The sequence below is a fragment of the Aliivibrio sp. S4MY1 genome (assembly GCF_028765545.1).
In the GTDB taxonomy this organism is placed as follows: Bacteria; Pseudomonadota; Gammaproteobacteria; order Enterobacterales; family Vibrionaceae; genus Aliivibrio.
In genome coordinates this window covers 173,015-288,357 of sequence record NZ_JARACP010000003.1, presented here as the reverse complement: position 1 = coordinate 288,357, position 115,343 = coordinate 173,015, and the positions used below count along the sequence as shown (strand labels likewise).

Annotated in this window: 106 protein-coding genes, 1 tRNA gene, 1 other RNA gene and 1 pseudogene (2 of these 109 running past the window's edge); 47 read left to right on the top strand and 62 right to left on the bottom strand. The window is 39.9% G+C overall.

Annotated features, from left to right (window positions below):
• Positions 1-370: the 3' portion of a 3-methyl-2-oxobutanoate hydroxymethyltransferase gene (gene panB / locus PVK71_RS05450; protein WP_274419470.1), read on the top strand. 425 nt of this gene lie to the left of the window's left edge; only the last 370 of its 795 coding nucleotides appear in the window; the start codon falls outside the window, past its left edge; its stop codon occupies positions 368-370.
• 9 nt (positions 371-379) lie between these two features.
• Positions 380-1,267 (top strand): pantoate--beta-alanine ligase, encoded by an 888-nt coding sequence (panC, locus tag PVK71_RS05445; protein WP_274419469.1) that lies wholly within the window; start codon positions 380-382, stop codon positions 1,265-1,267.
• A 91-nt stretch (positions 1,268-1,358) separates the two neighbouring features.
• Here panC and PVK71_RS05440 read toward each other — a convergent pair whose 3' ends face one another.
• The 3 genes from PVK71_RS05440 to PVK71_RS05430 all read right to left on the bottom strand — a co-directional run bounded on the left by PVK71_RS05440 (position 1,359) and on the right by PVK71_RS05430 (position 4,851).
• On the bottom strand, positions 1,359-2,129 hold the full coding sequence (locus PVK71_RS05440) for an ABC transporter permease (RefSeq protein ID WP_274419468.1): 771 nt from the start codon (positions 2,127-2,129) through the stop codon (positions 1,359-1,361).
• Positions 2,129-3,046 (bottom strand): ABC transporter ATP-binding protein, encoded by a 918-nt coding sequence (locus PVK71_RS05435; protein WP_274419486.1) that lies wholly within the window; start codon positions 3,044-3,046, stop codon positions 2,129-2,131. The genes PVK71_RS05440 and PVK71_RS05435 overlap by 1 nt, the downstream gene beginning before the upstream one ends.
• 149 nt (positions 3,047-3,195) lie before the next feature.
• On the bottom strand, positions 3,196-4,851 hold the full coding sequence (locus tag PVK71_RS05430) for a SulP family inorganic anion transporter (protein WP_274419467.1): 1,656 nt from the start codon (positions 4,849-4,851) through the stop codon (positions 3,196-3,198).
• Positions 4,852-5,143: 292 nt separating this feature from the next.
• Between PVK71_RS05430 and can the strand changes: the two genes are divergently transcribed.
• The gene (gene can / locus PVK71_RS05425) at positions 5,144-5,803 is read left to right on the top strand and encodes a carbonate dehydratase (protein WP_165366823.1); all 660 of its coding nucleotides are present in this window, start codon (positions 5,144-5,146) and stop codon (positions 5,801-5,803) included.
• Between the two features lie 75 nt (positions 5,804-5,878).
• Here can and PVK71_RS05420 read toward each other — a convergent pair whose 3' ends face one another.
• Positions 5,879-6,130, bottom strand: a complete 252-nt coding sequence (locus PVK71_RS05420; RefSeq protein ID WP_274419466.1) for a DUF1127 domain-containing protein — start codon at positions 6,128-6,130, stop codon at positions 5,879-5,881.
• Between the two features lie 498 nt (positions 6,131-6,628).
• Positions 6,629-7,159 carry a hypoxanthine phosphoribosyltransferase gene (gene hpt, locus PVK71_RS05415; protein WP_274419465.1) on the bottom strand — a complete coding sequence of 177 codons (531 nt, stop codon included), beginning with the start codon at positions 7,157-7,159 and terminating at the stop codon, positions 6,629-6,631.
• Between the two features lie 326 nt (positions 7,160-7,485).
• On the opposite strand from hpt, the gene PVK71_RS05410 reads away from it, so the two are divergent.
• Positions 7,486-8,091, top strand: a complete 606-nt coding sequence (locus PVK71_RS05410; protein WP_274419464.1) for a TetR/AcrR family transcriptional regulator — start codon at positions 7,486-7,488, stop codon at positions 8,089-8,091.
• A gap of 149 nt (positions 8,092-8,240) precedes the next feature.
• Here the strand turns inward: PVK71_RS05410 and lpdA are convergent, their stop codons facing one another.
• From lpdA to ampD, 5 genes are all read right to left on the bottom strand, one after another.
• Positions 8,241-9,668 (bottom strand): dihydrolipoyl dehydrogenase, encoded by a 1,428-nt coding sequence (gene lpdA / locus PVK71_RS05405; protein WP_130043990.1) that lies wholly within the window; start codon positions 9,666-9,668, stop codon positions 8,241-8,243.
• A gap of 276 nt (positions 9,669-9,944) precedes the next feature.
• Positions 9,945-11,816, bottom strand: coding sequence for a pyruvate dehydrogenase complex dihydrolipoyllysine-residue acetyltransferase (gene aceF / locus PVK71_RS05400; protein ID WP_274419463.1), 1,872 nt, complete (start codon positions 11,814-11,816; stop codon positions 9,945-9,947).
• Between the two features lie 27 nt (positions 11,817-11,843).
• Positions 11,844-14,507 carry a pyruvate dehydrogenase (acetyl-transferring), homodimeric type gene (aceE, locus tag PVK71_RS05395; protein WP_274419462.1) on the bottom strand — a complete coding sequence of 888 codons (2,664 nt, stop codon included), beginning with the start codon at positions 14,505-14,507 and terminating at the stop codon, positions 11,844-11,846.
• A gap of 55 nt (positions 14,508-14,562) precedes the next feature.
• Positions 14,563-15,333 carry a pyruvate dehydrogenase complex transcriptional repressor PdhR gene (pdhR, locus tag PVK71_RS05390; RefSeq protein WP_274419485.1) on the bottom strand — a complete coding sequence of 257 codons (771 nt, stop codon included), beginning with the start codon at positions 15,331-15,333 and terminating at the stop codon, positions 14,563-14,565.
• A 287-nt stretch (positions 15,334-15,620) separates the two neighbouring features.
• A complete protein-coding gene (gene ampD, locus PVK71_RS05385; protein WP_274419484.1) occupies positions 15,621-16,172 on the bottom strand; it encodes a 1,6-anhydro-N-acetylmuramyl-L-alanine amidase AmpD in 552 nt (183 codons plus the stop codon).
• 113 nt (positions 16,173-16,285) lie between these two features.
• Here ampD and nadC point away from each other — a divergent pair, with 113 nt between their 5' ends.
• The 8 genes from nadC to yacG all read left to right on the top strand — a co-directional run bounded on the left by nadC (position 16,286) and on the right by yacG (position 23,442).
• Entirely contained in the window at positions 16,286-17,173 is an 888-nt protein-coding gene (gene nadC / locus PVK71_RS05380; protein ID WP_274419461.1) for a carboxylating nicotinate-nucleotide diphosphorylase, read from the top strand.
• A 336-nt stretch (positions 17,174-17,509) separates the two neighbouring features.
• Positions 17,510-17,908 carry a pilin gene (locus tag PVK71_RS05375; protein WP_274419460.1) on the top strand — a complete coding sequence of 133 codons (399 nt, stop codon included), beginning with the start codon at positions 17,510-17,512 and terminating at the stop codon, positions 17,906-17,908.
• Between the two features lie 3 nt (positions 17,909-17,911).
• Positions 17,912-19,600, top strand: a complete 1,689-nt coding sequence (gene pilB / locus PVK71_RS05370; protein WP_274419459.1) for a type IV-A pilus assembly ATPase PilB — start codon at positions 17,912-17,914, stop codon at positions 19,598-19,600.
• Positions 19,601-19,621: 21 nt separating this feature from the next.
• A complete protein-coding gene (locus tag PVK71_RS05365; RefSeq protein WP_274419458.1) occupies positions 19,622-20,860 on the top strand; it encodes a type II secretion system F family protein in 1,239 nt (412 codons plus the stop codon).
• 105 nt (positions 20,861-20,965) lie between these two features.
• On the top strand, positions 20,966-21,853 hold the full coding sequence (locus PVK71_RS05360) for a prepilin peptidase (protein ID WP_274419457.1): 888 nt from the start codon (positions 20,966-20,968) through the stop codon (positions 21,851-21,853).
• Positions 21,850-22,470, top strand: a complete 621-nt coding sequence (gene coaE, locus PVK71_RS05355) for a dephospho-CoA kinase (protein WP_274419456.1) — start codon at positions 21,850-21,852, stop codon at positions 22,468-22,470. Before PVK71_RS05360 ends, coaE begins: the two co-directional genes overlap by 4 nt.
• 8 nt (positions 22,471-22,478) lie before the next feature.
• A complete protein-coding gene (zapD, locus tag PVK71_RS05350; protein WP_130087761.1) occupies positions 22,479-23,225 on the top strand; it encodes a cell division protein ZapD in 747 nt (248 codons plus the stop codon).
• A gap of 7 nt (positions 23,226-23,232) precedes the next feature.
• The gene (gene yacG / locus PVK71_RS05345) at positions 23,233-23,442 is read left to right on the top strand and encodes a DNA gyrase inhibitor YacG (RefSeq protein WP_130043980.1); all 210 of its coding nucleotides are present in this window, start codon (positions 23,233-23,235) and stop codon (positions 23,440-23,442) included.
• A 234-nt stretch (positions 23,443-23,676) separates the two neighbouring features.
• Here the strand turns inward: yacG and mutT are convergent, their stop codons facing one another.
• On the bottom strand, positions 23,677-24,075 hold the full coding sequence (gene mutT, locus PVK71_RS05340; RefSeq protein WP_274419455.1) for an 8-oxo-dGTP diphosphatase MutT: 399 nt from the start codon (positions 24,073-24,075) through the stop codon (positions 23,677-23,679).
• 97 nt (positions 24,076-24,172) lie between these two features.
• A complete protein-coding gene (gene secA / locus PVK71_RS05335) occupies positions 24,173-26,896 on the bottom strand; it encodes a preprotein translocase subunit SecA (RefSeq protein WP_274419454.1) in 2,724 nt (907 codons plus the stop codon).
• A gap of 332 nt (positions 26,897-27,228) precedes the next feature.
• Between secA and PVK71_RS05330 the strand changes: the two genes are divergently transcribed.
• Positions 27,229-27,699: a DUF721 domain-containing protein gene (locus PVK71_RS05330; RefSeq protein ID WP_274419453.1), complete on the top strand. Its 471-nt coding sequence runs from the start codon at positions 27,229-27,231 to the stop codon at positions 27,697-27,699.
• Positions 27,700-27,809: 110 nt separating this feature from the next.
• Here the strand turns inward: PVK71_RS05330 and lpxC are convergent, their stop codons facing one another.
• The 16 genes from lpxC to rsmI all read right to left on the bottom strand — a co-directional run bounded on the left by lpxC (position 27,810) and on the right by rsmI (position 45,847).
• On the bottom strand, positions 27,810-28,727 hold the full coding sequence (gene lpxC / locus PVK71_RS05325) for a UDP-3-O-acyl-N-acetylglucosamine deacetylase (RefSeq protein WP_130043977.1): 918 nt from the start codon (positions 28,725-28,727) through the stop codon (positions 27,810-27,812).
• 105 nt (positions 28,728-28,832) lie between these two features.
• Complete coding sequence (gene ftsZ / locus PVK71_RS05320; protein ID WP_130047123.1) at positions 28,833-30,080, bottom strand: cell division protein FtsZ; 1,248 nt, start codon at positions 30,078-30,080, stop codon at positions 28,833-28,835.
• Between the two features lie 33 nt (positions 30,081-30,113).
• The gene (gene ftsA, locus PVK71_RS05315; RefSeq protein WP_130043975.1) at positions 30,114-31,376 is read right to left on the bottom strand and encodes a cell division protein FtsA; all 1,263 of its coding nucleotides are present in this window, start codon (positions 31,374-31,376) and stop codon (positions 30,114-30,116) included.
• A gap of 14 nt (positions 31,377-31,390) precedes the next feature.
• Complete coding sequence (locus PVK71_RS05310) at positions 31,391-32,131, bottom strand: cell division protein FtsQ/DivIB (RefSeq protein ID WP_274419452.1); 741 nt, start codon at positions 32,129-32,131, stop codon at positions 31,391-31,393.
• Between the two features lie 228 nt (positions 32,132-32,359).
• Positions 32,360-33,823, bottom strand: coding sequence for a UDP-N-acetylmuramate--L-alanine ligase (murC, locus tag PVK71_RS05305; RefSeq protein ID WP_274419451.1), 1,464 nt, complete (start codon positions 33,821-33,823; stop codon positions 32,360-32,362).
• An 18-nt stretch (positions 33,824-33,841) separates the two neighbouring features.
• The gene (gene murG / locus PVK71_RS05300; protein WP_274419450.1) at positions 33,842-34,906 is read right to left on the bottom strand and encodes an undecaprenyldiphospho-muramoylpentapeptide beta-N-acetylglucosaminyltransferase; all 1,065 of its coding nucleotides are present in this window, start codon (positions 34,904-34,906) and stop codon (positions 33,842-33,844) included.
• Positions 34,890-36,092, bottom strand: a complete 1,203-nt coding sequence (gene ftsW, locus PVK71_RS05295; RefSeq protein ID WP_274419449.1) for a cell division protein FtsW — start codon at positions 36,090-36,092, stop codon at positions 34,890-34,892. The genes murG and ftsW overlap by 17 nt, the downstream gene beginning before the upstream one ends.
• 2 nt (positions 36,093-36,094) lie before the next feature.
• Positions 36,095-37,417 carry a UDP-N-acetylmuramoyl-L-alanine--D-glutamate ligase gene (murD, locus tag PVK71_RS05290; RefSeq protein ID WP_274419448.1) on the bottom strand — a complete coding sequence of 441 codons (1,323 nt, stop codon included), beginning with the start codon at positions 37,415-37,417 and terminating at the stop codon, positions 36,095-36,097.
• Position 37,418: 1 nt separating this feature from the next.
• On the bottom strand, positions 37,419-38,501 hold the full coding sequence (gene mraY / locus PVK71_RS05285; protein WP_130043969.1) for a phospho-N-acetylmuramoyl-pentapeptide-transferase: 1,083 nt from the start codon (positions 38,499-38,501) through the stop codon (positions 37,419-37,421).
• On the bottom strand, positions 38,501-39,859 hold the full coding sequence (locus PVK71_RS05280; protein ID WP_274419447.1) for a UDP-N-acetylmuramoyl-tripeptide--D-alanyl-D-alanine ligase: 1,359 nt from the start codon (positions 39,857-39,859) through the stop codon (positions 38,501-38,503). The genes mraY and PVK71_RS05280 overlap by 1 nt, the downstream gene beginning before the upstream one ends.
• Entirely contained in the window at positions 39,856-41,337 is a 1,482-nt protein-coding gene (gene murE, locus PVK71_RS05275) for a UDP-N-acetylmuramoyl-L-alanyl-D-glutamate--2,6-diaminopimelate ligase (RefSeq protein WP_274419483.1), read from the bottom strand. Before murE ends, PVK71_RS05280 begins: the two co-directional genes overlap by 4 nt.
• Before the next feature lie 7 nt (positions 41,338-41,344).
• The gene (locus tag PVK71_RS05270) at positions 41,345-43,084 is read right to left on the bottom strand and encodes a penicillin-binding transpeptidase domain-containing protein (protein WP_274419446.1); all 1,740 of its coding nucleotides are present in this window, start codon (positions 43,082-43,084) and stop codon (positions 41,345-41,347) included.
• Positions 43,081-43,407, bottom strand: coding sequence for a cell division protein FtsL (gene ftsL / locus PVK71_RS05265; protein ID WP_130047132.1), 327 nt, complete (start codon positions 43,405-43,407; stop codon positions 43,081-43,083). The genes PVK71_RS05270 and ftsL overlap by 4 nt, the downstream gene beginning before the upstream one ends.
• Entirely contained in the window at positions 43,404-44,354 is a 951-nt protein-coding gene (gene rsmH / locus PVK71_RS05260; protein WP_274419445.1) for a 16S rRNA (cytosine(1402)-N(4))-methyltransferase RsmH, read from the bottom strand. The genes ftsL and rsmH overlap by 4 nt, the downstream gene beginning before the upstream one ends.
• A gap of 166 nt (positions 44,355-44,520) precedes the next feature.
• Positions 44,521-44,927: RNase P RNA component class A (gene rnpB, locus PVK71_RS05255), an RNA gene on the bottom strand.
• A 56-nt stretch (positions 44,928-44,983) separates the two neighbouring features.
• Complete coding sequence (gene rsmI, locus PVK71_RS05250; protein ID WP_165371217.1) at positions 44,984-45,847, bottom strand: 16S rRNA (cytidine(1402)-2'-O)-methyltransferase; 864 nt, start codon at positions 45,845-45,847, stop codon at positions 44,984-44,986.
• A gap of 136 nt (positions 45,848-45,983) precedes the next feature.
• On the opposite strand from rsmI, the gene PVK71_RS05245 reads away from it, so the two are divergent.
• Genes PVK71_RS05245 through PVK71_RS05230 form a run of 4 tightly spaced genes read left to right on the top strand, consistent with a single transcriptional unit; the run spans position 45,984 to position 49,336 of the window.
• A complete protein-coding gene (locus PVK71_RS05245; protein WP_274419444.1) occupies positions 45,984-47,795 on the top strand; it encodes a penicillin-binding protein activator in 1,812 nt (603 codons plus the stop codon).
• A complete protein-coding gene (locus PVK71_RS05240) occupies positions 47,776-48,147 on the top strand; it encodes a YraN family protein (protein ID WP_130043961.1) in 372 nt (123 codons plus the stop codon). The genes PVK71_RS05245 and PVK71_RS05240 overlap by 20 nt, the downstream gene beginning before the upstream one ends.
• 3 nt (positions 48,148-48,150) lie before the next feature.
• Positions 48,151-48,741 carry a phosphoheptose isomerase gene (locus PVK71_RS05235; RefSeq protein WP_130043960.1) on the top strand — a complete coding sequence of 197 codons (591 nt, stop codon included), beginning with the start codon at positions 48,151-48,153 and terminating at the stop codon, positions 48,739-48,741.
• Between the two features lie 4 nt (positions 48,742-48,745).
• Positions 48,746-49,336, top strand: a complete 591-nt coding sequence (locus PVK71_RS05230; protein ID WP_274419443.1) for a BON domain-containing protein — start codon at positions 48,746-48,748, stop codon at positions 49,334-49,336.
• A 112-nt stretch (positions 49,337-49,448) separates the two neighbouring features.
• On the opposite strand, the gene sspB is transcribed toward PVK71_RS05230, so the two are convergent.
• The 8 genes from sspB to zapE all read right to left on the bottom strand — a co-directional run bounded on the left by sspB (position 49,449) and on the right by zapE (position 55,901).
• Positions 49,449-49,907, bottom strand: coding sequence for a ClpXP protease specificity-enhancing factor (sspB, locus tag PVK71_RS05225; RefSeq protein WP_130087774.1), 459 nt, complete (start codon positions 49,905-49,907; stop codon positions 49,449-49,451).
• Positions 49,907-50,542, bottom strand: coding sequence for a stringent starvation protein SspA (gene sspA / locus PVK71_RS05220; RefSeq protein ID WP_130043957.1), 636 nt, complete (start codon positions 50,540-50,542; stop codon positions 49,907-49,909). Before sspA ends, sspB begins: the two co-directional genes overlap by 1 nt.
• A 144-nt stretch (positions 50,543-50,686) precedes the next feature.
• On the bottom strand, positions 50,687-51,424 hold the full coding sequence (locus PVK71_RS05215) for a cytochrome c1 (protein WP_130043956.1): 738 nt from the start codon (positions 51,422-51,424) through the stop codon (positions 50,687-50,689).
• Complete coding sequence (locus PVK71_RS05210; protein ID WP_130043955.1) at positions 51,421-52,689, bottom strand: cytochrome b; 1,269 nt, start codon at positions 52,687-52,689, stop codon at positions 51,421-51,423. Before PVK71_RS05210 ends, PVK71_RS05215 begins: the two co-directional genes overlap by 4 nt.
• Positions 52,689-53,282: a ubiquinol-cytochrome c reductase iron-sulfur subunit gene (gene petA, locus PVK71_RS05205; RefSeq protein WP_130043954.1), complete on the bottom strand. Its 594-nt coding sequence runs from the start codon at positions 53,280-53,282 to the stop codon at positions 52,689-52,691. The genes PVK71_RS05210 and petA overlap by 1 nt, the downstream gene beginning before the upstream one ends.
• A 396-nt stretch (positions 53,283-53,678) precedes the next feature.
• On the bottom strand, positions 53,679-54,071 hold the full coding sequence (gene rpsI / locus PVK71_RS05200) for a 30S ribosomal protein S9 (RefSeq protein ID WP_060994077.1): 393 nt from the start codon (positions 54,069-54,071) through the stop codon (positions 53,679-53,681).
• Between the two features lie 15 nt (positions 54,072-54,086).
• Positions 54,087-54,515 (bottom strand): 50S ribosomal protein L13, encoded by a 429-nt coding sequence (gene rplM / locus PVK71_RS05195; protein WP_130043953.1) that lies wholly within the window; start codon positions 54,513-54,515, stop codon positions 54,087-54,089.
• A gap of 279 nt (positions 54,516-54,794) precedes the next feature.
• A complete protein-coding gene (zapE, locus tag PVK71_RS05190; protein ID WP_274419482.1) occupies positions 54,795-55,901 on the bottom strand; it encodes a cell division protein ZapE in 1,107 nt (368 codons plus the stop codon).
• Between the two features lie 161 nt (positions 55,902-56,062).
• Here zapE and zapG point away from each other — a divergent pair, with 161 nt between their 5' ends.
• The 3 genes from zapG to degS all read left to right on the top strand — a co-directional run bounded on the left by zapG (position 56,063) and on the right by degS (position 59,152).
• Entirely contained in the window at positions 56,063-56,518 is a 456-nt protein-coding gene (gene zapG, locus PVK71_RS05185) for a Z-ring associated protein ZapG (protein ID WP_274419442.1), read from the top strand.
• 79 nt (positions 56,519-56,597) lie between these two features.
• Complete coding sequence (locus tag PVK71_RS05180) at positions 56,598-57,965, top strand: Do family serine endopeptidase (RefSeq protein WP_274419441.1); 1,368 nt, start codon at positions 56,598-56,600, stop codon at positions 57,963-57,965.
• Positions 57,966-58,084: 119 nt separating this feature from the next.
• Positions 58,085-59,152: an outer membrane-stress sensor serine endopeptidase DegS gene (gene degS, locus PVK71_RS05175; protein WP_274419440.1), complete on the top strand. Its 1,068-nt coding sequence runs from the start codon at positions 58,085-58,087 to the stop codon at positions 59,150-59,152.
• Positions 59,153-59,228: 76 nt separating this feature from the next.
• On the opposite strand, the gene parC is transcribed toward degS, so the two are convergent.
• The 6 genes from parC to nudF all read right to left on the bottom strand — a co-directional run bounded on the left by parC (position 59,229) and on the right by nudF (position 66,026).
• Positions 59,229-61,502, bottom strand: coding sequence for a DNA topoisomerase IV subunit A (parC, locus tag PVK71_RS05170; RefSeq protein ID WP_274419439.1), 2,274 nt, complete (start codon positions 61,500-61,502; stop codon positions 59,229-59,231).
• Between the two features lie 3 nt (positions 61,503-61,505).
• Positions 61,506-63,386: a DNA topoisomerase IV subunit B gene (parE, locus tag PVK71_RS05165; protein ID WP_274419438.1), complete on the bottom strand. Its 1,881-nt coding sequence runs from the start codon at positions 63,384-63,386 to the stop codon at positions 61,506-61,508.
• 143 nt (positions 63,387-63,529) lie between these two features.
• Positions 63,530-64,114 (bottom strand): esterase YqiA, encoded by a 585-nt coding sequence (gene yqiA / locus PVK71_RS05160; protein ID WP_130047143.1) that lies wholly within the window; start codon positions 64,112-64,114, stop codon positions 63,530-63,532.
• Positions 64,115-64,939: a 3',5'-cyclic-AMP phosphodiesterase gene (gene cpdA, locus PVK71_RS05155; protein WP_130047144.1), complete on the bottom strand. Its 825-nt coding sequence runs from the start codon at positions 64,937-64,939 to the stop codon at positions 64,115-64,117.
• A 15-nt stretch (positions 64,940-64,954) separates the two neighbouring features.
• The gene (locus tag PVK71_RS05150) at positions 64,955-65,386 is read right to left on the bottom strand and encodes a DUF1249 family protein (RefSeq protein WP_165366821.1); all 432 of its coding nucleotides are present in this window, start codon (positions 65,384-65,386) and stop codon (positions 64,955-64,957) included.
• Between the two features lies 1 nt (position 65,387).
• Positions 65,388-66,026 (bottom strand): ADP-ribose diphosphatase, encoded by a 639-nt coding sequence (gene nudF / locus PVK71_RS05145; protein ID WP_274419437.1) that lies wholly within the window; start codon positions 66,024-66,026, stop codon positions 65,388-65,390.
• A 232-nt stretch (positions 66,027-66,258) separates the two neighbouring features.
• On the opposite strand from nudF, the gene tolC reads away from it, so the two are divergent.
• Positions 66,259-67,584 carry an outer membrane channel protein TolC gene (gene tolC, locus PVK71_RS05140; protein WP_274419436.1) on the top strand — a complete coding sequence of 442 codons (1,326 nt, stop codon included), beginning with the start codon at positions 66,259-66,261 and terminating at the stop codon, positions 67,582-67,584.
• A 97-nt stretch (positions 67,585-67,681) separates the two neighbouring features.
• Here tolC and hldE read toward each other — a convergent pair whose 3' ends face one another.
• The 3 genes from hldE to PVK71_RS05125 form a co-directional block, all read right to left on the bottom strand.
• Positions 67,682-69,112 carry a bifunctional D-glycero-beta-D-manno-heptose-7-phosphate kinase/D-glycero-beta-D-manno-heptose 1-phosphate adenylyltransferase HldE gene (hldE, locus tag PVK71_RS05135; protein ID WP_274419435.1) on the bottom strand — a complete coding sequence of 477 codons (1,431 nt, stop codon included), beginning with the start codon at positions 69,110-69,112 and terminating at the stop codon, positions 67,682-67,684.
• A 139-nt stretch (positions 69,113-69,251) separates the two neighbouring features.
• Positions 69,252-72,116: a bifunctional [glutamate--ammonia ligase]-adenylyl-L-tyrosine phosphorylase/[glutamate--ammonia-ligase] adenylyltransferase gene (gene glnE / locus PVK71_RS05130; RefSeq protein ID WP_274419434.1), complete on the bottom strand. Its 2,865-nt coding sequence runs from the start codon at positions 72,114-72,116 to the stop codon at positions 69,252-69,254.
• A 135-nt stretch (positions 72,117-72,251) separates the two neighbouring features.
• Positions 72,252-73,853, bottom strand: coding sequence for a methyl-accepting chemotaxis protein (locus PVK71_RS05125; RefSeq protein ID WP_274419433.1), 1,602 nt, complete (start codon positions 73,851-73,853; stop codon positions 72,252-72,254).
• A gap of 106 nt (positions 73,854-73,959) precedes the next feature.
• Here PVK71_RS05125 and PVK71_RS05120 point away from each other — a divergent pair, with 106 nt between their 5' ends.
• The gene (locus PVK71_RS05120; protein ID WP_274419432.1) at positions 73,960-74,721 is read left to right on the top strand and encodes an ion transporter; all 762 of its coding nucleotides are present in this window, start codon (positions 73,960-73,962) and stop codon (positions 74,719-74,721) included.
• Between the two features lie 72 nt (positions 74,722-74,793).
• On the opposite strand, the gene PVK71_RS05115 is transcribed toward PVK71_RS05120, so the two are convergent.
• Positions 74,794-76,311: a CYTH and CHAD domain-containing protein gene (locus tag PVK71_RS05115; protein ID WP_130043937.1), complete on the bottom strand. Its 1,518-nt coding sequence runs from the start codon at positions 76,309-76,311 to the stop codon at positions 74,794-74,796.
• Between the two features lie 188 nt (positions 76,312-76,499).
• On the opposite strand from PVK71_RS05115, the gene PVK71_RS05110 reads away from it, so the two are divergent.
• The 3 genes from PVK71_RS05110 to PVK71_RS05100 all read left to right on the top strand — a co-directional run bounded on the left by PVK71_RS05110 (position 76,500) and on the right by PVK71_RS05100 (position 79,274).
• On the top strand, positions 76,500-77,180 hold the full coding sequence (locus PVK71_RS05110; protein ID WP_130043936.1) for a TIGR00153 family protein: 681 nt from the start codon (positions 76,500-76,502) through the stop codon (positions 77,178-77,180).
• A gap of 27 nt (positions 77,181-77,207) precedes the next feature.
• Positions 77,208-78,488, top strand: a complete 1,281-nt coding sequence (locus tag PVK71_RS05105) for an inorganic phosphate transporter (protein ID WP_130043935.1) — start codon at positions 77,208-77,210, stop codon at positions 78,486-78,488.
• 174 nt (positions 78,489-78,662) lie between these two features.
• Positions 78,663-79,274 carry a TIGR04211 family SH3 domain-containing protein gene (locus tag PVK71_RS05100; protein WP_274419431.1) on the top strand — a complete coding sequence of 204 codons (612 nt, stop codon included), beginning with the start codon at positions 78,663-78,665 and terminating at the stop codon, positions 79,272-79,274.
• Positions 79,275-79,366: 92 nt separating this feature from the next.
• Here the strand turns inward: PVK71_RS05100 and PVK71_RS05095 are convergent, their stop codons facing one another.
• Together PVK71_RS05095 and PVK71_RS05090 are read right to left on the bottom strand one after the other, a co-directional pair.
• Positions 79,367-80,071, bottom strand: a complete 705-nt coding sequence (locus PVK71_RS05095) for a general secretion pathway protein GspB (RefSeq protein ID WP_274419430.1) — start codon at positions 80,069-80,071, stop codon at positions 79,367-79,369.
• Position 80,072: 1 nt separating this feature from the next.
• Positions 80,073-81,623 (bottom strand): ExeA family protein, encoded by a 1,551-nt coding sequence (locus PVK71_RS05090; RefSeq protein ID WP_274419429.1) that lies wholly within the window; start codon positions 81,621-81,623, stop codon positions 80,073-80,075.
• A 138-nt stretch (positions 81,624-81,761) separates the two neighbouring features.
• Between PVK71_RS05090 and PVK71_RS05085 the strand changes: the two genes are divergently transcribed.
• The gene (locus PVK71_RS05085; protein ID WP_274419428.1) at positions 81,762-82,985 is read left to right on the top strand and encodes a multifunctional CCA addition/repair protein; all 1,224 of its coding nucleotides are present in this window, start codon (positions 81,762-81,764) and stop codon (positions 82,983-82,985) included.
• Between the two features lie 123 nt (positions 82,986-83,108).
• Here the strand turns inward: PVK71_RS05085 and PVK71_RS05080 are convergent, their stop codons facing one another.
• Genes PVK71_RS05080 through folB form a run of 3 tightly spaced genes read right to left on the bottom strand, consistent with a single transcriptional unit; the run spans position 83,109 to position 84,760 of the window.
• Positions 83,109-83,912, bottom strand: coding sequence for an undecaprenyl-diphosphate phosphatase (locus PVK71_RS05080; RefSeq protein WP_274419427.1), 804 nt, complete (start codon positions 83,910-83,912; stop codon positions 83,109-83,111).
• Between the two features lie 9 nt (positions 83,913-83,921).
• Positions 83,922-84,410, bottom strand: coding sequence for a 2-amino-4-hydroxy-6-hydroxymethyldihydropteridine diphosphokinase (gene folK / locus PVK71_RS05075; protein WP_274419426.1), 489 nt, complete (start codon positions 84,408-84,410; stop codon positions 83,922-83,924).
• Positions 84,407-84,760: a bifunctional dihydroneopterin aldolase/7,8-dihydroneopterin epimerase gene (gene folB / locus PVK71_RS05070; RefSeq protein ID WP_274419425.1), complete on the bottom strand. Its 354-nt coding sequence runs from the start codon at positions 84,758-84,760 to the stop codon at positions 84,407-84,409. The genes folK and folB overlap by 4 nt, the downstream gene beginning before the upstream one ends.
• 145 nt (positions 84,761-84,905) lie before the next feature.
• Between folB and plsY the strand changes: the two genes are divergently transcribed.
• Positions 84,906-85,502, top strand: coding sequence for a glycerol-3-phosphate 1-O-acyltransferase PlsY (plsY, locus tag PVK71_RS05065; RefSeq protein ID WP_130043927.1), 597 nt, complete (start codon positions 84,906-84,908; stop codon positions 85,500-85,502).
• Between the two features lie 49 nt (positions 85,503-85,551).
• Here the strand turns inward: plsY and tsaD are convergent, their stop codons facing one another.
• Positions 85,552-86,571, bottom strand: coding sequence for a tRNA (adenosine(37)-N6)-threonylcarbamoyltransferase complex transferase subunit TsaD (gene tsaD / locus PVK71_RS05060; RefSeq protein ID WP_274419424.1), 1,020 nt, complete (start codon positions 86,569-86,571; stop codon positions 85,552-85,554).
• A 227-nt stretch (positions 86,572-86,798) separates the two neighbouring features.
• Between tsaD and rpsU the strand changes: the two genes are divergently transcribed.
• From rpsU to PVK71_RS05025, 7 genes and pseudogenes are all read left to right on the top strand, one after another.
• Complete coding sequence (rpsU, locus tag PVK71_RS05055) at positions 86,799-87,014, top strand: 30S ribosomal protein S21 (protein WP_130043925.1); 216 nt, start codon at positions 86,799-86,801, stop codon at positions 87,012-87,014.
• A gap of 31 nt (positions 87,015-87,045) precedes the next feature.
• Positions 87,046-87,489, top strand: coding sequence for a GatB/YqeY domain-containing protein (locus PVK71_RS05050; RefSeq protein ID WP_274419423.1), 444 nt, complete (start codon positions 87,046-87,048; stop codon positions 87,487-87,489).
• A 74-nt stretch (positions 87,490-87,563) separates the two neighbouring features.
• Positions 87,564-89,324, top strand: a complete 1,761-nt coding sequence (gene dnaG / locus PVK71_RS05045) for a DNA primase (protein ID WP_274419422.1) — start codon at positions 87,564-87,566, stop codon at positions 89,322-89,324.
• A 148-nt stretch (positions 89,325-89,472) separates the two neighbouring features.
• Complete coding sequence (gene rpoD / locus PVK71_RS05040) at positions 89,473-91,314, top strand: RNA polymerase sigma factor RpoD (RefSeq protein WP_443111745.1); 1,842 nt, start codon at positions 89,473-89,475, stop codon at positions 91,312-91,314.
• Between the two features lie 152 nt (positions 91,315-91,466).
• Positions 91,467-91,542 (top strand) — tRNA-Ile (locus tag PVK71_RS05035).
• A gap of 185 nt (positions 91,543-91,727) precedes the next feature.
• Complete coding sequence (locus PVK71_RS05030; RefSeq protein WP_274419421.1) at positions 91,728-92,969, top strand: integrase domain-containing protein; 1,242 nt, start codon at positions 91,728-91,730, stop codon at positions 92,967-92,969.
• A 10-nt stretch (positions 92,970-92,979) separates the two neighbouring features.
• Positions 92,980-93,153 (top strand): annotated as a pseudogene (locus tag PVK71_RS05025) (integrase); the annotation flags it as partial.
• Positions 93,154-93,220: 67 nt separating this feature from the next.
• Here the strand turns inward: PVK71_RS05025 and PVK71_RS05020 are convergent.
• From PVK71_RS05020 to PVK71_RS04995, 6 genes are all read right to left on the bottom strand, one after another.
• The gene (locus PVK71_RS05020) at positions 93,221-94,432 is read right to left on the bottom strand and encodes a PDDEXK-like family protein (RefSeq protein ID WP_274419420.1); all 1,212 of its coding nucleotides are present in this window, start codon (positions 94,430-94,432) and stop codon (positions 93,221-93,223) included.
• Positions 94,433-94,595: 163 nt separating this feature from the next.
• Positions 94,596-97,496 carry a type I restriction endonuclease subunit R gene (locus tag PVK71_RS05015; RefSeq protein ID WP_274419419.1) on the bottom strand — a complete coding sequence of 967 codons (2,901 nt, stop codon included), beginning with the start codon at positions 97,494-97,496 and terminating at the stop codon, positions 94,596-94,598.
• Between the two features lie 68 nt (positions 97,497-97,564).
• Entirely contained in the window at positions 97,565-98,812 is a 1,248-nt protein-coding gene (locus PVK71_RS05010; RefSeq protein ID WP_274419418.1) for a restriction endonuclease subunit S, read from the bottom strand.
• Positions 98,809-100,407 carry a type I restriction-modification system subunit M gene (locus PVK71_RS05005; protein ID WP_274419417.1) on the bottom strand — a complete coding sequence of 533 codons (1,599 nt, stop codon included), beginning with the start codon at positions 100,405-100,407 and terminating at the stop codon, positions 98,809-98,811. The genes PVK71_RS05010 and PVK71_RS05005 overlap by 4 nt, the downstream gene beginning before the upstream one ends.
• 194 nt (positions 100,408-100,601) lie before the next feature.
• Positions 100,602-101,057, bottom strand: coding sequence for a ribonuclease HI (locus tag PVK71_RS05000; protein WP_274419416.1), 456 nt, complete (start codon positions 101,055-101,057; stop codon positions 100,602-100,604).
• 93 nt (positions 101,058-101,150) lie between these two features.
• Positions 101,151-101,342, bottom strand: a complete 192-nt coding sequence (locus PVK71_RS04995; RefSeq protein WP_063647114.1) for an AlpA family transcriptional regulator — start codon at positions 101,340-101,342, stop codon at positions 101,151-101,153.
• 169 nt (positions 101,343-101,511) lie between these two features.
• Here PVK71_RS04995 and radC point away from each other — a divergent pair, with 169 nt between their 5' ends.
• The 8 genes from radC to PVK71_RS04955 all read left to right on the top strand — a co-directional run bounded on the left by radC (position 101,512) and on the right by PVK71_RS04955 (position 105,852).
• Entirely contained in the window at positions 101,512-101,979 is a 468-nt protein-coding gene (gene radC / locus PVK71_RS04990) for a RadC family protein (protein WP_130086922.1), read from the top strand.
• The gene (locus tag PVK71_RS04985; RefSeq protein ID WP_274419415.1) at positions 101,979-102,422 is read left to right on the top strand and encodes a DUF2787 domain-containing protein; all 444 of its coding nucleotides are present in this window, start codon (positions 101,979-101,981) and stop codon (positions 102,420-102,422) included. Before radC ends, PVK71_RS04985 begins: the two co-directional genes overlap by 1 nt.
• 64 nt (positions 102,423-102,486) lie before the next feature.
• Positions 102,487-102,954, top strand: coding sequence for a DUF2787 domain-containing protein (locus tag PVK71_RS04980; protein WP_274419414.1), 468 nt, complete (start codon positions 102,487-102,489; stop codon positions 102,952-102,954).
• A 96-nt stretch (positions 102,955-103,050) separates the two neighbouring features.
• A complete protein-coding gene (locus tag PVK71_RS04975) occupies positions 103,051-103,941 on the top strand; it encodes an LPD25 domain-containing protein (protein ID WP_274419413.1) in 891 nt (296 codons plus the stop codon).
• 126 nt (positions 103,942-104,067) lie between these two features.
• The gene (locus PVK71_RS04970) at positions 104,068-104,238 is read left to right on the top strand and encodes a hypothetical protein (RefSeq protein WP_274419412.1); all 171 of its coding nucleotides are present in this window, start codon (positions 104,068-104,070) and stop codon (positions 104,236-104,238) included.
• 17 nt (positions 104,239-104,255) lie between these two features.
• Positions 104,256-104,981 (top strand): hypothetical protein, encoded by a 726-nt coding sequence (locus PVK71_RS04965; RefSeq protein ID WP_274419411.1) that lies wholly within the window; start codon positions 104,256-104,258, stop codon positions 104,979-104,981.
• Between the two features lie 5 nt (positions 104,982-104,986).
• Positions 104,987-105,343, top strand: a complete 357-nt coding sequence (locus PVK71_RS04960; protein ID WP_274419410.1) for a hypothetical protein — start codon at positions 104,987-104,989, stop codon at positions 105,341-105,343.
• A gap of 77 nt (positions 105,344-105,420) precedes the next feature.
• Positions 105,421-105,852, top strand: a complete 432-nt coding sequence (locus PVK71_RS04955) for a hypothetical protein (protein ID WP_274419409.1) — start codon at positions 105,421-105,423, stop codon at positions 105,850-105,852.
• A 34-nt stretch (positions 105,853-105,886) separates the two neighbouring features.
• Here PVK71_RS04955 and PVK71_RS04950 read toward each other — a convergent pair whose 3' ends face one another.
• The 3 genes from PVK71_RS04950 to PVK71_RS04940 all read right to left on the bottom strand — a co-directional run bounded on the left by PVK71_RS04950 (position 105,887) and on the right by PVK71_RS04940 (position 109,418).
• A complete protein-coding gene (locus PVK71_RS04950) occupies positions 105,887-106,831 on the bottom strand; it encodes a DUF4339 domain-containing protein (RefSeq protein WP_274419408.1) in 945 nt (314 codons plus the stop codon).
• Positions 106,832-107,010: 179 nt separating this feature from the next.
• Complete coding sequence (locus PVK71_RS04945; RefSeq protein WP_274419407.1) at positions 107,011-107,649, bottom strand: inovirus Gp2 family protein; 639 nt, start codon at positions 107,647-107,649, stop codon at positions 107,011-107,013.
• Between the two features lie 227 nt (positions 107,650-107,876).
• Positions 107,877-109,418, bottom strand: a complete 1,542-nt coding sequence (locus tag PVK71_RS04940) for a hypothetical protein (protein WP_274419406.1) — start codon at positions 109,416-109,418, stop codon at positions 107,877-107,879.
• Between the two features lie 172 nt (positions 109,419-109,590).
• Here PVK71_RS04940 and PVK71_RS04935 point away from each other — a divergent pair, with 172 nt between their 5' ends.
• Positions 109,591-110,286: a hypothetical protein gene (locus PVK71_RS04935; RefSeq protein ID WP_274419405.1), complete on the top strand. Its 696-nt coding sequence runs from the start codon at positions 109,591-109,593 to the stop codon at positions 110,284-110,286.
• A 191-nt stretch (positions 110,287-110,477) separates the two neighbouring features.
• Here the strand turns inward: PVK71_RS04935 and PVK71_RS04930 are convergent, their stop codons facing one another.
• A complete protein-coding gene (locus tag PVK71_RS04930; RefSeq protein ID WP_130047160.1) occupies positions 110,478-110,627 on the bottom strand; it encodes a hypothetical protein in 150 nt (49 codons plus the stop codon).
• A gap of 184 nt (positions 110,628-110,811) precedes the next feature.
• Here PVK71_RS04930 and PVK71_RS04925 point away from each other — a divergent pair, with 184 nt between their 5' ends.
• The 4 genes from PVK71_RS04925 to pykF all read left to right on the top strand — a co-directional run.
• Positions 110,812-111,420, top strand: coding sequence for an outer membrane beta-barrel protein (locus tag PVK71_RS04925; protein WP_274419404.1), 609 nt, complete (start codon positions 110,812-110,814; stop codon positions 111,418-111,420).
• A 142-nt stretch (positions 111,421-111,562) separates the two neighbouring features.
• The gene (locus PVK71_RS04920; protein WP_274419403.1) at positions 111,563-113,107 is read left to right on the top strand and encodes a long-chain-fatty-acid--CoA ligase; all 1,545 of its coding nucleotides are present in this window, start codon (positions 111,563-111,565) and stop codon (positions 113,105-113,107) included.
• An 83-nt stretch (positions 113,108-113,190) separates the two neighbouring features.
• Positions 113,191-113,592, top strand: coding sequence for a hypothetical protein (locus PVK71_RS04915; protein ID WP_274419480.1), 402 nt, complete (start codon positions 113,191-113,193; stop codon positions 113,590-113,592).
• A gap of 384 nt (positions 113,593-113,976) precedes the next feature.
• On the top strand, positions 113,977-115,343 hold the 5' portion of the coding sequence (gene pykF / locus PVK71_RS04910) for a pyruvate kinase PykF (protein WP_274419402.1). It continues 46 nt past the right edge of the window; only the first 1,367 of its 1,413 coding nucleotides appear in the window; the start codon lies at positions 113,977-113,979; the stop codon falls past the right edge of the window.

Below are 115,343 nucleotides of genomic sequence, written 5' to 3'. Positions count from 1 at the left end.
ATCGGTTAATATTTTTGGTGGGTTCCGCATTCAAGGCCGTGATGAAGCAAAAGCTGAAAAAATGGTAAAAGATGCACTAACACTTGAAGCCGCTGGCGCTCAAATTATTCTACTAGAATGTGTTCCAGCTTCTCTTGCTGAACGCATTACAAAAGCATGTACTGTTCCTGTTATTGGTATTGGTGCAGGTAATGTTACGGATGGTCAAATCCTAGTAATGCACGACATGTTCGGTATTTCTGCTAACTATATGCCTAAATTCTCTAAAAACTTTTTAGCGGAAACCGGTGATATGCGTAAAGCGGTCACTAAGTATATTCAAGATGTTGAGCAAGGTGTCTTCCCTGCCGCTGAACATACATTTAATTAAGGAAACGTAATGGACATTTTTTCTGAAATTTTACCATTACGCGAGCAGCTCAAAGCTTGGAAACGCGAAGGCAAGCGTATCGCTTTCGTTCCAACAATGGGAAACCTGCACGAAGGTCATTTAACACTGATCCGCACTGCTCGCGAGCATGCTGATATTGTTGTTGCTAGTATTTTTGTTAACCCGATGCAATTTAACAATACTGATGATCTAACAAATTATCCAAGAACATTAGATGAAGACGTAGAAAAACTCACATCTGAAAAGGTTGATCTTGTCTTTACTCCAACGCCAGAGATCATGTACCCAGAAGGGTTAGATAAACAAACGACTGTTGATGTCCCGGTTATATCTACCATTTTGGAAGGCGCTTCTCGCCCTGGTCACTTTAGAGGCGTATCAACGGTTGTTAATAAGCTATTCAACATTGTTCAGCCTGATGTTGCTTGTTTTGGTGAGAAAGATTTCCAACAACTTGCGCTTATTCGTCAAATGGTCATTGATATGGCCTTAGATATCGAGATTGTTGGTGTTGCAACTGTACGTGAAGCTGATAGCTTAGCAATGAGCTCTCGCAATAACCTGCTGACATTAAATGAGCGTCAGCGAGCGCCTGTTTTAGCTCGCACTATGCGTTGGATAAGCAGCCAAATGCGTGGTGGTCGTAATGATTATCTATCTCTAATTGAAGACGCTAGTGATCAACTACGTGCAGCAGATTTGCAGCCTGATGAAATCTTCATTCGTGATGCAAGAACGCTGCAAGAACCAACAGAAGAAACTACTCAAGCTGTTATCCTTATGGCGGCCTTCCTTGGCCAAGTCCGCTTGATTGATAACTTAGTGGTTGAACTTCATATTGCAGCAAGCGAAGAAGACACTGAAGAAGAAGAATAATTAATAGTATTAGTATGATTAACGACTAAACAAAAGGGCAGATGATCGCTGATCATCTGCCCTTTTTTATTGTCCTGTCCTGACACTAATATTAGCTTCTAAGACCAGTACCTTTAGAGATTAAGTGCAGAGCCACGGCATAAAGCACCACAATAAATGCCGTTAATACCGCAAATGCAGTACCAACACCGACATCAGATACACCTAAAAAACCATAACGAAATGCATTTACCATATAAACAATCGGGTTTAATTTAGAAACCCCTTGCCAGAATTCAGGCAACAAACTAATCGAGTAAAAGACCCCACCTAAATACGTTAATGGCGTTAAAATAAACGTCGGAATAATACTGATATCATCAAAGGTTCTAGCAAAAACCGCATTAATCAATCCACCTAAAGAGAATACGATAGATGTCATTAATACTGTCAGTATAATCACACCAAAATGCGCAATTTGAATATCAACAAAAAACAGAGACACGCAAGTCACTAACGCACCAACCAATAAACCTCGAACAACACCACCACCAACAAAACCAGCGATAATAATGTAATTAGGTACAGGAGCGACAAGTAACTCCTCTATGTTTTTTTGGAACTTCGCACTAAAGAACGAAGAAGCCACATTCGAGTAAGAGTTAGTGATAACAGACATCATTATCAAGCCTGGAACAATATATTCCATATAACTAAAGCCACTCATTTCACCAATACGTGAACCAATCAAATTACCAAAAATGATAAAATATAACGTCATGGTAATGGCTGGTGGAACCAGTGTTTGCACCCAAATTCGAGTGAATCTATTTATCTCTTTAGATATAAGGCTTTTGAATGCTGTCCAATATAAGTTCATCATTATTTAGCTTCCCCTGAACGAACAATACTGACAAATAACTCTTCTAATCGATTCGCTTTATTTCGCATAGAAAGTACATTTACCCCTTGATGGTTTAATTGCTCAAAAAGGTAATTAAGCCCTTGTGATTTATCTATTTCAACCTCAATAGAACCCTCTTTACTGCTTGTGATTTTAGCGCCTTCCAACTGAGGCGTAGGGCTATTTTCTGCCAAATCTAAGATAAAAGTTTCAACCTGAAGTTTATTTAATAATCGTTTCATCGATGTATTTTCTATGACTTCACCTTTATTAATAATCCCGATATTTCGACATAACATTTCAGCTTCTTCAAGATAATGTGTAGTAAGAATAATCGTCACGCCTTGCTCATTAATTTGCTTTAAGAACTCCCACATTGAGCGACGTAGTTCAATATCAACACCAGCTGTAGGTTCATCAAGGATCAATAACTTAGGTTCATGCATTAAGGCTCTAGCGATCATCAAACGACGCTTCATACCACCAGATAAATTACGTGCGCGATCATTTCTCTTTTCCCACAGATCTAACTGAGTTAGGTATTTTTGTGCTCTCTCTTTTGCTAATGAACGAGAAACACCATAGTAGCCAGCTTGTTGTATCACTATCTGCTGCACGGTTTCAAATGGGTTAAAATTAAACTCTTGGGGAACTAAACCGATTTGCTGTTTAGCCTGAACAAGATGAGTATCAATATCATAACCAAAGACTTTTACTTGACCTGAGGTTTTATTAACAAGTGAACTAATTACCCCAATGGTTGTTGATTTACCGGCCCCATTAGGTCCCAATAGTGCGTAAAAATCACCTTGCTCTACGGTTAAATCTACGCCTTTAAGCGCTTCAAAACCACCAACATATGTTTTTCGTAATTGTTCTATCTCTAATGCATACATATCTTTATTCATCACCTAGATTAAGCATCTATCATTCAAGTTAGCTTATCGTTGAATGACGATGAATGCAAATTTGAAAACAACGAGATAATAAAAAGCCGCAGAGCTATTCACTCTGCGGCTTGATTAAACATTACTAAATTAAGAACTTAGATCTCGTCAGGTGAAACGTATCTAATCGCTGACTTAAGTGCCTCATAACGAAATTTAAACGTATTTTCATCAGGAACTAAATCTGTCACGTGAAACTTATCTAATTGCTCTCTGGTTTTCTCATTGGGACACAATAAATACACTTTGCAATTTGCATCTAACGCATCATTAATCGCATTCTCTAACGCCAAACCAACTGTCACATCTATCATCGGAACATCGGTTAAATCTAAAATCATCACTTCATAATCAGAAATACTGGAGTGTTGACGTGCAATCGCTTTCGATACACTGAAAATCATTGGCCCTGATAAATAAAAGAACAATACTTTTCCATTCGCTTTATCCAATAAACGTCTTTCGCTATCAGTGAGAGGGACATCATCTTCATCGGCATCACTAATTGCTTTTACTTGACGAGCTTGCTCACGGCTTAAGCGTTCAATGATAATAATATTAGAAATAAAAACACCAAGACCAACGGCGACAATTAAATCGACAAATACCGTCAGTAGCATGACACCGTACATAATGGCCATGCCGGCAAAACTGACTTTATGTGCTCTTTGGATAAAGCTCCAATCCAGAATATTAAAGCCAACATAAACAGCAATACCCGCAAGAACGGCCATTGGGATAGGTTCTGTTAACCCACCCGCAACCAATACCACTAAAGCAAGCACCGCAGCCCTAAATACACCGGATAATGGTGAGCGAGCACCCACTTGAATATTAGTAACCGTCCCCATTGTTGCACCAGCTCCAGGCAGTGCACCAAATAAACCAGAGATCATATTGGCTAAGCCTTGGCCTCGTAGCTCTTTATCTGAGTCATGCTCTTTACGTGTTAATGAATCACCAATAACCGCAGTTAATAGCGTATCAATACACCCTAGTGTACCTAGCACTAAAGCATCAATGACCATGGTCATAAACATATCACTGTTAATGGTAGGAATGACAATGGAAGGCAAACCTGCAGGGATCTCGCCGATACGACGAATAGAATCTGTATCAAAAATAATGACTGAAATAAGTGTAACAGCAACTAGAGCAACCAATTGAGCAGGGATATATTTACGATACTGCTGAGGAAAAAGAAACAAAACACCAAGCGTCAATACGCCAAGAAAGAGTTCTTTAATATCTAAATGCGCCAATGTATCAGGTAAAGCTTTCAGCGTTCCTATAACACCACCTGCTGGTGCTGCATGACCAAGCAAAGGGGAAAGCTGTAAGATAATAAGAATAACGCCTATGCCTGACATAAAGCCTGAAATAACACTGTATGGCATTAAAGTTATGTATTTACCCAACTTTAAAGTCCCAAGGAGGATCTGAAATGCACCAGCCATCATCACAACGGTAAACGTCATTGCAATACCAGTCTCAGGGTATTTAGCTACCATGCTCGTTAAGACCGCGGTCATAATTACCGTCATTGGTCCCGTAGGTTCAGAGATTAATGTAGAAGAACCACCAAATAGAGAAGCAAAAAGCCCCACCATGATAGCCCCCCAAAGCCCTGCTTCAGCGCCTGCTCCTGAAGCAACACCAAAGGCTAATGCCAAAGGCAGTGATATGATGGCTGTCGTTACCCCACCAAATAAATCACCTTTAAAGTTTACACTCTCAAATCGTTGCCCAAACACCGTTAGCTCCCTGTTTATAAACTCGTATCGCCATTAATTTAACAAAAGTTATCCATCTCTCATAACTATTAATTAGAACTAATGACTTCAGCTTATGTCCTATCTATCTAATTAATGCTTCAGCCGCTTCTTTTAACGTATCTACTCGTCAGATGAGTACTTTTTATGCAAGTTTTTAGCAGATTGAAATTGTAACATTGTGTATAGTAAATAGACCTGTTGACGTTTTTAACAGAAAGAAGTGTAAGGAACCCCCTTGCTTCTTATGTATTTAAGGGATGAGAGATTTAAAATGCCAGAAATTAAAGAGCTTTTTGAAAATAATTCTAAATGGGCAAAATCAATTAAAGCGGGACGCCCTGAATACTTTACTCAGCTTGAGGAAGGACAGAACCCTGGTTTTTTATGGATTGGTTGCTCTGACAGTCGAGTTCCTGCTGAACGTTTAACTGGACTTCATTCAGGCGAACTATTTGTTCACCGTAATGTAGCCAACCAAGTAATTCATACTGATTTAAATTGCCTATCTGTTTTGCAATATGCCGTCGATGTTTTAAAGATTAAACACATCATTGTTTGTGGGCATTATGGATGTGGTGGTGTGAATGCAGCCATTGATAACCCCCCACTAGGCCTTATTAATAACTGGCTACTTCATATTAGAGATCTTTATCTAAAACACAGAACTGTATTTGGCAGTTTACCTCGTGAGAAATGGGGAGATAAATTGTGTGAGATAAATGTCGCAGAACAAGTTTATAACGTTGGTAATTCAACCGTAATGCAAACCGCTTGGGAACGAGGACAAGACGTTCAAGTTCACGGCGTTGTTTATGGTATGGGAGATGGCGTTTTGAATGATCTGGGTGTAAAAGGCCACAGTCGAGAGTCATTAGAAATATCCTACCAAGCAGCCATGTCTGTTATAACACAGACTAGTGGTGAAAAATAAAAGGGCAACAACTCCCCTTTTATTACATTAGACAATAGCCAGAGAAAACATCACCTTAATTTCTCTGGCTTTATTTTACGTTGCTATTCTCAAACGCACGAGTCGACGAAGATGGCGGATTTGGCGTTCAGTCTTGATTGCCGGAACCTCAAGATCACTGATTGTTCGACCATCAATGTGCAAACCAATATCTTTAAGTAAATATTCATTTCCCCATGGGATCTCATACTGAACTTTACGAACTTTTCGTTTCCATTCACGCTCTTCTCGAGCAAGATCGGCTTTAATTAATAAAGTAGCTAAATGTAGATATAGTGAATGACGCATAATATTTCTCCAATAGTAAGCTGAGAATATAGTGCGACTGGCATCATAAGGTAGGTAGTTACCTTCTTAGATAAGATAGCCGCAATATTCGCAGCCAAAGAAGGTTACGAATTAATTAATCGTTTTGATCGTTAACGGGTGTAAACGACATAGTGGTGGCGCAACACATTTTGTATGAATGAATAACTGTCATGTTGACCTCCTAAAACGTAAAATTAATTCTATAAATGGGTAAGTTGTAAATTAGATTTACGGTTAAATTGTAACCAACAGCAATTAATAATCAAGCACAAATTAGCAACATAATTAAAACAAAATGAATGCACTATTAGTTTACTGGTAACTATATATTCATTCTAAACATTGTTTATTTTGCCCTGTTTGACCATACTTTCCGCTATATTATATAAAATACAGATATATCAATAAAAAAGCCGAAGAAACAAATGTATCTTCGGCTTAATTTAAATAATACCAATACGACAATAATGAAGTGTATTATTCTTGTGGTACAACTTTACCAATATAAGGTAAGTTACGGTATTTTTGAGCGTAATCAATACCTACACCAACAACAAATTCATCTGGGATTGAAAAACCAATCCAATCTACTTTTACTTCAACTTCACGGCGAGAAGGTTTATCAAGCAACGTACAAATAGTGATTGAGTTAGGCTCACGAATAGACAATATCTCGCATACCTTACTTAACGTATTACCTGTATCAATAATATCTTCAACGAGCAGAATATCTTTGCCTTTAATGTCATCATCAAGATCTTTTAGGATGCGTACATCACGTGTACTCTCCATGCTATTGCCATAGCTTGATGCTGTCATAAAGTCCACCGTCATTGGCGTATCAATCGCTCGTGCTAAGTCAGCCATGAAAACAAATGAACCACGTAACAAACCTATCATCACCAATCCTTCTGACTCTTTATAATGTTCAGATATTTGTTGGCCTAGTTCTTTAACACGTTGAGTAACCTCTTTTTCAGAGATCATCACTTCTACTGTATGTTTCATACTATCTCACTTAATTCGTTGAACTTACCTAAGGCAAGATTTAGACCTATACAGTTTACAATAAAACGGCAGTTGACGTAGATCCAATTACAAAAGTTTTTTATACCTCTTAATATTAACCTTGCCACTTTATAAAACAAACTCTATAAAAATAGATTTATACGGTAAACATCTGCAACTTAAAAAAATAATCTTTAACTTCGTCATATTTTTAATTGATACGCTGAATAATTGTTGAATATATAATCAGCCTTATGTACAGTTATTGAGAATAATAATAATAAACCCTATATAAAATAATAATTTGTTGGCAAGGATATATAAAAATGGATACGATCCAAAAAAGGCCTAGAACAAGGCTATCCCCAGAAAAACGTAAAGAACAACTACTAGATATAGCTATCGAGGTATTTTCACAACGTGGTATTGGCCGTGGCGGCCATGCTGATGTTGCTGAAATCGCACAAGTATCTGTCGCTACCGTTTTCAACTATTTCCCAACAAGAGAAGATCTTGTTGATGATGTATTGAATAAAGTAGAAGAACAATTCCATCAATTCGTACAAAACTCAATTTCTCTTGAACTTGATGTACCAACTAATCTTCATACCCTCTTAATGAACATTATTGATACCGTTCAATCTGGTGAAAAGTGGATCAAAGTCTGGTTTGAATGGAGTACGTCTACTCGCGAAGAAGTATGGCCTTTATTCTTAAGCACTCATGTGAATAATCAGAAGATTATTCGTACAATGTTTGAAGAAGGTATTGAGCGTAACGAAGTGTGTAACGATCATACGCCTGAAAACCTAGCTAAAATGCTGCATGGCATTTGCTACTCTGTTTTCATTCAAGCGAACCGCAGTTCTTCAATTGAAGAGCTTGAAGATACGGCTAGCTGTTTCTTAAATATGCTGTGTATTTATAAATAATACTCAGGATTCAGGATTCAGGATTCAGGATTCAGGATTCAGGATTCAGGATTCAGGATTCAGGATTCAGGATTCAGGATTCAGGATTCAGGAAGTGATAATAAAAAACCGCTAATTTCTTAGCGGTTTTTTTATACTTTAACAAAGAATTATTTTTTCTTTTTAACTGCTTTTTTGTTTGGAAGGTCAGTGATTGAACCTTCAAATACTTCCGCAGCTAGACCAACAGACTCATGTAGAGTTGGGTGAGCGTGGATAGTAAGAGCGATATCTTCTGCATCACAACCCATTTCAATTGCAAGGCCGATTTCACCAAGTAGTTCACCACCGTTTGTACCAACGATAGCACCACCAATAACACGGTGAGTTTCTTTATCAAAGATAAGCTTAGTCATACCATCAGCACAATCAGATGCGATTGCACGGCCTGATGCAGCCCATGGGAAAGTAGCAACTTCAAAGTTCAAACCTTCTTCTTTTGCTTCTTTCTCTGTTTTACCAACCCAAGCAACTTCTGGCTCAGTGTAAGCAATTGAAGGAATTACTTTAGGGTCGAAGTAGTGCTTCTTACCAGAAATAACTTCAGCTGCTACGTGACCTTCATGCACACCTTTGTGAGCAAGCATTGGTTGGCCAACAACATCACCGATTGCATGAATGTGAGCAACATTGGTACGCATTTGCTTATCAACATTGATGAAACCACGCTCATCAACTTCAATACCTGCTTTTTCAGCATCGATAAGTTTACCATTTGGTACACGACCGATAGCAACAAGAACCGCATCGTAACGCTCAGCTTCTGAAGGTGCTTTTTTACCTTCCATTGAAACGTAGATACCGTCTTCTTTTGCTTCAACAGCCGTTACTTTAGTCTCAAGCATTAGCTTGAACTTATCTTTAATACGTTTTGTGTACACTTTAACGATGTCTTTATCCGCCGCTGGGATAACTTGATCAAACATCTCAACCACTTCAACTTTAGAACCTAAAGAGTGGTAAACCGTACCCATTTCAAGACCGATGATACCACCGCCCATGATTAGTAATTTCTCTGGTACTTCTTTTAGTTCTAGCGCATCAGTTGAATCCCAAATGCGTGGGTCTTCATGCGGGATGAACGGAAGTTTAATCGGACGAGAACCAGCAGCAATGATAGCGTTATCAAACGTAACTGTTGTGTTTTCTTCGCCTTCAACTTCAATCGTATTAGGGCCAGTAAACTTACCAAAACCGTTAATAACTTTAACGTCACGCATTTTAGCCATGCCGCCAAGACCGCCAGTTAACTGAGTAACTACTTTATCTTTCCAGATACGGATCTTATTAATGTCTGTTTGTGGAGCACCAAAAACAACGCCGTGATCTGCCATTGCTTTTGCTTCTTCGATAACTTTAGATACGTGAAGAAGTGCTTTTGATGGGATACAACCCACGTTTAAACATACACCACCAAGCGTGTTATAACGCTCGATTAATACTGTTTCTAGACCTAAATCCGCGCAACGGAAAGCAGCAGAGTAACCAGCAGGACCTGAACCAAGTACAACTACTTGGGCTTTAACTTGTTTGCTCATTTTGACCTCGTTATAGTCATTTCCCTAACAGGCTGACAAATTGTTCTATTATTGTTTTCAGACTGTGTCTATTTTACATAGATGTTAACAGTGTGAAAGCAAGATTAAGTTAGCCTGTGAGCTAGACAACAATTCACGTTTGTATGTTCAAAGATAGGAACATTTACATCACCGCAAATTGCTTTAATAAATTCAAATTAAGAGATTAATCCCTTAATTTATTAAGCAATAAGGTGGCTTATTAGCCACCTTATTGTTTGTTTCAATAACCGCTAATTACAGTACTAGGCGACGAATGTCAGATAATGCACTGTTTAAGAACGTAATGAAACGAGCACCTTCTGCGCCATCAATAACACGGTGGTCATAAGACAGAGACAGTGGAAGCTGTAGGCGTGGAGCGAACTCTTTGCCATTCCATACAGGTTTAATCTCAGACTTAGATACCCCTAGGATACCTACTTCTGGTGCATTTACGATTGGTGTAAATGCTGTACCACCGATACCACCAAGGCTTGAAATTGTGAAACAACCACCCTGCATATCAGACGCCGTTAGCTTACCAGCACGTGCTTTCTTCGAAATAGCCATAAGCTCTTCAGATAGCTCGTAAATGCCTTTTTTGTTCACGTCTTTAAATACAGGAACAACAAGGCCGTTTGGTGTATCAACCGCGATACCTACGTTTACGTACTTCTTCAGAATGATGCTTTCGCCATCTTCAGATAAAGAAGAGTTGAACGATGGGAACGCTTCAAGTGCTTTCGCAACCGCTTTCATGATAAACACAAGTGGTGTGATCTTCATGCCCGTGTCGTTTTTCGCTTCGATTGCATTCTGCTCTTTACGGAATGCTTCTAGCTCAGTGATGTCTGCGTTATCCCACTGTGTAACGTGAGGGATCATCACCCAGTTACGGTGTAGGTTTGCACCTGAGATCTTCTTGATCTTAGAAAGCTTCTGAACTTCAGTTTCACCAAACTTACTGAAATCAACTTTTGGCCAAGGAAGTAAACCAAGAGCTGAACCGTCGCCACCTTTACCTGATGCCGCAGCGCCAGACTCAAGGCGTTTAAGCGCATCTTTCACGAAACCTTGAACGTCTTCTTTAAGGATACGGTTTTTACGGCCAGTACCTTTAACTTTCGCTAGGTTTACACCAAATTCACGAGCAAGACGACGTACAACTGGAGACGCGTGAGCGTAATCGTTGTTCGCTTCAAATTCACCTGTTGATGCAGGAGCAGAAGCCGCTACTACTGGTGCCGCTGCAGGAGCAGACTGTGCAACTGGAGCTGCTGCCGCTTGAGGAGCCGCTGGTGCTGCACCTTCAACAACAAATGTCATAATTAGAGAGCCAGTCGATACTTTATCGCCAGCCGCAATCTTAATCTCTTTAATAGTACCAGCGAACGGAGCAGGAACTTCCATTGATGCTTTGTCGCCTTCAACAGTAATTAGAGATTGCTCTTCTTCTACTGTATCACCAACTGCAACCATGATTTCAGTTACTTCAACTTCATCACCGCCGATATCAGGCACGTTTACTTCTTTCTCAGCAGAGACTGCTGGAGCCGCTGCAACTGGTGCTGCTGCCGCTTGAGGAGCTGCTGCTGGAGCAGAACCTGCAACTTCAAAAATCATCACTAGAGAACCAGTAGATACTGAATCACCTGATGCAATTTTGATTTCTTTTACTGTCCCAGCAAATGGTGCAGGAACTTCCATCGATGCTTTGTCGCCTTCAACAGTTAAAAGAGATTGCTCTTCTTCTACTGTATCGCCAACAGCAACCATGATTTCAGTTACTTCAACTTCATCACCGCCGATATCTGGAACGTGAACTTCTTTAAGCTCAGCAGCAGAAGCAGCTACAGGGGCAGCTTCAACTACTGGAGCTGCAGGTGCAGCAGCACCCTCAGCTTCAAATATCATAATTAGAGAACCAGTTGTTACTGAATCGCCTTCAGAAATTTTAATTTCTTTAACGATACCCGCTTGAGACGCAGGAACTTCCATTGAAGCTTTATCGCCTTCAACAGTGATCAGTGACTGCTCTTCTTCAACTCGGTCACCGACCTTAACTAGAATCTCAGTTACTTCAACCTCATCTGCACCGATGTCTGGTACATTAATTTCGATTGTCATTGTTTGTTTCCTTAATTAATGGAAGTCTTATGCGTATTGCGGGTTAGTTTTTTCTGTGTCGATATTGAATTTAGCAATTGCTTCTGTAACAACTGATTTCTCAATATCACCACGTTTCACTAATTCAGTTAGAGCAGCAACAACTACGTAGCCTGCGTTAACTTCGAAGTGACGACGTAGGTTCTCACGGCTGTCTGAACGACCAAAACCATCAGTACCAAGTACTTTGTAAGATTCAGTTGGCATAAATGCACGTACTTGTTCAGCGTAGTTCTTCATGTAGTCAGTCGCAGCGATTGCTGGTTCGTTACCAAGAACGGTTGTGATGTACGGTACTTTCGCTTCTGCTTCTGGGTGTAGCATGTTGTAACGCTCTGCATCTTGACCGTCACGAGTTAGTTCGTTGAACGATGTTACAGAGAAGATATCAGACGCTACGCCATAGTCTTCACTTAGGATTTGTGCCGCTTTACGTACTTCGTTCATGATAGTACCAGAGCTCATTAACTGAACTTTAGCTTTAGCACCAACGTGAGATTCAAGCTTGTAGATACCTTTACGGATGCCTTCTTCAGCGCCTTCTGGCATTGCTGGCATTGCGTAGTTTTCATTCATTACTGTTAGGTAGTAGTAAATGTTTTCTTGGTTCTCACCATACATACGACGGATACCGTCTTGCATGATCACCGCTAGCTCGTAAGCAAACGTTGGGTCATAAGAAATACAGTTAGGAACTGTGTTTGCCATGATGTGTGAGTGACCATCTTCGTGTTGTAGACCTTCACCGTTTAGCGTTGTACGACCAGCAGTTGCACCTAATAGGAAACCACGTGCTTGTTGGTCACCCGCTAACCATGCCATGTCACCAATACGTTGGAAACCGAACATTGAGTAGTAGATGTAGAATGGGATCATTGGAAGATCGTTGGTGCTGTATGATGTTGCAGCAGCAACCCAAGATGCCATTGAACCTAATTCGTTGATACCTTCTTGAAGAACTTGCCCTGATGTTGCTTCTTTGTAGTAAGAAACAATGCCTTTATCTTCAGGAGTGTATGCTTGACCGTGTGGATTGTAGATACCAATCTGACGGAACAGACCTTCCATACCGAATGTACGTGCTTCATCACAAATGATAGGAACAATGTTTTTACCGATGTTCTTATCTTTAAGTAAGATGTTTAACGTACGAACGTAAGCCATCGTTGTAGAAATGTCACGCTTTTGCTCACCTAGTAGAGGAGCAAATTCTTCAAGCTCAGGAACTTTAAATTCTTGAGTAAACTTAGGTAGGCGCTTAGGCGTGTAACCTTGTAGCGCTTTACGACGAGCGTGTAGGTATTCGTATTCAGCAGAACCTTCTTCCAGTGTCAAGTAAGGCAGTTCAGCTACTTTCTCGTCAGAAAGAATATCTTGTAGACCTAGACGATCACGTAGGTATTGTACGTGAGTCATGTCCATCTTCTTAACACCGTGAGCGATATTTTTACCTTCCGCAGCATCACCCATGCCGTAACCTTTAACGGTTTTAGCTAGGATTACTGTTGGCTTACCACCTGTTTCTTTTGCATTGCTGAATGCAGCAAACAGTTTAGAAGAGTCGTGGCCACCACGTTTCAGTTCAAAGATTTGCTCATCCGTCATGTCCGCAACTAATGCAGCTGTTTCTGGATACTTGCCAAAGAAATTTTCACGCACGTATGCGCCATCTTTAGATTTAAATGTTTGGTAATCACCATCGATAGTTTCATTCATAAGCTGAAGAAGCTTACCAGTTGTATCTTTAGCTAATAGAGCATCCCAATTGTTACCCCAGATAACTTTAACTACGTTCCAACCTGCACCTTTGAATAGACCTTCAAGTTCTTGAATGATCTTACCATTACCCATTACTGGGCCGTCTAGACGCTGTAGGTTACAGTTGATTAGGAAACATAGGTTGTCCAGTTTCTCACGCGCAGCGAAAGAAATCGCACCACGAGATTCTGGCTCATCCATCTCACCGTCACCTAGGAAAGCATATACACGTTGAGCTGAAGTGTCTTTAAGACCACGACCATCAAGGTACTTAAGGAAACGCGCTTGATAGATAGCAGAAATTGGACCAAGACCCATAGATACAGTCGGGAACTGCCAGAATTCAGGCATTAGTTTAGGGTGTGGGTATGAAGGAATACCTTTACCATCTACTTCTTGACGGAAGTTATCCAGTTGCTCTTCAGTTAAGCGACCTTCAACGAATGCACGAGAGTAGATACCTGGAGAGATATGACCTTGGTAATAAACTAAATCACCACCATCTTTCTCGTTAGGAGCACGGAAGAAGTGGTTGAAACATACTTCGTAGAATGCAGCAGCAGATTGGTAAGATGCCATGTGGCCACCTAGATCCAAATCTTTCTTAGAAGCACGTAGAACGATCATGATAGCGTTCCAACGAATAATTGAACGGATACGACGCTCAAGAGTAACATCACCTGGGTACGCAGGTTCTTGCGTTGCAGGGATGGTATTGATGTAGTTAGTATTGATACCTGTAGCCATATCAACACCATCTAAACGAGCTTTATCAAGAACTTGCTCTAATAGATACTGGGCGCGTTCAACACCCTCTTCACGTACAACTGACTCAAGTGCTTCTAACCAATCTTGAGTTTCTAGTGCATCAACGTCATGCTTCATGTCAGACATGCGAGCTATCCTTTTATTTGTTGGTTCAAATAGGGTGACAATGAAATGGACCGATTTAATCCATATCATTACTTTGTTGAATTCGACGAAGTGAGCACTCTCTGCGGCTCTCCTCTTTTGTCAATTCCAACAATGTTTCTTCAATATAAGCAAGATGTGAGTGCGACGCCAAACGAGCCTCTTCAGGCTTCCCTGACACTATCGCTTCTACAATCTCCGCTCTATGCTCTCTTACCTTTTCTACCACCGATTCACGACGATTTAATAGGGTAAAATTTTGTAATACATTTTGTTCAAGCAAAGGTTCTAAACTACGAACTATGTGAAGTAATACCACATTGTGCGCCGATTCAGTGACCGTAATAAGACAATGCATAACCGCAGATGCTTCTGCTTTTAAATCACCATCTTGTTGTGCTTGTTGGATTAACTTATGTGACTCTTTAATCCGTTTAAAATCTTCTTCATTACCACGTAAAGCGGCGTAATAGGCTGATATACCTTCTAACGCATGGCGTGATTCAAGTAAATCAAACTGTGTTTCAGGGTGAGTTGCTAGTAAATCTAGCAACGGCTCTGAGAAACTTTGCCACAGCCCTTTATTAACAAATGTTCCACCACCTTGGCGGCGAGTTAATAAATGCTTTGCTTCTAAACGTTGTATCGCCTCTCTAACTGAGGGACGAGAGACATCAAACTGTTTCGCTAACTCTCTTTCTGCTGGTAATTTCTGACCTGGGGAAAGAGTTCCTTCTAAAATCAGCCGTTCAAGCTCTTGCTCGATTACATCAGACAGCTTTGGCTGACGTATCCTTTGATATGTCATCGTAGCTCGACCTAATTTAAGTTGATTACTTCTCACATTACCGTGAGTCATTCGTCACTTTAAATAATTGGTATTACCAATTTAATTTGAGAAGCAATTTATCATTAAAAAAGGGAATTTGTCTAGATAAAAGTTGATTTGAATCATGGAAAGGGCTCAGGGTATACATTTAATTAACATTCACTGTACGCGCTAATAATAATTGGTAAGACCAATTTGAAGGATTGAGGTAATATGTCGTGTCATAATTAAGAAAAACAAAATTATCTACTTTAAAGTAAATCCTTTTATTTCCTTAACTTATGGTATTTTTCCCAGTCGAATGAAAGACCAGGATCTGTCTTTCGCAATGGTGCAATATATTGATGTCCCGTAATCCTCTCATTAATTATTCGTGGGTAAGCTGCTTGTAGCACGTTTGTTACAACCGCAAGCGCTTCATATTGCTTTTGGGTATAAGCGAGAAAATCCGTTCCTTCTAACTCAATTCCAATACTGTAATCGTTACATCGCTCACGCCCTGCGAACGAAGAAATTCCTGCATGCCATGCCCGTGCATTAAATGGCACAAATTGAATAATGCTTCCATCACGACGTATTAAGCAATGCGCAGACACTCTGAATTGATGAATCACTTTAAAGAAAGGGTGTTCATTTGGATCAAGCTTACCGGTAAATAATTGCTCTATATAAGGACCACCAAACTGCCCCGGTGGTAAACTTATATTGTGAACAACAAGCAGAGAAATATCTTCATCATCAGAACGCTCATCATAAAATGGTGACACTACATGCTTTGCTTCATTAAGCCAATGATCTGTTGATAAAGTGAATATCATCATCTATTCCCGTTCAAATTAAACTAATCTTTATATCTTATGATGAAATTCTGCTCTAGCGCGAGTATTATTGTCGCCATAAACTTATTTCAAAGAATTCAATGGACCTCACCATGATCAAAACCCATGATAGCGCCTCTCGTCTTGAGTATTTAAAACAACAGCTTCCCGCAGAAATTACTCGTGCGGTTTCTGACACACTGCGTGAGGATTTAGGCGGCACACTAGAGGTAAGTACAGATATCACAGCAAGTTTAATCGCTGAAGATACTCAGTCTGTAGCGACCATTATCACTCGTGAATATGGTGTGTTTTGTGGAAAAATGTGGGCCAATGAAGTATTTAAACAATTAGGCGGTACTGTTTCTATTGAATGGCATGTAGAAGATGGTGATAAAGTTGAACCAAACCAAACACTTTGTACGTTAACAGGTCCTGCTCGCACACTATTAACCGGTGAGCGTAATGCAATGAACTTTATTCAAACCCTATCAGGGTGCTCAACCGTAACAGCAACCTACGCTGAAAAAATTGCACACACTAAATGCCGCCTACTTGATACTCGTAAAACCATTCCAGGTTTGCGCAGCGCATTAAAATATGCCGTAGCGTGCGGCGGTGGTTTCAATCACCGTATTGGCGTGTTCGATGCTTACTTAATTAAAGAAAATCATATCATTGCGTGTGGCGGAATTGAAAAAGCCATCACAACAGCAAAAGAGCTTAACCCTGGTAAACCTGTAGAAGTTGAAACTGAAAGTTTAGAAGAGCTGCAACAAGCGATTGATGCTGGCGCTGACATTATTATGCTCGATAACTTCACCACTGACATGATGCGTGAAGCAGTAAAAATTAACGCTGGTCGTGCCGCACTAGAAAACTCAGGTAATGTCACTTTAGATACGATTGCTGAATATGCTGAAACAGGCGTTGATTACATCTCTGTTGGCGCACTAACAAAACATCTTAAAGCCATGGATTTATCGATGCGATTTAAGTAAATAGTCGCATAATCAATAAACAAAAAGTCAGCAACTTGCTGGCTTTTTTTGTTGCACAATTTTACTCTTATATCTTTGATACTATTCACATAATTAACAGCTCACCCAACAAGTTGAATAAATGTATTTAAATTAAGACTTGCGATCTACAACAAGGTTTAATTTATGGCTTTTTGAAGTGAATCGTATTTGATTTTTCCTTTTACATTCATCACATTATAAACTTGCTACTCACTCGAAGGCCTCTCTTTTCTCCCTATCATATATCTCTATTCGTTTTACTATTTTACCCATCAAATAAAACATGAATCAGCCTGATTCATCTTGGAGAGAAATATGCAAAAGCGTCAAGGACAGAAAGGCTTTACCTTAATTGAATTAATGATTGTAGTTGCCGTAATTGGAGTGTTGTCAGCAATTGCGATCCCTCAATATCAGAATTATGTAAAAAAAGGCGCTTTAGGTGCAGCTTTAGCATCAGCAAGTGCTTTAAAAACTAATGTAGAAGATGTCATAGCAACAACTGGAAATTTTCCTTCAGGAACTTCTGCTGCATTTAATATCGGAACAATTGAACTGGATTCTACCGCGAGTGATGCTTCAGGAACAATCAAAGCAAGTATTACTAAAGGGGCAGGTAACGGTAGTAATGTAACGTTATCAAGGACTGATGATGGAATTTGGACATGTGTAAATTCAGAAAATGCTGATATTAAGATAACAGGCTGCTCATAATAAATGCACACCAACCTCGCCTCTATCTTGCGTCAAGCTGAGTTAATCAGCGCGACGCAAGAAAGCAACATAATAGAGTCAGTTCAAGCAGAAACGCACACCGTACCTTCTGCTCTTTTAGCTCAGGGGATCTTTACTCCTGATGAACTCGTCAGTCACCTTGCTCAAATCTTTGGGCTTGAGGTGATCAATGTAACTCAATTTGATTACGCTGCTACCTGTCAAAAGTTGGGGCTTCGCGATCTCATTACTCGTTACCAAGCCCTTCCTATCAGTTATGACAATTGCACCATTCGTCTTGCTGTCGCCGATCCCAGTATTGCGCAAATAGAAGATGATTTTCGCTTTACCAGCGGAAAGCAAATTGAATTAATGCTTGCCGATCAAGGGCAGATCCAAGCAGCTATTCGTCGTGTCTACGGCGTTGGATTATCTGCAAGTAATAACCAACATAAAGAGATAACTCAAGATGAGCTAGCTTCACTGGTTGATGTGTCACTTGATGAGATAAGCGCCACAGAAGATCTCAGTCAAGACGATGCTCCTGTCACTCGTTTTATTAACCAAATTTTATTAGAAGCGGTCCGAAAAGGGGTTTCAGATATTCATTTTGAGCCCTACGAAGAAAGCTACCGTGTGCGTTTTCGTTGCGATGGGATCTTAGTAGAGAACAGTTCACCCTCTTCACATTTAAGTCGCCGTCTTTCTGCTCGCTTAAAGATCATGGCTAAACTTGATATTGCAGAGCGCCGCTTACCACAAGATGGTCGTATAAAGCTCAAATTAAATAATGACATATCCATCGATATGCGTGTCTCTTCACTTCCCACGCTATGGGGAGAAAAAATTGTTTTACGTCTACTAGATAGCAGCGCAGCAAGTTTGGATATTGATAAATTAGGCTACAGCGACAAACAAAAAGAGCTTTATCTTAACGCATTAAAACGCCCTCAAGGGATGATATTAATGACTGGTCCTACAGGCAGCGGCAAAACCGTCTCTCTCTACTCTGGTTTAAACATTTTAAATACCACCGAAAAAAACATATCCACCGCTGAAGATCCGGTTGAGATTAATCTTAATGGGGTAAACCAAGTACAAGTCGCACCTAAAATCGGTTTTACTTTTGCCCATGCCTTACGCTCTTTTTTACGACAAGATCCAGACATCGTCATGGTAGGGGAAATTCGAGATCTTGAAACAGCAGAAATCGCAGTAAAAGCAGCTCAAACAGGGCACTTAGTACTGTCTACCTTACATACTAATTCCGCAGCAGAAACCGTCGTTCGCTTAGGCAACATGGGAATAGAAAACTTTAACCTTGCCTCTTCTCTTAGTTTAATTATCGCCCAACGCTTAGCAAGAAGACTTTGCCCTCACTGTAAAGACATTGACAACCTCAGTTCAGAAACAAGAGAAGAGTATGGAATCGATTTATTAAGCACGGTTTTTAAAGCTCGGCTTGAGGGCTGTAATGAATGTACTCATGGGTACTCAGGCCGTATTGGTATTTATGAAGTTATGCCTTTCACTCGAGAACTGTCTGTTGCGATCCTTAAAGGAGCAACGGTAAGACAAATAGAACAAATCGCGGTTAACCAAGGCATGGATAATCTTGCAACCTCAGGCATAAAACGTCTTGAAGATGGCACAACAAGCTTACAAGAGCTTACTCGTGTTCTTTACTTTTAATTCTTAAGTAAGTCATTTCTCATGCTAAAACAAAAAACAAAAATAAAAACACAGACCCTACATAATTTTCAATGGCGTGGCATTAATAACACGGGGAAAAAAGTATCAGGGAAATTACTTGCTCTCACCGAAATAGAAGTCAGGGCAAAGCTCAACGAGCAAAACATTCAAATAAAGAAAATTAAAAAACGCAGAATTTCTAGCTTAGAAAAAATGAAACACACCGTTAAACGAAAAGACATCACTCTTTTCACTCGCCAGTTAGCAACAATGCTTAGTGCAGGTGTTCCTATCGTTCAATCATTACAACTCATCGCTGAAAACAATATTAAAGCTGAAATGAAATCCATACTCAATCAAGTCTGTTTATCAATAGAGGCGGGAACTCAACTTTCAAAAGCACTCGCTACCAGTTGCTCTCATTTTGATTCTTTTTATATTGATTTAGTGGCGACAGGAGAAGAGACAGGCAGTTTATCGCACGCCTTTTCTCGTTTAGCAGAATACCGAGAAAAGAGTGAAGCATTACGAGCAAAAGTCGTCAAAGCGATGATATACCCGACCATGGTTTTTTTTATCGCGATTGCGGTTACCGTTTTAATGCTTGTGTTTGTTATTCCAGAATTTGAAGCCATTTTTAAAGGGTTTGGCGCCGCACTGCCTTGGTTTACCCAGCAAGTTGTCAATGCTTCTCATTTTCTGCAAAATTATGGTTTTTGGATTCTCTTAACCTTACTATTACTGACTGCCTCACTGCGTTTATTAAGCAAAAAATCTTATGCCTTTCGTCGGTTTATCAATCGACATTGTTTGCAGATCCCGATCATCGGCCCGGTACTGTCTAAAGCCTCTATCGCTAAATTTAGTCGAACATTAGCCACCAGTTTTAGTTCAGGATTGCCTATTTTACATAGTTTACAAACCACCAGTAAAACCGCTGGAAATCTTTATTACCAAGAAGCGATACAATCAGTACAGCAGAATACCGCAGCAGGAATGCCCCTCTATTTAGCCATGCGCCACACTCAAGCTTTTCCTGAAATGGTATTGCAAATGATCATGATTGGTGAAGAATCGGGGAAATTAGACGATATGTTAAACAAAGTGGCATTTGTATATGAAGATGATGTAGATAACACTGTTGATAATTTAGGGAAAATTCTTGAGCCCTTTATTATTCTCTTCTTAGGAATAATGATCGGTGGTTTAGTTGTATCAATGTACTTGCCTATCTTTAATCTAATGAGTGTGATTGGTTAAAAAAATAAAGAGTAGAACCGTAAATAAAGACTCTTCACTACTTCATTTTTGGGAATTCTGATACCATCAGTTCTATATATTTAATCTCATTTTGGACGTCCTTTCATGGCTGTTTTTGATTACTACCCTTGGCTTTTTCCTCTCTTTGCTACCCTATTTGGTTTATTAGTTGGTAGTTTTCTCAATGTGGTGATTTATCGTCTTCCTATCATGATGGAGAGAGAGTGGAAAAAAGAGTGTATTGATTGCTTTCCAGACTTAACGCCAAAGAATAAACCAGATAAAACGGAAGAAACATTTAACTTAAGTGTTCCTCGCTCTCGATGCCCAAAGTGTAATACTCAAATTAAATTTTATGACAACATTCCTGTCATTAGCTGGTTACTACTAAGAGGTAAGTGCCGTCAATGCAGTAACCCTATTAGTTTTCGTTATCCGGCAATTGAATTACTCTCAGGAGCAATGTGCTTTACTGTTTCCTATCTATTTCCTTTTTCTTACTTCGCGATTGCCGCGGTTATATTTACTTTAGTCCTTATCGCCTTAACGTTTATCGATATAGATACCATGCTACTGCCGGATCAAATCACTCTACCTTTATTATGGTCAGGTCTTTATTTAGCCTTAGTGGGTTGGAGTCCGGTAAGCTTAACCGATGCAGTCATTGGTGCGATGGCTGGTTACCTTATTTTATGGTCAATTTATTGGGGTTTTAAATTACTTACTGGCAAAGAAGGCATGGGGTATGGGGACTTTAAATTACTCGCTGCACTTGGCGCTTGGCTCGGTTGGCAGCAATTGCCTTTAGTTGTTTTACTTTCTTCTGTTGTCGGTGCGATCATTGGTATTGCAATGTTAAGTGCTCAGAAGAAAGGGCTAGATAAAGCAATCCCATTTGGCCCTTACTTAGCCATTGCTGGTTGGATTTGCTTACTGTGGGGACAACAAATTGGACAATGGTATTTCACTGCAATCTTAGGCTTTCCACTATGAGTTATGTTGTTGCTATTACCGGTGGAATTGGCAGTGGGAAAACCACGGTCGCAAACACTTTTCAAAATAATCACGGGATTTCTATTGTTGATGCCGATGTCATTGCTCGTGAAGTCGTAGAGCTGAATACCAAAGGCCTAATGTCGATCACAGAACATTTTGGGCCGTCCATTTTATTACCAAATGGACAGCTAAATCGAGCAGAACTAAGACAGCGTATTTTTTCAAATCCAACCGAGAAAGAATGGCTGAATAATTTACTTCATCCGTTGATAAGAGAACAAATGCAGCATCAACTCTCATTATCAACCTCCTGCTACACCTTGTTGGTTGTTCCGCTATTGGTTGAAAATCAATTACAATATTTAGCAAATCGCGTGCTTGTTGTTGATGTTTTGGAGCAAACTCAAATTAATCGAACGGCAAATCGTGATAAAGTAAATATAGAGCAAATTAAAGCGGTTCTTGCTTCACAGGCCTCACGAGAAGAGCGATTAGCAATTGCTGATGATGTAATCAAGAATGATCACACTATTTACGATTTAGACAGTGAAATAGCTCTGCTACATAATAAATATCTGTTATTGTCTCAAGCATCTATAAATAAAGAACATTAATAACTACTATGAATGGATCAGCTATGCAAAGGTTTGAACACCCTTTAAATGAAAGGACTCGAATTTATTTACGAATTGAATCTCTATTTCGTAAGCTTGGGCATTCTGCTGATCTAACTCAGCCATTTGAGTATCAAGTTTTCTTTAGTTCTCTTTTTAATATGCTTGATATTTTAGAGCAGGTGCAAGTCAAAGCCGAACTGGGTAAAGATTTAGAAAAACTTCGTCTGCAATATCGCGCTTGGATGGATATAGAAGGTGTTGACCAATCCGCTTTACTTTCTGTTTTAGAGCAAATTAGTCAGGTTCATTATAACCTAATGCAAACGACTCGACCTGGCCACTCTTTAAAAGAAGATCGCTTTCTATCTGCATTAAAACAACGATTTTTTATTCCTGGTGGCGATTGCTGCTTTGATTTACCTGCACTTCACCATTGGTTACACCTTCCTTTAGAAGTTCGTTGCCGAAATACGCATAACTGGATGTCTCAATTACTTTCTCTCTCTGATGCGTTGTCATTATGGCTACGATTAACACGAGAAACCGCACGTTTTGAGCCACAAATTGCACGTAATGGCTTTATGCAAAGTGAGATGGAAAATGCAAACTTATTGCGCTTAGAAATACCTATTGAACAAGGGGTTTATCCAATGATTTCTGGGCATAAGAGCCGTTTTGCGTTACGATTTATGTCTTTTGAAACCAATAAGAATTGTGAAAAAGACATTGAGTTTACGCTTGCTGTCTGTTGAGGAACCCATGTCAGAATCAAACAACATTCAACCAACTATTGTTAAATGCCCAACGTGCCAAGCTGCTGTTACTTGGAACGAAGAAAGTCAATTTCGTCCTTTCTGTAGCAAAAAATGCCAAATGATTGATTTTGGTGAATGGGCTGATGAAGAAAAATCGATTCCTGGCGCTCCAGACATGTCAGATTCTGATGGTTGGTCTGAAGACCAATACTAATACCAATCTACATAAGTATTTGATCATTCTTGCTTGTTAAAATTGATTATATCTGCGTTATAAATTTTGTAATTAGATCCACTAGTTACTGTAATTTATGCCTTGTTCTAATCAATTTTTCCTACGCAATTATCTGAACAACTACTTATCCAGAATGGTATAAGATTAATTTCAATAAAAAAGCGATCATCAGGGTCGCTTTTTTTATATCGACTTAAACGATATGGCTTATGATTAACTAAACAGCTCAATGACTTTATTTAATACGGGTACATTCGCTTCAGGAAAATCATAGCCTTTAAGATCTGAAATGGATACCCATATCCCCTCTTGCCCTTCTTTTCCATAAGGCAGATCCTCAAACTGGGTCACAGTGAAAAAATCAAAGTAGAGTGATTTATCAGAGTAATCGTGATTTAGCGATTCAAATAAATCGAGTTCTGTTGAGTTAATACCAATCTCTTCATATAACTCTCTGATAAGCGCCTGCTCTGCACTTTCACCAACTTCAACCTTACCACCAGGAAACTCCCAAAAGCCTCCTTTATGCGCTTTATCTGGACGTTTAGTAATAAAGACTTGGTTCTTCTCTGCATTTAAAATGATTGCTGCAACTATATGTAATCGTTTCATGTATAGCCTTTCCTATCTCTATATCACGCTTATAAAAAAGCCGCTAAGTGATAGCGGCTTTTATTTTTTAATTAATACCAATAACAGTAAGTATTAACTAGATCTTACCGTGACATTGCTTGTATTTCTTACCAGAGCCACATGGGCAAGGTTCATTTCGACCCACTTTGCGCTCATCTCGAACTACTGGTGTGTGGTTTTCATCTGACGATTCACCATCATCTAGTTGGTTTTCAGCGTTCTGGTGTTGAAGTTGCTGACGACGAGCTGCTGCTTCTGCTTGTTGACGACGCTGCTCTTCCATACGCTCTACATCTTCTTGTTGCTGTACGCGTACTTTACTTAAAATAGAGACAACATCATATTTTAATGTATCTAGCAGGCCTTCAAACAACTCAAATGACTCACGCTTGTACTCTTGTTTCGGGTTTTTCTGAGCGTAACCACGTAAATGAATGCCTTGGCGTAGATGATCCATCGCAGCTAAGTGCTCTTTCCATAACCCATCAAGTGTTTGTAGCATAACTGCTTTTTCAAAGTTACGCAGAACCGATTCGCCTACTGACTCTTCTTTCTCTTTGTAAACTTGAATTGAAGCTTCAATGATCTTCTCACGTAAGTTATCTTCGTGAAGTTTATCATCGCTATCCAACCACTCTTGCAATGGAAGATCTAAATCAAAATCAGCGCGTAGACGAGTAGTTAAACCTTCTACGTCCCACATTTCTTCAAGAGATTGAGGTGGAATATATTGGCCAAATAACCCTTCAAGAACTTCTTGACGGTTATAACCGATCATTTCACTGATATCATCAACGTTCATCAGCTCATCACGCAGTTCATAAACCACTTTACGTTGATCGTTAGCAACATCATCGTATTCAAGTAATTGCTTACGAATGTCGAAGTTACGACCTTCAACTTTACGCTGCGCGTTCTCAATTGCTTTTGTTACCCATGGATGCTCAATCGCTTCACCTTCTTCCATACCTAGTTTTTTCATCATGCTAGATACGCGATCCGATGCAAAGATACGCATTAAGGCATCTTCCATTGATAGGTAGAAACGTGAAGAACCTGCATCACCTTGACGACCAGCACGACCACGTAATTGGTTATCAATACGGCGAGATTCATGACGCTCAGTACCAATAATATGAAGACCGCCAGCAGCAAGCACAGCGTCATGCGCTTCTTTCCATGTTGCCTTTAATGCTTTGATTTGTTCTTCTGTTGGATCAGACAGTTTTGCAACCTCTGCCTGCCAGCTACCACCTAAAACAATATCAGTACCACGACCAGCCATGTTAGTTGCAATAGTTACCGCACTTGATGTACCCGCATTTGCAACGATGTCTGCTTCTTTTTCATGGAATTTAGCATTAAGTACATTATGCTTAATTTTTGCTTTTTTCAGTGCATTTGAAAGCAGTTCTGATTTCTCGATTGAAACGGTACCAACAAGTACAGGTTGACCACGCTCAGAACAACCTTTGATATCTTCAATGATTGCAGCGAATTTCTCGGCTTCAGTCATGTAGACTAAATCACCCATATCATTACGTGCCATCGGACGGTTTGTTGGTATAACCACCGTATCTAGGCCGTAAATAGATTGGAATTCAAATGCTTCGGTATCAGCAGTACCTGTCATGCCTGACAGTTTATCGTACAAACGGAAGAAATTTTGGAACGTAATAGAAGCCAATGTTTGGTTTTCGTTCTGAATTTTCACCCCTTCTTTTGCTTCAACAGCTTGGTGTAAACCTTCAGACCAACGACGACCCGGCATTGTACGGCCAGTATGTTCATCTACAATGATAACTTCACCGTCTTTTACAATGTAATCAACGTCTTTTTCAAATAACACATGCGCGCGTAAAGCGGCATTAATATGATGAAGTAGGCTAATGTTTGCTGGAGAGTACAGAGTATCTTCTTGCTCCATCAAGCCTGCATCTTTTAGAAGTTGCTCAACAAATTCTTGACCATTTTCTGTTAGGTGCGTTTGTTTTCCCTTTTCATCTAGCGTGTAGTGGCCTTCACCACGATATTCTTCGCTATCTTCTTCATCTTGTTTTACAAGTTGAGGAATTAGGGTGTTGATTCGAGTATATAATTCAGAGCTATCTTCAGCAGGACCTGAAATGATAAGAGGGGTACGAGCTTCATCGATTAAGATTGAATCCACTTCATCGACTACTGCAAAATAGCGCTCACGCTGAACACGGTCTTCGGCACGGAAAGCCATATTGTCACGTAGATAATCGAAACCAAACTCGTTATTTGTGCCATATAAAATATCACATAAATACGCTTGTTTTTTCTCGGGCGGAGCCATGTTTGGTACGTTAACACCAACCGTCATACCTAGGAACTCAAAAAGCTCACGGTTTGTTTCAGCATCACGCTTTGCAAGATAATCATTCACGGTTACGACATGAACGCCTTTGCCTGTTAGCGCGTTTAAATAACACGGCAGGGTTGCTGTTAATGTTTTACCTTCACCAGTACGCATCTCTGCTATTTGGCTGTCGTTTAGTACCATGCCACCAATCATTTGAACGTCAAAATGACGCATTCCATACAAACGTTTTGATGCTTCACGAACCGTTGCAAATGCTTCTGGTAGTAAACTGTCTAATTCTTCGCCTTGTTCTAGACGAGCACGGAACTCGATTGTTTTCGCTTTTAATTCTTCGTCTTGTAATGATTCGAATTGCGGTTCAAGCTTATTAATTTGATCTACGATTTTACGTAGCTTGCGTAATGTTCGATCATTACGGCTACCGATAACTTTTGTTAGAATTTTAGAAAACATGATTCCGTTGCTTCTCTTATCTCTTGATCATTTCTGATCGGTTTATTCTGAAATGTGAATCAATCGCCTAGAGAGTGTACTCTAAGAAAAATACTTCTTTATATACTTATCTTATGGGGATCAGCCTTTGATTTTTCAAGGCCTACTCTGATTCTTGTGTTGCTAGTCATCATAAGTAATAATTAACAAAGTATAAGCGATATCGTTAAGCAATCCTAAGTTAAATCCGTAGAGTTTGATTTCAATTCTGAAAAATTCAGATCTAATTGGCATTTATGACTTTTTCTTTGATAAAACCCTATTAAATAACGCCCTTGTTGTGAGAATTCCTGATGATGCGAGACCACAGACCCCAACCTGCAAATGATTTTTTTAATAATACCCGCTTTAAAGATCTGCAAGAAAAAGCGATTATTTTATCTAAACTTTCGCATGTACTAAAAGATGCGCTACCTAAAGGGTGTGAAGATCATTGCCGTGTGGCAAATTATCGCCAAGGATCTTTAGTGATCGAGGTATCGAGCAGCGTTTGGGCAACTCGGATTAATTATGAAAGAATCTCTATTTTGTCTGCTTTTCGAAAACATGGTTTACCTGCGCTTTCTAACTTAGAAGTAAAGATCAATCCTGATCTTGCTCGATCCTTTGTCGGTGAAAAACCGGCCGTTTATAAATCAGAGAAACAAGCAAAACGCGAGCTATCTGCTGCGGCGGCAAGCGCATTAGAAATGGTCGCAGAAACTGCCTCACCTAAATTAAAAAAACGCTTAGAAAGCCTAGCAGCATTAGCGAATAAGAAGTAAGAAGTAAGAAGTAAGAAGTAAGAAGTAAGAAGTAAGAAGTAAGAAGTAAGAATATATTAGATATAAAAAAAGCCAAGCAAACTGCTTGGCTTTTTTAATTTGATGATGGTCTAGGCAAGTACCATTCCTGGCTGCATAAATGCAACTGGTGACTCTTGCTCATCTTCAATGGTTGTCCACTCCCATGCTTCTTGATCAGCAAGAACAGCACGAAGTAACTGATTATTCAGAGCGTGACCTGATTTATAAGCGCTTAATTCACCCAAGATACTATGACCACACATATATAGGTCGCCTACAGCATCTAGAACTTTATGCGTTACAAATTCATTATCAAAACGTAACCCGTCTTCATTTAGAATACGGTAATCATCTAGCACGATTGCACAATCAAAACTACCACCTAAACATAGGTTTTGTGATTGCAAGTACTCAATATCACGCATAAACCCGAAAGTTCGAGCTCGAGAGATATCTTTGATGAACGATTGGCTTGAAAAATCAAACACTAACTTTTGGTCATCAGAATCAATCGCAGGGTGATTGAAGTCAATAGTGAAATCTAAACGAAAGCCGTTATATGGACGAATTTCCGCCCACTTATCACCATCTTCAATGCGAACAGGTTTCTTAATACGAATGAATTTCTTCGCTGTATTAAGTTCTTCAATACCCGCAGATTGTAAAAGATAAACAAAAGGACTTGCACTGCCATCCATAATAGGAATTTCAGGTGCATCAACTTCAATAACAACGTTATCAATGCCCATGCCTGCTAGTGCAGCATTTAAGTGCTCAACCGTTGAGATTCTTACGCCTTCATCATTAACTAACGCTGTACATAACATAGTATCGCGTACTGACTCTGGGTCCGCAGGGAAATCTACTGGTGGATTAAGGTCTGTACGACGATAAATAACACCTGTATTTGCAGCTGCTGGACGAAGAGTAAGCGTAACTTTACGGCCTGAGTGCAAACCCACGCCTGTCATTTGTACGATACTTTTCAGTGTACGTTGTCTGATCATATGCTCATCTCAACTATAAATATGCTTGATTTCAAACCAATTCTAAGAACTGGTCTGACATTTTAGCACACAAATTTCTATAAAACCAAATCGTTTGATGATTAATTAGTCAGCTTGACGTCGTAAAAACGCAGGAATGTCCAAATAGTCTTCTTTTTGATCTGGTTTAGCTTGTGCTGCACCCGCATTTTGTACACCAGCTGCTGGTGACGTTGATGATGCAGCAGGTTTAGTTGCTTGCACATTTTGTGCCGCTTTCTCTACTGTTGGTTCAACAACTGCAGCTTTTGGCTGTACAGGTGTTTGAACAACAGGTTGTGCTGCTGGTGCCGGTGTTGCCACTGGTTGAGTCGGTGCTGCTGCTTTATTTGTCACTAACGTGATTTCAGGCTTTTTTTCAGTGCCGATACCTGTAGCAACAACGGTAACACGGATCTCATCAGTCATATCAGGGTCAAGAGACGTACCAATAACTACCGTTGCGTTATCTGATGCGAATGCTTTAACTGTATTACCAACAGTTTCAAATTCATCAAGACGCATATCTAGACCAGCAGTAATGTTTACAAGAACGCCACGCGCACCAGCAAGATCGATATCTTCAAGTAATGGACTTGAAATCGCTTCTTCCGCTGCTTGTTCAGCACGATCTTCACCCACTGCGATACCGCTACCCATCATTGCATGTCCCATTTCAGACATAACAGTGCGAACATCGGCGAAATCGACGTTGATCATACCAGGACGAGTAATCAGCTCAGCAATACCCTGAACTGCATTACGTAGAACATCATTCGCTTTTGCAAATGCTTCTAGTAAAGTGATGCCACGACCTAAAACTTTTAATAGCTTCTCGTTTGGAATCGTAATTAACGAGTCAACGTGTTTTGATAGCTCTTCAATGCCTTGCTCAGCAAAAGCAAGACGTTTACGGCCCTCAAAACTAAATGGTTTTGTAACAACAGCAACGGTTAGAATGTTTAGCTCTTTTGCTACTTCAGCAATAATTGGTGCCGCACCAGTACCAGTACCGCCACCCATACCCGCCGCGATAAATACCATATCGGCACCAGCAAGTACTTCTTTAAGTGCTTCACGATCTTCTAGAGCAGCATCACGACCTACTTGCGGGTTTGCACCAGCTCCTAAGCCTTTTGTGATGTCTCCACCAATCTGAATTACTGTATTTACACTTGTCTTGCGAAGTGCTTGAGCATCAGTATTTACACTGATGAATTCAACCCCTTCAATTGACTCACGTACCATGTGCTCGATAGCATTACCGCCACCGCCACCTACACCAACAACTTTAATTACTGCGTCGTCGGACATTTCCATCATCGGCTCAAACATCTGTTCTCTCCGTTTCTTCCTGTTCGCTTCAGGTTAAAACTCTTTTAGTATCCAATTTTTAAATTTCTTTATTACGGTTGTGAAAGATTGGTGCTTACTTGGCACATAATCTTCATCGTCATGCAGCTGACTTTCTTTACCGTAATGTAAAAGTCCTACCGCTGTTGCTTGATAAGGTTCTTTTACATAATCAGTTAGGCCCGCAACCTCTAAAGGTTGACCTATCCTAACCTGTGTCTGGAAAACACGCTCAGCGCAATCTACCAAACCTTCAATCTGCGACCCACCACCAGTTAATACAATACCAGCAGCAAGGTGATGCTTTGTTCCTTCAGCGCGTAATTTGTCTTGAATAGCAAGAATACGCTGGTTTACAAGGCCTAGCAGTTCAGAATACCTCGGTTCGATAACTTCCGCTAGCATTCTTCGCTGTAAACTTCTTGATGGTCGACCACCAACACTTGGAACGTTAACCGTTTCATCACGATTAATGTGTTCACTAATAGCACAACCGTATTTAACTTTTAATTTTTCAGCATCGTTAAAGGGCGTACCAAAAGCATAAGCAATATCACTGGTTACTGCATTACCTGCATAAGGAAGTACTTCAGCATGACGCAATGAACCATCCGTCCAAATGGCGATATCCATCGTCCCTGCGCCAATATCGACAACACAAACCCCAAGATCGCGCTCATCTTCTGTAATAACTGCATTACTTGATGCTAAGCCTGAGAATATAACATGCTCAACTTTCAAGCCACAACGCTCTACTGCTTTTACGATGTTACGCGCCATATCATTATGACATGTAATAAGGTGAACACTTACTTCCATTCTCATTCCCGATAAGCCAATAGGGTTTCGAATGCCTTTTTGCACATCAATGGAGAACTCTTGAGGTATCACATGCAAGGTGCGTTGTTCATCACCAATCTTTACTGATTTTGCTGTATGAATAACACTGTCCATGTCATCTTGAGTTACTTCTTCTTCAGAAATAGATCCCATTCCTTTCTCTATTTGGCTAGCTATATGCTTACCAGATAAAGAAATAAACACGGAGGTAATGGTGCATTCAGCCATCAATTCGGCTTGATCAATCGCTCTTTGAACCGATTTAACTACCGATTCAAGATCATTCACACCACCTTTATCCATTCCTCTTGAGGGACATGAACCAGAGCCAATAACGCTCACTTGGCCATCGGGTAAAACTTCACCAACTAACGCTGATACTTTGTTTGTACCGATATCTAAACCAACAATAATACTGCCTTCTGGCGTTTTACTCATGTCAATTCTCTTCTTTAATCTTCAACATCATCAGGTTTCCACCCAACGGCAGCACCTGTATCGTAACGAAGATCTATATAATCTATCGAATTTTTTTTATCTGTTAATTGCTTATATAGAGCAACAAAACGATTGACTCTTTCTTCTCTAGCGTCACGACCAAGCTCTAGTCGTATACCGTTATCTAAAACCACTTGCCAAGACAATCTATCTGTCAATGCGACACTGTGAACCGTTATATTTAACGGAGCAAATTGCTTTTGTAACTGATGCCAAAAGGCGAGCACTTCTTTGCTGCTCGTTTCTGGTCCAAATAAAGCAGGTTTTGGCTCTAATAAATCGCTCATTGGCGCATTAAATACAACGCCTTCGGGATTAACAATAACGTTGTTATTCCAAGTTGCTTCTGGTTGGTGCTCAACAACGAACACTTTAATCGTTTCAGGCCACTGCTTACGAACAGAAACTTGGGCGATCCAAGGCAAAGACAATAATGCATCTTGCAATTTATTCACATCTTGGGTCATAAACGTCCCAATAGAATCCATTGAATCAATGGCTTCGCGAATATCATCTGCCGTAATGTGTTTTAATTGACCTTGAATAATCATATGAGATAAAGGCAATCTGTCTTCATCTGTCATCCAACTCACTGTTGAGATAACAAGCCATAATGAAATAATTACGACTAAAGAAAGAAAGAGCCCACCAGGAAGGTGTTTTCTTACTTTTTCTTTATCAAATGAAGTATTCATTTTGACCGTCTTAATCATATTCTTTCACAACAGAGCCAATATATAACGCCATCTACAATAAACTATACCAATTTATTATACTTTGAGGGCGATAAAACAAATTTCATCTAATAAGTATAGGGCTCAAAAGCCCTCTATCCTAACTTCTAATAGGATATTATTAATACAATAAGGATTCTATCTCATTATTCGTATTTTTATTAGAAGTTCTAACTAATTAAACAATAATTATCCAAACTCACGCATAGTTTCAATATTTAATTTCATTGATGCTAATTGCTTTGCTAATTTACCTACATCTCCAGCACCTTGAGTAAGCACGAGATCGCCTTCTTGGATCACATTTGCCAACACTGGAGGTAATGCATCAATATTTGGTACAAAGATAGGATCAATTTTTCCTCGACCACGAATGGTTCGACATAGAGATCTTCCATCAGCCCCTGCTATTGGGGTTTCACCAGCAGCATACACATCAAGCATAATTAATACGTCAACATTATCCAAGACATTTGCAAAATCATCATATAAATCACGAGTTCGGCTATAGCGGTGCGGTTGGAAAATCATAACAAGGCGCTTTTCAGCCCAGCCAGCACGTGCTGCTTTAATCGTTACATCAACTTCTGTCGGATGGTGACCATAATCATCCACTAACATTGCCGAGCCATTGCCTGTTTCAAACTCTCCAAGTTGGTCAAAACGACGCCCCGCACCTTCGAAGTTTAAAAGTGCAGATAGAATCGCTTCATCTTCTACTTCTTCCTCTGTTGCAACAGCAATAGCTGCGGTTGCATTCAAGGCATTGTGCTTACCTGGAATATTTAAAATAATATCTAAATCAGTGCGTTCTTTTCTCTGCACTGTGAAGAAACTTTGCTGACCAACTTGACGGTAATTAATTAAACGCACATCAGCATCTTCTGAAAAACCATAGGTTATCACTTGACGACTGACTCGTGGTAATAACTCTCTAACCACATTATCGTCAATGCACATTACCGCTTGACCATAGAATGGTAAGTTATGAAGAAAATCAATAAACGTTTGTTTTAATACTTCAAAGTCACCACCATAGGTATCCATGTGGTCAGCTTCAATATTAGTGACAATACTTACCATAGGCTGTAAGTGTAAGAATGACGCGTCACTCTCGTCTGCTTCTGCAATTAAGAATCGACTAGAGCCTAAACGTGCATTTGTACCTGCATTTTTCACCAAGCCGCCATTTACAAATGTTGGATCTAACCCTGCTTCTGAATAAATCTGAGTGGTTAATGCTGTGGTCGTTGTCTTACCGTGCGTTCCCGCTACCGCAATACCATGACGGTAGCGCATGAGTTCCGCTAACATTTCAGCACGACGAATAACTGGGATGCGATGTTCTTTTGCTGCAACAATTTCTGGATTCGTTGGATCAATGGCAGTAGATACAACCACAACACTGGCTTTTTCTACATTACTTGCTTGATGTCCAGAAAATATCGTCGCTCCTTTTTGAGCTAAACGAACCGTGACTGTATTCTCAGCCATATCTGAACCGCTAATGTGATAGCCTTCGTTTAGAAGTACTTCAGCAATACCACTCATTCCTGCGCCACCAATACCGACAAAGTGAATACATTCAACGCGGCGCATTTCAGGGATCATGGTTCTAATTTCAGCTAATTGCAGTTTCTGATCTTTTATCATTCTAAATCTCAATTCTTTTTATTTTGCGAGGTCTTTAATCGCATTGGCAACACGCACATCAGCGTCAATAATCGCAGACTTACGTGCATTACATGCCATTTCTAATAATTCTTTTCGTTCTAAACCATTCAGTGTATCAACCAAACCTTTAACTGTTAAATCTTGTTGTTCAATCATTTGCGCTGCGCCACACTGTACGAGATGATCTGCGTTTAATGCTTGTTGGCGATCTTTATGCATAAAAGGAATAAATACAGAACCAACCCCTGCTGCCGAAACCTCAGATACCGTTAATGCACCCGAACGACAAACTAATACATCAGCCCATGCATAAGCTTCTGCAACATCATCAATGAACTCTGTCACTTTAGCATCTGCAATACCGCTATCCTTATAAGCTTGATTTACGGTGTCTTGATTACCTTTACCTGCTTGATGCCAAATTTCAATAGCGTGATTTAGCTGGGGTAATGCTTCTGGTAAGGTCGTATTTAGAATGCGTGCACCTTGACTGCCTCCCATCACTAACAAACGAATAGGGCCAGTTCGCTCTGCAAATCTTTCTTTTGGATGAGGTAATTGGCATACATCTTCACGTACAGGATTTCCGACGATCTCAGCATTTGGGAATGCTCCTGGAAACGCCTGAAAAACCCGTTTTGCAATTTTAGATAACCATTGATTGGTTAACCCTGCAACGGCATTTTGCTCATGCAATACCACTGGAATACCAGATAACCATGCAGCAATACCACCTGGCCCACTTACATAACCGCCCATGCCAAGAACAACATCAGGCTGCCACGCTTTAATGTGTTTTTTTGCTTGAGAAATTGCACCTAAAATCTGAAAGGGTGCGGCAAGCAATTTTTTTATACCTTGCCCACGCAACCCTTTTACTTTAATAAAGTCGATTTCAATACCATGTTTTGGTACTAAATCCGCCTCCATTCTGTCTTCTGTTCCTAGCCAACGAATTTCCCAACCTTCACTTTGAAGTTGCTTCGCTACGGCTAAACCAGGAAACACGTGCCCACCAGTACCACCAGCCATCACTAATAAACGTTTATTTTTGTTCTTCATTTTCGCTCCGTGGAGGCTCGTTTTCTAAAAAGACCCGACATTCATGATCAATTCGAATAAGCAGCGACACCGCTATCGACATAATAATTAAACTGGAACCACCATAACTGATGAGTGGCAACGTTAACCCTTTGGTTGGAACGATACCCGCCGCTGCACCTACGTTTACCAAAGTCTGGAAAGCAAACCAAATACCAATACCAAAAGCTAGGAATCCACCAAAACGCTGGTCATGCTGCAAGCATTTACGTCCAATAAGTAACGCTTTTAGTACTAACGCAAAAATTAATACTAAAACAAGAGTAACACCTACAAACCCTAATTCTTCTGCAATAACCGCAAAAACAAAGTCAGTATGCGCTTCTGGTAAGTATTCTAGTTTCTGAATTGAGTTACCAAGACCTTCCCCAAACCAACCTCCTCGCCCAAAAGCCATCAGGGATTGAGTCAGCTGATAACCACTACCAAATGGATCTTGCCACGGGTCTAAAAAAGAGGTGACACGACGCATACGATAAGGTTCTGCAATGATCAAAACAATCACTAACGAAATACCACTCATTACAAGTGCGATAAATTGCCATAACTTAGCCCCAGCAATAAATAGCATTCCAATGGTAGTAACAAACATTACAATGGTTGTTCCTAAATCGGGTTGTAATAGTAAGAAAAAAGCAAGACCAATCAATACCACTAATGGTTTCACAAACCCTTTAAAACTATCTCTCACCTCGCCGTGGCGACGAACAAGATACCCCGCAATGAAAACAAATAAAGAAAGTTTTGCAACTTCTGCAGGCTGTAAGTTAAATATGCCCAATGGTAGCCAACGAGCGGCACCATTTACGGATTTACCCACCACTAAAACAGCGGCCAATAATGCAAATGAAATAAACAGTAGCAACATACTGTATTTCAACCAATCATCCAGTTTAATGCGTAGTACAACCGATGAAGCACCAAGCGCTAAACATACAAATAACATGTGTCGCATCATAAAATGAAATGGCTGATCCGTTAAGCGCGTACTAATAGGAAAAGAGGCTGAACCAACCATTACCAATCCAGTAAGCATCAAGCCAAGTGCAATCCAAATCAACTGACGATCAAACATGACTTTAGGTGATGGCGTTAAACACCAGTCTTGAACTGGAGATGCCCATTGTTTAATACGATCAATTATCAAAATTAACTCTCAGCTGAATACTGTTTTGCTAGTTGAGTGAAAGCATCACCTCTAGCCATGAAATTTGCGTACTGATCAAAACTTGCACACGCAGGAGAAAGCATCACCATATCGCCTGCATTTAGTGTTGGAAAAAGGGATGCTAATGCTTCATCCATAGTTTGGAATAAGCCAGAGCGTGGATCTAATGGAATAAATTGAGGACCATCTTCTCCAAAACAATACATCATTAAATCAAGCGCTTTTAATGCAGGAGATAGCTCTGAAAAATCAGCACCTTTACCAACACCACCAACCAAGAGGTGCAGCTTTCCATCGATATTTAAACCAGATAATGCGGCTAACGTACTTGCCACATTGGTCGCCTTTGAATCATTAACCCAACGAATACCGCCATTATCAGCGACAACCTGACATCTATGTGTCAATCCATTGTAAGTTCTTAATGTATCGAGTGTAGATTTAATATTAATGCCCACGGCATCAAGTAAAGCGATAGCGACTAAGGCGTTTGCTATATTGTGTTTTCCAACTAACCCTAATTCACTCGCTGCAATAATTGACACTGAGTCTTTTGCTAAATACTCTGTACCTTCTTTTTCAATGCAGCCATAATCACCTTGATCAAACCCAAAACTTTTTACTGTTTTTTCAACATCAGGGTAAGTTTGTTTATCGTCACGGTTAACAATACCTACCTCTGCATGAGCAAAGATACGCAGCTTAGCTTGACGATAATCAGCCATGCCTTGATAGCGGTCCATATGATCTTCAGATAAGTTCAAAAATGCAGCCGCTTTCAGTTTTAATGTAGAGGTTGTTTCAAGTTGGAAGCTCGAAAGCTCAAGAACATAAAGCTCAGCATCTTGATCTAATAAATCAAGCGCCGCAAAGCCTATGTTTCCTCCAACAGCGGTTTTTACTCCTGCTGCTTTTGCCATTTCTCCGGTGAGATCGGTCACCGTACTTTTGCCATTAGAACCGGTAATCGCAATAACAGGCGCATTCACCGCCCAAGCAAATAACTCGATGTCACCAACAATCTGAATTCCTTTATCCATTGCAGGCTTCAGTTGAGGTGAAGCTAAGGCGATTCCAGGGTTCGTTACAATCAGATCGGCGTTAATCAACCAATCTTGTTGCCATTCTCCAGAATACAACTCTACATTTTCAGGCAATTGGTCATGGCCTGGCGGTGTATCACGAGTATCAATCACTTTAATTGTTAACGCTTCAGGCTGTCTCAGTAAATGCTTAACGACAGACAAACCTGTCATGCCTAAGCCAACCACTACAACATTTTTTACACCACCAAAACCACTCATATTAACGTACCTTCAATGTCGCTAATGCAATAAGAACCAATAACATAGAAATAATCCAGAAACGCACAATAACGCGAGGCTCTGGCCAGCCTTTTAACTCATAATGGTGATGGATTGGTGCCATACGGAAGATACGCTGACCACGTAGTTTATATGAACCTACTTGTAAAATTACCGATAAGGTTTCAACAACGAATACACCACCCATGATAACCAATAGGAACTCTTGACGAACTAACACCGCAATCGTACCTAATGCACCACCAAGCGCTAATGAACCTACATCGCCCATAAATACTTGTGCTGGGTATGTGTTAAACCATAAGAAACCAAAACCGGCCCCAACAATCGCAGCACACACAACCACTAACTCACTTGCTTGTGGGATGTGTGGAATATGTAAGTAATTCGCAAACTGTACATTACCAGTAGCCCATGCAATAAAGGCAAAACCAGCAGCAACGAATACCGTAGGCATGATAGCTAAACCATCAAGACCATCGGTTAAGTTCACCGCATTACTTGTACCCACAATAACAAAATAAGTCAGAAGGATATAAGCAAGGCCAAGTTGAGGCATTATTTCTTTAAAGAAAGGAACCACTAACTGTGTTGCAGCCGTATCTTTACCGTAAGCATATAAAGCAAAAGCAACCACTAACGCAATTGCTGATTGCCAAAAGTACTTCCAACGAGCAATCAAACCATCGGTGTTTTTACGAACAACTTTACGATAGTCATCAACAAAACCAACGGCACCATAACCTAGCAATACGAACATTACCGCCCATACATAAGGGTTTGTCAGATCTGCCCACAAGAATACGGTCACCGTAATCGCAGTAAGAATCATGATACCGCCCATGGTTGGTGTACCACGTTTACTGAAATGCGATTCAGGACCATCATCACGTACAACTTGACCGATTTGTAGGTTTTGTAACCATTTAATTAATTTCGGCCCCATCCAAAGAGAAATGGTTAATGCTGTGATAATACTTAAAATGGCTCTAAAGCTTAAATATTCAAATAGGCGGAAAAATGGAAAATATTGCTCTAGAAAATTGGATAACCAAATAATCATTATTGACACTCCTTAAGAGCAGAAACCACTTCGCTCATTCGTGAACTGTTGGCACCTTTAACTAGCACGGTAACCTCATTATGTTTAATAGATTGTAATTCTTTAAGTAAGTAGGCGTTCAAATCAGAACGCGTTTCGAAATGGCGGCCATTACATAGCTCACTAATCACTTTTGTGTCATCACCAAATGTCACTACTTGCTCAAATTGATATGGGGCAGCATATTCCCCAACTTCACGATGAAGTGCAAGGCTTTCTTCACCTAGCTCGGCCATATTACCTAAAACAAGCCAACGTTGGCCTTTAAACCCACTCAGTAAATCCACTGCTGCTTTCATCGCAGGAACGCTAGCATTGTAAGTATCATCAATAACTTTCAAACCAGATCCTAACGTTTCAACGGCAACACGCCCTTTCACGCTACTCAACTGTTGTAGCCCTTGTTGAATATCATCTAGTGACGCGTTAGCTTGAATCGCTAAAGCCGCAGCAGCAACTGCATTGACTACATTATGCTTACCAATAATGCCTAAAGAAACTTGAGTACTTCCTTGAGGCGTATTGATTTGAAAACTTGGTTCACCCATGCCATTTATTTCAATATTTGAAGCATAAAAATCAGCACTAGAGTTACTCATAGCAAAACTAAATACTTTTTTACCTTCAAATAACGAAGACCACTTTGGTAAACCATTGCTATCTAAATTATAAATAGCGGTTCCGTTTTCTTGTAGCCCCTCAAAAATCTCACCCTTTGCTTTTGCTACTCCTTCAATTGAACCAAACCCTTCTAAATGCGCTGCCGCGATATTATTAACCAGAGCAACATTGGGTTGAGCTAATTGAGTTGTGTATGAGATTTCATTTTGATGATTTGCGCCCAATTCGATAACGGCAAAATCATTACTTGGTTGAGAACGTAATAACGTTAACGGAACGCCGATCTCATTATTAAAGTTACCAGCGGTTGCTAAAACTTCACCAGAGCGAGTTAAAATAGAAGCGAGCATCTCTTTTACTGTGGTTTTGCCACAACTACCTGTTAAGGAAAACGTAAAAGTATGACAAACCTGATGTACGTGTTTCGCCATTAAGCCTAGCGCTTTTTGCGTATCAGAAACAATTACTTGAGGAAGTGAAGTATCAACTTTTTTTGATACAAGAAGAGCGCTTGCGCCTTGCTCTTGTACTGCTGGTATAAAATCATGGGCATCAAAGCGTTCACCGATAAGAGCAACAAAAAGCCCTTGTTCATCAATATGTCGACTGTCTGTTGATACTGATGATATTTGACAATCCGTCCCAACCAAACGCCCATCACACGCTTTTGCTATTTCGCTAAGTAACATAGTTATCATGATTGTAGCCCTAATAATTTTTGTGCCGTTTCACGATCCGAGTAATGAACGGTCTTATCGGCTAATACCTGATAATCTTCGTGCCCTTTACCTGCGAGTAAAATGATATCGTTCTCATTTGCTTGAGATAATGCAAACTGACAAGCTTTAAAACGGTCATGAATAACATGTGCTAATTCTGGTGTTTTTAATCCTGCTAACATGTTATCAGTAATTAAACTTGGATCTTCTGAACGAGGGTTATCATCACTAAGAATGACCACATCCGCTTGTTGCTCAGCAATACTTGCCATCATTGGTCGTTTACCTGTATCTCTATCACCACCGCAACCGAAAATACACCAAAGTTTACCTTCACAATGAACTCGTAATGCTTGCAACGCTTTATCTAAAGCATCAGGCGTATGCGCATAATCCACAACCACTTTGGCTTTATTATCTGCAGTAAACAACTCCATTCTGCCAATAACCGCATTCAGCTGAGACGCTGTTTGAGCTAAAGCTTGGATGTCATAATCAAGAGAAAGAAGTGTCGCGAAAGCAACGAGAATATTGCTCGCGTTAAATGCCCCAATCAAAGGCACAGAAAAAGCAACATCACCCCAATCAGAAGAGATTGAAAGCTTTATGCCTTCGGTTGAATAAACAACTGATGTCGCAAATACTTTCTTACCAGAATGAAAAGAGATGTTTTCTTCATTTAAAGAAGCCGCGACGGCATGAGGCATCTCTTTTAGCCATTGACAACCCACTTGATCATCCGCATTGATGATTGAGTGTTTTGGGCTATGAGAAGTAAAAAGTAACTTTTTAGCTTCAGCATAATTTGCCATATCACCATGGTAATCAAGATGGTCACGGCTTAAGTTCGTAAATACGGCAGCATCAAAAGACAGCGCATTAACACGCCCTTGAACCAAACCATGAGACGACACTTCTAATGCCGTCAGTTTAGCTCCGATATTCTCAAGCTCCGTCAGTGTTTGTTGTATTTCAATTGGACTGCCCGTGGTGTTCACAGCAGGTTTCAAATCTGATAATAATCCGTTACCAGTGGTCCCCATTACTGCGGCAGGTTGACCTAATAATGTCGTCCATTGAGCAATGATCTGAGAAATCGTTGTTTTACCATTAGTACCGGTAATACCAACGAGTTGCATGCTTCTCTTATCGGCTTGATAGAAAACTCCTGCAATCGCACTTAACTGTGTATAAAGGGAATCAATGTAAACAACAATCGCTTTATCGATAACCTTTACCGTCCCAGCAATATTTTCTTCATCAGCGTCAGCAATAACCGCCACAGCGCCTTGCTCAATCGCAGATGAAATAAATAGACGACCATCAACGGCATGGCCTTTAATCGCTACAAATAAACAGCCTGGAGAAACTTGACGACTGTCCAATGTCATAGATGAAATTGTCACAGATTGATTTAACTCGCACCAAGGCAACAGTAATTCAGATAACTGCATCATCATTTTCCTAATTCAATACATCGATATGTTTTACGGTACTTTCATCTGGCGCCACATTCAAAATTTGTAGCGCATCTTTCATTACTTGACCAAAGATCGGTGCCGCAACTTGACCAGCATAATACTCATCACCTTGCGGTTGGTTTACGATAGTAACAAGTGCGATTCGAGGGTTGCTTACTGGTGCTACCCCCGCAGTCACCGTCATGTATTCATCACTGTAACCACCACGAACCGCTTTTCGCGAAGTACCTGTTTTTGCTGCAACTCGATACCCAGGAACGGCAGCTCTTGTTGCTGTACCACCTGGTTGAGTTACGGTTTCCATCATCTCTAATACGGCTTTCGCATGTTGACGGTTAACGACTTGTTTACCCGGAGTTGGACCGGTTGTTTTCAAAATTGAAAGCGGTCTATATTCGCCATAAGCCCCTAACGTTGCATAAGCGTGTGCTAACTGAATTGGCGTAACAGAAAGACCATAGCCAAACGCTAACGTCGCAATTTCAAAATCAGACCAACGACGGCGATCAGGGAAAATACCCGTTGCCTCTCCAATTAGGTTTAAACCTGATGGATCTGCAAGGCCAACGGCAGCGTACTCGGCTAGCAACTCTTGCAAAGGCATTCCCAACGCTAAGTGCGCAACACCGATGTTACTTGATTTCTTCAAGATAGTAGTGAGATCGGCTTTACCAACTTTCGAGCTATCACGAACACGGCTGCCGCCAATACGCATGATGCCATTGCCGGTATCAATGACCGTATCTAAGTTCGCTGTTCCGCCATCTAAAGCGGCTAATACTACAAAAGGTTTTACCGTAGAGCCCGGTTCTAACGTATCGGTAATAACACGGTTACGCATTCTAAAGCTTTGTAACTGTTCACGATTATTCGGGTTGTAAGATGGTGCATTTACCATTGCAAGTACTTCACCCGTCTTAATATCGATCATAACAACTGAGCCAGACATTGCTCTAAAGTCAGATACCGCTTGTTTAATTGCACGATAAGCTATCGCTTGTAAACGCTGATCAATACTTAAGGTTAATGGCTTACCTTCTTGCTTCTCTTTTAGAGAAATATTTTCAACCACGCGACCATAGCGATCTTTACGTACGGTTCTACGACCCGGTTCACCTGTTAACCACCCATCGTAACTGCGCTCAACCCCTTCCAAACCATGGCTATCAATACCTGTTACACCAATAACATGCGCACTGATCTCACCACTTGGGTAATAACGACGTGATTCTGCTTTTAAGCCAATACCCGCTAATTTTAATTTACGAATATAAGCAGCAACAGCAGGAGATATTTGACGTTGAAGGTAAATAAAACGACGTTTTTTGTTGTTCTCAATCTTGGATAATAATTCTTTTCGTTTTAGTCCTAAGACATCAGCAAGCGCATACCAACGCTCAACTTCAACTAAACCACCTGCCTTATAAATTGCGACAGGATCAGCCCAAACCGCATCAACTGGAACACTTACAGCAAGCTGTTCATCATTACGATCTGAAATGATGCCACGAGCAGAAGGAAGGGCTTTAACACGAATAGAACGCATATCCCCTTGCTTAATAAGGTTATCAGGCTCAATCACTTGAATATAAGCTGCGCGGGCAATTAAGATTGCTAAAGCAAGAAAAACAAAGAAAACAATAACGCCAAAGCGCCACTGAATGAGAGTCGGCGGCGCTTTGGTTATGCGTTTATTATTTTTTTTTCTATTTGGTAATTTCATCGTAGTTTTATTATGACTTCTTTATCTGGCGCAGGGCGTTCCATATTCAGCTCCTCTACAGAGCGAGACTGAACTCGACTGTGCTCTGCAAGTGCACTTTCTTCTAAAATCAAATTACGCCATTCACCATCTAAAATATCTTTTTCAAGCAGCAAATTCTCTCTTTGCACTGCCATTTGACGAGTATTATGTGTTGCTAATACTACGCCTATAGCACTAATAAATATAAAGATTAATAGAATTGCATGAAGACGACCTACACCTAAAAGGTCTAGGCCAATCATCTTTGTTAAGCTAGATTGTGGAGGAGTTGATTGACTCATAAACGCTCAGCAATACGTAATACAGAGCTGCGAGAACGAACATTTACATCCACTTCGCTTTTCGTTGGTTTAATCGCTTTACCAACAGCCTTCATTTTCGCACTACCTAATTCTTTAATTTGATCTTCGGTTAATGGTAAACCATGAGGTACTTGAGGGCCTTTACTCTCTTTACGAATAAAATGCTTCACCATACGATCTTCAAGAGAGTGGAAACTGATCACTGATAAGCGTCCTTCTGGAGCGAGTACGTCTAATGCCCCTTTTAACGCAGTATCAATCTCATCTAATTCACTATTGATGTAAATTCGGAACGCTTGGAATGTACGTGTTGCAGGGTGTTTTTTCTCTTTGAAACTCTTAGGCGCAACCTCTGAGATCAATTTAGCTAATTGACTCGTACGTGTTAATGGTTCATTTTCTTCGTTTTCACGATAAGCAACGATGCCTTTAGCAATGCGCCATGCATGCTTGTCTTCGCCAAACTCACGAATAACCCATGTAATATCTTCAACATCTGCATCCAATAACCATTCAGATACTGGCATACCTGAAGTCGGGTCCATTCGCATATCTAAAGGGCCATCTTTCATAAAACTGAAGCCACGATCGGCATCATCTAATTGTGGTGATGACACCCCTAAATCCAACAATACACCATCAATTTTTCCAACAAGATCAAGCTCTTCAACATACTGTTTCAGGCCAGAGAAAGGTCCATGAATAATAGTAAACTTTGGATCCGTAATGGTTTTTGCTTCTGCGATTGCTTGAGGATCACGGTCAATACTGTACAAACGGCCATTCTCACCCAGTTTTGATAAGATTTGACGGCTATGGCCTCCACGACCAAACGTACCATCGATATAGATACCATCAGGCTTGATAGCTAAGCCATCAATTGATTCATGAAGAAGAACGGATACGTGTTGGAATTGTTCAGACATAGTGAGTATTTACTACCGTGATTATGAAATAAGCGACTGAATTTTAGTTAGAAGTGTAAACTAAAAATACAGAGATGTGTGTCAAATTAGTGATAATTCTAAACCAATGTTGCAGAAAGCACAAAGCCCACCATAACACTACCGAAATAGTACTATGGTGGGCTAAGTTAGGAGCCGACATATAAGCCGGGTTCTGTCCCGCTTGCGCGGTGGTAACCATTCGTCTAGGCCTGCAATCGCTCACAGGCTCAAGCAATCTACCCGCCCCCAAACACGAGCAATGCTATGTGAGGGCCTATTTGATCTTGCTCCGGGTGGAGTTTACCTTGCAACGCACTATTACTAGACGCCCGGTGCGCTCTTACCGCACCCTTTCACCCTTACCTGTGCTTACTTCCTATCCCGAAGAATAAAGAAGATTAAGCCATCGGCGGTTTTCTCTCTGCTGCACTTGTCGTAGGCTTGCGCCCCCCAGGCGTTACCTGGCACCCTGCTCTATGGAGCCCGGACTTTCCTCCCCTCCATCAGTCTCCCGAAGGACATCAATGAAGCAGCGATTACCGAGTCAGCTCCTGAGGCGAATGATATAAGAGTCAGTAATAACTTACCACCCCTTTTTCACAATTCTCTTAATCTAAATGCTCTAAACCCCATTTATACAGTGCATTTTTCTTCACACCGTGAATTTCAGCGGCCATTGCTGCTGCTTTTTTAAGCGGAAGTTCTTTTACAAGAATAGACACTGAGCGTGTTGCCTCAAATGGCAATTCATCTTTAACTTCACTTCTGAAGCCATGGATCAATAAAACCATCTCTCCACGCTTACGGTTATCGTCTTCTTTTATCCATTCAATTAGCTCACCTAATGGCGCGCCATAAATGGTTTCATAGGTTTTAGTTAGCTCACGAGCTAAAACTACTTGTCTTTCTGGCCCAAGAACCGTCAGCATATCTTCTAAAGAATCCATGATACGATGAGGAGATTCATAAAAAATACACGTACGTTCTGCTTGTGCTATTTCTTCAAACTTATCGCGGCGGCCTTTACTTTTGGGAGGCAAAAAGCCTTCAAAACTGAAACGGTCAGAAGGTAAACCTGCCGCTGACAGTGCCGTAATCACCGCACATGCACCAGGTAACGGCACAACATTGACGTTCGCTTGACGACAACGGTTCACTAAATGGTATCCTGGATCACTAATTAACGGCGTTCCCGCATCTGAGACAAGTGCAATAGATTGACCTTGTTGTAATTTACTGATCAACAAGTCTGCTTTATGCTGTTCGTTATGATCATGTAGCGCAAATGTTTGACTAGAAATACCAAAGTGAGACAATAACTTGCCTGTATGGCGAGTATCTTCAGCGGCAATTAAGTCAACGGATTTTAACACTTCTAAAGCACGTTGCGTTATGTCGCCTAAATTACCGATTGGGGTAGGAACAATGTACAAAGTTGCAGTCTCTACCACAGATAAATTGTGTTCTGTCATTTGTTTACTATCTCTTCTGCGATTAATATAGGGAATATAGATAGACACCACTATAATCAAAATAATATTTTAGCTGTTCGGGTGATTCGCATCCATAGTAAAAACAGCCCTTTTAAGTAGGACCAGTATATTACCCATGGCAAATATGACCCTTAGAAAGAACAGTGTAACACGCCTGATTGCTCCTGTAGCCCTTGCTCTAACATTAGCAGCTTGTTCGAGTTCACCAAAAGCACCTGAGCGTCTTGATATTACTCAAGCGCCAGTGGAAACCAGCTCTGCTTATATTTTAAAAGCCGATCAACAACAAGGCACTCTTCAGGCCGATTTTTTAATCATGGCTTTAAAAGCATCTGTACAAGAACAAAATTTTGCACTTGCAACTAACCTATTAACACGACTTAAAGGTTTGCAATTATCACCAACTCAAACGGCCGAAATGCAGCTTAACCATGCAAAAATGCTAAAATCACAAAATAAATTTGATGAGGCTCTGCAAGTTCTTAATTTCGAAGCTTGGTGGCAAATTGAAGACAGCCAATGGGTTGAATACTACCAATTACGTTATGAGCTTCACCTATTTAATGGTGACAACCTCAATGCAGCAAGAGAATTAATTTCCCTTAATGCCTATACACCTGAAGACCAAAAACAACAACTTTGGTCTCAAGTATGGACAAGTATTTCTTCACTAAACAGTGCGAATCTTCAAAGCATTCAATTGGATGAAAGTGAAACCAACTTGCACGGTTGGGTACAATTAGTGACCTACTTAGATACACTAAAGCACTCGCCAGCACGCCTTCAAGAAGCCTTGAATGAATGGCTTCAAGCAAATCCGACTCACCCAGCAGCAACTTACACCCCACAAGAAGTGCTTGATATTCTAGCCCTTGAAATTATTCGTCCTGATAACGTTGCTTTACTATTACCTCTAAGTGGCCGCTTTGGACCACAAGCAATACGCGTTCGTGATGGCTTTATAAATGGCATGATGGAAGATAAAGAACGTGGTGAATTTACTAAATTTAAAGTAATTGATACAGGATCGACTTCTATGGAAGAGATCATGGCGACGTTAACTCAAGAAGATATCCAATTTGTGGTTGGCCCTCTTCTTCGTAGTAAAATTGAAGAATTCCAATCATTAAATGAAACAAATATCGCTCAATTAGCGCTAAACATTCCAACAGAAGTAAATCCTGAGGAAAACAGCTGTTACTTTACGCTTTCTCCAGAACAAGAAGCAGAACAAGCTGCTATCCACTTATTTGAACAAGGACATAAACACCCCTTATTTCTTGCCCCACAAGGCACAATGGGTGAGCGTTTAAGCCAAGCCTTCAGTGATAAATGGTATCAATTAACGGCTAAGAAACCATCAATTAGCTATTTTGGTAAAAAGTCGCAATTACAACAAAAAGTAAACAGTGTGTTTGGTATTGAAAGCAGCCAAGCTCGTATCTATCAAATGAACGCACTGGCTAAGATGGAGTTGGAATCACAACCTCGTAGCCGTCGTGATATTGATGCGGTTTACATGGTCGCAAAAAGCAGTGAGTTAGTGCTTCTAAAGCCTTTCATCGATGTTGCGATTAACCCGGGGATTACACCACCTAAACTATATGCAAGCTCACGCAGTAACAGCGGCCGTCAAACTAAGCTTGTCGAAATCAAAGGCATTGAATTTAGTGATATTCCATTACTGATAAAAGAAGACCATAAATTCAAAGCACAATACGATGAACTATGGCCAAAAAGCAGTAATGGTGAAACACGTCTTCATGCTTTAGGTATGGATGCTTATCAATTAATCGCTGAGCTACCACAAATGAAAGCGGTCGATAACTACCATATGCAAGGCAAAACGGGTGAACTCAGTATTAACCAACAGTGTGTTATTCAACGAGAAATGAGCTGGGCTATTCATGGAGAAGAAACAGAATAAGCGCGCTAAGGGTGAATATTATGAGTTGATGGCTAAACGTTATTTAGAACAACATCAACTCATCTTCATTCAACGCAATTTCCACTCTAAAACTGGAGAGCTCGATCTCATCATGCGAGATCGAGACACTTTCGTATTTGTAGAAGTAAAATATCGCACCACTTCAAATTACGGTTCTGCGCAAGAAATGGTAACATGGCAGAAACAGCGCAAATTACAACGAACCGCTCTCTTTTGGCTCATGAAAAATGGGCTCTCTGTTGAACATACATCTTTTAGATTTGATGTAGTTGCTATCCACTCACAAGGTCAGGAAATCAACTGGATCAAAAATGCAATTGTTGAAGGGTAAACAATGCTAGAAAACATTAAAGAAAGCTTTACCGAAAGCATCCAAATCCAAATCGCAGCAGCGGAAGCGCTTCCTGATCACATAATGCATGCCTCTCAAGCCATGGTAGCAACCTTATTAAATGGCAACAAAATTTTATGCTGTGGTAATGGTGGGTCTGCTTCTAATGCTCAACAGTTTGCTTCATGCTTATTAAACCGTTTTGAAACTGAGCGTCCAAGTTTACCAGCAATGGCACTAACGGCTGATACTTCAACGCTGACAGCAATTGCAAATGACTACAATTATGACGAGATTTTCTCTAAACAAGTAAGAGCTCTAGGCCAACCTGGAGACATATTGCTTGCTATCTCTACCAGCGGGAATAGTCAGGACATTCTAAAAGCAATGGAAGCTGCGGTAAGCCGTGATATGACCATCATTGCGTTAACTGGCATGGATGGCGGTGTGATGGCTGGTCTACTAGGTGAATCTGATGTTGAAATTAGAATTCCGTCTCACCGTGTCGCACGCATTCAAGAAGTTCATCTTTTAACCTTGCATTGTATTTGTGATTTGGTTGACCAGGTTCTTTTCCCACAGCATTCTGAGTAAAAATATGAAGTTAATTAAATTAAGCGCATTGATCCTTTCTGCTGTCTTACTTCAAGGTTGCGCAGGTTTATTCATTGCAGGAGCGGCAACCACAGCTTCAGTCGTGACAGATAATAGAACAATGAAAGAACAATTAACGGATAAGAATATTTCGTTAGAAGCCACAGGCTTAGCCAACAAAGCTCCTTATCAATATAATATGCGAGTCAGTGCGGTAACCTATAACGGAAAAATCCTTTTAATGGGGCAAGCAAAAAATAACCAACTTAATCAAGGGTTTGAAAAACAAATTAAAAGCTTAAATGGTGTTAATACCGTTTATAATCAAATCCGTGTTCGTCCTTTATTAACGTTTACTCAAATAAATAATGATAGCTGGATAACCACAAAAGTGAAATCTTCGCTTCTCGCAAAATCAGAGTTAAATGGAGTAAAGATCAGTGTTTTCACTGAAGCTCAAGAAGTCTTTCTTGTTGGATTTGTGACTGAAGAACAGGGAAATATTGCAGCTGAAGTCGCTCGTAATATCAAAGGGGTTAAAGAGGTAATTAAAGCCTTTGAATACGGCCAAGGTGGCAGTGTAGAAAAAGAATGATACCAATGTAACTAAGTTAGATAGTTAATTGAATTGGTATAACTCTTATATCAATTCACAAAAAAGCCTGCAATCTATGCAGGCTTTTTTTTATTTGAAGCTGTAGTGGAAATTATTTAACCACTCGTAAGCTTGGACGACCCGTTGGACGTGGTGGCTCAGGCTTATCATCAGACGATGAATCTTCTTCTGAAGTAGATACTAGATCTTCTTCAAAGATACCCTCTTCTGAGCTTAATTCGTACGCTTCTTCTGGTTCAAACATAGTTCCTGCGCCGTTTTCACGAGCGTAAATAGCTTGAATCGCATAGAGAGGTAAAATTAGCGAGTGAGGACGACCACCAAAGCGAGCATTAAATGTCACCGCTTCATTACCCATTTCTAAGTTACCAACAGAGTGTGGTGCTACGTTTAAAACGATCTGACCATCTTGAACAAACTCTTCTGGAACTCGTACACCATTCATTGTTGCATCAACAACAAGATGTGGTGTTAACTCGTTATCTACAATCCATTCATAAAATGCACGTAACAAGTATGGGCGACGGGGCATCATTGAGCTAATATCCATTAGTTCGTTAGACGCAGTTCACGCTCAGCTTCAGTTAATGAAGCTAGGAATGAATCACGTTCAAATACACGGTTCATGTAGATCTTAAGTTCTTTAGCACCAGGGCCTGATAATTCAATACCCATAGATGGTAAACGCCATAATAACGGAGCTAAGTAACAATCTACTAAGCTAAACTCATCACTCATGAAGTATGTGTATTCAGCGAAGATTGGACCTAACATTAGAAGGTCATTACGCAGTTTTGCGCGTGCTGCTTCAGATTCTTCAAAAGATCCTTTCGCAACTTTCTCTGCTAATGAATACCAGTTAGTTTCAACACGGTGCATCATTAGACGGCTGTTACCACGAGCAACAGGGTAAACAGGCATCAATGGCGGATGAGGGAAACGCTCATCTAAATATTCCATGATGATATTAGAGTTGTATAAAGCAAGCTCACGATCAACAAGTGTTGGTACAGTTTTGTAAGGGTTTAATTCTACAAGTTCTGCTGGTAAGTTGGATGGATCAACCAATTCAACTTCAACACTTACTCCTTTCTCAGCCAGTACGATGCGTACTTGGTGACTGTACATGTCAGAAGCGTCTGAAAAAAGCGTCATTACTGAGCGTTTGTTGGCAGCAACAGCCATTGAGCCCTCCGGTATTTATCTAGGAGCAAAAAGCACCGAATTTAGGTGCCTGTCAGCTATCTATTTAGTATGAAATAGTAGTGACACAAAAACAATGGAGGCTAAGCCTCCATTGCGTACAATTAACGATCTAGAATATCATGATTAGTGGACATCGCGCCAATATTCTTTCTTAAGCAAGTAAGAAACAAAAGCAAATATCACTAAAAAGCCCATAACCCACCAACCTAAGCGATGACGCTCAAGTTGAACAGGGTCACCTGAATACTCTAAAAAGTTAACCAAATCACGAACGGCTGCATCATATTCACCTGAACTTAATTCGCCGGTACCATCAGATTCAACACCAACAACGACTTTATGCTCCACACCATCAACCATGGTTGTCTCATAAATCGGAGTTGTAACACCTTGAAGTTCCTGTAATACATGAGGCATACCAACACTTGGGAATACCATATTGTTCACACCAAATGGACGCGTTGGATCGGCATAGAATGTACGTAAGTAAGTGTATAACCAATCAGTACCACGTACACGAGCAACCAGTGTTAAGTCTGGTGGCGGCGCACCGAACCAATTCGCTGCTTGTTTTTCAGGAATCGCATTTTCCATCAAATCACCAATTTTGGCGTTTGGATCAAAAACAAGATTATCCATCATAAGATCAACCGGAATACCTAGATCTTCAGCAACACGGCCATAACGTTGATACTGAGTTGAATGACAACCAGCACAGTAGTTCATGAATAATTTCGCACCATTTTGTAGCGATGCTTGATCACGAATGTCGTTATTCGCACTATCTAGTGGAACCTTTGCACCTGCCGCCATTGCCATTGATGGCAACAAAGCAAAAAGTACTAAAATCAACTTTCTCATTTGAATGTTACCCTCTCTGGCAGTGGTTTCGTCGCTTCGTTTTTACTATATACAAACAGCAGAACGAAGAACATAAAGTAAGTCAGACTGAAAATTTGTGCTAATAACGTATAAGTAGGCGTCGCAGGTAATGCACCAAGAACACCAAGAGCAATAAAGCTAACAGTAAACTGTGCAATATTCAGTAAATGCAATTTACTACGGTAACGGTATGAACGAACTTTACAACGGTCGAACCAAGGAAGAAGGAATAGCACAACAATCGATGCACCCATAGCGACAACGCCTAATAACTTATCAGGAACCGCACGCAAGATTGCATAGAATGGCGTGAAATACCAAACGGGAGCAATGTGTTCAGGAGTTTTCAATGGGTTTGCCGCTTCAAAGTTAGGCGGCTCAAGGAAGTATCCACCCATTTCAGGGTTAAAGAACAACACATAACAGAAGAAGAATAAGAAACCAGCTACACCAATCATATCTTTTACCGTTCCGTATGGATGGAAAGGCACCGAGTCAATAATGTTATATTTGCTCGTATAGTATTCATGGAATTTAAATTGTGTTTTATGCTCACCCTTGTCATCTTTTGCTTTTGGTATTTTCAACTCAATACCATCAGGGTTATTAGAACCCACTTCATGCAGAGCGAGTACATGTAATACTACTAATAGCAATAATACAATTGGGAGAGCAATAACGTGAAGCGCAAAGAAACGGTTCAGTGTCGCACCAGAGATCACGTAATCACCACGGATCCACAATGTTAAATCATCACCAATAACAGGAATTGCACCAAACAGTGAAATGATAACCTGAGCGCCCCAGTAAGACATTTGTCCCCATGGAAGTAAGTATCCCATGAACGCTTCAGCCATTAACACTAAGAAGATCAGCATACCAAATAGCCATAGCAATTCACGAGGCTTCTGATAAGAACCGTAAATTAAGCCACGGAACATGTGCAGATAAATAACAACAAAAAAGGCTGATGCACCTGTAGAGTGCATATAGCGAAGTAGCCAACCATAATCAACATCACGCATGATGTATTCAACAGAGGCAAATGCACCCTCACCAGAAGGAACATAGTTCATTGTTAGCCAGATACCAGTAACGATCTGGTTAACTAAAACCAACATAGCTAATGAGCCAAAGAAATACCAAAAGTTAAAGTTTTTTGGCATTGGGTATTCAGATAAATGCTTTTTATACGCATTCATCGCAGGTAGACGTTTTTCTACCCAATCGAGTAACGGTTGCATTAGGCTTCCCCTCCTTCATCAACCCCAACTAGGATACGCGTATCACTAAGGTACATATGTTTAGGAACCACTAGGTTCAATGGCGCAGGCACCCCTTGGAATACTCGACCAGCCATATCAAATTTAGAGCCATGGCACGGACAGAAGAAACCAGAGTTAACCCCTTCAACTTGTTCACTAAAACTGTCAGGTAAATAGGTAGGTGAACAGCCAAGGTGAGTACAAATACCAACGGCTAAAAATATTTCAGGCTTAATCGAACGATATGCATTCTGAGCGTACACAGGTTGCTGCTCTTCGCCTGAAGATGGGTCTCGAAGTTGACCATCGATTTCAGTCAATGATTGTAAAAGTGCCTCTGAACGGCGTACAACCCATACAGGTTTACCTCGCCACTCAACACGAACCATCTGCCCATCCTCGAGCTTACTGATATCGACTTCAACCGGTGCACCTGCAGCTTTCGCTCTTGCACTCGGATTCCAAGATTTAATAAAAGGTACGGCCACCGCCACAGCTCCTAAACCACCAACAACCGCAGTTGTTGCTGTTAAGAAACGGCGTCGACCATTACTCACTGGCGCATTGCTCATCCAACTTTCTCCCATGTGCTCTTTATGTAGTTTTTATTATGTCCATACATTGTCGAGCTACGGCTAACTTCAATGGTGTGATACAACAGGATTTAGATGTTATAAATTCTTAAAATAACCATAGAATTTGTTCATATATTATTATGCTGTTGTTTTTACCCATAAATGATAAAGAAAACCTTACTTTTTGACAAGGTAAAGCTACTTTTTTGCAACATTTGTGAAGTAGGTAGACTTTTTATAATGAGAAGGGAGAAAAGATAAGAAAAGTAGAAGGAATTCAAGCTGTGAAGAGTATTTCACCTCACAAAAACAACAAAAGCCCAGCATAAATGCTGAGCTTTTGAACACAATATCCAAGTGGCTCTGAAAACAAAGCCACTGGTAAGCGTAATATTAACGCTTAGAGAATTGTGGTTTACGACGTGCTTTACGTAGACCAACTTTCTTACGCTCAACGCAACGAGCGTCACGCGTAACATAGCCAGCTGCACGTAGTGCAGGACGTAGTGATTCATCGTATTGCATAAGAGCGCGTGTGATACCGTGACGGATCGCACCAGCTTGACCAGAAATACCACCACCAGAAACAGTGATGAATAGGTCTAGTTTATCAGTCATTTCAACTAGCTCTAGAGGTTGGTTAACAACCATACGTGCTGTTGGACGACCGAAGTAAACTTCAAGGCTACGCTTGTTGATTACGATGTTGCCAGTACCCGGTTTGATAAAAACACGAGCTGCTGAGCTTTTACGGCGACCAGTGCCGTAGTATTGATTCTCTGCCATTGCCATAATCCCCGATTAAATGTCTAGTACTTGTGGTTGTTGAGCAGTGTGGTTATGCTCAGCGCCAGCGTAAACTTTAAGTTTACGGTACATAGCACGACCAAGAGGACCACGTGGAAGCATACCTTTAACAGCTAATTCAATAACCATTTCAGGTTTACGATCGATCAGTTTCTCGAAAGAAATAGATTTTAGACCGCCAGGGAATTCAGTGTGACGGTAGTAGATTTTACCAGCCGCTTTATTACCTGTTACGCGTACTTTCTCTGCGTTGATAACGATGATGTAATCACCAGTATCTACGTGAGGAGTGTATTCTGCTTTATGCTTGCCACGTAGGCGAGATGCGATTTCAGTTGCGATACGACCAAGAGTTTTACCTTCAGCGTCTACAACATACCAGTCACGCTTTACAGCGGCTGGTTTAGCAACGAAAGTTTTCATGCTAATGATACCCGTTATTAAATAATTTCACTGATTAGGAGCTTTCGCTCCCACTGTATATTTTTGAGCCCAGTCATCACCCCTTCGAGTGGTTGGCACTCTTGGCAATTACGCCAGTACAGTAACGGTGGGTCGGAGGATTATAGTGAAGCGTGAAGAAAAAATCACCTTTTTTTTGAAGATATTTCACATATTATGAAAAAACAGCAAAAAAAATGAAATTTGACTCTCATCACACCAAATCTCCGCTATAAATTATAAAAATATAGGAGGTAATGATTAAGATAAATGTTCTTTTGCTAAGTATTCGTGGCTTTGCATTTCAACTAGACGAGACTGACAACGTTTAAATTCAAACGTTAAGCGCCCTTTTTCATAAATAGCAGCTAAATCAACTTCTGCTGAGATGATCAATTTGACGTTTCGTTCATAAAACTCATCAACCATGGCAATAAAGCGACGAGCAGCATCATCATTAAGCTCCCCCATGATTTTTACATTAGACAACAAAACCGTGTGATATAAACGCGAAAGCTCAATGTAATCATGCTGGCTACGTGCACTCTCACACAGTGATTCAAAATCAAAATGAACCACACCATCTCCTTCCGCTTTTACTTCTAGTTGCCGATGATTTATCTCAATGGTTTTTGCCTTGTATTCGCTTTCTGAGGTCAGCTTGTCAAAATACATTTTCATGTTATTTTCCGCTTTCGCATCTAATGGAAAATGAAAAATTTCAGCTTGCTCTAACGTTCTTAATCGATAATCAATGCCACTGTCGACATTAACAATGTCACAATGCGCCTCTATTAATGCAATAGCAGGAAGAAAACGTGCTCGCTGCAAGCCATTACGATACAGGTTATGTGGTTCAATATTTGATGTTGCGACTAAAGCAATCCCACGCTCAAATAAAGCTTCTAATAAAGTAGCCAGAATCATTGCATCTGTTATATCTGAGACAAAAAACTCATCAAAACAAATAATGTCTGTCTCTTGTTTGAATTTATCAGCAACAATAAGTAAAGGATCAGACTGTTGTTTTAGTTCACCCAGTTCATCATGCACTCGTTGCATAAAACGATGAAAATGAACACGCATTTTTCTTTCTGTAGGTAATGCATCATAAAAGGTATCGACTAAATAAGTTTTACCACGGCCTACTCCGCCCCAAAAATAAAGTCCTTTTTCAGGCACGAGTTTTTGTGGCTCGTCTTTTTTAAAAAATCGTTTCCAAGACTTTTTTATTGGTATTTGAGGAACTTTTAATTCTAAAAACCGTCGATATAAATCATCAAGATGTTCTACAGCATTTTGTTGAGCGCTATCATGCATAAACCCCTCTTGATTGAGGTCTTGCTGATATTTTTCTAATGGTGTCATCACTTTTAATCTTTTCTTTTGTTGATTGACTCCCTTCATAGTAGCATGTTCTCAACTCACACTATGAGTGGGCTAACTCACAGTTATACCAATCTAAATATGCAGTTAATAAGATTAGTATTAAGTCGACCCATATTAATAAAAACGGTAAGGAGTACTTCATGGCGTGGACATACGCTTTAATTGGCTTAGCTATTGGTATCACCATTGGCTTTATGATTTCTCGTTTTACAGTTCCTAGCATCAAAGATCAAAAATCATTAAAACAAGATTTAGAAAAATCTAAGTATGAGTTGGAACAGTACCGTCAAGAATTGGTGGACCATTTCGCGACAAGTGCCACCATGCTAGAAGCATTAGCAAAAGATTTTAATAAAATGTATGACCACATGGCGTCAACATCTAAAGAATTAATGCCAAACTTGCCAGAGCAAGATAATCCATTCTCAGCTCGCTTGGATGAGATGACTCTTTCACCAGAGTTAAATAAAAAAGTGGCTCATGTAAAAGATGAAATTAATAGCCCACCAAAAGACTATGCGAATGGTGCAAGTGGCTTATTGAAAGATGAACCACTTAGCGATGTAAGCGCAAAAAAAGAAGATAAAATCGCTTAAAATTTGCATTTACTATGAACTTTTATAAAGGCTTTTGAGTCGAATAAGTACACTTTGTTTAACTAAGAGTACATTATCGATGAAAAAGCCTTTGCTTGTTTTAGGTGCTTTAACTTTAAGCATCAGTGCAATTCTTACCCCTATTCAATCTCAAGCGGCCTTACCCCTTGCGGTCAACTCTCAGCAACTGCCTAGCCTTGCACCTATGCTGGAAAAAATCACACCAGCAGTAGTCAGTATCTCCGTGTCAGGGACTCAAGTATCAAAACAACATATACCTGAGCAGTTTCGTTTCTTTTTAGGGCCAGACTACCCTGCTGAACAAGTTCAAGAGCGACCATTTAGAGGTCTTGGTTCTGGTGTCATCGTTGATGCTAAAAAAGGCTATATCGTAACGAACCATCACGTTATCAACAGTGCGAAAGAAATCCTTGTTCAATTGCATGACGGTCGTGAATACACTGCTGAATTGATTGGCAGCGATGAAATGTCCGATATTGCTTTATTAAAGCTAGAAGAAGCCAAAAACCTAACTCAAATCCAATTAGCTGATTCTGATAATCTACGAGTTGGAGACTTTAGTGTCGCAATAGGCAATCCATTTGGTTTAGGACAAACTGTGACCTCAGGCATTGTTTCAGCCCTTGGCCGTAGTGGATTAAATCTCGATAACTTTGAAAACTTTATTCAAACCGATGCGGCAATCAACAGCGGTAACTCCGGTGGCGCACTGGTGAATTTGAATGGTGAACTTATTGGTATTAATACGGCCATTTTAGGACCAAATGGCGGTAACGTAGGTATCGGTTTTGCTATCCCATCCAATATGGTTCGTAATTTATCAGAGCAAATTCTAGAATTTGGCCATGTAAAACGCGGCATACTTGGCGTTCAAGGTGGAGAGCTTACTGCTGAACTGGCAGAAGCGTTTGATTACGACACCAATCACGGAGCCTTTGTTAGTCAAGTGATACCAGATAGCGCAGCAGATAAAGCGGGAATTAAAGCTGGTGATATTCTTATATCGATTAACGGTAAAAAAATTCAAACCTTTGGTGAATTACGCGCTAAAGTCGCCACTCTAGGTGCGGGTAAAAAAGTGACCTTAGGGCTAATCCGTGATGGAAAAGAAAAAACCGTCACAGCGACACTGAAAGAAGCGGAACAAGTAAAAGCGAAAGCCGAAAAACTGCATGATGGCTTAAAAGGCGCCGAACTAGAAAATACATCCCATTCAGATCCTGTTAAAGGCGTGAAAATTAGCAGTATTCAAAAGGGATCTATGGCTCAACGTTATGGTTTACAAAAAGGAGATATCATTATTGGTATTAACCGAAGCCGCGTGACTAATTTACAGCACTTTAGAAAGCTATTAGAAGATAAACCATCGGTACTTGCTCTTAATATTCAGCGTGGAGAACAAACGCTTTACCTTGTGATTAAATAATTAAAGCCTAATAAAGAGAATAAGTGTTCAGGTGAGCGCTTATTCTCACATCTACTTTTTTTAAACGTTCAATGTTATCCTAGCCCACTATTTTATGATTCTTAAAGGTTAGGAAGGCAATGCTTTCATTCTTATTGCGCTCAGCTATTATCGGAACAGCGACAGCTGCCGTTCTGCTATTTGCATTCCCTAATCTTCGCTCATCCATTACGACAGAGCAACTTCAAACAAACCAAGCCCCACAGCAAATAAGTAATCAAATCTCATTTAATTATGCAGTTCGTCGAGCGGCACCTGCGGTTGTGAATATTTATAGCCGAAAATACAATAATGAAGACCGCCTTCGTTTAGACACAGAAGGTTTAGGCTCTGGCGTTATTATAAGTGATAAAGGTTATATAATTACAAACTATCATGTGGTTGCCGATGCTGATCAAGTGATTGTAGCTCTGCAAGATGGCCGCTTATTTAACTCTCAGTTAATTGGTAAAGATAAGCGTACTGATTTAGCCGTATTACAAATTAAAGATACTAACCTTCCTGTTATCCCATTAAACCCAAACTATCAAGCCGATATTGGTGATGTCGTTCTTGCTATCGGTAACCCTTATAACTTAGGTCAAACCACCACGTTTGGTATTATTTCAGCAACTGGTCGCGCAGCATTAAGCTCTGATGGAACACAAGGTTTAATCCAAACCGATGCCGCAATTAACAGAGGCAACTCAGGTGGCGCTCTAGTGAATACACGGGGAGAGTTAGTTGGTATTAATACCGCCTCTTTCCAGCAGGCAACAGAGCTTGAAACCTATGGAATTTCATTTGCTATTCCTTATGCTCTGGCTGATAAAATCATGCGCCGCTTAATTGCAGATGGACAAGTTATTCGTGGTTATATAGGCATTGATGGCCGAGATATCAACCCGGCAATGGCTCGCTTAATGAATGCAGATAACATTAATGGTATTTTAGTTTTAGGCGTTGCGCCAAATAGCCCGGCAGAAAAAGCTGGGATCATAACTCAAGATATTATTACGAGCATTGATGGAAAAAGTGTCATTAATCGACAAAATGTTACGGATATTGTGACCGAATTACGCCCAGAAACTGAAGTTGATGTTGATGTTATTCGTAAGGGCAAAGCGAAAACGATTAAAGTTACCATTGCAGAAGATCCTTCAAACTGATCAACTCCAATACTATCGAGATAAAAAAATAGCGCATTCACCATGCGCTATTTTTTTATTGAAAAACAACTAAAGATTATTCACTCTCTTCAGTTACGGTGCACTCACCATTAATATCAATGCGAGTCACTCGTTGCAGACCTCTTGGTAATAAGCTACCACGACGACCACGCTCACCACGGAAGTTATCTAAATCCGTAGGTTTCAACCCTAACTTACGCTTGCCCGCATACAGGGTAATAGTTGCACCTTGAGGCAGTGGTAATAAGTGAGACAAGAACTCTTCACGAGACTTCGAACGCGCTGCCGGAATATTGATGATCTTATTCCCTTTGCCTTTACCTAGTTGCGGTAAATCTTTAATAGGGAACAGAAGCATTCGGCCTTCATTGGTAATCGCTAAAATTTCATCATTATCTAAATCAGAAACCGCTTCCGGGTTCATCACTAACGAGTTTTCAGGAAGCGTCAATAACGTCTTACCATTCTTATTCTTCGATAGTAAATCACTTCCCTTACAAACAAAGCCATAACCCGCATCAGAACTAATTAACCATGCTTGATCTTCTTCACCCATAACAACATGAGTAATTTGACTGCCTGCCGTTATATTCAATCGACCTGTAATTGGCTCACCTTGGCTTCTTGCTGAAGGTAAAGTATGCGATTCTAATGCATAACTTCGACCATTACTCCCCATAAAGACCGCTGGTGCATTACTCTTTCCACGCGCATGAGCTAGATATTTATCACCCGACTTATAGTTTAAGGTTGTTGGGTCAACTTCATGCCCTTTCGCATGACGGATCCAACCTTTATCAGAAAGAACAACCGTAATCGTTTCGCTTGGAATTAAATCACGCTCTGTTAATGCCTTCGCTTCTTCACGCTCAACTAATGGAGAACGACGATCATCACCAAACTTCTCTGCATCCGCTAAGATTTCTTTCTTAATTAACGTATTTAGACGACGCTCAGAACCTAATAACTTCTCAATTTGATCTCGTTCTTTCGCTAACTCATCTTGCTCACCACGGATCTTAATCTCTTCCAGTTTTGCTAACTGGCGAAGTTTAATTTCTAAAATGGCTTCTGCTTGAATTTCAGTTAAATCAAAGCGCGTCATTAGCTCGTGTTTTGGATCATCTTCAGTACGAATGATTTCGATAACTTCATCGATATTCAAATACGCAGCCAATAGACCATCTAAAATATGCAAACGAGCTAAGATTTTATCAAGACGATGCTGTAAACGTTTACGAACGGTCGTGCGACGGAATTCAATCCACTCATTAAGAATGCTAACTAAGCCTTTAACTTGTGGGCGTAAGTCCAAACCAATCATATTTAGGTTCACACGGAAGCTTTTTTCAAGATCCGTAGAAGCAAATAGATGATTCATTAACGGTTCAGCTTCAATACGATTTGAGCGTGGAACAATCACGATACGAGTCGGGTTCTCATGATCTGACTCATCGCGAAGATCGTCTACCATTGGTAGTTTCTTCGCTCGCATTTGGCTTGCAATTTGTTCTAATAACTTACTGCCTGACACTTGGTGTGGTAATGCAGTAATAACGATATCACTACCTTCTTTATGCCACACTGCACGCATTTTAATGCTGCCACGACCAGTACGGTAGATCTTCTTAATATCAGTATGATATGAAATAATTTCAGCTTCAGTTGGATAATCAGGACCCTGAATGAAATCCATAACTTGATCTAAATCTGCTTTTGGATTATCCAATAAATGCACCGTCGCATTCGCAACTTCACGCACATTATGAGGAGGAATATCCGTAGCCATGCCAACCGCAATACCCATGATGCCATTCAGCAATATGTGAGGAAGACGAGCAGGTAAAATCTTAGGCTCCTTCATCGTACCATCAAAGTTTGGCTGCCATTCAACCGTACCTTGGCTTATCTCACCAAGTAATACATCAGCAAACTTCGATAATTTTGATTCGGTATAACGCATTGCGGCGAACGATTTCGGATCATCCGGCGCACCCCAGTTACCCTGACCATCTACTAATGGGTAGCGGTAAGAGAAAGGCTGAGCCATTAGTACCATCGCTTCATAACAAGCAGAGTCACCATGTGGGTGGTATTTACCTAATACATCACCAACCGTACGTGCCGACTTTTTATATTTTGCATTCGCAGATAAACCAAGCTCTGACATCGCATAAATAATACGACGTTGAACCGGTTTCAGACCGTCACCAATATAAGGTAACGCGCGATCCATGATTACGTACATGGAGTAATTTAGATAAGCGTCTTCTGTAAACTTGCGCAGCGGCAGCTGTTCAACACCTTCCAAGGACATTTCTGAACTCATATCTTATACCTCTGCCTGATCGCCGTTAGATTGTAGCCAAGCACGACGATCGTCTGCACGTTTTTTTCCTAAAAGCATATCCATCATTTCATTGGTCTTTTCATCGTCATCAATGGTTAATTGCACCAAGCGACGAGTGTTTGGATCCATCGTTGTTTCACGAAGTTGAAGTGGGTTCATCTCACCCAATCCTTTAAATCGTTGCACGTTTATTTTTGCGCGTTTATTGCTTAAACGATCTAACACGCCTTCTTTTTCTGCTTCATCAAGGGCATAAAAGACCTCTTTACCACAGTCAATACGATACAGTGGCGGCATGGCTACATAAACGTGTCCAGCACGAACTAAAGAAGAGAAGTGCTTCAGATATAGCGCACATAGCAGAGTCGCAATGTGAAGACCATCTGAATCGGCATCGGCAAGGATACATACTTTACCGTAACGTAAGCCTGATAAATCATCTGAGTCAGGGTCAATGCCTAACGCAACAGAAATATTGTGAACTTCTTGAGAGGCTAATACTTGGTCAGCTGATACTTCCCACGTATTTAGAATTTTACCACGCAGTGGCATTACCGCTTGAAATTCACGATCACGCGCTTGTTTCGCAGAACCACCCGCCGAATCCCCTTCCACTAAGAAAAGTTCGGTACGAGCTAAATCTTGAATTGAACAGTCTGTCAATTTACCAGGCAATGTAGGGCCTGATGCAATCTTCTTACGAACGACTTTCTTAGCTGCTCGCATACGACGGTGTGCATTGGCAATACAAGCTTCGGCAATCAGTTCTGCTATTTGTGGTTTTTCATTCAACCATAAGCTGAATGCGTCTTTCACAACACCAGAAACAAATGCAGCACATTGACGTGAAGATAAACGCTCTTTGGTTTGGCCTGCAAACTGAGGATCTTGCATTTTAACCGACAAAACGTAAGCACAACGATCCCAAATATCATCTGCAGTTAATTTAACACCACGTGGTAATAAGTTTCGGAACTCACAGAATTCACGCATTGCATCTAAAAGACCTTGGCGCATGCCATTGACGTGCGTACCACCTTGAGCGGTAGGGATAAGGTTTACATAGCTTTCAGAAACAAGTTCTCCGCCTTCAGGCAACCAAGTTACGGCCCAATCAGCGGCTTCGCCTTTACCTAAGAATGCGCCAGTAAATGGGTCTTCAGGCAATAATGTATAACCACTAACGCCCTCTAATAGATAATCTTTAAGACCATCTTCATAGCACCATCTATGCTCTTTATCGTTTACTTTGTCTTTAAAAATAATCTCTAAGCCTGGGCATAATACGGCTTTAGCTTTTAGATTATTAATCAGACGGCTAACCGAGAATTTTGCCGAATCAAAATAGCTTGTATCAGGCCAAAAATGAACACTGGTACCGCGATTACGGCGACCACAAGTGCCCGTTACCGTTAAGTCCGATACTTTTTCACCGTGTTCAAACGCAATTTCATATATTTGACCATCACGACGGACAGTAACTTCGACGCGTTTTGAAAGGGCGTTTACGACAGAGATACCAACCCCATGCAAGCCGCCTGAGAATTCGTAGTTTTTACCTGAGAATTTACCACCTGCGTGTAACTTACATAAAATAAGTTCAACGCCTGATATTTTTTCTACTGGATGGATATCAACAGGCATACCACGCCCATCATCAATAACTTCAAGTGATTGATCGGCATGTAAAATTACTTCAACTTTTTTCGCGTGTCCGGCTAACGCTTCATCAACACTGTTATCAATAACTTCTTGGCCCAAATGGTTTGGGCGAACAGTGTCGGTATACATACCAGGACGGCGACGAACGGGCTCAAGGCCATTTAGAACCTCAATGGCTCCTGCATTATATTGTTCAGTCATATCTCGGAAGGCTTCTTAAAATTTGTCACATAGTCTGAAAGGGAGAGAGGAAAGTCAAGCAAACGCCCCTATTCCACTCTAAATATGTGGCTTTGTATTAAAGATTGTATAGATACTGTGTCTCTATCGTAGAGAAACGGTAACTATAAATTTAGAAATTGAATAATTTGTTCAGGGTAACGCTCAAAATCAACAAAACTGTGGTCGCCGTCTTTTTCTATTGTTTGCTTACAGGCTGAATATTTGTCTACCGCTTGTCGATAATCAAGCACTTCATCGCCTTCTTGCTGTAATAACCACAAAGAGCTCGGGGTATCAATCAAATCAACACGCAATGAAAAGAGTTCTTTCATGTGTTTTTCTTCAAGGAAGTACTCTTCTTGTGTATACGGGTTCACTTGAGTTCCTAAATAATCCTCAAGCAACTCATAAGGCTTCACGGCTGGATTAACTAACACCGCTTTTAATCCATAGCGATGGTTTAACCATGTTGATAAATACCCACCTAGCGAACTGCCAACTAAACCTATTTGGTAGTCAGTTTGGTACTTTTCGACCAGTTGAGTTAAATACTGAGCAGCTTCTTTTGGATAAGAAGGTAATCGAGGTGTTATCACTTTAATGTCTGGACGTTGCGCTTCACAATAACGAGTCATGACTTGCGCTTTATGGGATAACGGTGAGCTGTTAAACCCATGAATATATAAGAGTAAGCTTGGCTTTTTCACTTAATAGCCTCCAGCATTACTGTCAGCAGAAAAATCACAATTCTCTAAACGGTGTACTTGCGTCTCAATTCTTCCATCAGGCAGTAAATCCAACGTTCTCCAGCCTGGTGCTTGTGAGTCTAAGGCAAAATCATCTGAATCTGGAAGAAATTGTACACACGTTGAAGGCGTTGCAAGTAAACGGGCACCATTAACAATACGGTCAAGTTCTTGGTGAATATGGCCACATACAATGCCACTGACATTGTCATGCTGACCAACGACACTCCAAAATTCATCATTGTCTTTTAACTGATGCTGATCAAGCCATGCGCTACCCGCAGGCAGTGGATGATGATGCAATAGCACTAAGGAATGACGGTCTGGATTTTGGGATAACACGCTATCAAGTAAAGCTAATTGCTCTTTTGATAATGCCCCATGAGGCACGCCTACCACTTGGCTATCCAGAATAATTAGTTGCCAGTGCTGACCTATAAATAAATGCTCACAAGCTTGGATTTGAGAGGATGGCAGTACTCCCCCCATACTAGGTTTATAGTCATGATTACCTGGTAACCAATAACATGGCTTTACTAATGGCTTAATTCCATCAACAAAATGTTGATATGACGACACGGTATGATCTTGAGAGATGTCACCCGTTGCAATAATCGCATCAAAATTTGGCGTACGCTGTTGCACCTGTTCAACAACAGTTTGAAAACTTTTTAATGTAGGTACACCAAGAAGCGCCCCATCTTCAGGCGCAAACAAATGCGTATCTGTTATCTGTAACAACCGAATTGGGCCGTTTTCGTTATTTAGTAATGTTTCCGAGAGCAAAATAGCTACAACCTTTTAATTCTTTTCTAAAAAAATGGGCTCTTGGCTTATCCCATTTTTCAAACAAAACGTTAGCCAGTCACTTAAAAACTGGTTTAATTGATGCTTTTCATCTTTTTGAAGCATCTTCCCATTTGGGTAATCGTATTTCGCTTTAATGTAGGCAAGTTGTTGGCTCGCGCACACCTCTGCAACTCTCGCATCATGATAAAGCCTTACTGTTAACTTCGGAAGTGGATAAATTGGTTTCTCATCTATCTGATAAACTTCAACTAATGTTGTATATACTGTCACTTCTAAAACTTTGATCTGATACTGTTGTTGACAAACTTGATAACGAGTTAGTGCACCTATTTTTTCATTCTTTGGTAAAAGTGACACCAATTTAGCGTAATTAGTTTCATATACTCTCATCAAGCTTGCTAAATCTACATGGTATTTACGCATGTTATTGCGCATTCCACTGTGATCGTAAGCGCGAAACATTTAATTCTAACCACTGAAGCGCAATAATTGAGGCAGCATTCTCAATTATGCCACGAGTCACTAATGTGTAAGCCTCTTCTCGGGTCACAACATGAACCCGAATGTCTTCATTTTCTTCTTCTAAGCCATGAATACCAACCGCTTTAGAGGCATCAACACAACCGACAAACACATCTAGTTGCTCTGTGCAGCCACCAGAAGAAGGATAAAAATGAGAGATTTTCTCTAAATGAGAAACGTCAATACCGGCTTCTTCGTTGGCTTCTCGAATAGCTACCTGCTCTGCGGTTTGATCTTTATCTATCATTCCAGCGACTATCTCATACTGCCAAGGAGAATCAGACTCTAGTGCACCAACTCGAATTTGCTCTATTAACACGACACTATCGCTTACCGGATCATAAGGCAGTAACGCTACAGCGTGTCCGCGCTCAAATAACTCTCTTTCGATTACCTCGCTCCAACCACCCTGAAATAGTTGATGTCGAAAGCTCACTTTTGTCATTTTGAAAAAGCCATTATAGAGCGATGCTTTCGACAAAATATCAACATCACCTGAAGTAAATTGGCTTTCTAATCGTATTTTTGATGATGAATTCATTCTGCTCTCCGCATTTTGTGGCTCAGTTTTATCACTCATCGATGACGGCAACAATTTTTTAACTCAACTTTTTTGATAATGCTTACATTTTTTTTAGATGCTTTCCACATTATTAAGATACCAAAAGTCGATAAAACGTAAAAAAACGTAATCTTTACAGCCAGAGTACTGAGAGTTAAGGTACACTCTATGTACTATATTATATAAAACAATTTTTGCAGGACAAACCACCATGAGAAAACTGCTTCCACTCTTAATTGGAATGGCATTAGGTAGTTTCAGCTCTTTAGCTGCTGCCGATGACCTTGCGCAAGTATACAATCAAGCTAAAGAAAATGATCCTCAACTTCTAAGAGCTGCTGCGACTAAAGATGCCGCTTTTGAAGCAGTGAATTCATCTCAAAGTTCGTTATTACCACAAATTAATTTAACTGCGGGCTACAATATGACCCGTAGTAACTACGATTCTAATGAGCAAGATGTATTAAACGCAGGTATTTCACTATCCCAAGAACTATACCAACGTTCTAGCTGGGTAAGCTTAGATATCTCTGAAAAAAGTGCTCGCCAAGCTGATTCTGCGTATGCAGCAGAACAACAAGGTGTAATTTTGCGTGTTGCTCAAGCGTACTTTGATGTGTTACGTGCTAACGACAATCTTGAATTTGTACGTGCAGAAAAAGCAGCGGTTGGTCGCCAACTTGAGCAAACGAAACAACGTTTTGATGTGGGTTTATCTGCAATTACCGATGTTCATGATGCACAAGCACAATACGATAGCGTATTGGCAAATGAAGTATTAACAGAGAACCAACTAGTTAATAGCTACGAAGATCTTCGTGTTATTACTGGTCAAGGTCACACAAAACTAAGTGTATTAGATACTGAGCGCTTCTCTGCTAGCCCTTCAACACAAAGCTCTGATAGTTTAATTGATGAAGCACAACAAAAAAACTTAAGTCTATTGGCTGCTCGTATCAGTGCTGATGTTGCAAAAGATAATATCTCTCTAGCAAGCTCTGGTCACATGCCATCACTGACTTTTGATGCATCTTATGGTTATACCGATGTTTCAGGAACAAATTCTCCACGAACTGATTATGATGCAAATGATTTAAAAGCTGGTATTAATTTAGTTGTTCCTATTTATACTGGTGGTAACACGAGTTCATTAACGAGCCAAGCTGAGTTCCAATACGTTGCAGCAAGCCAAGATTTGGAAGCGACTTACCGTGATGTGACGAAAAATGTTCGTGCATTTAACAACAACATCAATGCGTCAATTGGTGCATTAAAAGCGTACGAGCAAACGGTAATCTCGGCAAAATCAGCATTAGAAGCAACAGAAGCAGGCTTTGATGTTGGTACACGTACTATTGTTGATGTATTAGATTCAACGCGTCGTTTGTATGATGCAAACCGCAACCTAGCAAACGCTCGTTACGACTACATCTTAAGTGTCCTTCAGCTCAAACAAGCGGTTGGTACATTAAGCGAGCAAGATATCATGGATATCAACGCGGGTTTAAAAGCAAACAAAACCACGCAAGCTAAATAAGCTAATACCCATCGTATACATTTTATTATGGGCATAGCACAAACAAAAAAGCCACATTACTATAATGTGGCTTTTCTTTTATGCATTACGGATGATATTAACCGCGACCGCCTTTAATTGCTTCAATGATGCCTGTTGTTGAACAACCATCTTCAAAGTTTAATACTTTCACTTCACCGCCAGCAGCAATCACTTCTGCACCACCCGCAATGTCTTCGATTGCGTAGTCACCACCTTTTACAAGTAAGGTTGGCAATACTTCAGAAATAAGACGCTGAGGTGTGTCTTCAGAAAAAGGAACAACCCAATCAACCGCACCTAGTCCTGCCAATACCGCCATACGACGATCTGTTGGGTTGATAGGACGACCAGGGCCCTTTAAACGCTGTACTGATTCGTTAGTGTTAACCGCTACAATCAGGCGATCGCCTAATTCTGCTGCGTGGTTTAGATAAGAAACATGACCTGCATGTAAAATATCAAAACAACCATTGGTCATTACTACTCTTTCACCACGATCACGAGCTTGTTTTACCGCATTAACCAAAGCATCTTCACTGATAATTCCAAAACCAGAATCTTGGCTACCGTGAATCGCTTCTGCCAGTTCAATGGTTGATAGCGTCGATGTACCCAGCTTACCAACAACTACACCTGCTGCTGCATTCGCTAATGCACATGCTTCATCAAGTGGTTTGCCTGTTGATACTGATGCAGCTAAAACAGAAATAACCGTATCGCCTGCACCTGTCACATCAAACACTTCACGCGCTTGCGTAGGTAAATGCAATGGTTCCATATCACGACGAAGTAATGTCATGCCGTGCTCACTACGCGTAACAAGTAACGCTTCGAAATCAAACTCGTCGATAATCAGCTGGCCTTTGGCAACCAGATCGTCTTCGTCTTTTACTTTGCCAACAACCGTTTCAAATTCAAGCATGTTTGGTGTTAATAATGTTGCACCACGGTAACGTTCAAAATCAGCGCCTTTAGGGTCGATAAATACAGGAACATTTACTTTGCGTGCTTCTTGGATCATTAACTGAACGTGCTCTAATGCCCCTTTTGCATAATCAGATAATACAACCGCTTTTACTTTTGATAACGTAGCTTGCATACGGCTGATTAAAGGCTCAGCAGGAACATCATGGAAGCTTTCTTCGAAATCCAAACGGATAAGCTGTTGACCACGGCTCATCACTCGTAGTTTGGTAATCGTTGGAAACTCAGGAAGAGAAACAAAATCACAATGCACTTTTAATGACGCTAATGTCGCTGTTAATGCTTTTGCTGGTTCATCATCCCCAACAAGACCAACAAGATGAGCATTACCGCCTAACGCAGCAATATTCATGGCAACGTTTGCTGCACCACCAGGACGCTCTTCAATATTATTTACTTTAACCACAGGCACTGGTGCTTCTGGTGAAATACGAGTTGTTGGACCACCCCAATAGCGGTCAAGCATTACATCACCAACAATCAATACACCGGATTGTTCGTAATTAGGAAGTGTCGGTTTCATTCTTTTCTCCGGGTAATAAACAGCAAATCATCTACCATTATTGGTTTGTGCTATCTATTAAAATTATCTGCTATAAATGGTAGCATTTACGCAAGTTCTGCGCCAACTTAGAAAGAGTAAACTCTAGGTTTAGTAAAACTTACTCACCAAACCATTGATTCCAAGCAGTTACTACCGCTTTTCTCTCTCCATTAAAATTGGTATCGGCAACATCGGCATCAAAACCTAATAAATTTCGATGATGGATTTCATTTCTCATTACGCAATAAGCATGAATTAAGGATTGAGATAGTTCCTCACTCATAACGTCCTGCTCCGCAAAGCTTTCGAAAATACGAACATTATCAGACCATCGGGTGAGTTTTGGCGCTTGGTTAGCGTGATTTAACACTAAGTATTGGGCTAAAAACTCAATATCAGTAATACCACCCGTATCTTGCTTCAACATAAAACGTCCTGCTTTCTTTCCGCCTAAATGATCTCGCATTTTCTCGCGCATCTCGACAACGTCTTGTTGTAGTTTTTTTTCATCTCTCTCTAGGCAGAGAATATCATGCCGCGTTGCATTAAATGCAGACTGCAACGTCACATCCCCATAAATCATACGAGCACGAACCAGAGCTTGATGCTCCCATGTCCACGCCTCTTCTCTTTGGTATTCATCAAATGCTTTACTGGTGCTCACCAATAACCCCGATGCGCCTGATGGACGCAAACGGGTATCAACTTCATATAAAATCCCAGAAGGGGTACGCACAGAGAAGATATGAATAATTCGTTGTGCTAATCGCAAATAAAACTGACGACCATCAATCTCTTTTTTACCATTGGTATAAGTATTCGTATCGCAATCATGCATAAACACAATATCAAGATCCGAGTTATAACCAAGCTCCCAGCCACCAACCTTACCATACCCGATCACAGCAAAACCTTTACTGTCTCGGCCTTCAAGATGAGTTGGCTCACCAAATTTTTCAGTGACTTGTAACCAGGCTTGATTAACTACCGCTTCAACTATTGCTTCTGATAAATAGGTTAAGTGATCACTTACTTTCATTAATGACAAACCACCCGCGATATCGGAGGCTGCAATTCTAAGTAAACACACCTGCTTAAACTGACGTAGAGCTTCCATCTGCTGTTCCATGTCATCTTCAGGAATGCGGGCAAGAAATTCATTCAATTCAATTTTATATTGGCTCAACTCAATTGGGTTATAGAGTTGATTAATATCCAATAGTTCATCCAATAGTATCGGATAACGAGTCAGTTGCTCTGCTACCATTGGGCTTGCTGCACACAAACGAACTAAATGTTGTAATGCGCCATTGTGCTCATCAAGCAATTCTAGATACGTGGTTCTAGTCGCAATGGCCTGAATCAATTTCGTTAATCGAGGCAAGGTGTCACTTGCGTCTTCTCGGCTAATCACAATACTGAATAATTTAGGCATTAAGTGCATGATCGCTTCACGCCCTCTTGGGCCTAACGTTTTCTTTTTAAGTTCACCTTTAAACTCAATAATATGACGAGTGAGCGATTCTGCTTGTTCTGCGTTCAACTCTTGTAAAATATTCTCAAGCACTTCAGGGTTATGTGCCATATCCCATAATTCGGCATACGACTTATCAATGCTATTTTCTTGCTCTTCTTCATCATGACCAATCAAATTTTCAAACACCGAATGTATACTATTCATGTGCTTTTCAATCGCGCTATATAATTCATCCCAATTAGCCATTCCCATAGCAAAAGCCAAGCGAGATTGATCTCTGTCGTCCATTGGTAATGTCTGAGTTTGCTTATCTCCAATCGCTTGTAGTAAGTTCTCTAAACGACGTAAGAAGCAATAACCGGTGGTTAACTCATCCACCTCTTGAGTGGTTAACTGCCCTAACTCTTTAATTGCGTCTAATGTCTCCAATAATCCACGACCACGCAAAGAAGGCTCTCGACCACCACGGATAAGTTGGAATACTTGAGCAATAAATTCAACTTCTCGAATACCACCAGGGCCAAGTTTAATATTATCATTCAAACCACGGCGACGTACCTCGGTGGTAATCATGGATTTCATTCGACGTAAGGCTTGAATAGCACCAAAATCAATATAACGACGAAAAACAAATGGGCGTAACATTTGGCGAAGTTCTTGATAATGGCTGTAAGTTTCTTTGCCCATCACTCGCGCTTTTATCATCGCGTAGCGTTCCCAATCACGACCTTGTTCTTGATAGTAATCTTCTAACGCCGCGTAGCTCATGACTAATGGACCACTTTCCCCAAATGGACGCAAACGTAAGTCAACACGATAACAAAAGCCATCAAATGTGGTTTGATCTAATGCTTTAATGATCTTCTGACCTAAACGAGTAAAGAATTGAGCATTCGCTATACTTCGGCGAGCACCTTCAGTTTCTCCATTTTCAGGATAGGTGAAAATCAAATCAATATCTGATGAGAAGTTTAATTCTCCACCACCCAACTTTCCCATCCCTATGATCAGCATAGGTTGCGCCTCACCTTGTGCGTTTCTTGGTGTTCCCCAGTCAATACACGCCTGCTTATAAAGCCATTGGTATGATTCAACAATCAAGGCTTCAGCTAATAAAGAAAGGTGAGATAAACTGATTTCTAAAGACCAATGATGCCCCTCTACTTCATGAGCTAACGTAAAGTCACGCCACGCGATATAGGCCATTTCACATCGACGGAAATAGCGAAGCTCTCGCATTAACGCATTTTCATCATTGCATTGTGATAAGCGCTCTTGTAATCGAGAGCGGTACTCTTCACTGCGATCAGTAATTTCAAACATTGATGGGAAGCGTTGACATAACACTTCGTCTTGCTGAAATGCCTCATGCAAGAAATCACTGCATCCTAAGGCTATCGAGAGCTGCCCCTGCAATGTATTAGGCCACTGCTGTATATGGGAAATATGAGTTAACTCTTGTTGGCGACGTTCTGCTAATGACGCTAATGAGGATGGCAAAGACATGATATTCCTTATCGAAAATTCCTTATGACCGCCAAGTACGATCAGACTTTTAATACTGTGCCAAATTTTGTTTTTCGCCGCAAATAAAAACGCCTACAACTGAGTGTAGGCGTCAATAAAATCAGGTGAAATGATTTAAATTTTGAAGACTTTCATCTTAGCTTCTAACTCTTCGGCATTTTTTTGCATCTCTTCAGACGTTTCTGTCAATTCTGTCATCACGACAACAGAAGCCTCAACCAATTCTCTAACATTAGTTAAGTTTTGATCCATCTCTTCTGCCACCGAGCTTTGTTGATCAGCAGCACTTGCGATTTGGAAATTCATTTCATTAATATGATTCACTTGATTTACAATACTGTCTAACTCTGTACCTGCATTAGTTACAAGCTCTACGCCTTCAGCTGCCTCAACAACACTTTTTTCCATCAGCTCAACGGCTTGATTTGCACTGTTTTGTAATTGAGTGATCATCTCTTGAATTTCAACCGTAGCACCTTGCGTACTTTGTGCTAGGTTTCTTACCTCATCGGCAACTACTGCAAAACCACGCCCTGCATCACCAGCTCGAGCCGCTTCAATCGCTGCGTTTAATGCAAGTAAATTGGTTTGCTCAGAGATACCACGAATCGTTTCAACAACAGAACTGATAGAGACCACTCGCTCTTCTACTTGGTTTACTACTTCTGCTGACGCTGCAATATCACCAGATAATGCTTGGATCTTAACAATTGTACCTTCAACAAACTCTTGACCTACTTTTGCCTGAGTTTGTGCTTGCTCTGTACCAATTGATGCGTTACGTGCACTTTCAGCCACATTTTGCACGGTTGAACTCATCTCACTCATAGCTGTTGCCAATTGATCGATTTCAGCAAACTCTTCTTGAGCCGCTTCTTTTGTTCCTTCCATACTAATGGTCATGATTTCCGTCAGTTCAGAGAGCTCTTGAGAGGCTGATAACTGAGTTTCCACCACGCTTTTTAGCTGCAATCGTGTTTTATTCAACTCTCTAGCTAAATCACCAAACTCATCTTTGCAGTTCATTTCAACAGGTTCTGATAAGTTTTGTGCTGCTATCTGTTTCATTGAATCATTTAAATAGCGCATTTGGCGTAGCATAATATTTGAAGCGCCAAGTAAAATAACCATGAAAGTGACAATCATAATTATCGTCTGCCAAATCACTTGGTATAAGTAATCTTGATAGTACTGCTCAGCACCTTCTGAACTTTGAGAAGCAACAACCACCCAGTTATGATTATGTACCTTCTTCGCAAATTCATAACGAGAAGAATCATTAATTGAGTACGCTTGTTGAGTAGATAGGCTGCTAATCAGTTGTTTTAATGAAGAACCCCCATCAAGAGAGCCTGAAAGTGAAGAAAGAGAACGGGTAGATTTATGACCAAAAACTGTGCCGCTATCACGATCAATCACATAAATATAATTACCTTGAGACCATGCTTTTGATTGAACACTAATCGCTTCACTTGCCAATTCTTTACCATTAGGCTTATGATTTAAAATTCCATTTATCAATTCAGCGTTAGCAATGGCGGACTCTTGAGCTTTTTCTTTCTGAATAGCAATTACAGATTGGTAAAAGGTATTTGCATCCCACAACTGCTTAGTTACTAACAGCGCGGTACTAAATACCATTAAAATGACCAATTTTGGCACTAATTTAATATCAGTGACCAGCCTTTCCCATGGCCTAAACGTTATTGCTGACATAGTCTTTCCCCACTACCTTTCAGAATCGATTTTTTTAGTGCATGATTAATAGCTTCAATCGTGCACTCTTCAATATTATATCGACGGATACCCATAAATAATTAACATGAATCATAACAAAATTGATCTAAGACCCTTGAGCTTAATGTCACTGATACTTTCCTTTTTATCACTAATTGTGATCTCAAGCCTGCTGTTTGTACCACTAGATCACACTAGTCGCACCATGCTAATCGCACTCGACACTATTATATGTGGTCTCTTTCTCTTTCAGCTTAGTCTTGATTTATTTCGCAGTAAGCACCGCCTCCAATATTTAAAAGATCACTGGATAGATTTTGTTGCGAGCATCCCCATAATCGAGCCTATTCGTTACGCTCGGATTTTCCATATTTTACGTATATTCCGTTTACTTCGATCTAGTCAATCTTTGTTAAAACAAATTCAATCAAATCGAAAAGAAGCCACTATTGCTTCAATTTTAGTATTAATGGTGACGCTTATATCTTTAGGTTCTGTCTTTATGTTGATGTTTGAAGGATCAAACCCTGAAGCAAACATACATACAGCAGGAGATGCGATATGGTGGGCCTTTGTTACAATATCAACCGTCGGTTATGGTGACCATTATCCAGTGACTGTTGCAGGGAAAGTACTAGCGGTGTTGATTATTTTATCAGGGGTTGGCATCTTCGGTATGATCTCGGGGTTGATAACCTCAATTATTACAGAGCCCGCAAAAGTAGAACAAAGACGACACGAACAGAAAGAAAAACACGATCGAGATGAAAAGCTTCACTTATTATTACAGCAACAAAGTGAAATACTAAAAAAACTAGAACGAATAGAAAATAAAAAAGAGAAGTAATCAAACAGGGTTGCTTGCTAACTTCTCTTCTTGTTACCGCTTAATCTAAATCAATTAAGAGTAATATAAATACTATTGCCAGTATGGAGGGTATTCAAGCCCAGCTCTGCGAGTTTGTTCCATGGCATGTAAGATCGATCGTTCTTGGCGAAGTAACCAGCGCTGTAGTTGCTCTCGCTCTTCTTCATCTTCAAGCGACTGCACTCGTGAACGAAGTGGCTCTAAACTCATTAGATCACCAATACCTTGTAATAGGTCTAACCAAGGTAAGCGAAAGCCCTTTCTGCGTTCATCATCATAAATTAATGCAAAACAGGTTCCTGTCATTAGATTTCGACGCAAACGCATTTTTTGCTTAAAATAATCAGTAGGTAATAACTGATTTGATGTTGAAAACGCTGAATCTAGTGCTTCCCATGTTCTATCTAATAATGTACCTGAATGGCCATCAATAGATTCTTGTAATATTTGACGCTTCTTATCATCTAAAAATGGCTGCCAATCTCGCGTTAAGATCCAACGACTCAAATCAAGCAACAAACCACAGTAGCGAGCTGACATTAATAAAGAAAGCATTTCATCTTGGCTTGGTAGACTCGCTGCACTCTCTTTTAAACTTGCAACAAGAAATTTACGAGCATCCAGTTTTCTCAGCACATTCCCTTTTTCTTCAATTAAGTAAGCAAGGTGCTCTGATTCATCTAACCAATGTAACTCATCTTCTAGCCATTTCAGTTCTTGGCGTAATAATTCACTCGCACGTTTTGGTACCATTTCACCAAAGACTAAAAAGATTTGTCGTAAAAAGGCAATCGCAATTCGAATTTCTTGTAATGCTAATTTATCTTGAGTATCGATATAAATCTGCTCATGATAATGCCAGTGCGATAATGCATGTTCTAATGAATTAACAAAACACGTTTCAACGCTGTCTGTTGATTCTGTTCTTACTAATGTTAGCGGTTTTACATTATCCGCTGGTGTATCCATAGCTAAACGGTAGCCTTTTGCCGCTTTACTTTGGTTACCTAAACGCATTCCACCAGAGCTGCATAAATCTCTAGCAAGTGTAAATAATGCATCGGTTTGACCCGATTTAAGTTCAAGCTCCACTTCACAAATTGGTGTGGTTTTATCTCCAGCAATAACCTCTCCTTGATCAAAAGCCAATTCAATTTCACTGCCATCAGGCATTGCAACCAGCCACTGTTGACGAACAAAATTGGTGGAGAATAAAGGATACAGTTGTGCTTGGAGATCATCTAAAGCGATGTCATTTGGCCATGCGTCTTCAGGGTGTAAATGCACATTTGGAGTGTCTGAATCATGTTCAGCATTGTATTCTGGTCGCTGATGTAATCCAGCTACAACACGCCCTGCTGTCTTTAATGTTTGTACTCGCTCATCATTAAATCGTCGGATTCTAAGCCCAGTATCATGCTTACGAAGATGCTGCTCAGGAGTATCAAAATAGATGTTTCCTAAGTGAAGACAACTCTGCTCTATAACTCTTGCACCTGAAATTTTGTCTATAATGGTGTCTACAAACTCAGGAAAAACAAAAAATTTTAGTTCTATTTCAGTTTCCATAATGACCTCATAACCGTTGTCTTTCCAAGGATATGGCTTAAACTGTCCGGTATCAAGCTAGAAATAATGCCAAAACCATGATCTAAAGTAGTTTTATTGATAGTGGGATTGGGTTAACATTCGCGCCTTTATGGCCATCGTCTAACAATTCACCATTAGGTGCTACTTGTTTTATAGGTTAAGAAACCATGCCAGTAAATACTATTATGGGGTTATTCGCAAAGTCCCCAATGAAACCTTTGCAGCGACACGTTGTTTGTGTCAATGAATGCTGCTCACTGCTTGTTCCGTTTTTCGAAACGTGTGCAAAAGGTGATTGGGAAAAAGCGAACGAACTTCGTGCACAAATTTCTCATTTAGAGAAAGAAGCGGACGTACTAAAACGAGAAATTCGTTTAAAACTTCCTCGTGGGTTATTCATGCCTGTTGATCGTACCGATATGCTCGGTCTATTAACTCAGCAAGATAAACTTGCAAACCTGGCTAAAGACATCGCAGGTCGCGTTGTTGGTCGCCAACTTGAAATTCCAAGCTCTATGCAGGATGCATTTTTAGCTTATGTTCAACGTTGTTTAGATGCGGCTAATCAAGCGCAAGAAGTGATCAGCGAATTGGACGAGCTATTAGAAACCGGCTTTAAGGGACGTGAAGTCACTTTGGTTGCTGAGATGATCAATAAATTAGATATCATTGAAGATGATACTGATGAATTGCAAATTCAACTGCGCCAGCAACTCATGAGCATCGAACACAAGTACAATCCGATCGATGTTATGTTCCTTTATAAAATTCTTGAGTGGGTTGGCGGCATTGCCGACCAAGCACAGCGTGTTGGTTCTCGTTTAGAACTAATGCTATCTCGCTCATAAGTTTGTGATTCAGTAACAGGTAATACAATGGATATTCTTGCTAACTACGGCACGACCCTAATTTTAGTTGCGGCCTTCTTCGGCTTCCTTATGGCGATTGGTATTGGTGCAAATGATGTTGCCAATGCAATGGGCACCTCTGTAGGGTCTAAAGCACTAACAGTAAAACAAGCAATCATCATTGCTATGATCTTCGAATTTGCAGGGGCATACCTTGCAGGTGGCGAGGTTACAGATACAATTCGTAAAGGGGTAATTGATACCTCTCTTTTCGCTCATCAGCCTGAAGTATTAGTGTATGGCATGATGTCAGCATTGCTTGCTGCTGGTACTTGGTTATTACTTGCTTCTTATATGGGTTGGCCTGTATCAACTACTCACTCTATCATCGGTGCAATCATCGGTTTTGCGTGTGTTGCTGTGGGTACCGAAGCGGTTGATTGGAGCTCAGTACAAGGTATTGTTGGTAGCTGGCTAGTTACCCCACTGATCTCTGGTATCTTTGCTTATATGATCTTTATCAGTGCTCAACGACTGATATTTGATACTGACAAACCACTCATGAATGCAAAGCGTTTTGTTCCTGTTTACATGTTCATTACGACAATGGTTATCGCTCTAGTTACTATCAAAAAAGGCCTTAAACACGTTGGTCTTCATTTAAGTAACGGTGAAGCATGGGTTGCCTCTGCTGGTGTGTCTGCTTTAGTGATGGTTGGTGGTTACATCTATATCTCTCGTAAATTTGCAAACACAGTAAATGATGAAAAAGACAGCCGTGGTTTTACTGGCGTTGAAAGCATCTTCAGTACATTAATGGTTATCACGGCGTGTGCAATGGCATTTGCTCATGGCTCTAACGATGTTGCTAACGCGATTGGTCCACTGTCAGCTGTTGTTTCAACCGTTGAACATATGGGTGAAATCACAACGAAAAGTACCATTGCTTGGTGGATCCTTCCTCTAGGTGGTATTGGTATCGTTGTTGGTCTTGCAACATTAGGCCATAAAGTAATGGCAACCGTAGGTACAGGTATCACTGAACTAACACCAAGTCGTGGTTTTGCTGCTCAACTAGCAACTGCATCAACGGTAGTATTAGCTTCAGGCACTGGTCTTCCTATCTCAACAACGCAAACTCTTGTAGGTGCTGTATTGGGTGTGGGCTTTGCTCGTGGTATTGGCGCATTAAACTTAGGTGTGGTACGTAACATCGTAGCATCTTGGGTTGTTACTCTGCCTGCTGGTGCTCTATTAGCTGTTGTTTTCTATTACCTAATGCAAGCTGTCTTTGGTATAGGCGCTTAAGTAAGCCTAATCAATTTTGAAACAAATGCACAAAGAGGAGAGTAAAATCTCCTCTTTTCTTGCATCTGGGCCCAAATATTTTTAGTATCTATACCTTCGTTTGAATCGCGATTAATGCATAGATAAATTTTTTACGTAAGCGATTCAGGATCTACTTTTCAAAGGAATATTATTGTGAAGCATTTTATTAGCCTGATTCTACTTGCTTGGGCTATTGCTGCGCCAGCGCAAGCTCAAACTCGTTATATTTCTGATAACCTGTTTACCTACATGCACTCAGGTCCAAGTAACCAATTCAAAATAATTGGTAGTGTGAATGCTGGTGATCGTATCACTCAACTAGCAGCAAATAAGAACTCTGGCTTTACTCAAATTGTTGATACTAAAGGCCGTAAGGGTTGGGTTGAATCTAAATTTGTTTCTCGCCAAGCAGGTCTAGGTGAGCGCTTACCAAAAGTTGAAGCTGAACTTGCTTCAGTTAAAGCGCAATTAGCTAACGCTCGTAAAGCGGCAAATGATGAAAAAGCTGGACTTGCTGATAGTTTGACTCAACGTAATCAACAAATTCAAAACTTAGAAAAAACCTATAATGATGTGAACAATCAGCTAGTGAGCTCTCAATCTGAAGTTCGTGAGCTACGCGCTAAGCTAGATACTCAAAAAGAAGACTTGTTACTTAAGTACTTCATGTATGGCGGTGGCGTTGCTGGTATTGGTCTGTTATTTGGACTTCTACTTCCTCACATGATCCCAAGCCGTAAGAAAAAACAAAACGGCTGGGCTTAATCGACGATAAGTCCATTAAGAAATAATCAATTCAAAAAAGCTCAGGATTTCCTGAGCTTTTTTATATCGGTTCGAATAACCACTGAGTTTGATCACCCTTTCCATTCATACAGAGCAGGAACTTCGATTTTCTGTCCTTTAAACTCAATCACAACATCCCTCGGGTTAATCTCTAGTAACGTGATTGAAGGAGTAATACTGCCACCAATATTAACCTCTTGACCATTAACCTTTACCCACCGACGACTCGGCTTAGAGGTGTAATTATGAGTTTGGAAATTAAGAGGAGGCAAACGCCCTGAAAGTTGTGAACCATTTTTATCTAACTCAAGATAACCGTTACTTTCTAATGGCTCATCCTCAATAGCCTCATGATCGTCATACTCAGAGGGATCATTCAAAACTGATTCAAACCGTGCAGCCAACTCTGGTGATAACCCTGATAAATCGAGCTTATTGATATCTAGTGATGAAGCAGTGTCTTCAATTTGTTTTTTCACTTCAGTCCTATTGCTTTGGGGTTGAGTAACCGAAGTATTGCTTGGTATTACTGTGATAGCATCAGCGTCAGTTTTATCACTCTGTGATGATCGCTGTAACGCTAACTCTTGAGCACGTATGGGTAACTTATTGGTCGTAATGCTTGGGAAATCCAATTGCGTATATGACAACTCAGGTAAAGGGGTTTCCTGCTGGCTGGCTTGATAATAAGGAAAGGCAATATATGCTGATACCGCTAATGGAGGTAATACCGCAATCGCCGATAATGATTTCCATGATAAACGAGATAGTGTCATATTATTCACCTCCTTGTAATAAAGGAGCATCAACATTCACAATGGTATCAAGCCACATTTGTGTACTCGAACCAACGATGCCATCCGTCTTAAGACCAAAAATTTCTTGGAATTCTTTCACTTGTTGTTCAGTCTCTTTGCTAAATAAATCAGAGCTATTGATTGGCTGCTCTAGCGCAAAAGAAAGTAAGCGATTTAATGCTAAAATAGCGTCTCCTTGATCACCTAGTTTCATTGCTCTCTCAGTAATAATCGGTTTTTTCCAAAGCTGTGTATACGCGCCATTCCAATGTTGCTCAAACCATTGATGTGATACTTTTATCCTCTTAGAAGGTAATAATAATTCAGCTCCCTTTGAGTTTACGCGGTAAAGGATAGCCAACAATCCCTCTCCAGAAGTTTGTTGTAACCAAATCAGTGCAGGGCGATTTAGTGCCAATAAATCAGTCAATGTACCATTGCTCTCCACACAATATAATTGCGCTCTTTTGGCATTAGTGCAATTCGCTTGAAACTCAGTTACCGAATATCCCCAAACCGATAGTAAGGTTTGAAAAGCACTGGATTGCGAAGAAAAACCGTCTAATGGTTTCTCAATAATCGGTTTAACTATTGGATAATTAGCTTCTAAATATTGAGGTAGGAAGCGATAGCTTCCAATACTCAATAATAAAGATACACCTATGGCAATGAGCGAAGGGAACCATAACAGTGGTGTCGTAGGCGCTACACTTTGCGTCTCTACTTGCCAATCAAGTACTAGTTTACACGCTTCCTCAACGGCTTGATGATCAACCCTCTGTATTCCTTTTTGGTAGCTAATCCATAGCGCTTTATCACACAATAAGTTAACGATACGAGGTATGCCATTTGAACGACGAACAATCATCTTTATCGCCGAGGCAGAGAATAAGGATGGTTTCCCTTCAGCAATACTCAGGCGATGCTTTATATAAGACTCAATCTCTTTCTGTGTTAAAGGCAATAAATGGTATCGTGCCGTAATACGTTGAGCGAGTTGACGTAAGTTTGCTTGCTGCAATTTTTGTTGTAACTCTGGCTGGCCAATCAATAATACTTTTAATAACTTATCACTGTCGGTTTCAAAGTTGGTTAATAAGCGCAGCTGTTCTAAAACATCAGGACCCAAATGCTGCGCTTCATCAATAGCAACAATAGTTTGAAAACCATTCTCACGCTCTGTTTTAAGAAAGTGAACAATACGGTCTGTTAGCTGCTTTAACGGTGCATTTTCAGAATAACTAATCTTAAATTCATCACAAATTGCCTCTAATAACTCTTGGGCACTGAACATCGGATTTAAAATTAAGGCAAGATGCACATTGCTATCTAATTGAGAAAATAATGCACGCGATACGATTGTTTTACCCGTACCTACCTCTCCTGTTAATAATGCAAACCCACCACCTTGCCCTAACCCAGACAATAAATAATTCAGCGCTTCTTTATGGCGTTCACTCAAATAGAGAAAACGCGCATTAGGCGTCATTGAAAATGGAAGCTCATTAAAGCCAAAAAAATCTTGGTACATAAAAATGCAATGTGTCCTATCAGGATAATTCTAAGAATAAATAGAGAATAAAAGTCGAAAAGCTATGATTGCACGGTATCATTGGAACTAAGAAAGTAAAGAAAGTTCTCTTTATCTTGGTAGCGAGTAGGGCAAAACGTGGAAATTTATTTAGTTGGTGGTGCAGTTCGAGATTCACTTCTCAATATTGAGGTAAAAGATAAAGACTGGGTTGTTATTGGCTCTACACCAAACGAAATGGGTTCACTTGGCTATCAAGCAGTTGGCCAAGACTTTCCTGTCTTTCTTCACCCAAAAACCAAAGAAGAATATGCCCTAGCAAGAACAGAGCGTAAAAGTGGTCAAGGGTATAAAGGGTTTACTTGTTACGCGGAACCCGATGTTACGTTAGAAGAAGACTTATTACGTCGCGACCTTACCATTAATGCGATTGCTAAAGCCGATAATGGTGAACTCATCGATCCTTACAATGGACAAGATGATTTAAATAATCGCTTATTACGCCACGTATCTGACGCGTTTGTTGAAGACCCATTGCGCGTCTTACGTGTCGCTCGATTTGCTGCCCGCTTTCATTCTCTCGGTTTTACTGTCGTACCAGAAACCATGACCTTGATGAAAACCTTGGTAGAAAGTGGTGAGTTATCTCACCTGACTCCAGAACGTGTATGGCAAGAGTGGGAAAAATCGCTATCGAGCCAACACCCTGAGGTCTTTCTTTCCGTACTAAAAGAATGTGGTGCTCTAGCGGTTGTATTACCTGAGTTGAATGCATTGTTCGGTGTGCCTCAACCTGAAAAATGGCATCCAGAAATTGATACGGGTGTTCATACATTAATGGTGGCTCAACAAGCCACATTACTAAGCCAAGACTTACCGACTCGTTTTGCAGCTCAAGTCCACGACTTAGGTAAAGGCATTACGCCAGAGTCAGAATGGCCAAGCCATAAAATGCATTGTCATACTGGTATTAAAATCATTAAGCAACTGTGCAATCGTGTTCGAGTTCCCAATGAATATCGAGATTTAGCGTTACTGGTTTGTGAGCATCACAGCAATATCCATCGAGCTTCTGAGCTTCGTGCTCAAACCTTTATTAAAATACTCGATAAAATGGATGTATGGCGTAAACCAGAACGCTTAGAACCTATTTTACTTTGTTGCCAAGCCGATCACGCAGGAAGATTAGGGTTAGAAACTCAGCCTTACCCACAAAAAGCACGCTTTGAAATGGCGTTTAATGCGGCTAAAAATGTGGAAGTCAAAGAAGTGCTTGCAGCAGGATTTAAAGGACCAGAGATTAGGGATGAGTTGACGAAGAGACGAATTGAAGCGGTGAAATCAGCATTAAGAATTAATTAAAGACTAAATAGAGTTCAGATCGCTTCGTTAGCAGAATTCAGAGCCAATCGCGGTAATTTATCCCATCACCACGATCACCTCTGAACCCTTTAAGGGAGCTTGCGACCGATCTGAATCCTTCTTTTAAGCGAAACTTAACCAAGCAAACAAGCCGGCACCTAACAACAAACGGTAGATAACAAACGGTGTCATTCCCATGCTTGAAATCAGCTTCAAGAAAAAGTGAATACAAATATAAGCACTGATAAAAGAAACCACCACGCCGGTGCTTAATAGACCAAAATTAATAGAGATATCACTCATCGCCAATTTAAGACCAAGATAAGATCCGGCAAGAGTAATGATTGGGATCGACATTAAGAATGAAAAACGCGCAGCCGCTTCACGAGTAAAGCCTAAATAAAGAGCAGCAGTAATAGTAATGCCTGAACGAGAGGTTCCTGGGATCATCGCCATCGCTTGAGCAATACCTAAAAATAACGCTTTTTTCCACGTCATTTCATACTCGTCTTTAGCTAACTCTGAGTTTTTATCAACCCACCAAAGTAAAAGGCCAAATACAATCGTTGTGGTTGCAATAACCCACGCACTACGTAAATACACTTCGATAAAATCTTTAAACAAAAGACCACAAAGTGCAGCAGGAATAGTCGATAAAATGATTAACCAAGCTAATTTAGATTCTTTGTTGTGCTCTTTTTTAACCATAGAACCAACCCAAGCAGTTAATAAGCTCACTACCTCTTTTCTAAAATAAATAATCACCGCCGCTAGAGTACCCACATGAACAGCAACATCAAAGGCTAACCCTTGATCTGGCCACCCAAGAACAGCGGAAGGAAGAATAAGATGAGCGGAGCTCGAGATAGGTAAAAACTCAGTAAATCCTTGCAACAACGCAAGAAAAAATGCTTCAAGATATGTCATGATAGTCCATTAGAATGTTAAGTTTAATAAAGCTGGTTTTAATGATTGAGAATAAGGGAATTCAGCCCAAATTTCACTGATGGTACGTTGTGTACTTGGGATAATCAGATCTGGATTCAGTTCTACCATTGGCAAAATAGCAAAGGCAAATTTAAACAGATCCTCTCGAGGTAATTTGGGATCCGATTCTGAAACCAAATCACCATACAACAGAATATCTAGATCTAATGTTCGATCTTGGTTCTTCTTCGCATTGACTTCTCTGCCCCATTTAATTTCAATCGCACGCAATAGAGCACCAAGTTCACTCAGTGAGTGATTCACCTTTAGCTCAACAACTAAATTGAAAAAATTATGACCAGAAAAACCTACAGGTTCAGCTTCATATACTGTTGACACTTTCGTTACTTCACCAAGTTGATGTAATTCATCAATGGCTATTTTTACATTTTTTTCAGGAGAAATATTGGAGCCAACGCCAATATAAGTTGTGATCATTTGCTTCCTCGCTCAATCACAACACCCACGCTATGTGCATTAATTACAGCACCAGGCTTAGATAAATGAATGCGAAGCCAAGGCACTGAAAAACGCGTCATAATAAGATCTGCAATCTCTTCGGCAACACGTTCAACCAATAAAAATCGTCCCTGCTGGATATGCTCAGTCACCGCTTCGCTAACTTCTGCGTAGTTTAAACAATATTGAACATCGTCTGATGCTGCTGCTGGTTTATTGTCATGAGCCATATCAATATCTAATACGAGCTTTTGTTTAATGCCTTGTTCCCATTCATAAACGCCAATGGTTGTAATAACTTCAAGCTGTTTTATAAATACTAAATCCATCTTTGATCACACTTTTTATTAAGAGGTCGGATACCCATCAAAAGAAAAACAACGTAATATTGATATTACCTTGCTCGATATGTTCAGCAATATACTATAAAAATGATTTTTGATCGCTCCTGATCACTTAAATAAAGGCTCATTCATGACCCCTCTTGCACTAATTATGATCATCATCGCCTATCTGCTAGGATCGATCTCTAGTGCGGTTTTAATTTGTCGATTGAAAGGGTTACCTGACCCTAGAAAATACGGTTCTCATAACCCTGGTGCGACCAATGTCTATCGCCTAGGTGGTAAAGGTGCCGCTGGTTTGGTTCTTCTCTGTGATATCTTAAAAGGGATGCTACCGGTTTGGGGAGGTTACTTTCTTGAGATTAACCCTCTTTTATTAGGCATCATTGCGATTTCAGCCTGCTTAGGCCACATGTACCCACTATTTTTCCATTTTAAAGGCGGGAAAGGTGTTGCTACTGCGCTTGGCGCGCTCGCTCCAATTGGGTTGGATTTAACGGGAATGTTATTTGGTAGTTGGGTTATTACGATATTAGTCACTGGCTACTCTTCTTTAGCCTCGATGCTTACAGCTTTACTTGCCCCTTTATTCACTTGGTTTGTAAAACCTCAATACACGCTACCTGTTGCTATGCTTTCTTGCTTAATCGTTCTCAAGCATCATGAAAATATACGTCGCTTTTTTGCTGGTGAAGAAAAGAAAATTTGGCAAAGAAAAAGGGACTAATTAGTCCCTTTATATAGATAACGATCTTTTATGATCTAAATAGATCATCTTATTTTTTAATTGGTTCCAACTGATCGATAGGCCAACGTGGCTTAGCTTGAACCGCTAAATCCGTTGTTTCGCCATTCTTTAAACGCTGCATACCCGCATAAGCGATCATCGCACCATTATCGGTACAAAATTCAGTTCGAGGGTAAAATACCTCTCCACCAATTTTCTTCATCATCACTTCAAGCTCTTGACGTAAGTATTTATTTGCACTTACACCACCTGCCATTACTAAACGTTTCATGCCCGTTTGTTTTAATGCACGACGACATTTAATGGCTAATGTATCAACAACTGCTTCTTGGAAAGCAAATGCAATATCAGCACGAGTTTGTAAATCATCATCATTAGCACGAATCGTATTTGCGGCAAATGTTTTCAAACCAGAGAAGCTAAAATCCAAACCTGGGCGATCTGTCATAGGACGAGGAAACTTAAAACGTCCTTTTGTACCGCTCTCAGCCAGTTTTGATAATAACGGTCCACCTGGGTAATCTAACCCCATTAATTTAGCCGTTTTATCAAACGCTTCGCCAGCAGCATCATCCACCGATTCACCTAAGATTTGATAGTCACCAATGCCCTTTACTTCAACCATCATGGTGTGACCACCAGAAACAAGTAAAGCAACAAATGGGAATGCTGGTGGCACATCTTCAAGCATAGGTGCAAGTAAATGACCTTCCATGTGGTGAACAGGAATAGCAGGAACATCCCACGCATACGCAATGCTTCGACCAATCGTAGAACCAACTAATAATGCCCCAACAAGCCCAGGGCCCGCTGTATATGCAATACCATCGATATCATCTTTAGTCAGACCTGCATCATTTAACGCCGCTTGAATCAAAGGGATCGTCTTTTTAACATGGTCACGAGAGGCCAATTCAGGTACGACACCACCATAATCTGCGTGCAGTTTTACTTGACTATACAGTTGATGAGCTAATAGCCCTTTTTCATCATCATAAATCGCAATACCCGTTTCATCACACGAGGTTTCAATGCCTAAAATTCGCATATTTTTCTCAGTTACCTGTTAATTTATCGCCATACTACCTTCATCATTACACGACCTCAAGCGACCTGATGGCTAGAGAAGACAAAATAAACAAAGAAATTACTCAATTCTTAATCAAGAATGCTTTACAAAACGTCTTGATCGGATTAAAATTCGGCACCAATTTGAATAATAGCTGGTTAATTATAACTACCAGCGAATTGACTAACACCTGAGGTGAAAGGCATATGCCAGTAGTTAAAGTACGTGAAAACGAACCGTTCGACGTTGCACTACGTCGTTTCAAACGCTCTTGCGAAAAAGCTGGGGTTCTTTCTGAAGTTCGCCGTCGTGAGCATTACGAAAAACCTACTACAGTACGTAAACGCGCTAAAGCAGCAGCTCAAAAGCGTCACGCTAAGAAGTTGTCTCGCGAAAACGCACGTCGCGTTCGCCTGTACTAATAACTTACCTAAATTTAATTAGGATTAAGTTATGGCTCTAATTGAACAACTCAAAGACGAGCAAAAGTTAGCGATGAAAGCCAAGGACAAATTACGCCTTGGCACTATTCGTTTAGCTTTATCTGAAATAAAACAACGTGAAATCGATGGTCATACAACTTTGTCTGACGATGATATTATCGCTGTTTTAACTAAGATGGTTAAACAACGTCGTGATTCAGTATCGCAGTTTTCTGCCGCTGGTCGTGATGATCTTGCTGAAAAAGAAAGTGCTGAAATTACAGTACTTGAAGATTTCATGCCACAAGCACTTACCGATGAAGAAGTTGCCGAGTTATTAGACAAAGCAATTGCAGAATCAGGTGCTGAAGGAATGCAAGATATGGGCAAGGTGATGGGTGTGTTAAAACCTCAAATCCAAGGCCGCGCTGACATGGGTAAAGTAAGCCAATTAGTTAAATCTAAACTGGCTTAATAATACTCTATTTATAAAACAAGCCGTGCTATCTTTGATTGCACGGCTTGTTTGTATCTACAGGAAAAGAAAAGATGGCTGGACATATCCCTCGCAGTTTTATTGATGAGCTTTTAAATCGACACGACATTGTCGATATCATTGACGCAAGAGTAAAACTGAAAAAACAAGGGAAAAACTACGGCGCATGCTGTCCATTCCATAATGAAAAATCCCCTTCTTTCTCTGTTAGCCAAGAAAAACAATTCTATCACTGCTTCGGTTGTGGCGTTCATGGTAACGCAATTGACTTCCTTATGGAGTTTGACCGCTTAGAATTTGTTGAAGCCATCGAAGAACTTGCTTCTATGCTTGGTCTTGATGTTCCTCGCGAACAACGCAGTGGATTTAATGCCCCTTCAGGCCCAACAGCCAGTACTGAACAAAAACGCAGCCTATACGACTTAATGGGCGGTATCAGTCAGTTTTATTGCTCCCAATTAAAATCCGTCACTAATATTCATGCCATTAATTATCTAAAAGATCGTGGACTTTCTGGTGAAATAGTACAGAAGTTTGGTATCGGCTATATTGCTGATGAATGGGAATTGGTGAAGAAAAACTTCGGCCGTGATAAAGCGTCACAAGATGCTTTAGTCAGTGGTGGGATGTTAATTGAAAGCGATAATGGCCGTCGTTATGACCGCTTCCGTGGTCGGGTTATGTTTCCAATTCGAGATCGTCGAGGTCGCGTCATTGGCTTTGGTGGACGTGTAATTGGTGAAGGCACTCCCAAATATTTAAATTCACCTGAAACACCTATTTTCCATAAAGGCAAAGAGCTTTATGGTTTATACGAAGCACTGCAAGCTTATAAAGATTTACCACAAGCCCTTGTTGTTGAAGGCTATATGGATGTGGTTGCATTAGCCCAATTTGGAGTAGATTACGCGGTTGCCTCTCTGGGTACCGCGACTACTGGCGATCACATGCAGCTTCTTTTCCGTCAAACTAGCACCGTGGTGTGTTGTTATGATGGTGATAGAGCGGGCCGAGAAGCAGCATGGCGAGCGATGGAACAAGCACTGCCATACTTAAATGATGGTCGTCAGCTTAAATTTATGTTCCTACCGGATGGCGAAGATCCCGATACTTATATTCGGCAACACGGAAAGGCCGCCTTTGAACAAGAAATAGCCAGTGCTGAATCTTTAATTGAATTCATGTTTAGAACCTTAGTCGATCAAGTTGATACTGGTAGTCGAGAAGGGAAAGCCAAGCTAACGACACTTGCGGTTCCTCTTATTGATAAAGTTCCAGGCGGCACCTTACGCCTCTATTTACGTGAGCAACTTGGCAAAACGCTTGGAATTATGGATGAAAGTCAATTACAGCAACTAATATCTAAACAGGGTGCGCCAGAAACAAAACGACTCGCACAACCTGAGATAAAACGCACACCAATGCGTGAGGTAATAACTCTCTTGCTACAAAATCCAAATTTGACTCAGTTGGTGCCAGATTTAGACAGTGTAAAAGAAATACCACTTCCAGGATTAAGTTTATTTCTTCAATTACTTGAAAACTGTCGACATAATCCCCATATAACTACAGGCCAATTATTAGAATATTGGCGTGGTGATAATAATGAGAAATTATTATCACGCTTGGCTGCTTGGGAACTCCCAATAGACCAAGATAACATACAAGATTTATTTATAGATTCATTGGACAAAGTATTGGCCCAGTGCATCGAAAAGCAAGTGGAAGCTTTACAGACTAAAGAAAGAAGTGTCGGCTTATCAGTCGAAGAAAAACGAGAGTTAGCTGAGTTAGTCATTAACCGTCTCGTCTAAATACCTCTAGTCCTGTTTAAGCCATACACCAAGATTATGGTGTGATAAATGATTACTCAGTAGTCATAAATAGATACATTTGCTATTATTAATGGTTTGCATTTCGCATACTAATTCCTTCACACAGACCAGAAGTAGGATACCGTCTATGGATCAAAATCCGCAGTCACAGCTAAAATTACTTGTAATCAAAGGCAAGGAACAAGGCTATCTGACCTACGCAGAAGTTAACGATCACCTACCAGAAGAAATTGTAGATTCTGAGCAGGTTGAAGATATTATTCAAATGATCAATGACATGGGCATCAAAGTGGTAGAAACCGCACCTGATGCTGATGACATGTCATTAAATGATGATGATGCCGTAACTGATGAAGATGCAGCAGAAGCCGCTGCAGCCGCACTATCAAGTGTAGAAAGTGAAATTGGCCGTACAACGGATCCGGTTCGTATGTATATGCGTGAAATGGGTACCGTTGAACTTCTTACTCGTGAAGGCGAAATCGACATCGCCAAGCGTATTGAAGAAGGCATCAATGAAGTTCAGTGCTCTGTTGCTGAATTCCCAGGCGCTATTTCATACCTATTAGAACAATTTGATAAAGTTCAAGCTGAAGAGATTCGTCTTACTGATATCATTTCTGGTTTTGTTGATCCAAATGATGATGGTTCTTCAGCACCGACAGCAACACACATCGGCTCAGAACTGAGTGAATCTGATCTAGACGATGAAGATGATGATGGTGAAGAAACTGAAGACGAAGAAGAAGAAGATGTAGGTATTGATCCAGAGCTTGCTTTGGAGAAATTCACAGAGCTTCGAACTTCTTATCACAATATGCAACTTGCTTTTGAAGAGCATGGCCGTGATAACGCAAAAGCACGCGAAGCGATTGGCGAGCTTACTGATGTGTTCCGTGAATTCAAGCTGATCCCTAAACAGTTTGATTACCTAGTAAAAGAAATGCGTGGCAGCATGGATCGTGTTCGTACACAAGAGCGCTTAGTTATGCGTATGTGTGTGGAATACGGCAAAATGCCTAAAAAATCATTCATTTCACTTTTCTCTGGTAACGAATCATCGATTGAATGGTTTGATGAGATCATGGCTTCAGACAAACCATACGTTGAGCGTTTGAAGCGTTACGAAGAAGACATTCGTCGTTCAATCTCTAAACTAGACAGCATCGAAAAAGAAACAGGTTTACCTGTAGAGAACATCAAAGACATCAGCCGTCGCATGTCTATCGGTGAAGCTAAAGCTCGCCGTGCGAAAAAAGAAATGGTTGAAGCAAACTTACGTCTTGTTATCTCTATTGCTAAGAAATACACGAACCGTGGTCTTCAGTTCCTAGATCTTATCCAAGAGGGTAATATTGGTCTAATGAAGGCAGTAGATAAATTTGAATACCGTCGTGGTTACAAGTTCTCTACTTATGCAACATGGTGGATCCGTCAAGCGATCACTCGTTCAATCGCTGACCAAGCACGTACGATCCGTATTCCAGTTCATATGATCGAAACGATCAATAAACTGAACCGTATCTCGCGTCAAATGCTACAAGAAATGGGCCGTGAACCATTACCAGAAGAACTTGCAGAGCGCATGCAAATGCCTGAAGACAAGATCCGTAAGGTTCTGAAGATCGCTAAAGAGCCTATTTCAATGGAAACACCAATCGGTGACGATGAAGATTCGCACCTAGGTGATTTCATCGAGGATAACACCCTTGAACTTCCAGTTGATTCTGCAACTTCAACAAGCTTGAAATTTGCAACTAACGACGTTCTTGCAGGCCTAACTCCTCGTGAAGCAAAAGTACTTCGTATGCGTTTTGGTATTGATATGAATACTGACCATACTCTTGAAGAAGTAGGTAAACAATTTGACGTAACGCGTGAACGTATTCGTCAAATCGAAGCAAAAGCGCTTCGTAAATTACGTCACCCAAGTCGTTCAGAAGTATTACGTAGCTTCTTAGACGAATAATTAAACATAATTATTTGTTAATAGAATCAAAAAGGTGGGCTTAGGCTCACCTTTTTTCGATCTAGATGCATATTTTCAATCAACTGATTAAAAAGCAAACGCCTTATGTCTAGACACTGTTTTCATCTTCCCCTATAATCACCACCTACAACGGCCCCTTAGCTCAGTGGTTAGAGCGCACGACTCATAATCGTTCGGTCCCCAGTTCAAATCTGGGAGGGGCCACCAAATTCATAATCAAAGACGTCCAATGGCGTCTTTTTTTACGTTTAAATAAACCTAAAATCAATAACTTACAGAAATTAGCATCCAACAACGTCTTTTGCTGTTTGTTAGAATCCGACCTTTTTAGTAACATCAGTAGTAACAACAGCATGAAATAGCTCATTTCATTGTTACTAAAAGGCGTTTTTATGGCTAGAACAGTAGTTCCACTTACCGCAACAAAGATAAAAGAAGCAAAGCCGAAGGATAAAGATTACGCTTTATCTGATGGAAACGGCTTACAATTAAGAATAAAACCGAATGGTTCTAAGCTTTGGTTATTAAATTATTCTCGTCCTATCAATAATAAACGAGCTAATTTAAGTTTAGGTGTTTACCCTAGCTTAACTCTCGCGTTAGCAAGAAAAGTCGCAAGTGAAGCAAGAGAATTACTAGCTCAGGGAATCGATCCGAAAACGCATAGAGATCAGCAAAAGCTACAACAAAAAGAAGCTAGTGAATCAACCTTCTCAATATTCGCAGACAAATGGTTTGAATTAAAAAAACAACAAGTAAAACCAGATACTGCGGCACACTCCTATCGAGCATTAGAAAAACATATCTTGCCATCTTTAGGGCAAACACCTATTGATGCTATTCGACCGAAACAGATTATATCGATTCTTGAACCTGTAGCCGCTAAAGGGAACTTAGAAACGGTTAAGCGTTTATGTCGTATCATTAATGAAGTAATGCGCCTTGCTGTTGCTAGTGGGCAAATTGACATTAACTACTTAACTGATGTCACTCGACTGTTCCCATCTCCTAATAAAACGAATATGGCAACAATTACACCAGATCGCTTACCAGAATTAATGAACTCTATTAATAGAGCGAGAATCACGCTCACAACAAGATGTTTACTGGAATGGCAGTTACATACCATGACAAGACCTGTTGAAGCGGCTACAGCAGAGTGGGAGCATATCGACCTAGAAAATAACGTATGGGTTATTCCAGCAGAACGAATGAAGATGAAGAAACCTCATTCTGTTCCTTTATCAAAACAGATGATCGCACTATTAGAAATAATGCGTCCTATTAGCGGACATAGGCAATACCTATTCCCTAGCCATAGAAACCCTCTACAGCACTCTAATACACAAACAGCTAATATGGCGTTAAAACGTATGGGCTTTAAAGATCAGTTAGTTTCTCATGGCCTACGAGCGTTAGCGTCCACCACTTTAAATGAACAAGGCTTTGATCCTGATGAAATAGAGGCTTGTTTAGCACACGTTGATAAGAATGAAGTACGTAGAGCTTACAACCGTACGGATTACTTAGAAAGGCGAAGAAAAGTAATGGACTGGTGGGGAGGGCATATCGAGCAAGCCAGCTACGGTAATTTATCCTTAACTGGTTATAAAAACCTAAAAGCAGTAAGTTAATTTTTAATTTATTGAAGCGGCTCTTGCTCACGTAGATGACACTCAAGTACGTGCGGCTTATAACCATACTGATTATCTTGAACGAAGAATACCGATGATGATGTGGTGGAGTGGACATATTGAAGAAGCATCGAAAGGAAGTTTATCGATATCAGGAATGAAGTGTTTATCTTTAGTTGGGTAAGCGGCATAAATAAGGCTCCATTAAGGAGCCTTATTACAATACCTTGAGTGAACAATGCTACTATTGGTTAGAACAAAGATTTCAACTCTCTATCTTCATTGAGTATCATGACAAGAGTTTTAAGTTCCAACGCTATGCTTTCTGAAAGTGAGTTCAAATAATTGTGATCTGACAGCTTACGCAAATTCTTATCTGTTGATTCAGACAATACGATAGGATCACTTAGATATTTCCAACCAACTGATGATCGGTTCATTCGATAATAGCTAGATTGTACGCCACAAGTAATAGCGTTATGAGCTGCATCATAGATCTCTTTATCATCTTTTTGGGAACACCAAACACTGATATAGCTTGCCCCATGATTGCATATAAATCCAACTTGTAATTTTTCGATCCCATAAAATGGATAAACCCAAATTTCAAAACTATCATTTTTAGCAACAAAATTAATACAGTCAAAAAGATTGCAGGTTGATTCTTCTATATTCAACTCAAGACCATCCAGCCTTGATAAAATAGCCTCTCGAAGAAAATCAATTTGTTTGGCATGATAGTTATCTTTAGCAGCAGTGATGGCGTCAAGCAATTCTATTGGTTGACCGTTGGTTAGCTCTTTTTCAAACCATACTTCTAATTCTTTCATAAATACTGCACTTTGATTTGTATGTGTTAACTCAGCAATTAGATTTAAATACTGCGTGATACTCTCTCTTAATTCAGGATACTCAACTGCTCCCTTTCTACAGAACTGAAGCCAGTTTGTAATATCAAATTTATAACTAATTTTTCTGTAGTTATCTTTTAGTATTGATTCAGGGATTCCTTCTAGACTTTGCTTTGATGCATTTCTTCCATCTAGAGTTAAATAAATAATATTTATATTCTTAGCTTCAAACTTTAAATCATTAACTATATTAAAGTATCTATTTAGCTGATTATCTTGATCAGCTGCGTAAATTTTGTTTTCGATAATTATCGCTTGGCCTTGTTGATTTCTTATTAATACATCAATGTCGTTCCATTCTTTTTGGACAAATGCCGATTCAACATCAAAGTTTTTTTGACCTAATATTTCACTTACAAAGTAGCTTAAGAACTCAGTCCCAAGCCCATGACTTCCTTTAGGATCTAGCAACTCAGCTATGAATCTACTGTGTAATCTAACTTCATCACTTGAGCCACGAAGTACTTTAAAGAGATTAAATGATTCATTTTTTTGATATTTATCTCTTAACATTTGAGGAATATGCAAAAGCTTTTCGATCTTTTGGTACATTAATGGTCCTTTATTTTAATAATGATGTAGCATTATTCTTTAGTTTGGCAAACGCAATAAATAAAGCTACACATATGTAGCCTTACTCTATAACACCAAAGATAATTCACTGGCGACTGAAATCCGCGACTGATTAAAATGATATGTCACTTTCAAACCCATCCTAAAACCCACCAATAAACGTATCAACAAAGCCTTTAAATTTCTCAGTTAAACGCCCTACGATTTGCTTACGTTGCAATATACTTGGCTTACTCTCAAGTGTTGCCGCAAAGTCATCACGCAATGGCATAACCTCACTCGTTTCATATCGACTGACTAAGCTCTCTAACTTACCTTGATTAAGCTTTTCTTCTATCGCCATTTTCTCTAGGGCTAGACGCTTTTCTTTTTCCCAAAAAAACTCAAACTCTTCTTCTACGTTCACTTGAGCTGGTATGCCATCAAGATGCTCATTCATGAATCGTTCAATCAATTCTTTCTTACTTAATAACGTTGGGTTGGTACTCACTAAATTAGCAATGACTTGACGCTTTTTCACTTTGGCTTCTTCGCTGTCTTCACCATGCAATTCACGTAATAGATGAAGAATGTAAGCCACATTGATTTCATCACGGTGCAGTAGTTCTAACTCAAAATCCACATCATCTAAAATCGAGACTTTTTCTTTGGTTGAGCCTTCACGGATTTGGCGGCTTAAATCAGCATACTTACTGGTGAAATCTTGGAACTCTTGCTCATCCATCCCTGTTGAGGCGATATCAAAATCAGCAAAGTTACTCAGCATGTTTTTAAGCTGCATCAGTTTACGAAATTGGAGAACAAACAACTTTTGTGCATCTTCATCAGGTAAATCATCCACCGAATCAGGGGTTGGTGTGATTACCATTAATGCCCCATACGCCTTATCAAAATCAACTAATAGCTCATCGTAGGCTGGTGTCTCTATCACTTCTTTAGGTTGCTTATTAGAGAACAGCGTAAACGCCTCATCAGCAGCTTTTTTTAGGTTACGGAAGCACACGATATTACCGTGGGACTTCTTCTCATCCAACAAGCGATTAGGACGTGAGAACGCTTGAATTAATCCATGATGCTTGAGGTTCTTATCGACATAAAGTGTATTAAGGCACTTTGCATCAAAGCCAGTTAAAAACATATTCACCACAAGAAGAATATCAATCTCTTTATCTTTCACTCGTTGAGACAGGTTTTTGTAATACTTGTCGAATGATTGATAATCCTTGGTGGTATAGCTTGAGCCAAACAGCGCATTGTAATCTGCCATGAATGCTTCTAGCTTATCTCGACTGTGTAGCTTTACTGCATCCGTATTATTTAAGTACTTCGCTGCGGCTTCTTTAATTTCTACTGCATCAGAGCCGCCTAATTCATACTCTTCTTCTTCGTTGGCCTCATAACTAAAAATCGTCGCTATTTTTAGTGTGTGTTTACCTTCTGCTTTTTTCTTAGCAAATAATTCATAGTACTGAATTAACTCAGGGATACCCGATACACACAACATGGCGTTGTAGGCGCGGCTGTGAGTCTTGCGATTATGATTGGCAATGATGTAATCGGTTATCTTATCTAGACGCTCTGGTGACGATAACAGCTCTTTGGTATCGATGTCTTCCACATCAATATCTAAGGTATTTTTAGAGCCTGTTTTATATTGATAACGACCAACGTATTCAATCGCAAACTTCAATACGTTTTGGTCACGGATAGCATCGACAATCACATAAGCATGTAGACGCTCATCAAATAAGTCTTTAGTAGTTTTCTTGACTGAGTTCTTAGCTACTGCATTTTCAGCAAAGATAGGCGTTCCAGTAAAACCAAACAATTGAGCACCCTTGAAGAACTCAATCAAACTCTTGTGAGTATCACCAAATTGACTGCGGTGGCATTCATCAAAAATAAACACAATGCGCTTATCTTTTAATGACTCCATCTCTTTTAAATAGCGAGACTTAGATATCACACTGTTTAGCTTTTGCAGTGTAGTAACGATTAATTTTGAATTGCGGTACTCATTAATTTTTTTGCCTTTAAGTGGCTTATCAATGAACTGGTGAAACAGCATATTGGTGTTTTCAGTGCTGTCTACACACCCTTTAGAAAAGGCATTAAATTCTAAGGCGGTTTGATAATCTAAATCTTTTCTGTCCACCACAAACACAACTTTATCTACTTCTGAAAGTGTCGTCATGATTTGGGCGGCTTTGAATGAGGTTAAGGTTTTCCCTGAGCCTGTGGTATGCCAGATATAACCGTTCTTAGTGGTGGTTTTTACTTGGTTGACTATCGCCTCTACCGCATAGAACTGGTAAGGGCGCAGCACCATTAAGCACTTTTCAGTTTCATTTAATACAATGTATTTACTTAACATTGCGGTTAAATGCTCAGGCTGTAAAAACACCTTACTAAAATCAAATAACTGGCTAATGCGTTTATTGGCTACGTCTGTCCAGTCAAAGGTTTGTTTGGCGGACATCTCACTGTTGTTGGCAAAGTACTGCGTATTAACCCCATTAGAGATAACAAACAACTGAATGAAATTAAACAAACCGTGGTTAGCATGATAAGAATGCTTTTGATAACGCTTTACTTGGTTAAAAGCTTCTTTAAGCTCAATACCACGACGCTTCAGTTCTATCTGAATCAACGGCAAGCCATTCACTAAAATGGTCACATCATAACGGTTGGTGTAGATGCCTTTAACTGTGATTTGTTGTGCGACTTGATACGAATTTTTTTGTGTTGATGACGAGGTATCATCAAAGAGTAACGTCAAATGACGGCTATCACCATTATCTAAAGTGATGTCCAATTGGTCACGTAATGTTTTGGCTTTAGTAAAGATATTACCCTTTTCTAATTTGCCTAACACTTGAGTAAACTCACGCATCGATAAGGCGCAATTATTGACCTTTTCAAGCTGTGTTTTTAAGTTAGCTTCAAGGGCGACATTATCAGCTAACGTTACCACCTCAAACCCTTGGGTACTCAATTGGACAATTAACTTGTCTTCTAATTGTTGTTCACTTTGATAAGCCATTTGACGTTATTCTCTATGGTAAGGGCAAGCTATCAAGCTCACCCTTTAGTTACTTTTATTGTGTAGCCCTACACAAACATCTGCTGTAATAAGCCTTTTTTGAATTGCTTGGTTTGTTCTACTTGTTGCGTTACTGCGTCAATCTTCTTGTCGATAGATTGTAAGAACTGAGCAATTTTTTGTTGTTCTGCTTCATGAGGAAAAGGTACTGTAACTTGATAGAAATCCTTCTCTCCAATATTCAATAATCCATCCATTCTGGCGGAAGACGAAATCAATCGTCTCAACTGTCTATCAAGATATTTCAGACCAAACAATTGCTCATAAAAATCAGGCACACCTTTCTCTAATCCGAAGCTACGATATACAAATGGGACAAGAGCTTCGGAATCATTTAATAAATAGATACATCCGTATGTATAACTTTTAGAGTTTCCGCGATTATAAGCAAACTCTCCCTTTTTTAAATGAGTATATTTATCCAAACTCGTACCAGCAATAACCTGACTGAACCTTTCCTTTTGATGCAAAAAACCTTTCCCAGCAGAAATAGTCATTACATTTTCAATAACCACTTTCGCTTTACGTTTAATTGGTTTAGCTATATCAGCCAAGCGAAACACTTCCCACTCAGGAAACACTCTACCATCTTCATCTTTAAAGCGAAGCTGCTGACTAAATATCTGCTGCATTACGCCTTTTTTGTATTCTTTTAAAAGACGATGCTTTTCTGTTAGTTGACTGATTCTGCTATCAACTGACGTTAGGAAAGAGGCTATTTTAGTCTGCTCCTCAAAACTCGGATAACTTAATTTATAATCATCGATTTGCTTCTTACTTATATGTGGTATAGCTGAACTAGTGTTAACAATATCTACATATCGCTGAAATTTCGCAGAAGTGATATGCTGATATATGTACTTTATTGAAGTTCCTTTTTTAGGGCGAAGCCTAGCTACTCGCTGCACTAATAATGATCCAGAATCTTCTGCATTAATTAAAGCTACATTTTTTCCTACTTTAGAACCATCCATTCCGATGACTAAATCATTTTCTTGTAGAAAATATTTTTCTATTTTTGATACGCTTCCATTGTAAAATCTATCAATCTTTACTGAGTGTCTAATTCGACCCTCAGTAATATTAATACCTCGCATTAATTTATAGCCTTCACTACTTTCTGATATATCATGGCTTTTAAATGCGTAACCATTCAGTTGTTCTGTATGCATACCAACATTTGATATCACCCATGAAGAATAGTCACTCTCATTATCATCTTTAAAGCGTAAACTCGGAGTTAATACAGTCTTCATCCCTTCACCTCAAACGGTGCATCAATACCCAACTCAGCACAAAAATCAGCAATCGTCTTATCTGTCTCTAACATGGTTTCATCGTTATCAACTAACTGTTTGGCTACGGCTGCTAAATCGACGACTTCCTCTTCTTCAAAGGTATCAACATAGCGAGGAATATTAAGGTTGTAATCATTCTCTTTTAATTCAGCTTGTGTGGCGATATGAGCGAATTTCTTTAACTCTTCTTCTGATAAGTTTTCACGCTTCGTCACTGCATTTAAAATGCGTTCTAAATCCGACTCACGGATAACGTTATTGTTTGTGCCTTTCTCAAAGTGATTACTCGCATCAATAAACAATACATTATCATCATGCTTACGGTTCTTTTTAAGCACCAGAACACACGTAGGGATAGACGTACCAAAGAAGATATTAGCTGGTAGACCAATCACCATATCTAGGTAGTTTTTCTCAGCAATTAAATGCTTACGAATATGCCCTTCTGCTGCACCACGGAATAACACACCATGAGGCAATACTACTGCCATTGTGCCGTTGTCATCTAATTGATGAACCATGTGTTGAACAAAAGCAAAATCCGCTTTGCCTTTAGGGGCTAACTTGCCGTAATCCGCAAAACGCACGTTGTTTAAATGCAATGGGTTTGCTGACCAATCCGCAGAGAACGGAGGGTTGGCAACGACCGCATCAAAACGGTCCTCAATATGTTGAGGGTCTTCTAGCGTGTCATCATTTTGAATATCAAAACGGTTGTAATGAACATCGTGCATTATCATGTTCATACGAGCTAAGTTGTAAGTACTTGGGTTTTGCTCTTGTCCGTAAAATTTCAAATCTTCATTGTTGGCTTCTTTCGCTACACGTAAAAGTAATGAGCCTGAGCCACACGTAGGGTCATACACTGATTTAAGATTAGAGTTATTAAGAGTCACTAACTTAGCTAGTAATTTAGACACCATTTGAGGGGTATAGAACTCCCCTGCTTTTTTACCTGCACCACTGGCAAACATACCAATCAGGTATTCATAGGCATCACCTAGAATATCAATTTCACTGCTTTCTAAGTGGAAATCAATATTGTCTAAATGCTTGAGTACTTGAGAGATAAGCTTGTTACGTGCATCAGGAGTTTTACCTAACTTGTTTGAGGTTAAATCCAAATCATCAAACAAGCCGTTGAAGTCTTCGGCACTGTCTGCGCCCATCGTACTATTTTCAATACTGTTTAAAACTTGGGTAACATCATCAAGTATGAACTCACCGTTTTCACCTGCTTTAGCGATAACGTGAAACAACTCAGAGGGAGTAAAAAAGTAACCTAATGTATCTAACGCTTCTTCTTTTACGGCTTCTAATATTTCTTTACCATCTTCAGTGGTGGCATTCACATTCGCAAAGATAACGCCATCTTCTGACAGTATTTCATCTGCGTATTTATTGAGTTTATCTGATAGGTATTTGTAGAAGATTAAACCGAGAATGTAATCACGAAAATCATCCGCTGACATATTGCCACGTAGAGTATTGGCAATGTTCCAAAGCTGTTTTTTAAGCTCTTGCTGATGTTGTTGTACGTTGGTTTCTGTCATGAGGTTTAAGGCTCTTTAATGATAACTCGATACAATGAATGTTCATTGCTAAATAATGCCGAGATTCTACCAATAAGTAGCCCTTTATAGCTAATGTTCTTCTGTTACGTTGCTGAGGGTTTCACAATAGCGATAATAAATAAACGACACACGTATAAAATTTTTATTAGTGTCGTTTATCCATTTCTTTTTATTTATTCATCATCACCGTATGCTGCCATTGATGCCAACGCATCCGCCTCTTCATTCCCTTCAATACCACTGTGCGCTTTCACCTTAACCACCTCTACATACTTCTCGCTACGCAGTTCATCCACTTGTTGCCACAAATGACGATAAGCCACTGGCTTTTTATTTGCTTTACGCCACCCCTTAGCTTTCCAACCATCAAGCCATTCGTTGTAGCCTTTTACACAAAACTCACTGTCTGAATAAATGATGTCGCCATCAGCGGCATATTCTAATCCTTCGACTAATGCCATGAGTTCTAGCTCTGCATTGTCTGTTGCTCTATTTACTGTAATTGAGTATGAATCGATTAAATCATTATCTTCATCATATACCGCAATACCGATACCGCCTTTCATGCAACCACCTTGATTGTTTGGTGCTGCGCCATCGACGTAAATTGAGTAAGTATTTGTGCTCATGGGGTTCTTCCTTATTTGGATTTGCTGGCCTTAGTAGACCAGCCTTAATTAATTCTTAAGTGGTGTGGTGGATTAGTTCTTGGGGAGGATTGCTTAGGCTTGTTTCTCATCACGCTGGCTTAGGCGTTCGTGCATCCATTCTTCAACTTCGCTTTCTACCCATGCTACGGCTCTATCGCCTAACGACACGCTTTTAGGGAATCGGTTTTCTTCCATGAATTTGTAAATGCTTGAGCGACCTAGTGCCGTTAATGCCATGACTTCTTTTAGTTTTAAAAAACGCATGATGGTTATCCTTTGAGTTATAAGTTCAAAAGATTCCTCTCCAAAATACTTTTTTATTTGGGGTACGCTTCCCCTACCTCATCGACCTCTATCCACCACGTTTCCAAATAATTTCAATCACATATTACCTCCTTGTATATACCTATCTATTCTTTCAAGGAGTTCCATTATGCATTCAACCGATTACGTCACCACTGCCCCTATGACGGCCTTACAAGTCTTTGAGAAAGCCGCTGAGTTACTTGAACACCAATACAAGCGTGAGCAGTCATTCACTAACCCTGAGCACACCAAACGCTACCTATCCATGAAGTTAGGCCATCAAGAGCGTGAAGTGTTTGCTGTGCTGTTTTTGGATAACCAACATCAACTAATGAGCTATCAAGAGCTGTTCTATGGGACGGTGGATTCTGCCAGTGTATATCCTCGTGAAGTTGCAAAGGCAGCATTACAAGCCAATGCCGCTGCGGTGATATTTGCACACAACCACCCTTCAGGTATTGCTGAACCATCCGAGTGCGATAAACGCATTACTACTCGATTAGTAGATGCATTGAAGCTATTGGATATTCGAGTGCTTGATCATGTGGTGGTTGGCTCACCTTGTGTCTCTTTTGCTGAACGAGGTCTTATCTAATGAAAAGAGAAGTAGTGGTTCATGGTAAAGACCTAGCCTTACCTAAAAATTTGCATCGTCATCTTGAAGTCGTACTTGATGGCTTTTCACTTCGCACTGACATCAATCGACTTTCAGTGAACTTTCGAGACACCAGTTATTACCATCGACGAGAAGGATTGCACCCTGTAGAAATGCGCTTTGAGCGAGACGACATTAATCGTCACATTTGGAAGTTGGTGTTTATTGCCAGCTTTTCCTATCCAGATGAACACCGCCCAAACGTTGCACCTGAGCTGTACTTTAACTTTAAGCGTGGTTGGTTCTATCAACCTGACATTCAAGGCTGTGAGCTTGCAAGGCCGCAAGTCATCGACCTATTTACCTCATGGGCACTCGCCTTTTGTCGTCAACTGAGAAATCAACATTTCGATGATATCTCGGCTAACGAGATACGCATTTAATCTGCTCCAACCTTAATTTGTTTTACCAATCCATTATCTTATTTCAATCATAGGAGGACACACCGTGTCTGAATTACAAACCATCATTACCACCACAAACCTTGTTCCTACGTTGTTGCCAGTATCAAACAAGCTGAACCAGAGCCTTGTTGATGCATTGAATCAACGTCCTGAATTGCATTCTGGCTTAGAGGAAACAAACAGCGTCACCTTTAACTTTCGAGATAAAAGCTACAGTGCTGAAAACGGTGGCTTTCACCCTGTTGAGATTGCACTAACCAAAGAAGCCGATAACACATGGCACTACGCCTACATCACTGATTTTGCTTTTGTAGGCAATCACTATCCTGAGTTAGCCAAAGAATTAGATTTTGATTTTCTAAGTGGTGAATGGTTTGCCTGCTACTTAGGGGATTATTCATCCATTAAAAATAATGCGAATGCCGCTGAACTGTACCGCTTATGGGAGCATAACTTTCTGGCTTATGCATCTATGGGGATGTATGACGAAATAGAAATCAACGTATCTTAATCACTTTCCTTTCACTTCAATATCACACACATCATGCCGCAGCCTTTTGGTTGCGGTTTTTTTATGCCTAAAAATCATCAATAAGGATGTTTCATCATGAATAAAGAAATCATACCTACCCTTAATCCCTTCTCTGTCTTAGTCAATTGGTCTGAATCTAACGAGTTCAATGAAGGCCAGTTGTATGACTTTATAGCGTTTGAACGTAAAGCATTGGACGTAGCTAAACAAAATCCATTAGGTGGTTACGACAAAACTAATGTAACGGTGACGTTTGAAAATGAGGATGAGCACCAATGTCGATTAGATTTAGGTTGTGGTGGCAATGACACAGGCTTTGCTGATCATTGTCTTAGTACCCTTGAATACCATGAAAAACATCACCTCGATGCAGATAAGCCGTGGTTACGTAATGATGCTAATCATCAACAATTAATCACACTCATTAGAACCTATCGCTTTGATATCGAGTTTGTAACTGACGCTCGAATTCAAACAATCAACACCACAGAACTTGCCAAGCAACAAGAGCGAGATAAAGAGCAAGCCAAACGTGAGCAAGAAGAAAAAGAATCGCAAACCCACCAAGCCAATGAAAAGGCATTTCAAGCGGCTCTAGTGATCCCAGAATGGGCAAAAGGTGTCATCGTAGCCACTTACACCGAATACGATAAAGAACGCAGTGAGCCGTATTCAGGAGAGCATCATACTAAAACCTTGCGCACTATTATTTTATCGTGGTCTACCCATACCAGACGATTATTTCCTGAACTCCGTAAAGCCTGTTTGAATAACCCTGATACGGTCTTTCTAAACGACAAAGAGCAAAGCCGTGAGCACCGTAATAATTACGGCATAGGGCAAGGCTCAGGCTTAACGGATGTGGATTATCTTTATCATGGCTGGTGTGTAGAGAAAATCAGCTTTGGAACGTATCGCAGTAAATCACAGTACGTGCCATTGGGAGAGATGAGTATTCCTGAATGAAACGCATAAAAACAATGAGGAGGCTAAACGGCCTCCTCTCTTATTTTATCGATTAAAACCGCATTGGACGCTTGATGCCCAATGGCTATTTACACTCTAGGGAACGTTATTATTTGAGTCATCACTATGCCAGCCATCAATCGAAACACCATCCAAACGAAACTCATTCATGAACTATTTGAATTAATCAAAACCAGCACATCGACACAAACCAAAGAGATAGCTACGGATGAACTACTCAAACGTGGCTACACCCTTGATGACATTACCCTCATTGCTAATTCAGATAATCAGTAATCACTGAGCATTTACCCATGACTAAACAAACACGCTTTAGTACTCAAGAGCACTTATCTGTTGTGTTTGAGATATATCAGCTCGTTCCTCATCACTTTAAGACCACCACCAGAGAGATTAGAAATCAATTAATTGAAAGGGACATACATCGTGATACGCGCACCATACAGCGCAATCTCAATATATTGGTGGATCTTAACTTGATTGAAAAAGATGACCGCAGCAAACCTTATGGTTATCAAAACAGATTGCACCATCACGCCATACCACCAAGGGACGCACTTATCTTTCAGTTAGCGAATGAGCATTTCATTCACCTAACACCAGCGAGTCTTTTAAAAGCATTACAGAATCGATTTGAAGACGCTCGACGCTCTTTGTCTTCAATAGCAAGTACCACTAAGGAAAGACAATGGCTTAAAAAGATAAGCAGTCAATTACCACACCAAACCCATGAGGAGAACTTTCAAAAAATAAACACGGCTCTTTATCACAATCACTGGCTTACCTTGCATCTGCATGAAACCGCAGCCTTGTATGTCATGCCGTTAGGGTTAATTCACCATCACTCACAAATTGAATTAGTCATAGGGCAATACATCAATGAGCAATTAGAAACTCAAGTCATAGCCATTGAACACATCAACACCGTGAGCGTATCAACGTTCACCTTTGAATACCCATCCACCTTCAATGTGAACTCACATTGGAAAAATAAGATAACCAATACCATTAAGGAATAAACACCATGAAAAAGGCACTTATCACACTCGCATTAATCGCAAGCACCTTTACGACTCAAGCATTGGCTGAGTCTGCACCAATGGATATTTCAGTAGAAACACTTCCAGCTCAACACAACATTAAGGTAACGGCTCTTGCTAATAATCTAAAGGTGACTGGCATTGTAATGAACCGTGGTAATTGTGATGTGAAGCTGGCTCAAACACGCTTACAACTAATCCAAAATAAACCACGCCCTCGTTACCCTGTTTCTCTAAACTATGGACAAAGTACCATTGCTTACGCATTAACCTATCAATGTGACGTTCGTGAAGTTACCGTTCAAAGTAATCAAGGTGATTGGACGTGGACATTTAACTAATTCAAACTATTACAAAAAAACCAACGGCACACTTCAAAGGAGGTGTGCTGTTTTATTTTCAATTGGAGTTATTCATCATGTCATTTGCCGTTTTAATTCTTTTCGCATTATTCATAAATCAGATTAACAATTTACCAATAACAAAAGGGGCATTTAGCCTAAAGGCAACATTCTGGGGATTTGGGGTTCTAGGTAGCGTATTGCTATATGGGCTCAGTATTTGGTTCTTCATGGATAAACTCAATACAAGTACCTTAGAGTATCAAGTTAATTCGGCACTCACTACGGTACTGTCTGTTTGGCCTGTTTATGCTTACATTGCTTTACGTGGCATTTGGAATGCATCAAAAAACTCAGGAGTATTGGCAAAATTAGCGGCTCGTTATTTTTCCATTTTCTTTGTATCAATAATCATAGGCTGTGCACTAATCCTTAAGTTTCAATACGCAGCAGCATTAATCATTATTCTGATTATGAAAAAACAGAGAGCTAAAAAGCTCCCTGCCTAGATATCAACGAGAGGAGGTTTAGCTCCTCTTTTTTTTAGTTATATGTCAATCTAAATGGCTCAGAACTACACTGCGTTGCTGCCATACCTTCTGCATCATTATTACCTTGCACATAACAGTAACCACCATCTTGCGCTGATTTAAGGTAGCTGTAGTCACATCCATTAGAGCCGCACAGGTTAGAGTAAGAAATTCGATAAGTAACATCATCAAGCATGGCAACACTAATATGCCCAGTCATTGCGGCATCAGTATTCGTGGTGTTCAGATACATTTCTAATTCGATAGTATTCAAATCCATCCCACCAACTTGAGCGTTAGATTGTGGCTGGTAGTTATATGAGTCATTATCATCAAAGTACCCATCACCATGTAATGCAATAGCCGCAGACGCTATTAGGTTACAAACTAACGATAAAACGATTAACCCTATCGTCCACTTCCATTGCTTACCCATACGGTCATGAATATAACAAGGGGCAAATAACCACCACCAAGACCAGCCAGTGTAACTGGCTGACTTCTTAAATCGCCATAAGTCTTCTGCCCATGCAGTAAGGATAATTAATAACGAAATTACAGCCATACCCGATGTTGACCATAACCCAAATGCTTGCCTACTACTTCCCTCAATCAAATAAGATACAAGATACGTTGCAATGGCTGCAAAGGTAGGCGCATAGATAAAACGCCAAATACCCCCCAACTTAGTACTAAAACTTTCTTCATTAGACTTAGGGGTTAGCACTGTTTGTAACGGTGGTGGTACATCATTGTTGCTTAGTGGTGGTGGCACATCTTCTAAGTATTGAGCTAATTCACTTTCTTCTAGTGTTACCCATTCTGTCATTCCCTTTTTCCATACTTGAGTTCCTTGATGGATAACCCCTTGAGTAATCAATTCAATTATCTCAGTGGTAGATACACTCCCTTCCCTTTTGCCTTTCGATTCATAGAACCACATTGCTTGTTCACTCATTTTATTTACCTAACGTAATAACAATAAAAGAGAAACGTACAATCCGTAGGGGCATTAAGTGTCTCATACCGTATTAGTGGTATGAGTAATGATTTGTTTTGTGATAAGTAACGCAGAAACATAGTTCTATGGGACTTAGGAAGCTCGCTACGCCTCCTAATGATTTAGATACTATATTATTAACTAAAAGCCCTTTTTACGACGATACGAGGACTAGCACCAAACGAACGTACTCTAGATGAAATAACTTTGGTTTGTTTCTTACACAAGTAACTGGCTCTATACATTAGGCTATCTAGCTGGTCTTCATAATAAGGTGAATTACCATCAATGTAATAACTGCCATTCTTAGGGAAGTGTACTAACCCTGATTCACTAGCTACTGCTTCACCTAATGCACTAAACCACGCTTGCTGTATTCGATTCGCTAATGTTCCTACTACCCGATAATTACCTAATAGGTGATAAGCGTCTTTGTTAAATAGCAATAGTAAATGGTAGTGCTCTAGTTCGTTCTCTGTGCCTATTTCTCTCGCCCATACATAACGTAAGGTATTAGGGTAAATACGAGTACCTAGCTTACTACGTTTTGATTCATAGGCTTTGAGTTGTGCTTTAAGTGAACTAATAAAACGAGTTATTAATCTAGACTGATTGATTAGGTCATTATCAGGTAAGTGTAAATCTACTCTTAATGCAAAGACTCTTGTGTAATCGTCTAGCATATCCTGAACAGTATTATCTAAAGTAGTTAGGTATTGATAATTTAAGCCTTCGCCTTGCTTATACAGTGAGCATGGATGTATTTGATTAGTCATGTTGTTATTCCTTCAAAGTTAGTCTCAAAGGAATAGTTGAATAGATTATTTTTTATTGGTGATAAGGAGTAACGTTAATCAAATGAGTAATGAGTATGTATTAAGAAAGAACATATATAATATTATATCCAACACTACACTAATGTTGTTACCTAAAGGATGTTAAGGGCATTAATCAAAAACACCCTAGACATTCACAGGATAGCAGAAATGAAATCACTCTGACGTTAGGTGATGAGCGTTGACTCAATCATCGTGCGTTTATATGTTATTTTCTTTTTCTCCGTCTTATTTTTTAAGTAATTAATCACATGATAAAATTCATTTTCTTTTTCATTTGGAAAGTAAGAATGAATCGAAAGCAGCGGCACGACCTCACCATGGACTTTAAAAGTCCGGGGAATATTATTAGAGGTAATAATATGATGATATCGGTTGTTTTGTTTATTGACATTAATCCAACCATTTTGTATCAATAACGAGGCATATTGATAAGCAATTCCTATAGAAAATGCCACCATTCCTTGTACTAATAAAACATATAAACGCAACGCAATAATTTGTTCTTCTCCATATTTAATCTCTAAATTAGTAATATCAACCTCACTCTTTTGATACAGCCCATACATGAGGCAACAAGTTAAATCATCATCCGATACACACATTAATGTTTTAAGCATCCCTTTAGTAAGTAGCTTATCCCAATGTAATAGCTCATATATTGAATGTTTTTGACTTAGCTTAACTTTCAATAGTTCGAACCTACGAGCCTGTATGAAATCATGTCGTTCTTGTTCTGAATACTTTTTTTGCTTACAAATAGCCCTCTTTTTGGCAATGTCTTGTTGAGAAATTAAAAGATCATCCCAGCATTCACTTAATATCTTAGAGGCTATCCGATTTAATTTAATTTGCATTAGGTCACCTGTATCCCATGCATTTCTGCTGTAGTATTTTTGGCGGAAAAAATCTCTCTCTTTCTCTGTTATAGGTTTTAATATGAGTAATATTTGGATGTCTTGGTCTTCTTTAACTATGTAACGATATGCTGATTTATAATGCTCATGGTTTAAATAAAGTTTATCAAATAGATCTATCGCATTAGGCAGGCAAGGCGATAATAATTCCTGCTGTTTAATGTCCTTTATTTTTTTTCCCTTAACTCCCTTCAATACATAAACATTCTTAACTTCATTAAAGAATGTAGCACTGGTTTTCAAAACAGAGATAAGCTCAGCGTCTATTGATTTTTTTTGAATCCGCTTGAATTGTCCCTCACTTATCCCTCCCATCAGATAACACAGATCATTAATCGTCAAATGCGTAACAGTTCCAAACTCATCTTGATGAGCAATTAATATCAATAAAAGCCATCGCTGACCTGCCGAAATGGTACGGTTAGCATTAGGGTATCTATTCTCCATTTCTCGTAAAAAAAACTTAAAGTCACTTGTTTTTTCTCGTGCACCTAATACAAGCTCACCCCCAAGCCAATCCATTAAATTATGCTTTAAACTATATCTATACTTAGCTTTATTTTTTTCAGGATAACGCCTTTCTTTAATGAGAAAACCGTTCTTATTCAATTTGGAAAATAAAGAGACTACATTGTTTAAACTCACATTATATCTCTCTGAAAACCTATCTAACCGCTCACTAAAATCACACCCACATTCACACTCGCGTATGCATTCACATTCAGCTTTATATTTAACTATTAAATTAATTAAAAGTATTTTTTCATCAAACTTAAGATTATCTATGTTCAAAATATACCCTTATACATATCGAAATAACTAGGGGTTAAAATGAATTTTAGGAGAGGTTTACCCTGCGCTAAAAGTATAAATCCCAATAATGATAACGCAGAGGTATTACGTATTCTACAAGCAGAGGTGTTATAGTTGAAAAATTAAATATTTGAATGCATAAGGTTTACTGATGAGTTATACATTGAAGGGATTAGATGAACGTTTGAGTTGGATATCAAATACAGATAAACAAGCTGTATGGTTACAGCAATACTTGGATAACAAGGGGTGGTTTAACGAAGATATTTTTGATACTGAAGGACTAGAATTTTTAGAGTTAATAAAAAATACATGGGGTTCATTGGAGAACACAGCGGAAGAAAGAGAGCGTATTAGTAAAGCTAGAAGTGCATGGAATAGCTACTCAAAAGAATCTAAAAACCAAACCTATTCTCTATCAGGTGCAGTAACTAAAAGAGTCAATCAATTGGCTAAGAAAAATGATGTTACTCGTAGTAAAGTTATCGAAGAATTAGTAAAACAAACTGATGACATAGACAAGCTAGAAGTAAAAATCAGAAAGTTACTAAGGGTAATAGAGGCTAAAGATGACGATGGTTATTCGATTAAATATCTAACTCAATCGATCAGTGATATGTTCAAAGTTGATGAACTCAAAACGAAATTAGAAGCTACTACTGAAAGATTGCGAGATAAAGAACTAGAACAAAATTCCCCTCAAGAGCTTACAGATGAAAATGAATATCTAAAGAACGAGCTAAGAGAATTAAAGAGTCAGCTCAAGCAATCGAAAGAAGACTGTATCAAATATCAGGAAGAAGCAGAGAAAGCAAAAAGTGAGTTAGATGAATATCTAAGTAATTAAAAATGAACATGACATTATATTCATTTTAATCACAACAAATCACTTTAGTAACAACAGTTGTAACAATAGCTAAAATTTAAACCGATATTAATAATTAATAACAACCAATTACAGAACCAGTTCAAATCTGGGAGGGCCACCAAATTAGAAAAAGGCTGATAAGTATTTTTACTTATCAGCCTTTTTACTTTTTAATTTATCTTCTTTTTCTTGATGATTAATAAGTAGCCCACCAAGAGTAAAAATATAGATAATTCTATTGCTGCCCTCATCAGCCCTGAAGTACATACGGCAGCAATAATCAATGCAATAACAATCGCTAATAATCCTTTTTTATTCATATACTCCATCCTAGAAATCATTCGAATACTATTATTCAAGATCTCTCGTCCAATGAAAAATAGCAAATAGCACTATCAAAGAACCAATCGCACTATCAATAGATCACAAAAAGCCATTAATAATTTGGATATTCAATAAAGCTACCTATACTGGTTGATAATTACTTTGATCATGGAGCTATCAATGAAACGACTACTTTTCCCCCTTCTTATCTCCACCACTTCTTTCTATGCTCTTGCTAACGATCAACCTAAAGTTAGCGGCTTTTATGTGGGAGCAGGTTTCGGAACATTTGGTTATTCAGAAGAAGACTCTTGGAATGACAATAATGATAACCTTCTCTCTGCAGAAGCTGATGGCAACTCAACAAAAATTTATTTAGGCTATCAATTCAATAAAATAGTTGGTATTGAAGGCACATATACCGACTATGGTACAGCCAAAGCGAAAGTTGGTAGTTATTCAATGAAGCCAACGTCTATTTCCTTAGCTGCAAACTTAGGTTATACCTTTACAAATGGCATTAGACCTTTTGGCTTGATTGGTATGTCAAGTTTAGATTTAAATCAAAATGAAGAGCAATTAACTGACGATAGCGGAGTGGCTTTTAAATTTGGGTTTGGTGTTGAGTACTCTCCAGAAGCTTTAGAAGGTGTTCAATTTAGAGCAGCTTATGAGATGGATATGTATGCCGTTGAATATCTTGATTACCAAAGCGGTAGTGGAGTAACAACAGAAACGAACCTATACGCTTTAGACTCTTTATATGTCGGTGCTTCTTATAAGTTTTAATGGCAACATAGAGCATTGGTATCTCAACCTTTGCTCTTATTCTTAATAAACGAATAAAATGTTTTTTCCTCTCTGCTTTTATTTCTTTCTTGATATACACTTCCAGACATTCAATATTTACTAATAACAATAAAGGTTAACTATGTACAATTTAGCCAATAATCTTGAGCGCAACGCCACTTTTCGTCCAAACAATATCGCTTTAATCCTTCAAGATCAGAAAATTACTTATCAAGAATTAAATCAAAAAGTGAACGCCATTGCGGATCACTTAAGTCAGTTAAATATTAAACCAAACGAAAAAATCGCACTCTCTTGCCCTAATACGCCAGAATTCGTTATTGCTTATTATGCGATTCAAAAAATAGGGGCTGTTGTTGTTCCTTTAAATGTCATGCTAAAAGGCGAAGAAGTGGCTTACCACTTAAAAGATTCTGATGCCGTAGCTCTGATTTCATATCAAGGTTCAGATGCAATGCCTATCGGCCAATTTGGTTACGAAGGCTACACAAAAGCCGATTTTTGTGAACACTTTATCCTTATCGAAACCACACCAGACTCTCAAAAACCAACAGCTGCTCACTCTTTTAATCAATGGTTAGAAACAGGCAGAAAAACCTTTGAAACTGTATATCGTTCCGCAGAAGACAGCTGTGTAATTCTATACACATCAGGAACAACAGGCGCTGCAAAAGGAGCCGAATTAAGCCAAAGTAATATGTTATGTAATGCACAGGCTTGCCAAGCATTAACCAATCAAAAAGGCACAGATGTTAGTATCGCTATACTTCCTCTTTTCCATACTTTTGGTCAATCACTGATAATGAACACCTCTATCCTTGCTGGTAGTGCTTTAGTTCTTATTCCTCGCTTTGTACCAAAGACGGTAATTCAACAGATACATGAACATAAGGTGACGCACTTAGCGGGTGTTCCAACCATGTTTATCGGCCTATTAGCTTATGCAGAAAAACACCCAGCCGCTTATCTTAAAGAAATAGCACAAACTCTGAAGGTAGCAATCTCAGGTGGCGCTTCCATGCCTGTCGAGATATTGAAACAATTTGAAGAGAAGCTACAAGTACCTGTTATTGAGGGTTACGGTTTATCAGAATCCTCACCTGTTGCTGCATTTAATCATCTAGAGTTTGAACGAAAACCGGGAAGTATTGGACAACCATTACCTGGTGTAACTATGAAAGTAGTAGATAAAAATGGTCATGAAGTTCCAACTGGCCAAGAAGGTGAATTAGTCATTCGTGGCCATAATGTAATGAAAGGTTATTACAAAAAACCACAAGAAACAGCGAAAACAATTGTAGATGGTTGGCTTCACACCGGTGATATTGTTCGCTTCGATGATGAAGGCTATATCTATGTTGTTGACCGTTTAAAAGAATTAATTATTAGCGGTGGTTACAATATTTATCCAAGAGAAGTAGAAGAAGTGTATATGAAGCACCCTTCTGTTCACCTTGTTGCGGTGATTGGTGTTGAACATCCTCGTTTTGGCGAAGAGGTTAAAGCATTTGTCATTTTAAAAGAAGGCCACTCTATTTCAGAAAAAGAGTTAATCAAATGGAGCAAAGAGCACCTAGCTGATTATAAGTGCCCTAAACATCTTGATATTGTTGAAGCTCTACCAATGACAGCGACAGGAAAAATCTTAAAAAGAATGCTGAAATAAACACCACAACTTCGCAAGTATATTCCCATAATAAAAATAAGGTATATACTTGCAAGTATTCATTTCATTACTGGACAAATATGATGTCAAAGAAAACAGATAATGGTATTTGGTTTGCTTATATTGCAAGCCTACTAACCCCAATTACTCTTATGGTTTCAGGTATTATTGCAATTATTTATGCGGGCTACCAAATGAATAAAGGCACGAATGATGAAGTCATTGATAGTCATTACTACGCAATCATTAAAAGTTTTTTTCTTTTCCTAACATTTTTCGTTGTTTTGGCAGTAACAGCTGCAACAATGAGTGGCATGGCTGCGGGTCTTGACTACTGGGTGGACAGCTCTATCATTGATAAAATTTATGCTGCAATTCCAGTTATTGGTGCAATAATCTCAGTACTTGCAATTGGTACTTGGTTCGTTAAATTAGCGAAAGGCATGCAAAAACTTAAAGCATATCAACCAATTGAAAATCAATAATATAAAGGCGCTTAATGCGCCTTTTTTATTTCGAGTAATAAAATAAATATTTGCCAAAGATCATACTAACTAGAAAGTGATCTTCACAGACTTTGCTGTTAGAATTTGCGTCAAAATAGATAAAAACTTACGAAAAAGACATGTTCGAAATTGTGTCGAGTAATGTAAATTTGTTTTTAATATTGTGATTAAAGTACAAATTGTTTACCTGTATCAATAATCCATTACTCTTTTCGAGCTAAAATACAGGTAATTATGAATTTCAATGCTTAGCTATCGTGTTTTTTGAAGAACAAACTGTTGTAATTTTTCAACACTTCAAACATTGGCTGAGCATTACTGCGTTTATCATTTTAAATATACTCATCTGGAGAGATTTCTCACATGAAAAAGACCAAAATCGTTTGTACGATCGGCCCAAAAACTGAATCTGTTGAAAAACTAACTGAACTAGCAAATGCTGGCATGAACGTTATGCGCCTAAACTTCTCACACGGCGACTTCGCAGAACACGGCCAACGTATTGATAACGTACGTCAAGTAATGAAAAACACTGGCAAGCAACTTGCTATTCTTCTTGATACTAAAGGTCCTGAGATCCGTACAATCAAACTAGAAAACGGCGACGATGTTGCTCTAGTTGCAGGTCAAGACTTTACATTCACAACAGATATTTCTGTTGTTGGTAATAAAGACGTTGTTGCTGTTACTTACCCAGGCTTTGCTAAAGATCTTGAAGTTGGTAACACTATCCTTGTTGATGACGGTCTAATCGAAATGGAAGTTGTTGCGACAACTGAAACTGAAGTTAAATGTAAAGTTCTTAACAACGGTGACCTAGGCGAAAACAAAGGTGTTAACCTTCCTGGTGTTTCTGTTCAACTTCCTGCTCTTTCTGAAAAAGATAAAGCTGACCTTAAATTTGGTTGTGAGCAAGGTGTTGATTTCGTTGCTGCTTCTTTCATCCGTAAAGAAGAAGACGTTAAAGAAATCCGTGAACTTCTTGTTGCTAATGGCGGCGAGAACATTCAAATCATCTCTAAGATCGAAAACCAAGAAGGTGTTGATAACTTCGATTCAATCCTAGAAGCTTCTGACGGTATCATGGTTGCTCGTGGCGATCTTGGTGTTGAAATCCCAGTTGAAGAAGTAATCTTCGCTCAGAAGATGATGATCGAAAAATGTAACCGTGCACGTAAAGTTGTAATCACTGCAACTCAAATGCTTGATTCTATGATCAAAAACCCACGTCCAACACGCGCAGAAGCGGGTGATGTTGCTAACGCAATCATGGATGGTACAGATGCAGTAATGCTTTCTGGTGAATCAGCTAAAGGTAAATACCCTGTTGAAGCGGTAACTATCATGGCTCAAATCTGTGCTCGTACAGATTCAGCACTAAAAGCAGAGCTAGGCTCTCGTCTAGACAGCCCACGTCTACGTATTACTGAAGCTGTGTGTAAAGGTGCAGTAGATACAGCAGAGAAACTAAACGCTCCTGTTATCGTTGTTGCTACTGAAGCTGGTAAATCAGCTCGCTCAATCCGTAAATACTTCCCAACAGCTAAAATCATCGCTGTAACAACTAATACTAAGACTGCTGCGCAGCTTTGTCTTTCTAAAGGTATTACACCAATGGTTGTTGATTCTATCGACAGCACTGATGCATTCTACCTACGCGGTAAAGAACTAGCTCTTGAGTCTGGTATCGGCGCGAAAGGCGACATCGTTGTTATGGTTTCTGGTGCTCT

What these genes read in the sequence shown, in the direction of transcription:
- pdhR (WP_274419485.1), bottom strand. Translation starts at nt 15,333, where the DNA reads ATGACATATCAAAGGATACGTCAGCCAAAGCTGTCTGATGTAATCGAG.
- ampD (WP_274419484.1), bottom strand. Translation starts at nt 16,172, where the DNA reads ATGATATTCACTTTATCAACAGATCATTGGCTTAATGAAGCAAAGCAT.
- PVK71_RS05150 (WP_165366821.1), bottom strand. Translation starts at nt 65,386, where the DNA reads ATGCGTAAATACCATGTAGATTTAGCAAGCTTGATGAGAGTATATGAA.
- degS (WP_274419440.1), top strand. Translation starts at nt 58,085, where the DNA reads ATGCTTTCATTCTTATTGCGCTCAGCTATTATCGGAACAGCGACAGCT.
- PVK71_RS05230 (WP_274419443.1), top strand. Translation starts at nt 48,746, where the DNA reads ATGAAGTTAATTAAATTAAGCGCATTGATCCTTTCTGCTGTCTTACTT.
- PVK71_RS04915 (WP_274419480.1), top strand. Translation starts at nt 113,191, where the DNA reads ATGTCAAAGAAAACAGATAATGGTATTTGGTTTGCTTATATTGCAAGC.
- PVK71_RS05240 (WP_130043961.1), top strand. Translation starts at nt 47,776, where the DNA reads ATGGAGAAGAAACAGAATAAGCGCGCTAAGGGTGAATATTATGAGTTG.
- rpoD (WP_443111745.1), top strand. Translation starts at nt 89,473, where the DNA reads ATGGATCAAAATCCGCAGTCACAGCTAAAATTACTTGTAATCAAAGGC.
- rplM (WP_130043953.1), bottom strand. Translation starts at nt 54,515, where the DNA reads ATGAAAACTTTCGTTGCTAAACCAGCCGCTGTAAAGCGTGACTGGTAT.
- PVK71_RS05000 (WP_274419416.1), bottom strand. Translation starts at nt 101,057, where the DNA reads ATGAGCACAAATACTTACTCAATTTACGTCGATGGCGCAGCACCAAAC.
- mutT (WP_274419455.1), bottom strand. Translation starts at nt 24,075, where the DNA reads ATGAAACGATTACATATAGTTGCAGCAATCATTTTAAATGCAGAGAAG.
- PVK71_RS04965 (WP_274419411.1), top strand. Translation starts at nt 104,256, where the DNA reads ATGACTAAACAAACACGCTTTAGTACTCAAGAGCACTTATCTGTTGTG.
- coaE (WP_274419456.1), top strand. Translation starts at nt 21,850, where the DNA reads ATGAGTTATGTTGTTGCTATTACCGGTGGAATTGGCAGTGGGAAAACC.
- PVK71_RS05090 (WP_274419429.1), bottom strand. Translation starts at nt 81,623, where the DNA reads ATGTACCAAGATTTTTTTGGCTTTAATGAGCTTCCATTTTCAATGACG.
- mraY (WP_130043969.1), bottom strand. Translation starts at nt 38,501, where the DNA reads ATGATTATTTGGTTATCCAATTTTCTAGAGCAATATTTTCCATTTTTC.
- PVK71_RS04970 (WP_274419412.1), top strand. Translation starts at nt 104,068, where the DNA reads ATGCCAGCCATCAATCGAAACACCATCCAAACGAAACTCATTCATGAA.
- PVK71_RS04985 (WP_274419415.1), top strand. Translation starts at nt 101,979, where the DNA reads ATGAAAAGAGAAGTAGTGGTTCATGGTAAAGACCTAGCCTTACCTAAA.
- zapG (WP_274419442.1), top strand. Translation starts at nt 56,063, where the DNA reads ATGGCGTGGACATACGCTTTAATTGGCTTAGCTATTGGTATCACCATT.
- parE (WP_274419438.1), bottom strand. Translation starts at nt 63,386, where the DNA reads ATGACTGAACAATATAATGCAGGAGCCATTGAGGTTCTAAATGGCCTT.
- PVK71_RS05375 (WP_274419460.1), top strand. Translation starts at nt 17,510, where the DNA reads ATGCAAAAGCGTCAAGGACAGAAAGGCTTTACCTTAATTGAATTAATG.
- PVK71_RS05365 (WP_274419458.1), top strand. Translation starts at nt 19,622, where the DNA reads ATGCTAAAACAAAAAACAAAAATAAAAACACAGACCCTACATAATTTT.
- yacG (WP_130043980.1), top strand. Translation starts at nt 23,233, where the DNA reads ATGTCAGAATCAAACAACATTCAACCAACTATTGTTAAATGCCCAACG.
- secA (WP_274419454.1), bottom strand. Translation starts at nt 26,896, where the DNA reads ATGTTTTCTAAAATTCTAACAAAAGTTATCGGTAGCCGTAATGATCGA.
- PVK71_RS04995 (WP_063647114.1), bottom strand. Translation starts at nt 101,342, where the DNA reads ATGCGTTTTTTAAAACTAAAAGAAGTCATGGCATTAACGGCACTAGGT.
- tolC (WP_274419436.1), top strand. Translation starts at nt 66,259, where the DNA reads ATGAGAAAACTGCTTCCACTCTTAATTGGAATGGCATTAGGTAGTTTC.
- PVK71_RS05330 (WP_274419453.1), top strand. Translation starts at nt 27,229, where the DNA reads ATGATGCGAGACCACAGACCCCAACCTGCAAATGATTTTTTTAATAAT.
- PVK71_RS05020 (WP_274419420.1), bottom strand. Translation starts at nt 94,432, where the DNA reads ATGTACCAAAAGATCGAAAAGCTTTTGCATATTCCTCAAATGTTAAGA.
- PVK71_RS05410 (WP_274419464.1), top strand. Translation starts at nt 7,486, where the DNA reads ATGGATACGATCCAAAAAAGGCCTAGAACAAGGCTATCCCCAGAAAAA.
- nudF (WP_274419437.1), bottom strand. Translation starts at nt 66,026, where the DNA reads ATGAATTCATCATCAAAAATACGATTAGAAAGCCAATTTACTTCAGGT.
- folK (WP_274419426.1), bottom strand. Translation starts at nt 84,410, where the DNA reads ATGATCACAACTTATATTGGCGTTGGCTCCAATATTTCTCCTGAAAAA.
- PVK71_RS05360 (WP_274419457.1), top strand. Translation starts at nt 20,966, where the DNA reads ATGGCTGTTTTTGATTACTACCCTTGGCTTTTTCCTCTCTTTGCTACC.
- hldE (WP_274419435.1), bottom strand. Translation starts at nt 69,112, where the DNA reads ATGAAACCGACACTTCCTAATTACGAACAATCCGGTGTATTGATTGTT.
- murE (WP_274419483.1), bottom strand. Translation starts at nt 41,337, where the DNA reads ATGATGCAGTTATCTGAATTACTGTTGCCTTGGTGCGAGTTAAATCAA.
- PVK71_RS05440 (WP_274419468.1), bottom strand. Translation starts at nt 2,129, where the DNA reads ATGATGAACTTATATTGGACAGCATTCAAAAGCCTTATATCTAAAGAG.
- PVK71_RS05280 (WP_274419447.1), bottom strand. Translation starts at nt 39,859, where the DNA reads ATGATAACTATGTTACTTAGCGAAATAGCAAAAGCGTGTGATGGGCGT.
- PVK71_RS05420 (WP_274419466.1), bottom strand. Translation starts at nt 6,130, where the DNA reads ATGCGTCATTCACTATATCTACATTTAGCTACTTTATTAATTAAAGCC.
- tsaD (WP_274419424.1), bottom strand. Translation starts at nt 86,571, where the DNA reads ATGCGAATTTTAGGCATTGAAACCTCGTGTGATGAAACGGGTATTGCG.
- PVK71_RS04925 (WP_274419404.1), top strand. Translation starts at nt 110,812, where the DNA reads ATGAAACGACTACTTTTCCCCCTTCTTATCTCCACCACTTCTTTCTAT.
- petA (WP_130043954.1), bottom strand. Translation starts at nt 53,282, where the DNA reads ATGAGCAATGCGCCAGTGAGTAATGGTCGACGCCGTTTCTTAACAGCA.
- PVK71_RS05080 (WP_274419427.1), bottom strand. Translation starts at nt 83,912, where the DNA reads ATGACATATCTTGAAGCATTTTTTCTTGCGTTGTTGCAAGGATTTACT.
- folB (WP_274419425.1), bottom strand. Translation starts at nt 84,760, where the DNA reads ATGGATTTAGTATTTATAAAACAGCTTGAAGTTATTACAACCATTGGC.
- rpsI (WP_060994077.1), bottom strand. Translation starts at nt 54,071, where the DNA reads ATGGCAGAGAATCAATACTACGGCACTGGTCGCCGTAAAAGCTCAGCA.
- rsmI (WP_165371217.1), bottom strand. Translation starts at nt 45,847, where the DNA reads ATGACAGAACACAATTTATCTGTGGTAGAGACTGCAACTTTGTACATT.
- hpt (WP_274419465.1), bottom strand. Translation starts at nt 7,159, where the DNA reads ATGAAACATACAGTAGAAGTGATGATCTCTGAAAAAGAGGTTACTCAA.
- PVK71_RS04955 (WP_274419409.1), top strand. Translation starts at nt 105,421, where the DNA reads ATGTCATTTGCCGTTTTAATTCTTTTCGCATTATTCATAAATCAGATT.
- PVK71_RS05245 (WP_274419444.1), top strand. Translation starts at nt 45,984, where the DNA reads ATGGCAAATATGACCCTTAGAAAGAACAGTGTAACACGCCTGATTGCT.
- zapD (WP_130087761.1), top strand. Translation starts at nt 22,479, where the DNA reads ATGAATGGATCAGCTATGCAAAGGTTTGAACACCCTTTAAATGAAAGG.
- sspB (WP_130087774.1), bottom strand. Translation starts at nt 49,907, where the DNA reads ATGGATATTAGCTCAATGATGCCCCGTCGCCCATACTTGTTACGTGCA.
- PVK71_RS05270 (WP_274419446.1), bottom strand. Translation starts at nt 43,084, where the DNA reads ATGAAATTACCAAATAGAAAAAAAAATAATAAACGCATAACCAAAGCG.
- pilB (WP_274419459.1), top strand. Translation starts at nt 17,912, where the DNA reads ATGCACACCAACCTCGCCTCTATCTTGCGTCAAGCTGAGTTAATCAGC.
- ftsZ (WP_130047123.1), bottom strand. Translation starts at nt 30,080, where the DNA reads ATGTTTGAGCCGATGATGGAAATGTCCGACGACGCAGTAATTAAAGTT.
- rsmH (WP_274419445.1), bottom strand. Translation starts at nt 44,354, where the DNA reads ATGTCTGAACAATTCCAACACGTATCCGTTCTTCTTCATGAATCAATT.
- parC (WP_274419439.1), bottom strand. Translation starts at nt 61,502, where the DNA reads ATGAGTTCAGAAATGTCCTTGGAAGGTGTTGAACAGCTGCCGCTGCGC.
- panC (WP_274419469.1), top strand. Translation starts at nt 380, where the DNA reads ATGGACATTTTTTCTGAAATTTTACCATTACGCGAGCAGCTCAAAGCT.
- PVK71_RS05180 (WP_274419441.1), top strand. Translation starts at nt 56,598, where the DNA reads ATGAAAAAGCCTTTGCTTGTTTTAGGTGCTTTAACTTTAAGCATCAGT.
- radC (WP_130086922.1), top strand. Translation starts at nt 101,512, where the DNA reads ATGCATTCAACCGATTACGTCACCACTGCCCCTATGACGGCCTTACAA.
- PVK71_RS04950 (WP_274419408.1), bottom strand. Translation starts at nt 106,831, where the DNA reads ATGAGTGAACAAGCAATGTGGTTCTATGAATCGAAAGGCAAAAGGGAA.
- can (WP_165366823.1), top strand. Translation starts at nt 5,144, where the DNA reads ATGCCAGAAATTAAAGAGCTTTTTGAAAATAATTCTAAATGGGCAAAA.
- murC (WP_274419451.1), bottom strand. Translation starts at nt 33,823, where the DNA reads ATGATAAAAGATCAGAAACTGCAATTAGCTGAAATTAGAACCATGATC.
- PVK71_RS04935 (WP_274419405.1), top strand. Translation starts at nt 109,591, where the DNA reads ATGAGTTATACATTGAAGGGATTAGATGAACGTTTGAGTTGGATATCA.
- glnE (WP_274419434.1), bottom strand. Translation starts at nt 72,116, where the DNA reads ATGTCTTTGCCATCCTCATTAGCGTCATTAGCAGAACGTCGCCAACAA.
- PVK71_RS05125 (WP_274419433.1), bottom strand. Translation starts at nt 73,853, where the DNA reads ATGTCAGCAATAACGTTTAGGCCATGGGAAAGGCTGGTCACTGATATT.
- PVK71_RS04920 (WP_274419403.1), top strand. Translation starts at nt 111,563, where the DNA reads ATGTACAATTTAGCCAATAATCTTGAGCGCAACGCCACTTTTCGTCCA.
- sspA (WP_130043957.1), bottom strand. Translation starts at nt 50,542, where the DNA reads ATGGCTGTTGCTGCCAACAAACGCTCAGTAATGACGCTTTTTTCAGAC.
- PVK71_RS05105 (WP_130043935.1), top strand. Translation starts at nt 77,208, where the DNA reads ATGGATATTCTTGCTAACTACGGCACGACCCTAATTTTAGTTGCGGCC.
- PVK71_RS05215 (WP_130043956.1), bottom strand. Translation starts at nt 51,424, where the DNA reads ATGAGAAAGTTGATTTTAGTACTTTTTGCTTTGTTGCCATCAATGGCA.
- PVK71_RS05095 (WP_274419430.1), bottom strand. Translation starts at nt 80,071, where the DNA reads ATGACACTATCTCGTTTATCATGGAAATCATTATCGGCGATTGCGGTA.
- PVK71_RS05235 (WP_130043960.1), top strand. Translation starts at nt 48,151, where the DNA reads ATGCTAGAAAACATTAAAGAAAGCTTTACCGAAAGCATCCAAATCCAA.
- murG (WP_274419450.1), bottom strand. Translation starts at nt 34,906, where the DNA reads ATGAAGAACAAAAATAAACGTTTATTAGTGATGGCTGGTGGTACTGGT.
- PVK71_RS05015 (WP_274419419.1), bottom strand. Translation starts at nt 97,496, where the DNA reads ATGGCTTATCAAAGTGAACAACAATTAGAAGACAAGTTAATTGTCCAA.
- PVK71_RS05120 (WP_274419432.1), top strand. Translation starts at nt 73,960, where the DNA reads ATGAATCATAACAAAATTGATCTAAGACCCTTGAGCTTAATGTCACTG.
- PVK71_RS05005 (WP_274419417.1), bottom strand. Translation starts at nt 100,407, where the DNA reads ATGACAGAAACCAACGTACAACAACATCAGCAAGAGCTTAAAAAACAG.
- aceF (WP_274419463.1), bottom strand. Translation starts at nt 11,816, where the DNA reads ATGACAATCGAAATTAATGTACCAGACATCGGTGCAGATGAGGTTGAA.
- PVK71_RS05110 (WP_130043936.1), top strand. Translation starts at nt 76,500, where the DNA reads ATGCCAGTAAATACTATTATGGGGTTATTCGCAAAGTCCCCAATGAAA.
- PVK71_RS05115 (WP_130043937.1), bottom strand. Translation starts at nt 76,311, where the DNA reads ATGGAAACTGAAATAGAACTAAAATTTTTTGTTTTTCCTGAGTTTGTA.
- rpsU (WP_130043925.1), top strand. Translation starts at nt 86,799, where the DNA reads ATGCCAGTAGTTAAAGTACGTGAAAACGAACCGTTCGACGTTGCACTA.
- murD (WP_274419448.1), bottom strand. Translation starts at nt 37,417, where the DNA reads ATGAGTGGTTTTGGTGGTGTAAAAAATGTTGTAGTGGTTGGCTTAGGC.
- nadC (WP_274419461.1), top strand. Translation starts at nt 16,286, where the DNA reads ATGATCAAAACCCATGATAGCGCCTCTCGTCTTGAGTATTTAAAACAA.
- PVK71_RS05310 (WP_274419452.1), bottom strand. Translation starts at nt 32,131, where the DNA reads ATGAATACTTCATTTGATAAAGAAAAAGTAAGAAAACACCTTCCTGGT.
- aceE (WP_274419462.1), bottom strand. Translation starts at nt 14,507, where the DNA reads ATGTCTGACATGAAGCATGACGTTGATGCACTAGAAACTCAAGATTGG.
- PVK71_RS05050 (WP_274419423.1), top strand. Translation starts at nt 87,046, where the DNA reads ATGGCTCTAATTGAACAACTCAAAGACGAGCAAAAGTTAGCGATGAAA.
- PVK71_RS04945 (WP_274419407.1), bottom strand. Translation starts at nt 107,649, where the DNA reads ATGACTAATCAAATACATCCATGCTCACTGTATAAGCAAGGCGAAGGC.
- lpdA (WP_130043990.1), bottom strand. Translation starts at nt 9,668, where the DNA reads ATGAGCAAACAAGTTAAAGCCCAAGTAGTTGTACTTGGTTCAGGTCCT.
- zapE (WP_274419482.1), bottom strand. Translation starts at nt 55,901, where the DNA reads ATGACACCATTAGAAAAATATCAGCAAGACCTCAATCAAGAGGGGTTT.
- PVK71_RS05030 (WP_274419421.1), top strand. Translation starts at nt 91,728, where the DNA reads ATGGCTAGAACAGTAGTTCCACTTACCGCAACAAAGATAAAAGAAGCA.
- PVK71_RS04960 (WP_274419410.1), top strand. Translation starts at nt 104,987, where the DNA reads ATGAAAAAGGCACTTATCACACTCGCATTAATCGCAAGCACCTTTACG.
- plsY (WP_130043927.1), top strand. Translation starts at nt 84,906, where the DNA reads ATGACCCCTCTTGCACTAATTATGATCATCATCGCCTATCTGCTAGGA.
- PVK71_RS05435 (WP_274419486.1), bottom strand. Translation starts at nt 3,046, where the DNA reads ATGTATGCATTAGAGATAGAACAATTACGAAAAACATATGTTGGTGGT.
- ftsL (WP_130047132.1), bottom strand. Translation starts at nt 43,407, where the DNA reads ATGAGTCAATCAACTCCTCCACAATCTAGCTTAACAAAGATGATTGGC.
- ftsA (WP_130043975.1), bottom strand. Translation starts at nt 31,376, where the DNA reads ATGAGTAAAACGCCAGAAGGCAGTATTATTGTTGGTTTAGATATCGGT.
- PVK71_RS04975 (WP_274419413.1), top strand. Translation starts at nt 103,051, where the DNA reads ATGAATAAAGAAATCATACCTACCCTTAATCCCTTCTCTGTCTTAGTC.
- PVK71_RS05210 (WP_130043955.1), bottom strand. Translation starts at nt 52,689, where the DNA reads ATGCAACCGTTACTCGATTGGGTAGAAAAACGTCTACCTGCGATGAAT.
- lpxC (WP_130043977.1), bottom strand. Translation starts at nt 28,727, where the DNA reads ATGATCAGACAACGTACACTGAAAAGTATCGTACAAATGACAGGCGTG.
- dnaG (WP_274419422.1), top strand. Translation starts at nt 87,564, where the DNA reads ATGGCTGGACATATCCCTCGCAGTTTTATTGATGAGCTTTTAAATCGA.
- PVK71_RS05010 (WP_274419418.1), bottom strand. Translation starts at nt 98,812, where the DNA reads ATGAAGACTGTATTAACTCCGAGTTTACGCTTTAAAGATGATAATGAG.
- PVK71_RS04930 (WP_130047160.1), bottom strand. Translation starts at nt 110,627, where the DNA reads ATGAATAAAAAAGGATTATTAGCGATTGTTATTGCATTGATTATTGCT.